The following is a 90261-nucleotide window of genomic DNA, read 5'->3' as shown; positions in this document are numbered from 1 at the left end:
CCCTTCACACGGTCGCACAGAATGCGAGACGGTGTATCTCAATGCGTGACGGAATGATGACCGCGTCCACCCCGGATGTCAACCAATGGGGTGAATGCTTGACACCGCCGAGTCCACTGGGGGACGCTACTGCGACATACGAGATGGCGTCTCATTTTGCGCGCCGCTCGGGTCGGGACTTGTGAGAGGTAAACTCCCCATGGGAAGCAACCCCCGGACCGCCCCAGCACCGATGATCGTCGAGGACTGGGACCAGCTCACCTTCCGGGTCAACCGCGAGGCCTACCGCAGCGCGGAGATCTTCGCCCGGGAACGCGGCTGGGTGTGGATGCACACCTGGCTCTATCTCGGGCACGAGACCGAGATCCCCAATCCCAACGACTTCAAGGTCCGCACTCTGGGCGGTCGACCGCTGATCTTCTGCCGGGACAGTGCCGGCGAGGTGCACGCGTTCCTTAACTCCTGTCCACACCGCGGCACCGTGCTGTGCCGTGAGAAAGAGGGCTCGGCCAGGCTCTTCCAGTGCTTCTACCATGCCTGGACGTTCCGCAACAACGGTGAGGTCGCCGCGATCCCCGACGCCGGGGCGTACGAGTCGAGCGACGAGTTCCGGGCCACGATGGGGCTGCGCAGCGTGCCGCGCCTGGAGATCCACGAGGGGTTCGTCTTCATCTCCTTCGACCCCGACGTGCCGCCGCTGCTCGAACACCTCGGCGACGCCGCCGACTACATGACGATGATCGAGCAGCAGCACGTCGGTGGCATGACCACCCTGCCCGGTACACAGCTCTACGGCGTGCGGGGCAACTGGAAACTCGCCGTCGAGAACGCGATGGACGGGTACCACTTCGCACCGACACACAACACGTTCGTCGGCTATCTGCGGGAGAGCGGCTACGCCGTCACCGACGACAACCAGTACGCCTACAACCTCGGCAACGGCCATGGTCTGCTGGTCCTGACCGGGCACGGCGGACGGATCAGCATGCTCTGGGAACCGCGCTTCGGCGAGGACGAGCGAGTGCGCACCGACGCCCACCGAGCCGAGATGACCCAGCGGCTGGGGGAGAAGCGGGCGCACCATGTGGCCGACGAGAGCCACATCCTGTTCGTGTTCCCGAACCTGCTGCTGTTCGACATCGAGGGTCTGTCGATTCGGCAACTGGAGCCGGTCGCGCCCGACCAGACCGATGTGCGCGCCTGGCAGCTGGTCCCGCGCGTCGAGGACCCGGACACCCGCGCTCTGCGCATGAAGACGGTCGTCAGCTTTGTCGGCCCGGGCGGGCTCGCCACACCGGACGACATCGAGGCGTACGAGGCGGTCCAGCGTGGCATCCAGGCCACGGCGGGCACCGGTACGCCCGAGCTGGACTTCAGTGATATGTCGCGCGGCATGTCGGATGAGGTCAAGGGTGTGCAGGGCCGGTCGATCGACGAAGGCGCGATGCGGGGCTTCTGGCGGCACTGGGTCGATGCCATAGGGCTCGACGACGGCATCGATGTCAGCGGCGAGCGTCCGGCGTCCTTCCTGGCCGGGAGGGATGTGCGATGACCACGACCGGCAACCGCGGCTCCGTTCAGTGTGCGGGACGCACCGTCACCCGGCAGGAGGTGGAGGACTTCCTCTTCGCCGAGGCCGACATCCTCGATCATTGGGACTACGACGGCTGGCTGGCCCTCTTCGAGCCCGGCGCCCGCTACGAGATCCCCACGACCGACTACCGGCCCGGCTGGTCGCTGCACGAGACCGGATCGTTCGTCGACGACGACTGGAACCTGCTCCTCGCCCGGGTCAAGCGCCTCAAGTCCCGCAAGGCGCACGCCGAGAACCCGCACTCGCGCACCCATCGGCTGGTGTCCAACGTGCGGCTGTCGCAGGATACCGAGGACTCCTTCCGGGTGGCGGCCGCCTTTGTGGTGCACCGCGCCCGCGACGGGCGCTTCGACGCCTACGTCGGGTGGTACGAGCATCTGCTGGTGCCGACCGAGGACGGCCTCCGGTTCCGTTTGCGGCGCTCCGTCCTCGGCCACGAGTCGCTGGCGGCAGGCGCCCGGCTCAGCTTCATCCTCTAGCCGGCGACGGATGGTGACCCGATGATCAGACACACCCTGTCCTTCCGTTTCGCCGACGGAGTCGACCAGAGCGCGCGCGAGTCCGTGCTGGGCGAGCTGCGTACCTTCCCGGACCGGTACCCGGCCATGCGCGGCTTCGTCCTCGGCGAGAACATCAGCACCCGCGACCAGACCTTCACCCACGCGATGGCCGTCGACTTCGACAGTCAGGACGATCTGCTCGCCTATCTCGGCAGCGAGTCCCACGAGAGCTTCGTGCGCACGCGCTGGCGACCGGTCATCGCCCAGCAGGCCATCACCTCGTTCGAGTTCGCCGAGCGTGCGTCGCTCACTGCAGGAAGGACAACGCCGGTGAGCACCCGCCCGCACGGCCCGTACGGCATGGAGTACGCCCGGATCGAAGTTCCGGACATGCAGGCCACGATCGAGTTCCTTGAGTACCACGTCGGTCTGCAGCTGGAGCAGCGTACGGACGAGTACGCCTACCTGCGCGCCGACATCGAGCACCACGCGATCGAGCTGATCCACGCGCCCGAGCGCACCGACGGATGGACGACCGCGGTCGGCTACAGCGTGGCGAGCGAGGAGGTCCTGGAGCAGTTGCACAAGCACGTTCTCGACGCTGGCCTTGAGGTCCTCGAACTCCAGGAGCGGCAGCAGGCGCTGTGCGACAACGGCTTCGCGGTGAAGGACCCGAACGGTCTCATCATCGAGCTGTTCACCGAGTTCCAGGAGTACGCCGAGCCGCCGCACATCGAGATCCGGCCGCTCGACCTGGTGCACCCCTTCATCGCCACCGCGAAGTTCGAGGAGACGCTGGACTTCTACCAGAACGTCCTGAAGTTCCTGCCGTCGGACCATGTCGTGGGGTCGACCACGTTCTTCCGCTGCGAGGACCGCTACCACCACAGCCTCGCGGTGCAGAAGAACACGGAGCACTACGTCGCGCACCTGTGCTTCGCGATGAAGAGCCTCGACCATGTCATGCGGATGCGCGCCCGCGCGCTGTACAAGGGCGCCCCGATCGCCTCCGACATCGTCAACCACTCGGCGTCGACGTCGATCGCGTTCTATATGCACGATCCGCGCTTCGGCCCGCGCTACGAGCTGTGCGATGACCACCGGGTGTTCACCCCGGAGGAGCACCAGACGCACCGGCCCCGCCGGATGCCGGCCGACCCGCGCAACATCGATGTGTGGCGTCCGGCTTCCGACGACTGGGGACGGTTTTGAGACAGCAGCTGCTGGATGTCCTGCGGCTGCTCGACACGACCCCCGCCCCACGAGGCGAGGAGCGGACGGCGGCGCACCGGCTGCGCGGCTGGTGCGCGGACCGGTGGCCACATGTCGAGTGGCAGGTGCTGGAGCACGGCCCCGCGGGCGGCAGCCTGGTCGCCGCGCACGGGGCCGGGCCCCTGCTGTACTCCCACCTCGACACATCGCTGGATGACGGCAGCGCGGGCCTCGGGCTCGTCACGGGCAGCGCGGCGCCGACCGGTCCGCTCGGCGTGGCCGGCGACGTGGTGGCCGGCTTCGGTCTTGGGGTCGCCCGCGGCCCGGCGGCCGCCGCCCTGGTCGCCTTCGCCGAAGCGGGTGCCGGACGGTTGCTGCTCGCTGGCTCCGGGACCCACCGCCGCGCCGGTGGGATCACCGGCCTTGAGGCCTACGCCGACACCTACCCGCTGCCGCGGTCGGCGGTCGTGGCCAAGTGCGGCCCGCCCATGCTGGTGTGGCACGAGCCCGGCTCGCTCTATCTGACCGTCCGGGTGACCGGCCGCCCCGGGCTCGCGATGTTGGCCGACGCGGCCACACCTCCCGGGGGAGTTGTCGCCTCGGCCGGTGTCGTCCTGGACGAGCTGGCCCGCTGGCGCACGGACTACCTGGCCGCCGACCCGCGGGTCGGGCAGACCGGTCGGGCCTGCGGCATCGGCGCGATCAGCGGCGGCTGGCCGGACAAGCCGGACCTGCTGCCGGCCCAGCTGCAGATCGTTCTGTACGTCGTCACCGGGGACCTGGTGGAGCCGAAGGCGCTGGCGGACGAACTGGCTGACCGGCTGCGGGCGCGGTGCGCGGATTCGGCGCTGCGCAGCTGCACGGTCGACGTGGAGGCCGAACCGGTGGCGGCAGCCGCGGCCACGGCGGCCGACGCCCCGGTGGTGACGGCCGCCCGGGCGGCCTGGCTCGACGAGTTCGGCACGCAGCCGCCACCGGTCACCGGCTGGACGGGATCGACCGACGGCGTTGTGTTGCGGGCCTTCGGCGTCGACACCGTGCGGCTGGGGCCACAGGCGAAGCCGGCCGTCGACGATCCGCGGTGCGATGAACTGTCGTTGGCGCAGCTGACGGCCTACGCACGCGTCTATCGCCGGCTGTTGACAGAGCTGCCTGCCTAGCTCGCAGATCCCGGTGGGGGCGGCGGTGGCCGATGAACCGTCTGGGCAGCTCGTCGACGGTGTGGCCATCCGCCACCCCGGAAGAGGGGCGGGAGGTGGCCCACGGAGACGCATGCGTACGGCGGGGTGCTTCTCGGCCTTGCGTGGCACGTCCCGCCGGCCCCCTCGTACCGGACCTGTCCGGGTGCGGATGACGCCGGGTGTGACGGTCCGATTCAGGTGCTGCGGGCCGAGACACCCGGCGGAACCTGTGGGCGGAGGGAACCCGCGGAAACGACTACCGGCTCACAACATCGCAACTTCACGACACCGACACGGTCCGTGTGCCGTGGAGCAGACCGAACGATCAACCGTGAACGCGAGTTCACCAGCGAACAACATCAGCGAAGGGCGCAGGGCGCCCTGAACGGAAGTGGGCGGGCGGATGGACAAGGTGATCGCCTCGGCAGCCGAGGCGGTGTCGGACGTCCCTGACGGGGCGTCCCTCGCGGTCGGCGGCTTCGGGCTCAGCGGAATTCCGGGGGCCCTGATCCAGGCCCTGTACGAAGCGCGGGTCACGGGACTCGATGTGGTGTCGAACAACTGCGGAGCGTTGGATTCCGGCCTTGCCGTACTGCTCTCCGCAGGCCGGATATCCCGGGTCACCGGCAGCTACATCGGCGGCAACAAGGAGTTCGCCCGCCAGTACCTGGGCGGTGAGATCGAGTTGGAGTTGATCCCGCAGGGGACGCTGGCCGAGCGGTTGCGCGCCGGCGGCTGCGGAATACCCGCCTTCTACACCCCCGCCGGGGTCGGCACCCAGGTCGCCGACGGCGGACTGCCCTGGCGCTATGACGGCCAGGGCGGTGTCGCCGTCGCCTCACCTGCCAAGGAGGTACGCGAGTTCGACGGCGTCGAGTTCATCCTGGAACGCGGGATCACCACCGACTTCGCCCTGGTGCGCGCGGCGAAGGGCGACCGGCACGGCAACCTGGTGTTCAACAAGTCCGCCCGCAACTTCAACCCGCTGGCGGCCATGGCGGGCCGTGTCACGATCGCCGAGGTGGAGGAGTTGGTCGAACCGGGCGAGATCGACCCCGACCAGGTCCACCTGCCGGGCATCTTCGTCCAGCGCGTGGTGGCGCTCAGCCCCGAGCAGACCGCCGACAAGAAGATCGAGAACGTCACGGTGACGCCGAGGGAGGTGCGGGCCTGATGGTCTGGACACGGGATGAGATGGCCGCCCGCGCGGCCCGCGAACTGCGCGACGGCGAGTACGTCAACCTCGGCATCGGGCTGCCGACGCTGATCCCCAACCATCTGCCCGAGGGCGTCCACGTCGTGCTGGAGTCGGAGAACGGCATCCTCGGCGTCGGCCGTTTCCCCTACGAGGACGAGGTCGACCCGGACCTGATCAACGCGGGCAAGGAGACCGTGACCGTCCTGCCCGGCGCGGCGTTCTTCGACTCCGCCCTGTCGTTCGGCATGATCCGCGGCGGTCATATCGACGCAGCCGTGCTCGGCGCGATGCAGGTCTCCCAGCGGGGCGATCTCGCCAACTGGGCGATCCCGGGCAAGATGGTGACCGGTATCGGCGGAGCCATGGACCTTGTGCACGGTGCCCGCCGGGTGATCGTCACCATGACCCACACCGCCAAGGACGGCACCCCGAAGATCGTGGCGGAGTGCGACCTACCGCTCACCGGGAAGGGCTGCGTGGACCGGATCATCACCGACCTCGGCGTCCTCGACGTCACCGATGACGGCTTGGTCCTCGTCGAGACCGCACCCGGCGTCACCGTCCAGGAGATCACCGAGAGGACGGCCGCGGAGGTACTCGTCCCCGAGGGCCTGACGCTCCGAGAGGCGTAGCGACGCCGCCCCCGCCCCGGTCGGCGGATCGGCGAGTCGGCGGAGCCCAGCACACCTCGCAGGCCGTGTCCTGCTGGGGCAGTCGGCAAATCGTGCCGCCACCAGAACTCCGGCGGCACGGTCGGGCCGATCTCGTTGTGCGACGGTGCCCGCCTCCGGTGTGGCGGCGGGCACTCGCTGGAGCTGATGTCCGGTCTGATCAGACCCTTGTCGGGTGCTTCGCGTGCGGCGGCTCGGCTGCTGGCTCGGGCGTGGGGCCGGCTTCGCTGAGACCGATCCGGTCGTGCAGCTTCCGCAGGAACCGGGGCGCGTACCAGGCCGATCGGCCGAGGAGGCGCATCGCGGCGGGTACGAGGATGCCGCGGATGGCGATGGCGTCGATGAGGATGGCGAGGCCGCTGCCCAGGCCGAGCAACTGCATAAAGCTGAGCTTGGCCGTCCCGAAGGCGAAGAAGCTGACCGCGAGAAGGCAGGCTGCCGCGGTGACGATGCGGCCCGTGCGGCCGAGACCGTTGGCCACGGCGGACTCGTTGTCCTCGCCCAGGTCGTGGAGTTCCTTGATCCGGCTGGTGACGAACACCTCGTAGTCCATCGACAGGCCGAAGGCGATGCAGAACATCAGGATGGTCATGGACACCTCCATCGGCTGCGCGGTGAAGCCGAACAGGGACGAGAGGTTGCCGTCCTGGAACATCCAGGTCATGACGCCGAGGGTTGCTCCCAGGCCGATCAGGTTGAGGAGCAGCGCCCGCAGCGGCTGCACAACGCTGCCGGTGAACAGGAAGAGCAGCAGGAAAGTGGTGACGACGACCAGGGCCATGGCGATCGGGAGCCGGTCGCCGATGGAGTTCTTGGCGTCGACCAGTTCGGCGTCGACTCCGCCGACCAGCGGGCGTGTTCCCTCGGGCGGGGTGAGTGTCCGCACCTTCTCGACCAGGCTCTGGGCGTCGTCCGACTTCGGGGACAGATCGCTCACCACATGGAGCTGCTGGGCATCGGGGCGGCCCAGCGCGGTGTTGCCAGGGCCGGTCGCCGCGGACCGTCCGTCGGCGTAGGTTCCCGCGCTGGTCTCGACCCGGACCACGTCCTTGAGGCCGGACAGTTCGGCCGCGTATGACTCCAGCGGGGCCTTGCCCACGGGTTGGTCGATGACGACGAGGAGGGCCGCGTCGTCATTGCCGTTGAACTTCTCCCGCAGCACGGAGGAGACCTGGCGGCTCTCGGCGTCCTCGGGGAGCACCCGTTCGTCCGGCGTGCCGAAGGTGATGCCCAGCAGCGGGCTCGCCGCCAGCAGCAGTACCGCCAGCACGGGCAGCGCGGTGACCGCGGGCCGTCGCATGACGGTACGCGCCAGCCGCCCCCACAGAGGCGCCCGGCTGGAGGAGTGCGCGTCCTTTGTCCACGGCAGCCGCCCGCTGTTGACCCGGTGCCCCAGGACGACGAAGAGGGCGGGCATGACGAACAGGGTGCTGAGGGCCGCGATGGCGACGACACCGACCCCGGCATAGCCGAACGAGCGGAGGAAGTACTGCGGGAACACCATGAGCGCCCCGAGCGCGGCCGCCACCGTCGCGGCGGAGAACGCGACCGTACGGCCCGCGGTGCTCACCGTCCGCCGGACGGCGTCGTCCACGCTCGCCCCAGTGGCGAGCTGTTCCCGGAACCGGCTGACCATCAGCAGGGCGTAGTCGATACCGAGACCGAGGCCCAGTGCCGTGGTCAGGTTGATCGCGAAGACGGATACATCGGTGACACTGCCGAGGACGAAGAGCCCCCCGAACGTGCCCACGATGGCGATGACCCCGATCACCAGCGGCAGCAGTGCCGCGACCAAGGTGCCGAAGACCAGCAGCAGCAGCACGAGGGTCAGCGGTATGGCGATGGACTCGGCCAGGATGAGATCCTCGCCCGACTGCTTCCCCATCTCGCTGCTCACGGCGGCGGCACCGCCCGCCTGGACGCTGAGTACGTCCTCGTACGGTCCGGTGTAGGCGTCGATGACTCTCTTGGCGTTCTCATCGAGCTCGGTGCCTTCGCCCCTCACATGGATGAGCACCATGGCTTCGCGGCCGTTCTCGGAGCGGAGGGCGGGGCTGTCCGTGTCCCAGTATGAGATGACGTTCTGAAGGGTCTGCTCCTTCTTGAGGTCAGCCACCAGGGCCCGGCCGCTTTGCTCGGCAGCCGGGGTGTCGACGCGGCCCTGGGAGGCGCGGACCAGCAAGACCAGGTTCGTCTCTCCGCCGAACTTCTCGTCAATGACCTCCCCTGCTCGGGACGATTGGGAGGCTGGATCGTCGTAGCCGTCTCCCAGCAACTTGCCGAACGCGCCGGCGCCCAAGGCGCCCATGAGGGCCATAGCCACGACGGCGACGATGAGTATCAGCCGGGACCGGCGAATCGCCAGTTCGGCTATGCGTTCAAACACGCACGAGCTCCTTTGGTGTCCTAAGGGTGAAAACGACATGAAGCGGCCGGAGTTGACCCGAGGGATGCCGACGCGATGCCCCGCGGAGTCTCTTCGCCCCGTCTGAAGCAAGTGCGGTGTCGCACTCTTCGTCGCTGCGAGCGACGTTAGTGAGCCGACAGGAAATTTGGCAGTGTTAGATTTTCCTCACAGCACACATAATCTTTGCCCCCGCCAGGGTGGCCGTCGTACGGTCGCCAACATGCCTGCCGAGGAAAACGCACCGGCCCCGCCCACCCTGCGTCAGCGGCGCCGGGCCGCCGCCATCCAGGAGATCCTGGACGCCGCCGAGCGCCACATCACCGACAACGGGCCCGCGGCCCTGTCCCTGCGAGCGATCGCCCGAAGCCTGGGCATGACCGTGCAGGCGCTCTACTACTACTTTCCGAGCCGGGAAACCCTTCTCACGGTGCTCGTCGCCAAGGGATACGACGACTTGGCCGCCGCGGTGCAGAACGCCGTCGACACCGCGGCCGAGGACTCGGCGCTGCCGCGCCTGGTGGTCGCGGCCGAGGGCTACCGCCGATGGGCCATCGCCAACCCCGAGCGCTTCAAGCTCCTCTACGGAACGCCGCTGCGGGACTACGCCGCACCCGCCGGCGGCCCGACCACCGAGGCGGTGCGCCGGCTGAGCGGGGTCTTCCAGCGCGAGCTGTTCGACGGCTTCACCGCGGCGCAACTCGCCGCGGTCGACACCCTTGTGCTTTCGCCCGGACTCCGGGCCCACCTGGAACAGCTGCCACAGAGCGGTCTGGGAGATCTACCGCCTCCCGCGACCTCCCTCCTTCTGAGCGCATGGGGAAATCTGCACGGCCTCGTCGTCCTGGAGGTGTTCGGGCACACCTCGTTCCTCGGTGACCACCAGGACGAGATCTTCCGCACCGCGATGCTCAACATGCTCGGCGACATCCACCGCCGGATCCCCGTACAGGTGACGAAGCCCCGGGCGGCCGACCGGATGAAACCTCGGCTTCCGCCTCCACCCTGACGACCAGGGCCTGGACCCGGAAGTCCGCGCGTCCATCGACGAGATCGTTCTGCTCGCCGAACCCCTCCCCGCTGGAGGGGCGCCAACCTGGAGGTTCGAACAATGCAGTACCCACGTGCACGGCGTGCCGTCCTCGGCGGATTCGCCGCACTCGCCGCCCTCCCGCTCGCGGGCTGCGGCCAGGACAGCAACCAGACCTCACCGGCTCCGTCTGCCACGACGTCCCAACCGGCCCCGGTCGCGAAGCCGTTCGCCGGCGGATTCAAGGAGCTGGAGCACAAGTACGGTGCACGGCTGGGCGTCTACGCGGTCAACACCGGTACCGGGCGGGAGGTGGCCTACAACGACGACCAGCGGTTCGCCTACGCCTCCACCTTCAAGGCGCTCGCCGCCGCTGCCGTGCTGCGCGAGTACTCCCTGAGCGGCATGGACAAGGTGATCGAGTACTCCAAAGCCGACCTGGTCGACCACTCTCCCGTAACCGAGAAGCACGTCGAGACGGGGATGACTCTGCGCGAGCTGTGTGATGCCGCCGTCCGCTACAGCGACAACACCGCTGCCAACCTGCTGTTCGACGCGCTCGGTGGGCCGAAGGGCCTGGCCGCCGCGCTCCAAGAGGTGGGCGACACCGTCACCCGGGTGGAGCGCCGCGAGCCGGAACTGAACCAATGGGCCCCCGGCGCCACCCGGGACACCTCCACGCCACGCGCCCTGGCCGGCGATCTGCGGGCGTTTGTGCTCGCGGATGCCCTGGGCAAGGCCGAACGCGTACAGCTCACGAAGTGGCTGCGAACCAACACCACCGGAGATGAACTCATCAGGGCCGGCATCCCCCAAGGCTGGGTGGTTGGGGACAAGACCGGAGGCGGCGGTGCCTACGGTGTCCGCAACGACATCGCCGTGGTGTGGCCTCCCGCCGCCGCGCCCATCGTCATGGCGATCATGTCGAACCGCGGTACCGAAGATGCCGGCTATGACAACAAACTGATCGCGGAAGCGGCGTCCGTCGTCGCCAAGACGTTGTCATAGCGGCAGACAACACGATCCGGGGTTGGTCGGCACGACCACGGTCGCCGTCCCCCTCCATGGTCGGCAACGCGGCGGTGCGCACGCGATCTCCTACGGCGTCGCCCTCCGCGGCCTCGGCTGCGGATCGGAGTCGATGCGCAAGCCGATCCTGGGCGCGACATCAGGGGGAAGCGGCCCGCGGGTGTTCACGGAGGACCGCGTTGGAGGAGTTGCTCCATGGCGTCGAGGTCACCGGTGAGGGGGTCGCGCTGACCGCGGGGGCCGCAGCCCCGGACCAGACGGACGTAGTCGGCCGCCGCGCGACTGACGCGATCGCCCAGGGCCGCGCCGCTGTCGCTGGAGCCGAAGTCGTCGGTGGCGGCGTAGACGCCTCGGGGCGACACGATGGCGTGGAGGTAGGAGAACAACGGCCGCAGTGCGTGTTCGAGTACGAGGGAGTGCCGTTCCGTGCCGCCGGTCGCGCCGATGAGTACGGGCATGTCGGAGAGGGTGTCTTCCGGCAGTACGTCGAAGAACGACTTGAACAGTCCGTTGAAGGACGCGTTGAATGCTGGGGTGATGGCGATGACGCCGTCGGCTGAGGCGACCGTGCCGAAGGCATCCTCCAGGGGCGCGGTGGGGAAACCGCTCAGCATCGCGTCGATGATCGCACGTCCCAGTGGGCGCAGTTCGACGAACGAGGAGTCGACGGTCGCGCCGACGGCGGTGAGTTCGGTGCGTACCGACGCTTCGAGCCGGTCGGCCAGCAGCCGTGTCGAGGAGGGCTCGCGCAGCCCGCCGGTGATGATCGCGATCGTGGTCGTCATCTCACCCGGCTCCTCTCGGTGTGCCGTCGCCCGCGGAACCCGCCGGCCCCTCTCCCGCGTCGCGTGCGCGGAGCAACGACTGGTGTGTTGGGGCGTCGGGAGCTTCGGGGGACCGGCCGATGGCGAACTCCTTGCGGAGCACCGGTACGACCTGCTCGCCCAGGAGGTCCAGTTGTTCCAGCACCGTCTTGAGCGGTAGTCCGGCGTGGTCGATGACGAAGAGTTGGCGTTGGTAGTCGCCGGTGTACTCGCGGAAGCCGAGGGTCTTGTCGATGACCTGCTGGGGTGATCCGACTGTCAGGGGTGTGAGCGAGGCGAACTCCTCCAGGGACGGTCCATGGCCGTAGACGGGTGCGTTGTCGAAGTAGGGCCGGAACTCGTTGATCGCGTCCTGGCTGTTGGGGCGGATGAAGACCTGTCCTCCCAGGCCGACGATCGCGGCCTCGGGTGTGCCGTGGCCGTAGTGCGCGAAGCGCTTTCGGTAGAGCTCGACCATGGTGCGGGTGTGGGAGGTGGGCCAGAAGATGTGGTTGGCGAAGAATCCGTCCCCGTAGTAGGCAGCCAACTCCGCTATCTCGGGGGAGCGGATGGAGCCGTGCCACACAAAGGGCGGTATGCCGTCCAGTGGGCGGGGTGCCAGGGTGAAGCTCTGCAGGGGGGTGCGCAGCTTTCCTTCCCAGTCGACCACCTCCTCACGCCACAGGCGGCGCAGCAGCCCGTAGTGCTCGACGGTCAGGGGGATCGCCTGGCGGATGTCCTGGCCGAACCACGGGTACACGGGTCCGGTGTTCCCCCTCCCCAGCATCACATCGGTCCGTCCGTCGGCGAGGTGCTGGAGCACACTGAAGTCCTCGGCGATCTTGACGGGATCGTTGGTGGTGATGAGTGTGGTCGAGGTCGACAGGATGATGCGCTCGGTCATCGCGGCGATGAAGCCGAGCAGTGTCGTGGGCGAGGACGGCACAAAGGGCGGGTTGTGGTGCTCGCCCGTGGCGAAGACGTCGAGACCGACCTCTTCTACTTTCTGGGCGATGGCCACGGTGTCCCGGATGCGTTCCGCCTCGGTCGGCACACGGCCCGTGGTCGGGTCGGGTGTCACATCACCGATGGTGAAGATGCCGAACTGCATACCAGTCATCTCACGGTCACTCTCCTTACCGAGGTGACACACCGCTCTGCCGTGCCGGGTCTCTGCTCCCAGGGGAGCCGACCGCCGCTACACCGCGCATATGATCCACTGCGCTCGGTTTCCTCGGCCGACGGTTTCGGCGACTCCGGCGGGAAGGGGAGCAACACCCGCCACACCAGCCTCATAGCTCACTTATGCATTCCCCCGCCGACCGGAGATGAACCCTCCATCCGAGACCCGATGCCGCCACACCCCCTCACACCTCACAGAAGAGCCTCGCAAGTCCCACCCTCACCCAGGCCGTCGGGAAGGAGTTCCCAACCGGGTATCCCGTGTCGACCCCTCACGCACCGCTCATGGGGACGCTGGGGTCGTCGACCGGATTCCCCTGCCCCGGACCGCGGGCCCACCAGTTGCCGGGCACCGAGGTAAGCGGCCGGGTCACCACCAGTTCCCCCACCTCGTCGGTCACCGGGAGACCGTACGCGTCCCAGGCCTCCCCCGGGACGCCGAGCAGGGGAGCGGACATCTCCCCGGCCCAGACGGGGGTGGGGGCGCCCCCGGTGAATCCGCTGACGATGTCGGTGCCTGCGCAGGTCGAGAAGACCCGCACATGCTCGCCGATGTGTTCGCGGACCCAGTAGGGCTGAGCGGGCAGCGGTTCCCCGGTCGAGCCCGGTAACCGCGATGCGGAGAGGTCAAGCTCACGACCTGGCCCAAGGCCCGCTCTGGCGGAGTCCTGCAGATATCCCGGGCTCACCCCCAGCACCGCCGCCCGGTGTTCCGCTGCCAATTCCCACAACCGCCGCGGCCCCGGGTGGCTGGGGCCGCCGTCGTCGAGCACCGGTGCGGTGCCGACCAGCAGGCCGGAGACGACCAGCTTCCCCATCATCCGGTTCGTGGCGGTGTACCAGAGGAACCGTCGCCGGGGCGGGGATCGAGGTGTAGACCCGGCAGTCGGTGATGGTCCAGCAGCACACCGCCTGGAGTCCGGGTTCTGACCTGGCCGGACAATGCCTTGGCGGGAACCCGCGGCTGGTGTCGGATGGTGCGTCGGGGCCGCGAGCGGTGCTGGCCGTGTGATTAGGAGGTGGGGCGATGGCGGGACGCCGTGAGGTGCCGGTGGACCCGGCGGCGGGGCCGGTGCAGCAGTTCGCCTACGAGTTGCGGAAGTTGCGGGAGTCCGCGGGCCGGATCACCTATCGGGAGATGGCACGGCGGGCCGGCTACTCGGTGAGCACGTTGGCTCACGCCGCGGCCGGCGAGCGCCTGCCGTCGCTTCCCGTGGTGCGGGCGTATGCAGCGGTGTGCGGGGGCGATGCGGGGGAGTGGGAGGCACGGTGGCATGAGGCCACCCGCGCGGCCGAGGACGACGCTGTAGTCAGGGTGGTATCCGACGGCGGCGAGACCGAGAATCCCTACCGGGGGCTGGCCCGTTTCGAGCCTTCGGACCGGGAACGGTTCTTTGGCCGCGACCAACTCGTCGCCGACCTCGCCCGCCTGGTGTCGGCACACCGCATGGTGATGATCACCGGCGCATCAGGCAGCGGAAAGTCGTCCCTGCTGCGCGCCGGTCTGATCCCACGCCTCCAGCAGCCACGGTCCGAGGGCACACCGCTGTCGTGTGCGGGGATACGGATCCTCACCCCAGGCCCCCGACCCGCTGCCACCCACGTCCATGCCCTCACGGCCCGAGAGAGGGACATCGGGGGAACGACCCCGCCCGATGGGACCGGAGCGGGTGACACGATGGCCATCGTCGACCAGTTCGAGGAGGTCTTCACCCTCTGCCAGGACCCCGCCGAACGCGCCCGGTTCCTTGACCTGATCCTGGCCGCACGACAACCGGCGAGTCGCCTACGGATGATCGTCGCCGTGCGGGCCGACTTCTACACCCACTGCACCGAGTACCCGGGCCTCGTCGACGTACTGCGCGAGGCTCATCTGCCCGTCGGACCGATGAGCCCGGTCGAGCTTCGCCAGGCCATCACCGGCCCGGCACGGACAGCCGGACTCGTCGTCGAACGGGAGCTGACCGCCCGCCTGATCGAGGACACCACCGGCGAACCGGGCGCTCTGCCGCTGATGTCCCACGCCCTGCTGGAAACCTGGCGCCGCCGCCGGGGCAACACCCTGACACTGGCCGCCTACCGAGCGATCGGCGGTGTCCAGGGTGCCATCGCCGACACCGCCGAACACACCTACCACCAGCTCACCCCCGCCCAACGCACCGAAGCCCGCCGCGTCCTGCTCCGCCTCGTCACCCCCGGCGACGGTACCCCCGACACCCGCCGCCCCGTCGACCGACAGGAACTCAGTTCCACCCTGGAACAGCCACCTGCACACAGCGGCACGGGCGGCGACCCGGACGACACCACACGGGTAGTGGAGCGACTGACACGAGCCAGACTGCTCGTCCTGGACGGTGGCACCGTCGACCTGGGACATGAGGCACTGATCACCGCCTGGCCCCGACTGACCACCTGGATCCACGAGGACCGCCACCGCCTGCGCCTACACCGCGCCCTCACCCACGCGGCCGACAACTGGCACGACCTCGGGCACGACGCCGGAGCCCTCTACCGCGGCATACGCCTGGCCGAAACCCACGAGGCATTTCGCACCCACGCCAGACCCGGCGAACTCACACCCCTCGAAGACGAGTTCCTCACCACCAGCCACCACCGCCAGCAATCCGCCGCCCGCCGTGCTCGGCATGCCAACATCGTCCTGGCCTGTCTGCTCGCCCTTGCGCTCCTCGCGGCCGGGGTAGCCTTCTGGCAGCGCCAGACCGCCCTCACCTCTCAGAAGACGGCTGTCTCCGCCCAGCAGATGGCCCTGTCCCGGCAACTGGCCGCCCAGTCAACAGCTCTCCTGGAGACGGACCCTGACCTCGCTTCGCTGCTCGCTGTCCAGGCACACCGGACCAGCCCTACCGCCGAAGCCACCGCCGGTCTGCACAAGGCCGCAGCCCTCCCACTCCAGCACCTCTTCACCGGTCACACCGACGCTGTTGCTTCGGTGGTGTTCAGTCCCGATGGTCGTTCGCTTGCCACGGCGGGTGGCGATGGGTCGGTGTTGTTGTGGGATGTGGTGTCGAGGAGGGTTCGGCACACTCTTACCGGTCATGCGGGCGGTGTTGCTTCGGTGGTGTTCAGTCCCGATGGCCGTACGCTGGCCACGGCGGGTGGCGATGGGTCGGTGTTGCTGTGGGATGTGGCGTCCCGAAGAGTTCGGCACACCTTCAGCGGCCATGCGGGCGGTGTTGCTTCGGTGGCGTTCAGCCCCGACGGCCGTACCCTCGCCGTAGGGCCGGAGTACGAGGAGGTGGTGCTGTGGGATGTCGCCACCGGAAAAGCCCGACACACTCTCCCCGGCCATACGACGTACACAACTGGTGCCGCCTCGATGGCGTTCAGTCCTGACGGACGCACCCTCGCCGTCGGGTCAGAGGATGAGAGGGAAGGGAAGGTGTTGCTGTGGGATGTGGCGTCGAGGAAAATTCGGCACACTCTCACCGGCCACACGGGCGGTGTGCACTCGGTGGCGTTCAGCCCGGACAGTCGTACGCTCGCGACCGCCAGTCTCGACACGAGCATACGGCTGTGGGATATGACGACCGGCAGGGCCCCGCGTACTCTCACCGGCCATGCGGGCGGTGTTGCCTCGGTGGTGTTCAGTCCTGATGGTCGTTCGCTTGCCACGGCGGGTAGCGATGGGTCGGTGCTGCTGTGGGATGTGGCGTCCCGAAGAGTTCGGCACACCCTCACCGGTCACACCGACGACGTTGCTTCGGTGGTGTTCAGTCCCGACGGCCGTACGCTGGCCACGGCGAGCAGCGACAGATCCGTGCGCCTGTGGAGCATGACCGACGCTCAAGCCCCGCGTACTCTCACCGGTCATACCGGCGGTGTTGCTTCGGTGGTGTTCAGTCCTGATGGCCGTTCGCTGGCCACGGCGGGCAGTGATGGGTCGGTGTTGCTGTGGGATGTGGCGTCCCGAAGAGTTCGGCACAGCCTCACCGGTTTCACAGGTGGCGCCTTCTCGGTGGCGTTCAGCCCGGACGGTCGTACCCTCGCCGTCGGGACAGCGGATAGACCGGTGATGCTGTGGGACGTCGCCACCGGCAAGGGACGGCATGCTCTCAGCGGCCATCCGGGCGGTGTTGCTTCGGTGGTGTTCAGTCCCGATGGTCGTACGCTGGCCACGGCGGGCAGTGATGGGTCCGTGCTGTTGTGGGATGTGGCGTCCCGAAGAGTTCGGCACACCCTCACCGGCTACACGGGCGGTGTGTTCTCGGTGGCCTTCAGCCCCGACGGTCGTACCCTCGCGACCGCCAGTTTCGACACAACCGTACGGCTGTGGGATGTGGCGTCGAGGAGGGTTCGGCACACTCTCACCGGCCATACGGGCGATGTCGCTTCGGTGGCGTTCAGTCCTGACGGCCAGACCCTCGCGGTGGGGGCACTCGGTGAGGACTGGGCGGTGCGGCTATGGGATGTGGCCACTGGCCAGACCCGCGGCAACGCCTTCCTCGGCCACACCGGCAGCGGCTTCGCGGTGGCTTTCAGCCCTGACGGGCAGACCCTCGCCACCGGTGCGGCCACCGTCAACAACGGTGACGACGGGCCGGTGCGGCTGTGGGATGTGGCCACTGGCCAGACCCGCGGCAACACCTTCGCAGGCTACCCCGGTGGTGTCGCTTCGGTGGCGTTCAGCCCCGACGGTCGTACGCTCGCCACCGCCAGCGACGACAGCGCCGTACGGCTGTGGGATCTATTCCTTCCTGGCCCGGACGAAGCGATACACAAGATCTGCCGGGCCCTCCACCGCGACTTCACCCGGACCGAACGGTCGTTGTACCTACCGGATCGCCAGCGCGGCCCCGTCTGCCCAGGGAGAGCGGACAGCTGACCGCAGCGCTGGGTTGAGAATTCACCGATGATCCAGCCTGGAGATCAGTGGCTTGAACTCTGACGAGAATGCGATACCGCTCTGTTGGGCCGTTCAGACCTCGGCTGTCTCAGAGGTGGTCACCACAACGTCAGCTGCTTGCTCGCCCAGGTCGACCGTCTCGACGGTGTTGCTTGTGGCCGTCTCGCGCGCGGAGCGGAGGATCACGTCGGCGGAACAGGCGTCGCGTCGAGTCATCACATTGAGGGCCTGAGTCGGCTGGAGCAGCGAGACCGACACCGCGGCCTCGCCCGGAAACCGAATCTGCTCGCCGGGGTCAAGGTCAACAGGGTTGCCGTCGATTGTCAGCCGGACCCGACCGAGGGCGGTGAAGAGACGGTCAACGCCGGGGAACGTCGAGAACGGCGCGTCGCGGGCGAGATCAGCGAGACTGATCCGCCAGAGGATCCGGCCCGTGGAATCCGACGCGCTGGCAAGCTCCCGGGTGGTGCCGGCACCGTTGGCCCAAAGGACTGGCGCCACGTGGGTCGGGTCAAGCATCAGTGCGTCCCCCCCTGCTTCTCTGTACGGATGACGGCCGTCGCGAGGTGTGCCCTCAGCAAACCCGTTCCCGTCGGCACTCGAAGGAGGTTACGTCCGGTTCGGCGTCGCCCATGCCAACGCGACGCCTGTCATGGGCGGCGGTGATCGGCGGATGGGCGTCATAGATCGAGTAGCACAGCGTAGGCAAGGAAGAACCCCGCGCAGAGCACCACCACAACGCTGATCACGATGAGTGGTCCCTTGCCCCACCCTCTGCTCAGATCACCACGGGGCCCTGTTTCCGATCCGGTGCTCGATTCCCCTGCGGGCGTTTCACCAGGTGGCACGCCGACACCTTGGTCGAGTCCGGGCAGGCTGGTCGAGCCCAGATGAGTTGTTTTAGGTCTATTTTCGTCCATATTGATAGCGTGCCCGGCTCCGGCCGCTCGAACCAGGCTCGGCCCCGCACTTTCTGATCCGGCTGGTGGACTCGCGCTGCGGCAGTTCGTGTGGAGCGCGCGGAAACCGGCGACGAGACCGACTTCGTTCTCACCGCCGGGAATCACCTGGCCATCGGCCGTCTGATGCCACCGTCACCAGGACCAGAGGGCGATGCGCTGCCCGGCCGCGGAGTATCTCGATGGATGGCTCCGGGGCCGGGCAGGTCTGCGGGATGGCCCGTTACTGCGCCTTTCCTGGACCGGCGGGCGAAGGAGCGACGGTGGCCCGGGTGGGGCCTGCCGGTCCGCTCCCACCGGCCAGCAGTGCCGCGGTGTGCCGGGAGCGCGCGGCGTTCAGCCGCCGCACGGCGACGGTGCGGTCCAGGACGAACTCCATGGTGACGACCAGCATCAGCAGAGCACCGGTCACCAGGCCGGTGACGTAGGTGGGTGCGCCCGCGGCCGTCGCACCGGCGATGATCAGGCAGAGGGTGAGCACGCCCAGGGTCACGTTGACGGCGTTGCCGCGCCCGCCGTACAGGCTGATGCCGCCGATCAGACAGGCGGATACGGCGCTGAGCAGGAGCGTGGTGAACCCGCGTGGGTCGGCGGACGCGCCCTGCATACAGGCGATCGAACCAGCCAGCGCAGCGCAGGCTCCGGATATCCCGAAGGCGGTCGTCAGCGATGCGTTCACCGGGACTCCCGCCGCTCTGGCCTCCCGGCGGGCGCCGCCGACCGCGTAGATCTCCCGTCCCCACCGGGTGAAGCCGAGGAACAGGCCCAGCAGGACGATGACACTGATCCCGATGAGTGTGGCGGGGGTCATCGACAGCCACTCCACCAGCAGGGGATCGGTCGTGGTCAGACGGTCCAGGCCGATGGGTCGGTCGTCGGCGAGCACGAGCGCGAGACCGCTGAATCCGATCCAGGTCCCTACGGTGACGACGAGTGAGCTGATCTGCAGCCGGGCGATCAGCAGGCCTTGGGCCAGCCCGAGGACGAGTCCGGCCGCGGTTCCGATGAGGATGGCGGGGACGAGCCCGAGTTCGCCCGCCCGGATCGAGATCACCCCGGCGAGGGCGGCCATTGACCCGACCGACATGTCCAGTTCCCCGGCGATCATCGTAACCGCGAGTCCGGCGGCTGTGATCCCGATGAGCGCGACACCGTCGAGGGTTCCGAAGACCGCCGCCCCGATGGTGAACTCGGGGACGATCGCGAACAGGATCACGACCAGAGCCAGTAGCACGCCGCCTTGGACGCCGTAGACGCGCGTTGCTCTGCCCACGCTCCGCCCCATGGTCGATTCGTTCATCGCATTGCCTTTCGACGGGCCATGTGCAGGACGGAGATGACGGCGACCAGGAGGATTCCCTCGGTGAGAATCCGGACGCCGGTCGGTAGCCCGTGCAGCAGCAGGACGTTCTGGAGCACGACGATCACCAGCGCGCCGACCGCCGAGCGCACGGCCGATCCCTCGCCGCCGCTGACCGCCGTTCCACCGACGAGCACCGCGGCGACGGCGTCGACCGTCAGCTCGGAGAGGTTGTTGGCGGTGACCTGCCCGAGTTGGCTCGCCGAGAAGACGCCCGCGATGGCAAGGCCGATCGATGTGATGGCGAACGCCCAGGCGGTGGCGGCGCGTACCGAGATTCCACTCATCACCGCGGTCTCGCGGTTCGACCCGACCAGGAGCAGACGCCTGCCGGATGCGGTGCGTTCGACGAACAGCCAGACCGCCCCGGTGAAGGCGGCGAACACCCAGACCGGCAGCGGAATCCCCAGTAGGTCGAAGGCCGCCAGCTCGCCGACGGCCGAGGTGGGTGCCGACACCACGGCTCCGCCGGTGATCCCGGCGACCGCGCCGTAGATCAGCGCTCCGGCGGCGATGGTCGTGACGACCGGGTTCAGCCCGGCCGCCACGGCAAGACTCTGCAGCAAGCCGATCGCGACCAGGACCGCGAGCGCCAGGAGCACGCCGAGCACCAGCGAACCGCCGGTGGAGGCGACCCACATGAACAGGATCGACGCCAGCATCGCGGACTGGCCGGCACCGAGTGAGAACAGGTTGCCGGACAAGGTGATGGTGGTCATGCCGACCGCGGCGATACCGGTCACCGCGGTGTTGATCAGAACGCCTCGCAGGTTGTCGAAGGTCAGGAAGTCCGATGTGGTGGCCGCGGCTACGGCGACCAGGACCGCGAACACGGTGGGTATGGCCCAGCGCGTCAGCCGCTGGGAGACTTCTTGCCGACGTGCGACCAGCGCACTGGCGGTGGTGTCTGTCATGGCGAGCCCACTTCACTCGATGTCTCGGATTGCGCGTTCCCGCTGTGCATCACCTCTCGGACGAGTGTTTCCTCGGTCCAGTGCTCCTTCGGCGCGAGCGAGGTGAGCACGCCGCGGTGAAACGTGCCGATGACATCGCACAGGCCGAAGATCTCATTGGTGTCCGAGGAGCAGACGACGACCGCCATGCCGTCATCCGCGAGGGACCGCAGCTGCTTGTAGATCTCGGCCCGGGCGCCGACGTCCACGCCGCGTGTCGGCTCGTCAACCAGCAGAACGCGGGGGTCGCAGCCCAGCCACTTGCCCACCGCCACCTTCTGCTGGTTCCCGCCGGAGAGAGTGCCGACGGAAGAGCCGAGTCGCCGTGTGTCCAGCGCGAAGCTGCTTGCGGAGCGGGCGGCCGCGGTGCGCTCGTCGCGCCGGGAGAGGATGCCGAACCGGGACACCCGATCCAGCCAGGGGGAGGAGAGGTTCTTCTCGATCGACAGGCCGTCGAAGATGCCGTCGCGCTTGCGGTCCGGGGAGCAGTAGGCGACTCCCGCGGCGATACCGCCGCGTCGGCTGGCGAACTCGACGGGTTCGCCTTCGAGTTCGACCCTGCCCGACAGCGCCGGCAGGAAGCCGGCCAGTGCTTTGAGCAACGCCGAGCCTCCGGAGCCGAGTTGTCCGGTGAGGCCGATGATCTGGCCACGCTGGACGGAAAGGTCGACTGGGGCTTCGACACCTGGGGCCGTGAGCCCGGTGATCGCCAACCGGACCGGCGCCTTGTCGTCCACCGGGCCCGGCTCGGGGAACATATCGCCGAGCTCGCGTCCCAGCATGCGCCGGACGATCTGCGCGGTGTCCAGGGTCGCGGTCTCCTCGGGGGCGGAGCTACGGCCGTTGCGGAAGATGGTGACACGGTCGCTGACCGCGAACACCTCTTCGAGTCGATGGGTGATGTACATGATGCTGGTGCCCTGCTCGGCGAGTGAGCGGACGGTGCTCAGCACGCGTCCGGCCTCGGCTTGGGACAGAGCCGCGGTCGGCTCGTCCAGGATCATCAGAGTGGCTGATCTGGCCAGGACGCGGGCGATCTCCAGCAGTTGCATCTCCGCCACCGAGAGCTCCTCGACGGGAGTCCGGCTGTCGAGGTGCCCGAGACCGACCCGTTCCAGCAGATGGTCGGCGTTGCGGGTCAAGAACCCGCGGTTCCACCACAGCCGCGCTCCGCGCTGCCCGAGCAGCAGGTTCTCGGCGACGCTCAGCGCCCCGACGGTGCTGTACTCCTGCTGCACCACGGCGATGCCCGCTGCCTGGGACGCTCCCGATGTCGACAGGTCGACGGGTCGGCCGTCCATATGGACGGTGCCGGAGTCGGGGCGGACGAGCCCGGAGAGCACTTTGACGACCGTGCTCTTGCCGGCGCCGTTCTCGCCGAGCAGGGCCATGACCTCGCCTGGACGGACCTCCAGACCGACTTCTGAGAGGGCCTGCACAGCGCCGTAGCGCTTGGAGACGCCCTCGACCTGCAAACGCAGGCTGGTGTGTGCTGACATCAGAACTGCAACTCCCGTATGGAGCGGCCCCACACTCGCAGCGTTTCGTAGTTCTGCGAGGTGATCGCCGGATGCGGCATATAGGTGAAGCGGCTCGGCGCGGTGTCCGAGAGCGGGGGCTGGGCCAGTGCCTCAGGCAACTGCACCGTGCCGTCGACGACCTTGCCCGTCGCGCGGAGCCGGGCCACGGTCTGGACCGCCAGGATCCCCTCGATCACCGGCGACTGGAGCACCGCGGCGTAGATCTGCCCCTTGACCAGCGGCTGCTGGTCGCCGGAGAAGTCGCCCACCACGACGGTGACGTCCTTGCCCGGCCGCAGGCCGTACTGCTGGAGAGCCTTGACCACACCGGTGCCGATGTTGTTCGAACCGGCGACGACGATGTCGATGCCTTGTCCCTTGTACTTGGACAGGACCTGGCTGGCGGCCGTGAACCCGCCCTGCGCGTCGGGGGACTTCGCGTTCTCCGTGGACAGCAGGTTGAACGAGTCGCCGACCCGGTCGAAGAAGGCGTTGTGGCGCACGACTCCGGCCTCATAGCCGGAGGGGTAGGTGACTTCCAGGAGGTTGGGCTTGCCCTGTGGGCCGCGGAACTTCTTTCCCTTGGCCCTGGCCTCGTCCACCGCCTTGAGGGCCATGGTCCCCATCGTGGTCCCGATGGCTTCGTTGTCCTGCCCCGGACGGGCGGTGACATACGGCTCGGCCTGCGGCAGCACCCTGCCGCTGAGCTGCACCACGGGCGCCCGCGCGGCCAGGAGCCGGGCGGAGTTGACTCCCGTGTCGTTGTTGGCCGGCCAGTAGACGAAGGCCGCGGCTGGCTTGCCGGACGCGAGGAACTGCCGGACCTGCTGATTCTGCTCGGTCTGATCGAACCTGTTGTCAATGACCTCAAGTCGGTAGTTCAGCCGGGCGGCCTCCGCCCGCATCGCCTTGACCTCAGCCCCTACGTAGTGGTTCGCCGTCGAGACCATGAACGCGACGATGGTCGCGCGCCCGCCGTCGAGGCTTCCCGTACTGGTGATCTTCGCCGGCACGACGGACAGGTTCCCGCAACCCGTCAGAAGCAGCGCCATCGCGCCGGCGGCCGCCGTAACCACGGCTCGGCACAAACGGGTCATCGTCGATCCTTCCCACACCAGGCGGTATCGCGATCCAAGCAAGCAATTGGATACATTCGGCGACGATAACCCTCGCTAACCTCACTTAAAAGACCTCGAACGCATAAATCGGATACATTCAATGACTCAAAGCCTCGACAACAGCGAGGAGTCACTGATGTCCGACGCATCGACCGCCGCCCTGACGGTCAACCACATCGGCGTGACCGTTCCCGATATCCACGCCGCCATCGACTGGTACGGGGAGGTCTTCGGCTTCCGCTGCATCATGGGGCCGCGGGTACTCGCCCCGACCGGGCACGCCGAGGCCGCCACGGTCCTCGGAGACCGGTTCCGCAAGGCGTGGCAGGCACATCTGCTCACCGCGAACGCCGTGGGCATCGAGCTGTTCCAGTTCATCGACCCGCCGACTCGCGGGCGGCGACCGGTCGAAGAACGGGTGCCCTATCTCGACCGGGGCATCTGGCATCTGTGCCTGACATACCCGGACGTCGAGGCCATGGTCACCCGGATCACCGACGCGGGCGGCACACTGATCTCGGCACCGTACGCGTTCGTGCCGGGACGTCCCTGGACGCTGGCCTACACCACCGACCCATGGGGCACCGTCCTGGAGATCATGAGCCACAGCTACGCCGAGGCATTCGCCAACTGGCCGCAGCCCGGACAACTGACCGCGCCCACACTGGTGCCACGCCCCGAAGACGGGCACGCGGATGGGCCGCCGACCGACTGAACCGACTGAACCGCAAGGATGGTCCGGTGGTGTCCAGGGGCGCGGTCAGCCGTTGTGCGCCCGGGCGGCGTGGGAGATCGGCTCCTTGCGGGCGGTTGGCCCGTCTGCGCCGATGCCGCTGATGCGCAGGATCGCGACGGCTCGGCACCCAGTCTCCAACAGCCTTGAGCACACGCTCGCCTGACAGACTGTGTGGAGAGCGCCCGATGCCAGTGAACGGCCCGCTTTGCTAGGCGGTTCACTGGCATCGGCTCTTGTCGGACGGCATGTCCGACAGCAATCGGAGCGTGTTCCTGTCCTGCGTTCCGGGCCTGGCTCCGAACCGCCCGGAAGGCAGCAAGCGGGTACGCGATAGACGGCGGGGGAGGTGTCGGCGGCGGGTGTCGTGGTGTCAGTGTCGCGGCGAGGGCGCAGTCCGCGTGGGCGCCTGCGGGATGTGATCCCGGGGGAGTGGGGGCCGGTCCGCGTCTCCTTCGGCGGAGCGGTCGAAGGCGCCGGGGCGGGCGAGGTCGTCCAGGAGTTCGTCGATGAGTTCGCGGGTGACATGCGGCATGACGTAGACATGGCTGTAGTCGTGGCGGCGGCCACCGAGGTTGAGCGGAACGCAGGCCAGTGAGTACTTCTCGGTGATCTCGGCCCGGGGCTGTTGGAACCAGACGCTGAGTGCGTGGTCGCCGTGGCCCACCTCGATGCCGTCCTCGGCCCAGGGCTCGCCGCGCTCCCGCAGTAGGTCGCTGAGGTTCCGGAGGCGGTCGGCCGTGTACTCGGCGACCTGGAGGACCTCGGCGGCCTGCCGCACCTGCTGTTCCTCGCTGAACTGCGCGAGGTGGTTCCACATGGCCAGGGAGGCGAATCCGCTGCGGGAGCCGGCGAAGGTGCTGTCCGGGGAGGAGACGACCGCCGGATCGGACGGCGGGCGCAGCTTGGACCCGGCACGGGACATATAGATACCGGTGGGGACCGGCGCCCCGGGGTACTTGTGGCCGCTGGTGACGATCGAGGACACCTCGGGGATCCGGAAGTCGAAGACCGGGGACGCGGTCTTGATGAGGCCGGCGTCCCGGGCCTTCTCCAGATAGGGGGCGTAGGCGCCGCCGAGGGCTCCGTCGACATGGATCCAGTAGCCGTTGCGGACGCTGACCCGGTCCGGGTCATCGGGGTCGAAGCGCACGCTGCGGTCGACCAGGCCATGTGCTGCGAAGACGGGGCGGAGCCGCTCGCAGGCGTACTCGACGTCGTCATAGGCGCCCTTGAAGACGCTGCCGATGTTGAAGTTGACGAGGACCGGGTGCCCCTTCGCGGCGAAGAAGTCCACGAGGGCGACCAGGGCGTCAACGTCGACGGTGCCCGGTCCCTCGTCCCCGCCGGTGGTGGGGACGCCTCCCAGGGGCCATCCGTTGTAGGTCTGCGTCCCCGCGCCGGCCGGTTCGAGGGGGCACTGCCCGGGGTAGAGGCTTCCGCCCAGGTCGTAGAAGGTCGGGATGTCCAGCACTCGCATGGCCTTGATGTGGGAGTAGTGGGTCTCCTGCGAGAAGAACGCAACCGGTGCGTAGGCGTTGGGGTTGTCGTCGGGGTGCTTGGCCCGGATGTACGTTGTGCGGCAACTCGCATCGCCGGAGATCTCGTCGCGGACCAGGGCGTTGCCATCGAGGTAGTCGCGGGCGTTCCACAAGGCGTAGAGGTTTCCCTCGGTGCTGCCCATGGACAGCACATAGCCCCATCCGTCCCCGTCCTGAGGGGCAGTGGGGTCCAGGGGGAGCGGAGCGTGCCAGAGCCGTGCGTAGTGCTCCAGGACCGCCCGCTCCAGCCACCGTGAGTGCAGACTGTAGTGGCTGTCGACGAACGGGTCTCCGATGTTGTTGATGTGGTAACTCAGGAAGCGTCCGAGCGAGGCATGGCCGTCGAGCGACAGATTGGTCTGATAGCCCAGCAGGCGTCCCCGGCGCCGGCTGAGGTGTTCCTCCAGTTTGGCGAGGACCGCCGTCCGCTGCTCGTTGGTGTAGGCGTGGGTGCCCAGCCTGTAGTCGTCGTCGGTCGGTTCGGGTAAGTCCGCCGGGGGAGGTTCGGGGCGCTCTGAGATCATTCTTGGTGTCCCTTTCCGGGTGGGTTCGACAGACGGGTCTTTCGGGCCTGGTTGAGGGTCTGACCCGGTCGTGGCCGTGGGAGCCGTTCGGCTCCAGGAGACGGGGATGGGTCGGGAGGCCCGGGGGAGTGGATCGGGCGGACCTTCCCGTGTCCGGTCCGCTGACATTCGTTTGCCCTGTCCGACGTCGTCCGTGGAGCCGGAATGACGGGACCCGCACCGGTTGGCGCGGGACTGCCTGAGACAGCGGCCTTGGTGGGTGGGGGTGTTCAGGTGCCTTCGCCGCGCTGGCTGACGAAGGGGACGAACCAAGGACCCGGGCCTGTGCACAGGGCGCGCGCCCTGGCGAAGCCGATCACTCCGCCGACTGTGGCCAGGCTTGTGGCCTTGCCCTTGGGTAACTCGCTGCTCAGCTGCCGCTCCCGGCACAGGAGCGTGGAGTGCCTGGCCTTGCTGTCGAGGTCATCGAAGAAGGTGACCACGTGGGTGACGCCTGCCGGGGCGATGCGAAGCTGGTCGGCGGCCATAGGGGCGCCCCGCTGCGGGTACTGCTCACGTCGGATCCTTCCCGAACCGCTGCCGGAACCGTCCTGCACGGTGGCGAGGATCCCGCCTTCCTCGTGGGTCTCGCCGCCGAACTCCTTCCTCATGGCCTGACGATCTCCAGCCTCTTCGAGGAGTCCGCTCCGAGGTCGTCCCGGAAGAGGCGTTGTGCGGCGCGCGCCGCATCCTGCTGGAGGCCCAACCGCCTGACAACGACGTTCCCCACACGTTCTGACGTTCCCCACACGTTCTTAGGTCGGGAACCATCCACAACCCCCTTGTCCACACCGAACGGGGCAACCACTCCTTGGATACCAGACACACAACCCAGGCGGTACCAGCCCGGTAACCGAACAGGCGACCCCACCCCTGACCAGGTACTCCTCCGAGCGTTCTGATGCCGAACCCTGCCTGGAGGCGCGCGCCGCGAAGGCAAGGACCCCGCGGACCGCGGCGATGACGCCACGTCGCCCCGCTTCACGGGACAACGTGGCGAACCCGGCGCACCGCACGGGTACTTCGAGGACTTCGCCGCCTGGAGCGGTCCAGGGCGGAGTTGGCGAGACACGATCGCGCCCGGCTGCGGTCCCAAGCCGTCATGGCCCCGCCGCGGTGACGGATTGACGCGAAAGGCAGGAAGGCCCCCTGGGGATGTGCCCCGGGAAGCCTGACAGGGGTCTCTTCCCCTGTCAGGCGACACGTGCGTGGTGAGCACGCGGTGGTGCTGGTGGGCTCAGGCTGCGTCCGCCTTTGCGGGCTGCTCCTCACGGTGAGTCGAATTCGGGGCGGTGCGCAGGGTGAGTAGTGATGCGAGTGCGCCGACGGCGGCCAGTGCCGCCGCGCCGAGGAAGGCTGCGGAGAACCCGTTGGTGAGTGCCTCGGGGTTGCCGAGTTCGCGGGCGCCGTACGCCGCGGACACGGCCGTCATCGCGGCCAGTCCCAGAGCTGAGCCGACCTGGTAGCTGGTGTTGACGATGCCGGATGCCAGGCCGCCTTCCTCGGGTCGCGCGCTGGACAGCGCGGTGCCGAGGGAGGGGATGAACGCCAGGGACATGCCCGCCGCGGCCAGCAGGGAAGCGGGCAGGACATCGACCCAGAAGGTGCCGTCCGCCCGGGCGAAGGACAGCCACAGCATGCCTGCCGCGAGGGACAGCAGACCGGTGACGATGAGTGGCTTGGTCCCGAAGCGGGCGATCAGGCGGGGCGCCAGGACGATCATCATGATCATGATGGCGACCGTCATGGGAAGCAGGGCCGCGCCGGAGGCGAAGGCGCCCAGTCCCAGGACCTGCTGGAGGTAGAGGTTCAGGAAGAACCACATCGGGATCCACGCGGCAGCCATCAGCAACTGCGCGATGTTCGCTCCGGCCAGGTTGGGTGCCCGCCAGATACCGAGCCGCATCAGCGGCTCGCGGCGCTTGGACTGGATGACGATGAACGCGGCGATCAGAGCCACGCCGGCCAGCAGCACGAGCCAGGTCTCCGCTGAGCCCCAGCCGGTTTCGGGGGCGCGGACGATGGCGTAGACGGCGGTGGCCAGTCCCAGTGTGACGGTGGCAGCTCCCGCAAGATCGACCGAGCCGCGGCGGATCGGGGCGGAGGGCATGACCGACGGGGTGACAGCGAGCACGACCAGGGCGATCGGGATGTTGATGTAGAACACCCAGGGCCAACTGGCGTACTCGGTGATGAGGCCGCCGAGGAAGACGCCTGCGGTGCCGCCTGCCGGGGCCGCGGCGCCGTACAGAGCCAGCGCCTTGGTCAGTTCCTTGGGGCGGCCGCCGAAGAGCATCATCAGCAGGGTCAGGGCGGCCGGGGCGATCAGCGCGGCACCGACGCCCTGGAGGGCACGGCCGGTCAGTTCGACCCAGACCTCAGAGGCGAGGCCGGCGACCAGGGAGCCCGCGGCCATCACGGTCCAACCGGCGACGAAGACCCGCTTGGCGCCGAACAGATCGGACAGTCGCCCGCCGAGCAGGAGAAGCCCACCGAAGGCAATGACGTAGGCGTTGAACACCCAGGACAGGCCCTCAGGGGAGAAGCCCAGGTCAACCTGCATCTTGGGGAGAGCCACACCGATGATCGACGTGTCCATGATGACCGTGAACTGGGCCAGGGCTATGAAGACCAGCGCCGTCCAGCGGCGTGGACTGGGTGGAGCGGTTGGGGTTGACATGACGATCTCCAATACCGGAGGGGGGTATATCCCTACGGCTCAGCAATATACCCCCCTCTGGTATTCCGAGCTGCATGGGTACCCGAATTTCCCGTGGCTTCCCGATCTAGGAGCGCCAGGGCGGGGTCAAATGTCGCGACCGTGGGCGACCACCGCCGAGCGACGCCAGGGGCGGCGACCCCGTCGATCCCCGCCGCACCGGTGTGACGATCGGTAGCGCGGTCGGCGCCGTGGGGCTGGGCACGGAGCGCCCAGCCGTCGGCGACAACGGCCGGCTCGCACTCGGGAACCGCGCCTACCCGTTTCGCGCCTACAGCTGCCGGCGTGCCCCGCCCCCGGGCCGTAGACCCTCTCCGGTGTCGGCCGCCGCATCACCTGGTCGGACCGGAGGCGGCCGAGGATCTCGACGGGCAGCCCGCCAGCAGATGGGCGATGCGGGGGGGCGTCGAACACGACCAGGACCTCTGGGGCACCTGGCTGCGGCGGTTTTCTGGCGCGAGCGCGAGATCGACCAGCGTCCGAACCGGCCCGTCCGTGCACAACAGCGCGTCGCATAACTCGAACAGCGCTTCGCCCCGCGTGAGGCTTCTCTGTATGGTGCGCCGAGTAGTCAAGCGAGACGTTCCACGACGTCGCGGGCGCGGTTGACCTCGTAGTCCGCCAAGTCATCGGCTTCGGCCAGCGACTCGGCCGGGGCGACGGCCTCGCGTAGTACGGGGCGAGCCACGGCGTGGTCACCGTCAGAGGCCAGCAGGTCACCAAGGACGACCAGAGTTCGCACTCTCAGTGGCGTGGCCGCCAGCTCGCCCGCCAGGTCACGCAGGGTTGCCTTCGCGGCCTCGCCAGGGCCACGGTCGGCCTGCATCTGCGCTTTACGGAATCTGAAACCCACCGTCCATGTCGACGGCGGCCGAGGCGGCACGGACGCGGACATCAGGGCATCCGCACGGAACGCCGAACGGGCCGACGCGGCCGGGGACGGGCAGGTGTCCTTCTTCCGTGTCCGCGCTCACCCACCCCGGGACGGGCAGGATCGAGAAGAAGATCCCCGTTGTGGACGCGTGGCAGGAACCGCTCGACCGGCAGCAGGCCCGTCCCACCCTCTTCGTCCGCGCCCACACCGAGTACATCTCCGGACCGGGCAAGCGCAGGTCGCATGCCGTCCGCATCGAATCGGGGGAGAAGAGCGCATCGCTGACATCGCCGAAGAGCACCAACGAACTCTCCGGCGGCGCCGCCAGCCGCTGGCACCCCGGCCGCGCCCGGCCCGAACCGGAGCGGCCGGGGCACTTCGGTCCTCCCTGTTCACTACCCGCTAGGGGTGTTCGGGCCCGTGCCGGTGGATGTCCGCACGCAGTCGTGCACGTACGCCCGGTTGGCCAGGATCGCGGTACACCGCGACGATTCCGGAGGTGGCCCACACCTGTTCCAGTGTGCTTATCACCGTGATAACGGTTTCCTCGTCGGCGCAGGTGATGTCCAGGACCACCAGCCCGGGCTCTCGCACATGGTCCTCGTCGATGTTGTCCACGTTTGTCTGGGACGTGGGCACCGAGGTCGATGGTTCGCCGTCCGGTGCCGACTCACCCGCATGGGCGATCGCCTGCCCGCCATGGCGTGAACCGACCCGAGAAGGTGGCGCACCGAGGCCGGGCATACAAGAAGACCACCGACAGGGCCGCGGGCTGGGTGGGGTTCAGAGGTCGGTACGGGTGAGGGCGCTGGCGATACGTTCCGCGATGGCATCCTTCAACCCGGGGTCCAGTCGCTCCGCGGTCAGTGATTCGTAGAGCCATAGGCCATCGGCTGCCAGGCGGGCGATGAACTGGTCGAGTGCGGCAGGGGCACCGCCGGCCGCGACGGGGAGTGGAGCCCAACGTTCCAGGACCGCGTCCCAGGGAGCCGAGTGTTCGGCGGTCGTCGATCCTTCGAGCATGAAGAGCAGTTCGGCTCGGGAGGCGCTCTGGGTCGCGACGCGGGCGTAGGCGACGAGCCGTTCGACGGGGGTGGCCGCCGCGGCGGGCTTTCCCGCCGCTGTGACCATGTCGGCTTCCCACTGATCGGCAAGGTGCTGGTGGATTGCCTGGATGAGGTCCTCACGGGAGGCGAAGTGGTAGAGGAGTCCGCCTTTGGTCAGGCCCGCCTCCACGGCGACGGAGTCGAAGGTGACGCTCTTGACCCCTTCGCGCTGCACGACTCGGGCGGCCGCCTGAAGGATCTGGGTTCGCTTACTGGTTCGCATGGTGCTCCCGAGCCGTGGTCTCGTGGGGTGCGGCGGACGCCAGCGCAGAGCCGGGGCCGTGGTGGCGCAGAAGAAGGCCGGTCACGGTCGCGCTGACGGCGAGAACGGCCGCGACCACGATCAGCACCGCGAGGTAGGCACCGTCGAAGGCCTCCGACGCGGCGGTGATCAGTGGGGTGTTGGGCTGCGAACCCTCCTCGGCGAGTGCGAGTGCGGCATCGAGGCTATCGCGTGCGCTGTCCGGAACCCCCGGGGGGAGGTCGATGGTCGCGGTGTAGACAGCGGTCATCAGACTGCCGAGCAGCGCAACCGCGATGAGGCTGCCGAACTCGTAGGACACTTCCTCGACGGAGGAGGCCATACCGGCCCGGCGGGCCGGGACGTTACCCATGATCGCGCTGGATGCTACGGACATGGCCGCTCCGAGACCGGCGCCGGTCACGATCAGTCCCGTGATGAGCAGCGCCATGCTGGTGTCGAAGTACAGCATGATCAGCAGTACGCCGACGGTGCTCAGGGCGAGACCACCCGCGATGATGGGCAGTAGGCCCACCTTGTGCAGGATCGCTCCACCGACCATGGCTGTGGGCAGCGCTCCCAGGGCGATTGCCGCGACAAGGAGCCCGGCGCGTAGCGGGGTGAAGCCTTCCACCAGCTGGAAACGCTGAGTGGTGAGCAACTCGATGCCGGCGACGGCGAAGAGGGCGAATCCGGCGGCCAGGACCCCGGCGAGGAACGCCCGGTTGCGGAAGATCGTGAAATCCAGCAGGGGGTAGGGCAGATGGCGCTGCCGGCGCACGAACGCCCAACCGCCGAGGGTGGCTGCGGCGGCTGCTGTGATCATGAGCGGTGAGGACCCGCTCTTCGCGAGCTCTTTGATCAGTACGGTGAGGCCGACCAGGGCGACGAGTGCGAGGAACGAGGACAGCAGGTCCCATCGCTTGGACGGGTCCGCGTCGTTGGGGGGCGCGAGGACCACCGTGGCGATGATCGCCGCGATGACCACGGGGACGTTGATGATGAACACCGATCCCCACCAGAAGCTCTGCAGGAGAATTCCACTGATGATCGGGCCCAGCGCACTGCCCACGATGGCCAGACTGCCCCAGATGGCGATCGCGATGTTTCGCTCGTGCTCGTCGTCGAAGGTGATGCGGATCAGCGCGAGTGTGGCGGGCATCATCGAGGCCGCGCCGATCGCGAGAAAAGCCCGTGCGGCGATCAAGGCCTCCGGACTCGGCGAGAACGCGGCGGCCAGGGAGGCGACACCGAAGATCACCAGGCCGATCAGGAACATCCGGCGATGGCCTACCCGGTCGCCCAGCGTTCCGCTACCCAGCAGCAGGCCGGCCATCACGACGGGGTAGGCGTTGATGATCCACAGACTCTCGGAGCTGCTCGCCCCGAGCTCGTCCACCAGCGTCGGCAAGGTCGTGTAGAGGATCGAGTTGTCCAGTGTGATCAACAGCAGCCCCGCGCTCACCGCCGTCAGCAGCAGCCAGCGCTGTCTCGTACGCGTAACCATCCCCGAATGCCCTTCCACCAGCGCCTCACCGTCTCCGTAACCGTACCTACCAAAAAGTACAGTTATGGAGACGGTGAGGCGAGGCGGAGGGCGCTGACGTGGATGTCCCGGCCGCGCGGCAGTCACCCGGGCGCCCGATCGGTGTTCTGCGGACCCTGCCCCGCCGGTCGTGGATACCGGCGGGGCGGCGTGGCTGATCAGGGGCGGACGCCCCGCCGGGGGAGCGTGGCCAGGGAGACCGATACCGCCGCGCCGATCGCCAGCACGGTTGCCAGAACGATCACCGCACTGCCGAGCTCGATGTACCGGGTGGCGATGGTGAACAGGATCGAGGGCACTCCCATGCCGATGTAGCCGATGACGAAGTACACCGAAAGCACCCCGGCACGGGACGCGGGAACGGCAACCGTCGCACCGATCGTGACGCCGCTCTTGAACAGCAGACCCGCGCCCGCTCCCGCCACGGAGACCGCGATCAACAGGAGCCACAGGGCCGGGTGGTACAGCGACAAGGCAGTCAACGTCAGGCCGATGGGAAAGACAACGGCCCCGATCCGCAGCGTACGGGGCAGGCCGAGCCGCGCCGCGGCGAGTTGGGCCACCGCCGCGGACGTGAACATCAGGAACGGTGTGAGGCCGGTGACGAGGTGCGAGTCGATATGCAGCCTGTCGTGAATCATGGTCGCGCCGAGCGAGGAGACGAAGCCGAGCAGCGCAAAGGAGAAGAAGCCCATCGCCGCGGCGGCGGCGAACGCCCTCCGTGCGCCCGGCAGCAGGGCGAACCGGCTCGGGCGCTGCTGCTCCTGCAGTTCGCGGTCGACTGTCTCGGGGCTGGACAGCACCAGCACCAGGCAGACGGCCATGGCCGCGGCGAAGGCGACCTGTGTGGTCACCAAGGGCGCCGGCGCCCACTGCGCCATGATCCCGGCCACCAGCGGGCCAAGGGCCAGCCCGCCGAGGTTCGCCGCGGTGGCCACGGTCGCTGGCAGTGCGGAGAAGCGCTGGTCGGGGTGCGCCTCACGGTGGAGGTCGTGCAGATAGGTAGTCGCGGTGGAGGCCATGAGTCCCACGCCCACACCGTTCAGCACCCGTCCCGTCAGCAGCCCCGGCAGGGTCGGCCAAGCGATCAGTACGACGGCCGCGGCCAGGCCGACGAGCAGGGCCGGCACGATGACGCGTCGGCGGCCGAACCGGTCGGACAGATGCCCCAACGTCAGGAAGCTCACGGCGGCACCGGCGACCAGACCGGTGAACGCGATGGTCATCGTGGTCGTACCGAAGCCGTCCCGCGCCGCGTACAGGGGCCACAGCGGTGTCGGCGCGGTACCGAAGGCCATCAACACCATGAACGCCACGGCCGCGAACCAGAAGCCGAGGTGGTGCGAGGCCCGCGCCGTCCGACCCGTGCCCGTCCCTCCGCCAGGGGCGGCGCTGGCCTTCGTGGGCCTCGCTGTCGACGGTGCGGGCTCGGTTGTCAACAGTGCCGGCGATGGTGACACGGACACACCCATCCACTCCTCAGTCGGTTGCGTACCGCCCCATACTCACGCCGATGATGGATCACGTCTAACGATAGTTTCGTATACATTCGATTCGAATTTCAGATAGATCTCCACCAGGGACGGATTCGCCATGGAACTACGACACCTGGAGTACTTCGCAGCCGTCGCCCAGGAGCTGAGCTTCACCCGTGCGTCGAGGCGGCTGCACGTCGCCCAGTCCGGGGTGTCCACCGCGATTCGCTCCCTGGAACGGGAGCTGGGGGCCGCCCTGTTCGAACGCACCTCGCAGAAGGTGACGCTGACCAGCGCGGGCCTGGCGCTGCTCCCCGAGGCGCGCGCCACCCTGGACGCCGCGCAGGCGGCCCGCGATGCCGTCCGTGACTCCTACGGCAGTCTGAGCGGCACCGTCACCGTCGGCGTCATCATCGGCATCGGCCGGGTGGGCATCGACCTTCCGGGGCTACTGGGACGGCTCAACGCCCACCATCCGCAGGTCACGGTGAGACTACGGCTGGACCCGACGGGCTCCGCCGGTCTGACCCGGTCGCTGCTCGCGGGCGACCTTGACGCCGCCTTCCTGTCCTTCCCCGGCGGCGTACCCGCCGGAGTGGCGGCCCGTGAACTGCTGGCGGACCCCCTGCGTCTGCTCGTGCCGATCGGGCACCCCCTGATCCGGCGCGGCGAGGTGACCCTGGGGGAACTCGCGGACCAGCCGTTTATCGACTTTCCGCCCGGATACGGCAACCGCGAGCTCGCCGACCAGGCGTTCCTCGCGTCGGCGGTCCAGCGGCGCGTCACCCTGGAGGTGCCGGACTTCACCACCGCCGCGGCCTTCGTACGCGAGGGGCTCGGGGTCGCGTTCGTGCCCCGGTTCGCTGTCCCGGACGACCCCGGCCTGCGAACGCTGACCGTCGCGGACGCCCCGCTCCGGTGGACCCTCTCCGTCGCCACCTCGGCGACCCGGCGGCCCACCGCTGCGGTCCGCGCCCTGCTCGATCTGATCGACGCGTATGTGCTGCACACCGCGCCGGCCACCTAACCGGAGCAGATCCTCCACCACCCTGCCCACAGAGGACCGCACATCCCCGAACGTGTCCACCGAGGAGAGGAAGGGCTCCCGCGTCGCTGGGACCGGACACCGGATACAGCAGCCCATCTCGGCTGAGTCCGGAGGGCACGCTGTGCCCCGCGGTACCCGGACATGAGCGCGACGGAGTTCGACGGACTGTCGCACTCAGGTCCGGTCGGGTCGGGCCGTGCGCTAGTAGCCCGACGGGTGGTGGCCACCGGGCTGTGGTGTGCTCAGGCGCCGGCGGGTGTCGCGTCGAGGCTCGTCGGGTCGAAGCCGGAGTCGGTCAGGATGGTGGCGGCCACCCCGCGGCCGACCTGGGCCAAGCCGACGAGTAGGTCATCGCAGTCGATATGGTCGGAGCCGTTCTGCGCGGATCGTGCCTCCGCGATGGCGATCGCCCTGCGGGAGTAGGGAGTCCAGGCGATTCGCTCGGCCGCCTGGGAAGCCCCCATGCTCAGCCGGGTTCCCACGGACCGGTGAACCGCCTCGGGGGAGACCCCGGTGGCCCGCAAGTGTCGAGTGGCGCTGTTGCCTTCCGCGGTGAGACCCCAGAGCAGGTGCTCGGTGCCGATGTAGTTGTTGCGGTGGTGCACGGCTGATTGCTTGGCGTGTGCCATCGCCTCGCGGAGGTCGGACGTCATCGTCTCGGAGTCATAGCGCCTGCGCGGAGCGTGGAAGCGCTGCTGAACCGCCTGCCGGGTCACACCCAAGGAGGCGCCGATGTCCGTCCACGAGGAGCCGTGCGTCCGGCAGTGCTCGACATAGTCCTCGACCAAGTCGTCCGCGAGTAACTGTAGTTGGCCCGCGAGATGGGCGGCGGCCCTCAGCAGGGCGAGCCCATCGTGCTGTTCTTCTCCGCCGGGGCGGTGTGCGGTGTCGCATCTCCGGTCGACTTCCGCGATGAGATCGTCCAGGTCTGGAAGCGTCATGGGGCAAGTGCGCCTTGACAATCCAGCCTTGTCAAGGCGCCCTTGCTTCTTCGGGGAGTCGCAGCGGCGTCACAGGGGAACGTCGCTTCGGCGAATCACGTTCTCGAAGAGGCCAGCAGCGATCAGTGGCCGCCATGGCTCGGCCGCGGCCATTGAAGACGGAGTAGCGGGCTTGCCTCCGGGTACGGGCTGGTCGATGTCCTCCCGGACGCGAGACCACCGCGCCGACTAGCCCGCCTCATCAGGCCGGGAGCGGAGCTGGGCGTACACGGGCGTGGACTCAAAGGGGAACTCGACGCATACGTCTCCCGCAAAGCAGTGGGAGGCGTGCCCGCGCATCCGATGCCCGTAGATCTGGTGGTCGATCAGCTCGGTGTAGTCGCGCGGATCGCCCCGGCCCAGCAGATTCACCGTGTCGGCCAGATAGACGTCGAAGCCCGGGTACATGAGCCCGAGGAACGGCAGGTCGTCGAAGTCGAGGGCGAGTACCGGGTATTCGCCCTCCACATCCGGCTCCGTGACGGCCAGGATCCGCCTGGAGTCCGATCCGCCGGGCAGGAGGAAGCACTCGTCGAAGCGCTCGGCCAACCAAGTGAACTCCCCGGCCCACGGGGCGCCCATCTCCTCGCCCACCAGCTGGTCGAGCGGCCGAGGGGCGAAACCGCCGTCGGGGGTGAACCATCGGTGGCGCTCCAGCAGGCTGGTGTCGAACGCCAGCCAGGCGCGCAGGCTCGGTGACAAGGGGTGCCCGGAAGGGAACACGGCCTTCGCGAGCAGGCCCTCGTCCATCGGGCTGGCGACGCCCTCCTCCACCCAGGGAACGTCCCGGTACGGCAGGACGGACGCCCCTGGATCGCGCCGCACCACCTCAATGACCCGCTCCACCAAAGCCACTCCGTGCACAGGGCCGGCGTCCCCCTCGTCCATCATGGGCCGGACGGTAGCAACCCCCACTGACATCGCCCGAGGCCACGGTCTACCAGCGCACACCGGATGCCACCTGACGCATGGCCGGGAGTACGACCCAAGGCATCGCATCCACATCACCCATGGTCGAGCGCTGCCCCTGACGGACCTGGGTGAGCCCTGGTCAACGCTCGTTACCGCAGCGGATTCAGCGTGCCGGAACGCTGCGCACCGCGTGGGGAGGTGGGCCGCGGGAACGCGGTCCCGATGAGGGCGGACGGGTATCGACGGTCACCGGGCGGCTCAGTCGGTCGGTCGCTGGGTGCCCGGACCCGGCAGCCAGCGAGATCCAGACGGGTGGGCCGCTGAGCCATGCCGCCCACCGCCAGCGGCTTCGAACCGGCCACGGCTGCTGCTCCGGACCGGCCGTAGAGCAGGGCGTTTCGGTCCGTTTCCCGGGCCTTGTCGAATGAGTATCCGTACGGATACCGTCAACGGCCCGCTCATGGCCCACTGATGACCATGTATGAGAACCCGCCGCCCCCGCGCCCCCGGGCCCGCCGTACCCGCGATCAGCGGTGGCGGCTCACCGCCCGGATCGGGCTGGCGAGTCTGGCCCCGGTCCATGTCCTCGCGATCGTCGTGATGCTCACTCAGTGCGGCCTGGCGGATGGCTGTGGCAACCCGCCGCGCGAACTGGAGTACCTCTCCTGGACGGCGTTCTCGGTGAGCGCGACGGCCGGGCTGTTCGCCTCCTTCGCACCGCAGCGGTTCCACTGGAGCCAGCGGGCCCGCCCGCCCCTCACCCTGCTGCAATGTGCGGCGATGACGACAGCGGTCGGTGCGGTGCTGGCGACCGCACCATGAACGCGCACCTCGCACACAGAGGTGCTCTGCCACCGCCGCACGGGCGGGCCGGTGAAAGCCCCCGAAGTGCCACCGGGCTGCCCGCTCATCGGCTCAACCCAGCACAGCCGAGTCCGAGTGGTGCCGCCCGAGCGAACATCGGACCAGTCCACGGACGAACAGGACGTTCTCCCGGATGAGCCGCGGCGAGCGGTGGCGAGCGTCGTGTTCGCCCAACCCGTCACCCGGCCCAACTCCGTCCACGGGAGGCGCGCGTCCCGACCCGGTTCATCCACCAGCGGGCGCGGTTCCGCCGCGATCGCGGCGCTCCGCACACCGCGGACTCCACGCGTGAGCGCCGAATTGCCGCGCTCCGGAGCCAGAGCGGCCCGCTGGGCGCGGGGCCAGGGCGCGAGACCGCCAGTCACCGCCCTTCCGGGTACCAGCGGCCGCCGATGACGCTCCTGGCCGGTATCCGCCCCGAGGGGGCGAGCCGGTGGGGCCCGGTTTGGCATCATGGTCCCTATGACGCAACGGAAACCGCCCGGTGCCTCCTTCGAAGGCTGGGTTGACCACCAGATCCGTGAAGCGGAGAAGCGAGGCGAGTTCGCGAGCCTGCCCGGCTTGGGAAAGCCCTTGCTGAATGACACCGCGCCCTATGACGAAATGTGGTGGATCAAGGGAAAGATGGCACGTGAGGGAGTCTCCTACCTGTCCCCTGTCATCGAGTGCCGCAAGGAGGCCGAGGAACTGCCCGCGTCCCTCCCGACGATCACCAGTGAGGCCGAGGTACGTCAGCGGGTGTCGGATCTCAACAAGAAGATCACCGACCTGCTGCTGATGCCTCCCCCGGGCCCGCTGTTGGGAATCAAGCGCCTCGATGTCGATGAGGTCCTCCGGGAATGGCGTCAGGTCAGGGAGTCCGGTAGGTGAGGCGGGCCTCTCGTTGAGGTCGACGCCCTGGATTCGCGCTGCCTTGAGGGGTGTCACCAGTGGGCCGTGACCGACTGGTCGGTGTTGTCTGCCCTGCCAGAGGCCGGGCACCCCGCGTACGAACAGGGTGGCGGCCCGCACCGCCACCACCGAGCGGTCACCGAGGTCGCACGGGCAGCCACCGAGGGTGAGGGTTCGGCCCTTCCGGTGGACGGGAGTTCCACGGGTGCGACGACTTCGTGGATGGGCGGATCGTCTGGATGGGGCGATGCCCGGGCAACGAGGCCGGCGCCCTCCTACACCTCGGCGTCTGCCGCCCTGAAGAGCTCCGCCACATCGATCTTCTTCATGCCGAGCATCGCCTTCATGGCGCGCTCGGCACGCCCCTGGTCCGGATCGGCGAGCAACTCGCCGAGTGCCGCGGGGGCGACCTGCCAGGACAGACCGTACTTGTCCTTCAACCAACCACACGGGCCCTCCTCGCCGCCCGCGGACAGCTTCGTCCAGTAGTGGTCGACCTCTTCCTGGTCGGCACAGTTGATGAGGAGCGAGATCGCCTCGCTGAAGGTGAACTCCGGGCCGCCGTTGATCGCGGTGTAGGGCTGGCCGTCGAGGACGAAGTCGACCGTCAGCACGGTCCCCGCCGGTCGGGGACCCGCCTCGCCGTAGTACAGAACGTTGGTGATCTTCGAGTTCGGGAAGACCGATACGTAGAACTTCGCGGCATCCTCACCCTGGGTATCGAACCAGAGGTTGGGAGTGATGGTGGGCATGGCATTTCCCCTTGTCGTCGGTGCTGCGGTTCTCCGTCTTCTCTGTTTGGACCGTCGTGCCGTCCGGAACTCATCGCTACCCGGCCGGCCGGATTCCTGGCGGGGCGGCCACTTCTTACGACCATTCGCCGCGGCCATTGGGGTCATGACCACCGGCGGCTTGGGACGCCGAGGGACCGATCGGCTCCCTCGCGGTGTCGAACGAGCGTCATGTGTGAGGGCCGGAGCAGTGCGTGTGAACGGCCGTTACGCCGGCCTGGCTCGGGCGGGTGCGGCCGCCGCCGCGGTGGAGCGGGGCGACCGTGTGGGGTGTGCCGGGTAGGTGTGGTGCCACGGCTGGAGCTCCTCGAACACCGAGCTCGCGGCGATGACGTCCCCGTCGTGGTGGCGCCGGCCGATCAGTTGAAGCCCCACGGGGAGCCCCCCGCCGGTGAGTCCGGCGGGTATGGAGGCCGCTGGATGCCCGGTCAAGTTGATCAGGTAGGTGAGGCACCAGCCGCGGTACCGGTCGACTGCTTCGCCGTTGATGTACTCGGGGCCCATGGTGGTGCCCCGCGTCGTCGCGTTGGGGACGGCCGTGGTCCCGCCGGTCGGTGTGATGAGGAGACGGTGGTCATGGAAGACGTCCTGCACGGTGTCATAGATCTGTGAGCGCAACCGCTGGTCCAGCGCTATGTCAGGTGCCGTGAGACGGAGTCCCTTGACGATGCACTCGCGCAGCGCGGGAGGAAGGTCATCCGGGTGCTCGGCGAGCAGGTCGATGCCGCTCGCCTTCAAGTGCTCGGTCGCCTCCACATACTGCACGGCGATGATCCGGTTGAACAGTTCGCTCAGTTCCCGGTGGTGCAGCCCCAGATCGAGGTCCACCCGCTCGACGGTGGCCCCCGCGCGCTCGAACCGGGCCGCGGCCCGCTCGACGACGGCGGCGACCTCGGGAGTGATCGGGTAGCCACCGAAGTCCGGGCTGAAGGCGATGCGCCAGCCGCGGACATCACGGTGGAGGTCCGGTGTGAAGTCGGTCGGCCCACCGACACTGAAGGGGTCGCGGGCATCAACGCCGGACAGGATTCCGAGCCCGACAGCGGCGTCCCGGACATTCCTGGTGATCACGCCTTCATGGGTGAACGGGTTGGTCGCGCCGAAGGCGTTGGGGCGCTTGACCGCTGGGACCCGCCCTGCGGAGGGCTTGAGGCCGTACACCCCGCACCAGGCCGAGGGTGTGCGGATGGACCCGCCGGCGTCGGTACCTTCAGCGAAGGGGACCATCCCGTCGGCGACCGCTGCCGCGCTACCGCCGGAGGAGCCTCCCGCATTGCGGGAGAGGTCGAACGGATTGGCCGTGGGACCGAACAGAGGGTTGTCCGTGAGGCCGCCGAACCCCAGCACCGGGCTGTTGGTCTTGCCCACGATGATGGCGCCGGCCTGCTCCATCCGTTCCGCCCACACGCAGTAGCCGTCCGACACATTGCCGGCCAGGGCGCGTACCCCGCCCAGGGTGGAGATCCAGCCGGGCTTGAAGTCGTAGAGGTCCTTCATCGCCGTCGGCACTCCGTGCAGGGCTCCGAGCTCCGCACCGTTGAGCACCATCCGTTCCGCGTTCCTGGCTCGTTCCCTGGCTTGGTCGAACCCCTGATAGACGAAGGCGTTGACCAGCGGATTCCGCTCTTCGATACGGTCGATGACGCCTTCCATCAGCTCTACGGGCGACAGTTCCCGGCGTCGGATCAGCCGGGCCAGCTCGGTCGCCGAAGTGAGGTGGATGTCTTGTGGGGCAGCGGTCATGGCGGCTCCGCGGGAGTATGAAGAGGCCCCGGGCAGATGCGCGGCGGTGGCGCATGTCATGGCCGTTGGGCGACTCGACGGCAGATGATGTTCCATCAGGTGTGTTGCGGGGTGCGTGCACCCCGGTTGCGCCCCGGGGTGTGACGCTGTCAGCGGGCATGCTGAATGCGCCTGGGGTGTCCGCCGGGCCGGGTCCGCAGCGGCCCGGCCCGGCGTCCTCAGCTCAGCTCAGTACGGCTCAGCGCAGTACGGCAGCTCAGCTCAGTACGGCCGTGCATTCGATCTCCACCATCAGGTCCGGCAGCGCCAGCCCGGTCACGCCGACGATCGTCTGCGGTGGGTTGGCCGCGCCTTGGGTGGCCTCGCGGATGGTCGAGGTGATGGTCTGGAGGTCGTGCGGGCGCGTGGTGTAGATCGTTCGGCGCACGATGTCATCCCAGCCGACTCCGGCGGCGTCCATCGCCAGCTTCAGATTGGCCATGGTCACCTCGATCTGCTTGCGGAGATCACCCGGCCCGACGACGTTCATGTCGGCGTCGAGCGCGACCTGACCGGCGATGAACACCAGGGTGTGCCCCTGGGCTACGGCCAGATGGCTGTAGCTGGTCGCGGGGTGCATTTCGGGGGGATTGACCAGTCTGCGCGTCACGGTTGAGGACCTCTCCTGATGGCGTTCGGTTCATGAGGACACTGGAAAAAGTATATTCATTAGCAGTCATTGACAATGCCTAGCGCGACTATGAGACTAATCAAGCCTAATCAATAGACCTTTAGGTTGGTTCTCATGGCGAAGATCGAACGACTGGCTCACATCGGTGTCCATGTTCGGGACATGGACCGTTCCCTGGCCTTCTACCGCGACGTCCTCGGGCTTCAGGTCACCGACGACGACTCCGCTCACGGCATGGTGTTCCTCAGCTCCCGACCCGAGGTCGAGCACCATGAGGTACTCCTTTGCGGCGGCCGTACGGTGGGGGAGGAGGAGCTGTGGCTCCAGCAGATCTCCTTCCGCTGTCCCACCCTTGAGGACGTGCTGGAGTACTACGCGCGCTTCCTTGAGCACGGCGTCCGCATCGAGTACACGGTCACGCACGGAAACGCGATCGGGGTGTACTTCTTCGACCCCGACGGGAACCGGTGCGAGGTCTACTGGCCCACGGGGCTCAAGGCCAAGCAGGGATATCTGGAGGCGCTTGACTTCACGCGCCCTGCGGCCGAGCTCGTTGAGCAGGTGCGGCTCTCCGTCGCTGAGCACGGCGAGGACGGCTATGTCGACACCCGGCTGCTCAGTGGCATTGACGTCGGCTCCGAGGGGTCCTGATCCACGACGGAGGGCACCGGCGTCTGCTTCCCTGGCTCCCCTCCGGCGGCCGCGCGATGGCGCGCACACATTCTTCTTCCTCTACTGAGAAGGGCACGATTGATGAGGCTCATCGGCTTCAAGGACGGGCGCGACCGCTGGATCGGTGCTGTCGATTCGACGGGAATGGTGTCCCGCATCGCTCCCGCCGACACCTTCTACAGCGACCCCGCCGGCGCGTTGGAGTCCGCTCGTCGGGCGCCAGCGACGCCGGAGAAGCCGGCGGAGTTCGCACCCCCCGTTCCGGCGACCGCGAAGGTGCTCTGCGTGGGGCTCAACTATCGGGCGCACGCTGAGGAGGCCGATGTCCCGGTCCCCGACTACCCGACGGTGTTCGGCCGTTGGGAGTCCACCCTGGTCTGCGACGGTGACGAGGTTCCCGTACCGGCGTGCGAGCCCGGTCTCGACTGGGAGGCCGAACTGGCGGTCATCATCGGTAGGACGTTGACCGACGCCTCCGAGGAGGAGGCCTTGGGCGGGGTGCTCGGCTTCACCTGTTTCAACGATGTCAGTGCCCGCAAGCGGCAGTTCGACACCACCCAGTGGACCCTGGGCAAGAACCCCGACCGCAGTGGCCCGATCGGCCCCGTCGTGGTGACCGCCGACGAATGGGGCGGACCCGACGGATGGAGTGGCCGCAAGGTGGTCGCCCGGGTCAACGGCGAGGTCATGCAGTCCGGCGACACCTCAGAGATGATCTTCTCGGTCGGCCGGATCCTCTCCTACATCTCCCAGACCACCACCCTGCGCCCGGGCGATGTGGTCGCCACCGGCACCCCGGCCGGAGTCGGCTTTATCCGCAAGCCGCCGGTGCTCCTCACTCCGGGGGACGTCGTCGAGGTCGAGATCGACGGTGTCGGTGTGCTTCGCAACCCCGTTGTGGGACCGGCGGGCCGCCCGTAACCACTGGCGGGCTGGCCGGCCTGGTGAACTGCCCGGGTCGGTGGTGGCCGGGTGAATCGGCGACGGACCGCCGAAGCCTGATGCCGCTGCTGGGACGGAGCGCGCCATGCGGGGCGCTCCGTCCCACGCGCCCCAACCACCCGCCGGCCATCTCCAGGCCTGCTGCCGAACCACTCAGGATGCGGTCGGCGGCCATCCACACAAGGAGCAGCCCAGGAAGGTGTGGCGGGTCGGTGACCGTGCCCCGTCCCGGGGCGTTGCGATCGCCGGCGAGGGGAGACCCGGGGTCTAGCCCTTGGCCGGGCTGCCGATCGGTTGGAGCGCATGGCGCTTGGCCGCGTCGACCGCCGCCCCGGGATCACCGGCGATGATCGCCTGCACCAGGTCGATGTGGATGTCGAGGCGGTGCTTCTTGTACTGGCGATGCTCCTTCAGCGACATGTCCGACACCACGTCAACCGCCTGGTCCTGGATGAACTCCACGAGTCCCAGGTACATGGTGCGCGCGATGTGATTGCGCGATATCCGGGCGATCCGTTCATGCAGACGCCAGTTGACCCGGAGGAAACGCCCCGGCTCGCCGACGACGTCCGACAGGGCGTCGATCAGTACGCGCAGATCGGCGATGTCACGGGCGCCGCGGAAGCGGGCCGCCTCTTCCGCGATGACGGGTTCCAGAGCGTTGCGCACGCTGACCGCGTCGATGACGCTGACTGGTTCGCTGTGGACGGTGAGGAGGGTCTGCCCGAGCCGGACCACGGGGTCGGTCGGGGCGACGAACAGTCCGCCCCCAGGGCCGGGGCGCAGGACGACGCGGCCTCGGGCCTGGAGCAGCCTGACCGCTTCATTGACCGTCGCGCGAGCGACACCGCTCTCGCGGCGCAGTTCGTCCTTGGTCGCTATGTGGTCGCCCGGGGTCAGATGCCGACGGGCGATGAGGTCCTCGATGGAGTGGGCGAGAGTGTCGGCCTTGGGGGCCTTTCCAGGCAACGCCATGACAACGAGTATAACCAAAAAGGAGTCCAAGGGGGATTGACACGAGGTTCTCCTCCTAGGCAACCTCTAAATAGGTGCAATCAATAACCCTGTTTTTGCTTGGATCTTTGAACCTGAACCGGTTCGCCGCAGTGCTGTCGCCAGGTCCCCGGAGCAAGGAGATGCCCGAGATGGCCATCGAAGGTATCGGCACCCGTACGACGAGCCCCATGCGGCCTCCCGCCTCCCCTGTGGCGAAGAGCGGTCCCGTCGGGGCCTGAGCCGGCCCGGCCCAGCCGTATCTCTGCTGGCCCCACCCCCGTCGTCATGGCGGAGGTGCCACCGGCCATCCGGTCGGCGCCGTGTCCCGGACGCCCGCAGCCGGATGAACCGCTCCTCCTCCCCGTAGAAAGCAGGTCATGCCATGTCCAGACCATCAGCCGCTCAGCAGGGCGGCGGAGCCCGGACTCCCGCCGAGACCGTACTGGTCAATGCCAATGTCCTCACCGTCGACGCCGACTTCAGCTCGGCACGGGCGGTGGCCGTGACCGGCGGCCGGATCGTTGCCGTGGGGACGGACGAGGAGGTGCGTGGCCACATCGGTCCTGGCACCCGGGTCGTCGACCTCGACGGCAAGACCGTACTGCCCGGATTCATCGACACCCATGGGCACCTCGGCCTCTTCGGCCAGGAGAAGCACCTGCTCAATCTGGACGGCGCTGGTTCCATCGCCGAGATCTGCGCCCGTATCGGCGAACTGGCCGCCGCAACGCCGGCCGGTCAGGCCATTGTCACCACTCCGGTCGGCGACCACCCCTACTTCTTCCGCGTTCCTGAGTGCCTCTCGGACGGCCGTCTGCCCAACCGGCACGACCTCGACGCCGTCGCACCGGACCACCCCGTCTACATCACCGCGCCCACCAACCGGGTCCCCAACAGCGCGATCTTCAACACCCTCGCCCTGCGCACAGCCGGCCTGTTGGACGGTGGCTCCCTCGCCGACGTTCTGGCCGGTGACGGCGGTGAGGGCGTTTCGGTCACGGCCGATGCCTACTGGCTCGACGGCATCGAGGTGGTGAGGGAGCGGGAAACCGGGATTCCCACCGGCGAGTTGCGCAATATGCAGCCGATCTACAACCCCTCCCGCTTCTATGAGCGGATCACCCCCTTCCTACCGCCGACGACCTTCGAGTCGATCCGCGAGGGCATCCGGATGATGGCACCGGACTTCCTCGCCCGCGGCACCACCACACTGCTGGAGAACCACCTCACCCGGCCCGAGGAACTTCGTGCCTTCGCCGAGCTCGATCTCCCACTACGCATCTTCTACGCCCACGAGGTCGACGGCTCGCTCTCCCTGGACGAAGCCGAGCGGCTGATCAGCACGGTCGCCTTCAGCGGGAAGGAGGGATTCGGCAATGACCACCTCGGTCTCGTCGGCGTCAGCGTGGGCGTCGACGGCCCGCACTGGCACGGGACCGGAGTCTCCCACCAGCCGTACCGGGGCCCCGACGGAACCATGATCAACCCCGATCCGCTGATTCCCGTGGACACCTACAACGCCATCATCCGCCTCGCGGCCAAGCATGGCGTCCGCGTCCACACGGCGGCGACCGGCACCCGCGCCATCCAAATCGTTCTCGACGCCTTCAACGCGGCAGACAAGGAATTCCCGATCGGCGACCGCCGGTATGTGCTGGAGCACTGCGAGTTCCCCTCCCGCTCGCAGATCGCCGAGTTCGCACGACTCGGCGTCGTCCCGACGACCACGACCAACTTCCTGTGGGGCAAGGTCTCCGAAGTCTTCGTCGACCGGCTCGGGGGCGGGGAGTTCTCCGAGAACGGTATTCCGCTGCGCTGGTGGCTCGACGCCGGAGTCCCCGTCTGCCAGGAGACGGACTGGGGCCCGATGAACAACATGTTCACCGTCTGGCAGTCCATCGCCAGACAGTCCGGCCTCACCGGGGAGGTCTTCGGAGCACACCAGAGCGTCACCCGTGAAGAGGCCATCCGCCTCTTCACCACCCATGGCGCCCACGCCCTCTTCAAAGAGGATGAGTTGGGTTCCGTCGAGGTAGGCAAGTTCGCCGACCTGATCGTCCTCTCGGACGACCCCATGACCTGCCCGGAAGACGCCATCAAGGACATCGACGTTCTTGTCACCATGATCGACGGCAAGGCCGTCCTCGGAGACGATGTCCTCGCCCAGCACCTGGAGAACCGATGAGCGACATGCCTGACATCCGCTTTATGCCCGCCACCGAGCTGGCACATCGCATTCGCAGGGGCGAGCTGTCACCCGTGGAGGTCATGGAGAGCGTGATCTCCGGGATCGAGGAGCGCAACCCGGGGATCAACGCGGTCGTCTACAAGGGGTACGACGAGGCGAGGGAGCGGGCGCGTGCCGCCGAGAAGACGCTGCGGAACGCCGACTCAAGCACCCGACTCGGCGTCTTCCACGGCGTTCCGACGCTGATGAAGGACCTCTACGACTTCAAACCCGGCTGGCCCTCCACCATGGGCGGCGTCCGTGCGCTCGCCGACTACATACCCCAGCACTACTGTGTCTGGGCGGAGCGGATGGAGGCCGCCGGAGCGATCATCGTCGGCAAGACCAACGCTCCCGTACTGGGCTTCCGGGGGGTATCCGACAACCCCCTCTTCGGCCCCACCGGTAACCCCTTCGACCTCACCAGGAACGCCGGAGGCTCCTCCGGCGGCAGCGCGGCCGCGGTCGCCGACGGCATGGTGCCGTTCGCCGAAGGCACCGACGCGGGTGGCTCCATCCGTATCCCCTCCTCGTGGTGCGGTGTCTTCGGGTTCAAGCAATCGGCGGGCCTGGTCCCCGCGGTCATCCGGCCCAACGCCTTCGGCGGGGTCAACCCCTTCGTCCACGAGGGCATGATCACCCGTACGGTCAGGGATGCCGCCGTCGGCCTCGGGGCGCTTTCCGGGGCCGACCCCCGCGATCCCTTCAGTTGGGGAGCCCGCAGGGACTTCTCCGAGTTCCTCAGCCGTGACGTGCGGAACTGGCGGATCGCCTACAGCCCCGACCTCGGCTCCTACCCGGTCGACCCTGAGGTCGCCGCCGTCGTGGAAGCGGCCGTCCGGGTCTTCGAACGCGCGGGCGCGATCGTTGAGAAGATCGACATCGACTTCGGCCTCAGCCACCGCGAGTTGACCGAGGTGTTCGACCGGACCATCGCGGTCCAGAACATGGAGTCGGTCTACAACCTCAAGGACCAGGGCGTGGACCTGCTCGGCGAACACGCGGCCGATATGCCCCGTGAACTCCATGAGTCGGTGGCGGCCGGTGCCCGGATGACCGCCCTCGATCTCGCCCGGGACCAGGCTTCGCGCTCCCATGTGTACGACGTCCTACAGAAGGTGTTCGCCGACTACCAACTGCTGCTGACTCCCACCGTCGGGGTCACCGCGGTCACCAACGCGACCGACGGTGAGACGAAGGGCCCCTCCCACATCAACGGCGAGCCGGTCAACCCGCTGCTCGGTTGGTGTCTGACCTACATCATGAACATGACCGGGAATCCGGCCGCCTCGGTCCCCGCCGGGCTCACCGCTCAGGGCATGCCCGTGGGTCTGCAGATCATCGGACGGCGGCAACAGGACGGCGACGTCCTCGCCGCCAGTGCGGTGTTCGAGGACATCCAGCCCTGGCAGCACACCTACCCGGGCCGCGCGGGTGACCCCGGGGCCGACTCCCGCTGACGAGCGGAGCGCCTGGTCCCGGTCGTTGGGGCTGCGAGCGCCCGGAGAGCGGTGGCAGCGCGTGTTGTGGCGCGCTCCACACCCGACAGGGAACGCCCCGGCCACTCGCTCCGGGCCCCGGGCGTCTCGCGTCCCCCAAAGCGGAACAACGCAGCCGCAGCGAGGCGCCGGTGCGGAGTCGTATCCCGCTCACCGGCGCCTCGCTGTCATCCGGGGCCCCGGACGGACTCGGGGCGGCCATCAGGACCGGCCCGGCAGCGCCCTTGACCAGGGTGACCCTGGACGGCACGGAGAGAAGGAAAGAGACCGCTTGCCCCGCACATCGCCGATCTTCGGCAACGACAGGTCCACGCGGGGTGGCCCGTCCCGGAGTCACCCCGCGGCCGCACTCCCGGTGCCGGGACCAGATCGGCATACCCGACCCATGGGTGATCAGTGGGAGGCCTACGGGAGGTCCTTGGCTGGTGGGGGATCTGCCGTATCACCATCCTGCCGCGGTGCGAAGCGGACCGGTGCCTGGAACCGGGCCTTGCGGGCGGCTCTGCGGAAGACCGTCAGTACGGCCGGCCCGGCGAGGGTGATGCAGATGAAGTTGGTGACGGCGCGCCCGGTGTCCCAACCGAGGGAGGTGGCGATGTCGAAGGCGATGTAGCGCTGCCACTGCTCGGTGAAGGGCAGGCCGGGGAGATAGGCGATGGAACTGTTGGGGTCCAGGGAGAACGGCCAGAAGGAGAGGTTGAGGAGAAAGCCGAAGAGGTAGCCGGAGAGCGATCCGTAAACGGCGAGCAGCAGAACCTCACGGCGGCCGGTGGCCTTCGGGAGGAGCCCGGCGAGCATACCGACGAAGGCACAGCCGAACATCTGGTAGGGCATCCAGGGGCCGACGCCACCGGTGATCAGGGCGGAGGCGAACAACGATGTGCAGCCGAGGGTGAAACCGAAGCCGGGACCGTAGACCCGCCCGGCCAGGACGAGGACGAAGAAGACCGTCTCGATGCCGGCGGTGCCCGCGCCGAGGGGGCGTAGGGCGGCATTGACGGCGGACAGCACACCCAGCATGGCCAGTGCCTTGGAGCTGATCCCGCCCTCCGCTATCTCCGAGATCACCACGCACAGCACCAGAACCAGCAGTACGCCGAAGATCAGGGGCGGCGCGTAGTGCGAGGCGAAGGTCCCGGGGGCGACGAGGAAGGGCCAGAAGAAGGCGACCACGCCGAGCAGGGCGGCCATGGCGATGACGACCGAGGCACGCGGGCCGATGCGAATCGCGGTGGTGGAGGGAGGCGTCATCGGCCCTCCTCACCCTCGGCGAGGGCCCGCGTCACTTGATGCACCGTCAGATAGGGCAGTGGCGCGAGGATCTTCGCGACCTGTGGGGCGAAGACGGGGGAGGCGACGATGACTTCCGTGGTCGGTCCGTCCGCGACGATATCGCCCTCGGCCATCACCACGACCCGGTCGGCGGCGCGGGCGACGAACTCCACATCGTGGGTGGAGATCACTACGGCCCGCCCTTCTGCCGCGAGGCCGTCGACCACGCGGATGAGTTCGCCCTTGGCCCGGTAGTCGAGTCCGCGCGTCGGCTCGTCCAGGAGCACGACACGCGGGGCCGCGGTGAGTTGGATCGCCAGAACCAGAGCCAGCTTCTGTCCTTCGGAGAGGTCCCGTGGATGGGTGGCGTCGTCGATTCCGGGAGCGAGTCGGTCGAGGACGGTCCGGGCGGCGGAGCCCGAACCGCCCGCGAAGGACTCCTTGTCGGCCTGGTCGAGTTCCTGCTCGACGCTCTCCAGGTACAGAAGATCGGTCGGCGTCTGCGGTACGAGTCCCACCAGCCGGCGGGCGTCCACCGCGGACAGTTCGCGGGGATCGGCGGGCTTCCCGCCATCGGCCGTACCGACCCGGACCGTTCCGCTCGCGCGGGGACCGGAGCCCTGAAGCGCCCACAGCAGGGAGGACTTTCCAGAACCGTTGCGGCCCATCAGCGCCGTGACGCAGCCGCCGTGGAGTTCGAGGTCCACTTCACGGACGGCCGGAACCCGTTGGTAGCTCACGGTGATCTTGCGCGCCACCAGTATCGGCGCGGCCTCGGTCGTGGTGCCCGGCCGGGCCGGAGGCGGGGGCTCAGGGCCGAGCAGGGTACGCAGGGGAGCGGCCTTGCGCCGGGCGTCCCGGATGGAGAGGGGCAGTGGCGACCAAGCGGCGGCCCTGCCCAGTTCCACGATCGGCGGCGCGATGGACGACGTACGGAAGACCTCGGCGCCGGGCCCGGTCGTGACAAGGCCCCCGCCGGGAAGGTGGATGACCCGGTCGGCGTACTGGACGACCCGTTCGAGGCGGTGCTCCGCGATCAGAACGGTCACTCCGAGGTCATGGACGAGGCGGGTGACAGCCGACAGGACCTCCTCCGCGGCGGACGGGTCGAGGGCGGAGGTGGGTTCGTCGAGGACCAGTACGCGCGGGTGGGCGGTGAGCACGGAACCGATGGCGACGCGCTGCTGTTGGCCGCCGGAGAGTTCGTACAGGGCGCGGTGGCGCAGGTCGGCCAGTCCCAGCAGGTCGAGAGTCTCCTCGACCCGTTTGCGCATCGTCGCGGGAGGGATCGCCAACTGCTCCATGGCGTAGGCGAGTTCCTCCTCGACGGTGTCGGTGACAAACCCATCGAGCGGGTCCTGACCCACTACACCGACGACATCGGCGAGTTCACGGGGTGGATGGCCGGCGGTGTCACGGCCGTCGACGGTGACCCGCCCGTAGAGGGTGCCGCCGGTGAAGTGCGGCACCAGGCCGTTGACGGCACCGAGGAGTGTCGACTTGCCCACGCCGGTGTGCCCGACCACCAGGCACAGCTCGCCCTCCTCCACCGTGAGATCGACATCGCGCAGAACCGGTTCGGCCATGTCCTCGTACTGGACGCTGACCTGGTCGAAGGTGATCACGTGGCTGCCTCGGTGCGCTGTGGTGTGACGGTGGGCGGGGTGGGCGCCTGCGGTGGTGGCGAGAGGAATCCGGCGGCCCCGGCGAGCAGGATCGCGGCAGCCGGTACGGGCGGGAGCGTGGGCCAGCTCAGTGGGTAGAGGGACGGGTTGAGCTCGGCGGCGTTGAAACCGGCGTTGCCGAAGAGGACGACCGCGGAGAGCACACCGCAGCCGGCGACCGCCCACTCGTCGAAGCGCCAGGGGTCCGGCCGGTAGGTGGTACGGGTGACCCTGCGCCCGCCGAGGCGCAGCCCGGCGACGCACAGCACCGCTCCGGCCGCCATCGCGGGCAGGCCGAGTATCCGGGGCGCGGTGGCGTCGAGGAGGCCGTAGGCTCCGGCGCACAGTCCGCACATGCCGGAGAGCATCAGCGCCCCGGTGATCCGCCGGGAGTTGCGGGTGGCCGTCCCGGCCCTGCCGTAGCCGCGTGAGTCCATGGCGGCCGCCAGCCGCAGGGAGCGTTCCAGAGCGTCTTCCAGTACCGGTACGACGATGCCGCGCAGGGCGTCCAGCCCCTTGGTGCGTGCCGCGCGCAGTCGCCGGGCCCGGTGCACCCGCTGCACGCTCTGTACGAGTTGGGGCGCGACGCTGAGTGAGACGGTGACGGCGACGCCCAGTTCGTACAGCGCCCCGGGCAGGACGCGCAGGGCGCGTTTGGGGTTGGCAAGGGTGTTGGCGGCGCCGATGCAGCACAGCATGCAGGCGATGCGCAGTCCGTCGGTGGCGGCGGAGAGCACTGCTTCCAGGGAGACGGGGCCGCCGATCTCGATACCGGCGTACCAGTCGGGGGTCGGGACGCGCGGCAGAGCGAAGAGGAAGTGGTCGTTGGGGGTGATCCCGGTGGCGAACACCGCGCGGAAGACCACCCTGATCGCGACCACGACCAGGGCGAGGTACAGGTAGTACTTGAAGCCGCGGGCCCAGGGGGCTTCGGTGCGGCGCGCGGTGACGACATAGCCGAGGACGGCGATGACGAGGAACAGCAGCAGCGGGTTGTTGGTGCGGCTGACGGCGGTGGCGAGGGCGAGCGCCCAGATCCACCAGGCCATGGGATGCAGGGTACGGGGCAGGCGGCGTCCGCCCGTGTCCGGCTGGGAGGCGGACAGGGGCGGACGGGTGAGGGGAGAGGGCATTGGTGCTACTCGGCCCGGCGGCGTTTGGCCGCGACCGCTGCCGCCGCGCCGATGACGACTACCAGCCCGCCGGCGGCGACCACGGGGACGAACGACCCCGAGTCGTGCTCGGCATCCGCCGCCGGGGCGGCGTCAACGACCTTGGCGGAGCTCGGGGCCGCGACCGCCGCTGGCGATGTGGCCGGGATGGACGGAGAGGGCGGTGGCGCGGGTGAAGCGGGAGGGGAGGGGCTCACGGACGCCGGGGCCGGTGTTGTCGCGGACGGGCTGGGCGGCGCCTTGCGCGTGGGGGCGGGAACGGTTCGCGTGCGGGTCGGGGCAGGGCCGGTGTCGACTCCGGGAGGCGGCGGCTGCACCTGGCGGGTGGGCTTGGAGCCGGCGGGCCTGCCACCGCCGGTCGGTTGGGTGTTGCGTGCCCGCAACTGATCGGGGGTGACGGCCGGGCGGCCCCTGGTGCCTTCGATGTCGGTGCCACCGAAGATCCAGAGGTCCACGCTGCCCGGCTTCGGCTTGTAGAGCATCGCGCCGAGTTGGCTGTACTCCCAGGTGTTCTCCCCGGCGTCCGCGTGCCAGTAGGACCAGTAGGCGGAGGCGGGCGGGGTCAGCACGCAGTCGTCCTGCTCCGGCGGCGGGAACTGCTTGCCGCCCCGATGGCCGCTGTATCCGATCCGGCAGATGAACGCCGGACCGTCGTGGCCGGTACCGGTCGTCCGCCAGCCGCCCTGGTTGAGCAGTTCGTAGCCGGTCGTGGGCGTGGTGCCGCACGATCGGTAGATCGGGCCTCCCCACTTGCTGAAGTCAACGGCGAGGACGGCACCGGAGGAGGTGGTGCACTGCCCCATGGGTTGCGGCGCCGCGGACGCGGTTGTCGCGGACCCGCCCAGCAGGGCGATGGCCATTCCCAGGGGGGCGAGCGCATGTGCCGCCCGTGTGACGGACCCGCTCATGACCGCCTCCCTTCCGGTGCGTCGCGGCGGTCGCGGAGTACGAGGGTCAGGAAGAGGCCGGCCAGCACGAGCGCCATGGCGGCGGCCGCGAGCACGGCGCCCGGGACACCGGTGGAAGCCAGGTTCCCGCCGAGGCCCCCGGTGCCGCCGGCGACGCTACCCGCGGTGCCGGTGTCGCCGGTGCCCGCGCTCGTTCCGCCGTCCTCGCCCGGGGTGACGATGTCCGGCAGCGACGACGAGGGGCTGGGGCTGGGAGTGGGCTGCGGGCTCGTGCCCGTCAGATCGCGCGTCAGCACACCGAAGGAGATACCCGTGGTGCCTCCGACGGCCTGGGTGGAGGCCCGTAGATCGGAGCCGCGCTGGCCCTCCTTGGCGACATTGAAGCCGCCGTCGGCGTTCTGCTGTGCGGCGAGGAACTTCCTTGCCTTGGCGATCTGCTCGGCGTACTTCGGGGCGTCCAGCGACAGGCCCTGCACCGCGAGGGCAGCGGAGTTCACCGAGTTTCCGGCCGCCCCGGGGAACCCTCCGTCGGCCAGCTGCCTTGTCGCGATCCACGCAAGGGCTCTGTCCACGGCCGTGTCGGCCGACGTGCCTCCGACCAGGTCCAGGGCCATCGCGGCGATGGCCGTGGAGTCCACATCGGAGTCGCCGGTCGAGGGCACCAGACTGGGCCAGGCGCCGGATGGGTGCTGAAGACCCGCCAGATAGGCGATGGGCTCGGTCGCCGCGGTCTTCTCGCCGGCCCGCACCTGCGCGATGAGCGCGAGCGATTGGGCGAAGACGGACGGGGCATGGGTGTAGGCGCCCTTCGCCGGGCAGCTTCGGTCGGGAGCGGCACTGGGGGCCTTGCAGACGGCCCTGTTGAGCCCTGCGATCAGATCCTCGCCACCGAAGGCGCGCGGGTCTCGGCCGACGACCTGGGCGAGCAGAGCGGTCTTGCCCATATAGCCGCCGCCGGCGTACTTGGTGCCCAACTTGGTCCAGTCATGGACGGTACGGCCCTCGCCGTCCTTGCCTCCACCGTCCAGGAAGTCGACGATGCCGCGCAGTCTGTCGTTGTCGAGGCCGGTCGCGGCGAGTGCGTAGGCACCGTCGATGGTGAGACCGAAGTCCGCCCGACGGGGTGCGCCGCCGGTGCCGTAGTACTGGCCCTGTCTGAGGTTGGCCGCGCTGGTGAGATAGCTGACGCCCTTCTTCAGATCGGGGCCTTCTCCGTTCCCCATGGGCGGTGGCGTCGTGGGGGGAGTGGTCGAAGGTGTTGGTGAGGGAGAAGTGGGAGGCGCTGTCGGCCCGGGTTTCTTGGTGGTCAGTTCGGCGAGGCTGGTGTCCTTCCCCGCGAGGACGGTGACCGCTGTCGCGTAGACCACGGAGTCGGTCGCACCCTCTTCGAAGCCGAAGCCTCCGTCGGGGAGTTGCTGACCGGACAGCCAGGAGACGGCGGCATCCGCGCGCACGGTCTCGCCCAGTGCCCGCAGGGCCTGCGACGCGTGGGCCGTGGCGATCACACTGCCCGTGGTGGAGCCCGTGTAGCCCGGGAAGCCGCCGTTTGGGAACTGGGCCTTTCGCAGGTAGTCCCGAGCCTTGACCACCGCAGTGTGGTGACCGCCGGCCTTCTGCAGGGCCAGGGCGGCCAAGCCGGTGGTGGCGGGGTCGCCGTCGCAGTATTCGCCGGGGCGGATGAGGACGCTGGAGACGCCACCGCCCCGGCACTGGAGCTGGGTCAGCCGGGTGACCGCCTCGGCCGGGGGCCGTTCACCGCCGCGCAGCAGCGCCAGGACGGCCAGTGCCTGCCCTTCCGTGTACGAGGCGTTGCGGAAGTCGCCCTTCGCGCTGCAGCCGGGGACAGGGGTCCCGGATTCCGGGCCTGACGGACAGACATGGGCGGCCAGATCGGCGAGCAGATCATGTCCGCCGAAGGCGCCCGGGTCGCGCTCGGCGATGGTGGCGACCAGGGCGAGCCGGGCGGCCGCGGTGGCGTCCGGGGCCTCGTCCTTCCCCGACTGGTAGGCGTAGGGGTCGACTTGGGAGCCGAGGTAGGCGCCGACCTTGTCCAGTGCTTGGCTCTTGCCGTCCGCGGCGGCCAGCGCGAAGGCGGCCTCGGTGGTCAGGAAGTAGTTGGGGGTGTCGGAGCCGTCGTCCACCACCCGCTCACCATCCGTCAGCCTGCCGCGTACCCAGGCCGCCGCCTTGGAGATGTCCACCTCGGCCGGCGGCACTTGGGGCACCTCGGGATCGGGGCCTGGCGTACCGCCTCCGGCGCGGACCTCATCGGGGCTGAACGTCGGCCGTCCGGTGCTCCCGCCGATGTCGGTGCCGCCGAAGACCCAGGCGTCCACATCGCCGGGCTCGGGCTTGCGGTCCATGGCCCCGTACTGGCTGTACGACCAGTCGGCGTCGTCCTGCGAGGCGACCCAGTACGACCAGTACGCGGTGGCCTGCGGGGTGAGAACGCAGTCCTCGGTGGCCGGAGTCGGGTACTGGGTACCGGAGTTGAACGATCCGTAGCCGAGCCGGCAGATGAACGCGTCGCCGTCGTGTCCGGTTCCGGTGGTGGTGAAGCCGGCCTCGTGGAGCAGTTCGTAACCAGTGGTGGGGGTGGTGTCGCAACCGCGCTCGACTTTCCCGCCGAAGGGTCCGAAGTCGACAGCGACGACGGCTCCCTTGGTGGCCGTGCACTGCGCGATCGGGTCGGCCGCGACCGGGGCGGCGGTGACAAGGGCGGCACTCGTACCGACGAGGAGGATCACCGCCGATACCAGTGCGGTCAGTGCCGCCCGTCGTCTTGGTCTGACTGTCAACACCACGGCCCCTTGTGTCCTCCGGGCGGCTGAGCGTGGTGGAGGGGCACTCCCCGGACATATGTGAGGAGAGAACCGGTCGACCACGCCGTAGTCCGCGACGGCGCTTCTCGCTGAAACCTGTCACTTCAGGCAATCCGGCTCGCCCGGCGGTGGCCGGGCCTACGGTTGCGGGTCAGCGCCGGACTTCGACCGGCTTCCCCTGAAGTTGAGTGCTTATCAGCCGGATTGGAACACGGAGACGAAGACAGCGTCAAGGTGACCTGAATGCAGCCGTGTCAGGAGAGGCGGTAGTGAAACCCACCTGGTGGCCCGGTTGTCCCTCCGGTAGCCTCCAAGGCTGCCACGTGGGGGAATCCGGTGCGAATCCGGGGCTGACGCGCAGCGGTGTGGGACGGCACGAGGGCCGTTTCCAAGCCCGAATGCCCATGCGGTCAAGCAGTGTTCGAAGCCGTACCACGCGAATGGACGACGGCCAGCACCCGCCGCCGTGAGGGTTTCCCCGCGGTTCGGTGCGTCCTGCCCGGCGTCCCTGTCATCACAGGAGCATTGCCATGTCCCGTCCCTCGAATTCCCGACGCCTCGCGCTGGTCGTTCCCGCCGCGCTCGGGGCCTTCGCCCTGACCGTGCTCCCCGCGGCGGCGACCTCCACCCCCGCCCAGATAGCCACCTCCAAGACCAACGGCGTCACCTACCTCAAGTCCCTCCAGGCCGCGGACGGTTCCTATGCCGGCTCCGGACTCTCCAACGAATGGGCCTTCAGCGCCTTCGCCGCCGCCGGCACCGCGGTGGTGGACGTGGCCCCGGGTGGAGATGTGACCAAGAACGCCCGCACGGTCTACCGCAACCTGGTGGCCACCGCGGGCTGGCCCGCCGCCTCACCGGTCGTCACCGACTACGAGCGGGGGGCGCTGAACGCGTACGCGGCGGGCATCGACCCCGCGCGGGTCTCCGCCTCCCGCAATCTGATCGCCGACATCTACGGCTACTGGCAGAGTGCCGAAGCCGGCTACTTCGGCCCCTCGGCCAACTACAACGGCACCGTCTTCGCCGCGCTCGCCCTGGCTGGGGCCAAGACCCAGACCGGCGCCCAGCGAGTGCCCCAGGCACTCCTCGACACGATGACCACCCGTATCCGCGCCAACCAACACAACGACGGCGGCTGGGACTACCAGAAGGCCGAGGGCAATCCGACCCGCCTCAGCGCCGCCAGCGACGTGGATATGACCGGTGCCTCCATGGCGGCCCTGTGTGTGTCGGGAGTCCCCCACACGGATGCGGACATCGTCCAGGCCAGAACGTTCCTCAAGAACAAACTGGCGCCCGCGACCGGCGCGTTCAACGCCATGTACGGAGTCAACACCAACTCCAACGGATGGGCGGTCGCCGGACTCAACGCCTGCGGCATCAACCCCCAGACCGGCGACTTCCTCACCTCCATGGGGAAGACCCCCGTCGACTTCCTCATCGCCCAGCAGTACAACCCCGGCGGCGGCTTCAAGTACAAGCCCAGTGACACCGCACCCTCCGCCTACGCCTCCATCGACGCGCTGCGCGCCGTCGCGGGCGGCGGCTTCACCACCGCCCCGCCCACCCCGCTCACCGCGGGCGCCCCGCAGTGGGTGGCCGAGAGCGCCTTCAGCCCCGGCACCGCCACCGAAGTCGCCCTGACTGTTGACGACGGCGCCGGGGCGCTCAAGGTCTGCTCGGTCACTTTCACGCCCACCGCCACCACGACCACTCTCGGAGACGTGGTGAACGCCGCGACCTCCGCGGCGACACCGGCCGGCTGTGTGACCTCCGTGACCCCGTCCTCGGGTTCGGGCACCATCACCGCGATCAACGGCAAGGCCAACAGCGGCTCCAACACCTGGAAGGTCAGTGTGGACGGCTCCGCCTTCGCCGCTGCCTCCCGTGCCAAGGTGATCAACGTCGGGGACACGATCGCCCTGCGCTGGGGAGTCTGACGCCTGGGACTGGTAGGGGCCTTTGACCCCCATGGGCTCACGGGCCCCTACCAGTTCGCCGGACCGATCCTTGGCCTGGGCGATCGACGGGGACCTGCTCGCCAGGGCGGCGAGGCCCTTGCCACCCTTGCTGACGGTTCCCACCAGGCCATATCGGCGGTTGACGGGATCGACGCCGCTCCGGGTCGGCTACCCGGGTCGACCTGCGAGATCCCGGGAGCGCCAAACCATCGCGCGGTGTGTTGGGCCGCCGCAGGCAGGGGAACACTGAAGAAAGGGGGAGGAAAGGTCTTATATGCCACAATATTTTGGAGATTCGGACAACCAGCCGAGCCCCCTGCCGACGCACCAGGCGATGATCACCACAGACAGTCGAGGAGTGGTGACTCATTGGAGCGAGTCGGCTCGGCGGATGCTCGGCTACGACGCCGTCGAGGCCGTGGGGAGAACGGCAGTCGATGTGCTCGGCGACCATGCCGCCGGGGAGGCGCGACGGGCACTCGAAGAACGGACCCGGTGGCTCAGGACGGCCCTCGTGCGCCACCGTGACGGCCATCTGCTCAACATCTGGCTGCTGGCCCGACGGCTGGACGGCGACGGAGGTGCCGAGTGGCTCATGGCCGAGAGCCCGGCGCCCGGCCCGCTGGCCGATGAGGACCGGACACTCGCGGAGTGGGGGTTCGCCCAGTCGCCCCACCACATCGGACTCTTCGACACCGAGCTTCGCGCGATGCGGGTCAACACCGCCCTGGAACGCGCGGCTGCCCTCCCGGAGGACCGGATACGCGGGATGGTCCCCTCGGAGATCGTGGTGAGCCCGCAGAGCCCGTTGGTTGACCAGGCCATGCGCGAAGTGATCGAGACCGGTGAACAGCGGCAGGTGGACACCTATGCGCGAGTGCCGGGGGAAAGCCGCGAGCGCGCCTGGTCCGTCGCACTCGCGCCACTGACCAATCCCGAGGGTGTGGTGTGCGGTGTGTCCCTCACCGCCTCCGACCGTACCGAGCACTACTGGGCCCGCAGGCGGCTGATGTTGGTGAACGAGGCCGGCAGCCGTATCGGCAGCACTCTGGACATCACCCGCACCGCTGAGGAGCTCATCGAGGTGGCCACGCCAGAGCTGGCGGACTACGCGGCAGTTGACCTGCTCAGCTTCATCCAGCGAGGCGACGAACCACCTGCCGATTCGCCGACCGGCCCCGTCACCATGCGCCGAGCCGCCATGCGGTCAGTGGACGGCGAATTCCCCGAGGGCACGCTGAATCCAGGTGACCCGACTGAATACCCCATGTCCTCGCCCGTCGCCGAGTGCCTGGCCCTGGGCCGCCCCGCCGTGTACGAGATCACCGCACCCACCCTCACCGCATGGGCGGAACACGATCCCGAGCGGGCGGCCCGCCTCCGCCTCTACGGCGCGCATTCCGTGATGATCGTACCGATGCGTGCTCGTGGGGTGACCCTCGGTGTGGCACTGTTCGCCCGAAAGCAACACCCGGCGCCATTCGAATCCGACGACCTGCTCCTGGCGGAGGAAATCACCGCTCGCGCGGCGGTCTGTATCGACAACGCCCGTCGCTACGCTCGTGAACGCCAGACCGCGGTGACCCTGCAACGGAGCTTGCTACCGCAGACGCAGCCTGCCCAGGCCGCGCTGCAGATCGCCTCCCGGTATCTGCCGGCCGGCGGTCAGGCAGGCGTCGGCGGTGACTGGTTTGACATCATTCCGCTCTCCGGCGCACGGGTCGGGCTGGTCGTCGGCGATGTCGTCGGCCACGGAATCCAGGCCGCCGCCACCATGGGCCGACTGCGCAGCGCCGTACGCACGCTGGCTGACATAGACCTGCCGCCCGACGAACTCCTCACCCACCTCGACGATGTGGTCATCCGGCTGGGCGCCGAGGCCTTCGACGCCGACGCGGAGGTCGTCGGGGACATCGGTGCCACCTGTCTGTACGCCGTCTACGATCCCGTCGTCGGCCGCTGCTCCTTGGCCAGCGCGGGCCATCCCCTGCCGGCCGTCGTCCGCCCCGATGGCGTCGCGCACACTCTCGACGCACCCATCGGCCCGCCGCTCGGCCTCGGCGGCCTGCCCTTCGAGACCGCTGAGTTCGACCTTCCGGAAGGAAGTCTCCTCGCTCTCTACACGGACGGCCTGATCGAGGCCCGCAGCCACGACATGGATGAGGGGCGGCACACGCTCCTGCGGGTCCTCGACTACCCGGGCCGCTCCATAGCGTCGCCTGACGAGCTGTGCGACGACGCGTTCGCGGCCCTCCTCCCCGACCGTCCCGACGACGACAGCGTTCTGCTGATCGCGCGCACCCGGCGGCTCAAGGAAGGGCAGGTGGCCTCGTGGGAAGTGCCCTTCGACCCAGCCGCGGTCGCTCGGGCCCGTACGGACGCGGTCAGCCGTCTCACCGAGTGGGGGCTGGACGACGAACTGGGCTTCACCGCCGAGTTGGTGGTGAGCGAGCTGATCACCAATGCCATCCGCTACGGGCAGCCTCCCATCCACCTACGCCTCATCCATGAGCGAGCCCTGATCTGCGAGGTGTCCGATGCCAGCTACACCTCCCCGCGTCTGCGCCGGGCGCGCGTCTTCGACGAGGGCGGGCGGGGTCTGCTGCTCGTCGCTCAGCTCACCCAACGCTGGGGCACCCGCTATACGCCCGACGGCAAGACGATCTGGGCCGATATCTCGCCCATGTCCGGCTGAGAAGAGGCGCCACCACGCTGGTCGTCCGCAGTGCGCGCGACGCACCCGGGGCGAGGGGATGGACGGCCGCTCACTCCTCCTCGCCATGGACCTTCCGCACTCGTGCCGGTTGACCCCTCTGCCGATCCGCCACTCGACGCAGCGACCGGGCGACACATCGCCAAGTGACGAAGGCGATCCCCTGAGCACCAGTAGCGTCGGGGATCATGAAGATGCCCACGGCTCTCGGTGCGCTCGCCCTCTCGATCGCCACCCTCGCCGCAGCCCCCGGGGCAACCGCCCCGGCCTCCTCGTTCGACGCGGTCCACGCTCTGGACCGGTTCCGGAACCAGCCCGTCGAATGGACCGACTGCAAGGACACCTCGCTCGCCGCGAGCGGAACCAGGTGCGCGCTGATCACCGTTCCGCTCGACTACGGCGAGCCGGAGGGGCGCACCATCGAGATCGCCATCTCGCGCATCGAATCGGCCGATCCGGCGAAGCGGCGCGGCATCCTCCAGACCAACCCGGGCGGCCCCGGTGTCCGGGGGCTCGACCTGCCGCGAGCTCTGCGGAAGGTGATGAGCCCCGCGGTGGCGGCGGCCTACGACATCGTCGGCATGGACACCCGGGGGATCGGCGAGAGCACCCCGACGGATTGCGGACTGACCCGCAGCACCTGGCTGTTGCACGCGCCGGGTGCGGATCGGGCGGGGTTCGACGAAGGCGTGCGGCTCTCCCGCCAGGACGCCCGTAGGTGCTGGAACACGCACCCCGATGTGCTGCCCCACCTCTCGACCCGGAACATCGCCCGGGACGTGGACATCGTCCGCGGCGCCCTCGACGAGCGGAGGACATCGTGGTTCGGGCATTCGTACGGCACGGTCCTCGGTTCCACCTACGCCCAGATGTTTCCCCACCGCGTCGATCGGCTGGTCCTGGACAGCGCGCCCGATCCCGCCGAGTACCCCATGGTGATGGTGCGCCGTCAGGGTCCGGCCAATGAGCGAGCGCTCGACGACTTCGCGCGCTGGGCCGCGCCGAGGCACCGTGAGTACGGACTCGGCACCACGCCCGCGGCGGTGCGCGGCGGCGTCGAAGCGATGATCGCACGGGCGGAACGACAGCCGATCCATGTTGGCGGGCACCGGATCACCGACCATGAACTGCCGCTGCTGCTCTATGTCTCCATCGGCGATGACAGGGCGAACCCGGAGTTCGCCGACCTGCTGCGGGTCCTGTCGGACGCGGCCGAGGGGAGGCCGGTCACCGTACCCCCCTGGTTGCGGGGAACCCTGGACTTGCTCTTCGAGGGTGCGGGTGGCGACCGGGCGGCGGACTACGCGGCCCAGCTGGCCATGGTGTGCGCCGACGCCGCCATGCCCCGCGACCCCGAGCACTACTGGCGGTCGGTGGAGCGAAGCCGGAAGACACAGCCGGTCTTCGGACCGTTGACCCATGCCCCGTTTCCCTGCGCCTTCTGGAAGGAGAGGCCGCGCGAGCCCCTGACCGTGGTCGACAACCAGATCCCGGCGCTCCAGGTGCAGGCCACGGGGGACACCCGTACCACCTATGAGTCGGGACTGCGAATGCATCGGGCCATGCGCGCGTCCAAGCTCGTGACCGTACCCGCGAGAGCCCACACCCTCTATGTGAACTACCCCAACGACTGCGTCAACCGAACCGTCAACACCTATCTGCTCCGCGGCACCCTGCCTGCCCGGGACACCGTCTGTGTCACCTAGCGCGGATGCGGGGCGAACCCCTGCCACCGTGTCTCGGGCCCGATGCTCAGTGCTGGGGAGTGCCAGCGTCCGAGGGCGGGGCTTCGTGGACGGTGGTGAGTTCGGCGATCCCCGAGATGGCCAGGACGCTGGTCAGCAGCGGCGGTGCGATGAGTTCCATGCGGTGCGCGTGCGCGAACAGAACGCTCAGGCCGGCGCTGTCGAGGTAGTCGACGGCGGTCAGGTCGAGGATGAGGCGGTCCCTGGTGCTGTCGAGGGCGGCGGCGAGGGCACTGGTGTTGCTCATGTCGATCTCTCCGGCCACGGTGAGCAGAGAGGTCCCATCGGCCCGGTGGCCGGGTGTGAGCGTGAGCGGTGTGGTCATCAGACAATCCTCAGGTGCATGTCGACGATGGTGCCGGCGGGGCCGGGGGTGACGGTGACCTGCTGCATCATGGCGCGCATCAGAGCCAGACCGCGGCCGCGGTGGGTGTTGACGGCGGCGATCGGGGTTTTCCACTGACCGGTGTCGGCGATGGTGAGATGCAGGTTGTCGACGAAGGCCTCGGCGCGCAGACGCACGGTGTCGCCCGGGGTGTGACGGTGGCCGTGCTCGATGGCGTTCGCGCATGCCTCACCGGCGGCGACCAGGATGTTGTGCGCGGTCTGCGGTGGTAGTTCGCATTGGGCCAGCCAACTGCGCAGGGCACTGCGGACAGGCGCAAGCTGTTGGGACTGGGCGGGGAAGGTCATATCCAACGGGCCCGGGTGTCGATACAGCAGCAGCGCGACATCGTCGTCGTACCCGCCGGCGGGGGCGAGATGGGACATGACCTGGGTGGCCAACTCGTCAAGGGCGCAGTCCCGGCCCTGGTGGACGGCTTCGCTGGCCTGATCGATCCCGGCACTCAGCGGGCGGCGCCTGCGCTCGACGAGCCCATCGGTGTAGAGCAGCAGGGTGGCGCGGGCGGGCATGGTGCAATGCGCCTCGGGGCGCTGGAAGTCGGGTTGGATCGCAAGCGGGGTCGACCGACCCTCTTCCAGAAGGAGGGTGGTGCCGTCGGCGTGGGCGAGAATGCCGGGCGGGTGACCGGCGCTGGAGTAGGTGAGGCGCCCGCTGCCGGGGTCGAGTACGCCGCAGAACACGGTGGTGCACATCGCGCCGGGGACCCCGGCGGCGAATCGGTCCAGGGCCGTCAGCACCCGGGCGGGACTTGCGTCCTGTAGGAGCAGGGCGCGGCAGGCACTACGGAGTTGACCCATGACGGTCGCCGCTTCCAGCCCCCGCCCGACACAGTCGCCGACAACAATGCCGATGCGACCGTCGGGAAGGGCGACGGTGTCGTACCAGTCACCGCCGACCTCCAGCGGGCGAGTAGCGGGTTCGTAGCGGACGGCGAAACCCTGGGGGAGTTGCGCGGGACCGAGGATGGCGCGTTGCAGTGCGAGGGCGGTCTCCCGCTGCTGATCGATCTGGTGGACCCGGACCAGTCCTTGAGCCAGATGCCCGGCCAGCAAGGACAGCAGCAGTTGATCCTCACTGGTGAAGGGCCGCGAGCTGCCCAGGTCGATCCAGAGGGCCAGCGGGCCGTCGGGGTGCTCTATGAGGATGCCGGCGCCCGTAGGGTCGGCTGTCGGCGTGAGCAACGGTCGCTCGCGCAGGTCGGTGAGGGTCTGACGCTGCTCGGGCGGCAGCTCATGCCAGAGCGTCGGGGCGCCGGTTGCGGTCACGAAGGGCGCGTCACCACGACCGAAGACGGCTGCCAGCACGCCTCGGGCCCGCCAGAGCCCTTTCAACTCGCTCAGGGTGCCGGAGAGCGCGTCACTCACATTGGTCGCCTGGGACAGACAGGTGCTCAGGGTCGCGAGGGCGCTGTCACGTTGGATGGCGTGATGCTCGGCGGTGACATCACGGAAGGTACCCACGATCACCCGGCGGCCGGACTCGGGGTCCTGAGCCGGGTTGAAGGTGGCGCTGATCCACAGTCGGTGACCGTCGCGGTGGGTCACGGGGATGGTGTAGCTGCCGTGGCTCTGGTCAAGAAGACCAGCGAAGGCGTCGGCCGTTCGCCGATGGGCGTCGGGGTCGGTTTCGGCGTTGGGCCACCACGGATGGATGGGCGCATAGGGGAGATCCTCGGGGCCGAAGCCGAGGATGTCGGTGAACGCCGTGTTGATCTCGATGACGGCGCCGCGCTCGTCGCAGACGAAGAACGCCTCTTGCAGGGAGTCCACCAGCGCGGTGCGCCAGCGGGCGTGGTGGGTGCGAAGGCGGGCGAGCTCCACGTTCGCCCGCACCCTGGCCAAGAGCTCCGCCGCGGCGAACGGCTTCACCAGATAGTCGTCGGCTCCGGCCTGCAGCCCCTCGATGGATGCCTCCTGACCGGCCCTGGCAGAGAGCAGCAGTACGGGCACGGACGCCGTGCGCGGGTCGGTGCGCAGTGCGGCGACCAGGGACAGCCCATCGAGCCGGGGCATCATCACGTCACTGACCACCAGGTCAGGCGGATGGGCGCGGATGGCGCGCAGCGCGTCCTGCCCATCGTTGACGCTGCTCACCCGGTAGTCGGCGCCCTTGAGGATGCGGGTGAGGTACTCGCGCATGTCGGCGTTGTCGTCGGCGATCAGCACATACGGAGGTGCGGCCGGACCGGGTTCCCCGGCGGAGGCGTTCGCGGAAGCCGAGGAGGCGGTCTCCTCGACTGCCGCGGTGGAATGGCCCGCGGGCAGCCAACGAAGAGCCTCTTGTACGTAGGGGACGGCGGCGGAGGACGCCGTCGGGGACTCCGGCGCGCTGGTGAGTGAGTCGGGAGGCAGGTGTGCCGTACCGAACGGCAGGCGGATGGCGAAGCTGGTACCCACACCTTCGCTGCTTTCGGCCGCGATGGTGCCGCCGTGCAACCCCACCAGTTCCTGTACGAGGGCGAGCCCGATTCCGCTGCCTTCGTTGTAGCGGGACCGAGTGTTCTCGATCCGGTGGAAGCGCTCGAAGAGGCGCGGCATCTCCCCGACGGGGACACCGATGCCCGTATCCATGACGGTCACCAACGCTCCGCCGTCCTCCGCGCGCAGGGTGACGGTGATCGAGCCGCTGAAGGTGAACTTCAGTGCATTGCTCAGAAGGTTGAGAACCACCTTCTCCCACATGTCCCGGTCAAGGTAGACGGGCTCTTCGAGGGGAGGGCAGTCGACGGTGAAGACGAGTCCGGCCTTCTCGATGGCCGAGCGGAAGACGCTGGCCAACTCGGCTGTGAAGAGGGCTAGATCGACGGGTTCGTAGCTGGCCTGCATCCGGCCGGCCTCAATACGCGAGAAGTCAAGCAGGGTGTTGACCAGCTTGCCCAACCGCAGGCCGTTGCGGTGGATCACCTCAAGCTCTTCGCGTACCCGAGCGTCCGATGTCGCCAGTTGGCCGCGCAACTCCTCCAGCGGACCCATGATGAGGGTGAGCGGGGTGCGGAACTCATGGCTGATGTTGGAGAAGAAGGTGGTCTTGGCCCGGTCCAGCTCGGCCAGGTCCTCCGCGCGTCGCTGCTGGGCCTGATAGCTGCGGGCGCTCGCGATTCCCGTGGCGATGTGCCCAGCGGCCAGTTCGATGAATCCCTGGTAGCCGTCATCCAGCGGCCGGTACCGGTTGAGACCGGCCACCAGGAACCCGTACGGCGCTCTGCCCTGTTGCAGCAGCGGCACCACCAGGGCCTCCGTGGGCGGCTCCGTCCAACCCCCGGTCGGCTGGTCGGCGAGTGAGGGTGCGGCCAGCGCCACCACCGTGGACTCTCCCCGGGCGACGGCTGCCGCGGGCCACACCGCGGCCGGGCCGTCGCTGGACAGAGTCAGTGGGGCGATGGGGTGCCCATCCGGTATCCCGGTCGAACCGGCGAGCAGTGCCCGGCCGTCGTCCTGGAACAGATAGGTCAAGGTGAAGGGCAGGTCGCGCGGATTGCGTGCCAGCTGGCCACTGGCGAAGGCCAGGATCTCCTGCTCGGTGCGCACCACACTGAGATCGGAACCCAGATCCCGCAAGGTGCCCATGCGCCGCTCGCCGATGACCCGCTCGGTGTCCTCGCTGACCACGCACAACATGCCGACCAGTTGGCCGGCGTCGTCGCGCAAGGGGCTGTAGGAGAATGTGTGGTAGCTCTCCTCGGGGTAGCCCGAACGCTCCACGAAGAGCAGCAGGGCCTCGTCCCACGTTGACTCTCCCGTGGTCAGCACGGTGTCGATCCGCGGACCGATGTCGTCCCAGATCTCCGCCCACACCTCACTCGCCGACCGGCCCAACGCCCATGGGTACTTTCGGCCCAGTGTGTCCCGTCGGTAGGCGGCGTTGCAGAAGAACGTCAGCTCCGGACCCCACGCCATCCACATGGGAAACCGGGAGGAGAGCAGGATACTGACGGCAGTCTGCAGGCTCTGTTGCCACTCGGCCGGTGGCCCGAGCGGCGTCGCCGCCCAGTCCACCACGGCCAGATCCCGGCCGACCTCGCTGTCGGCGGCGAAGACGTCCGTGGCGAGTATGTCGGCGGCGGACACGTTCGCCCCGGCATCGGTCGCCGGCCGCACCCGCTCGGACTCTTCAGCACCCATGGTTCGACACTCCTCCTCTACCCCGTTCTCCTGACGCGATCACCAGTCATACTGACCTCAGTCATGACGAATACACCCGCCCGCACAGACTCGCTCCGCCACTCAAGAGGGCGGGTAGCACCGGCACCGTGAAGCGTGGCGAATCCGTCCCGGTACCGCCTGCCGGCAATCGCCGTGCTCTTGTCGGAGTGAGGCGACACGATCCGTAGGATAGGGCAGCCGTCCCGAACCCAGGACGCGCTGGGACATGGAGCCGGGGAGGCGGCAGTGACGGTGAGTGGCAGCACCTCAGGCTCCCGGGCGGCGGAGCTGGCACTATGTTCGGGGAAGCCGGATCGGGCCGCGAACCGTCCTCAGCCGTTCTACCGGGAGCCGACGACGTCCTGACCACCGATGGGCAAGCCACTCACCGACCTGGGCACCGGAGTCAGCGATGACACCGCCCTGCTCGTCCTATCCGTCCCAGCCCGCCTACCATCCGCACAGGAGAACCGGTGACTGAACGTCCCCTGGCTGTCGCCCGTCAGACTCACCCCTCCGGAGCCACTGTGCTGACGGTGTCCGGTGAACTCGACCACCACACCGCCCCGGGTCTGACCGACGCACTCGACGCAACGCCCTTCGGTCCAGGTGCTCCTACCGTGATCGACCTGGCCGAACTCACCTACTGCGATTCCACCGGCATCACGGTGCTCATCACCGCGTACCAACGTGCTCAGGCAACGGGTTCTCACCTGTTCTTCGCCCAGGTGAGTCCGGAGCTCATGCATGTCTTCCGCATCGTCGGCCTGGACAGGGTCTTCACCTTCCAACCCAGTGTGGAACACGCCATCAACGGCCTTCGCTCATAGGGTCTGTCGTTTGGATCAGGCTGGATCAGTGAGCTGGGTCTGGCGTGGTGCATCGCACGGCGGAGGAGGGAGTCCATGCGGAGCATCGGCGACTGACGACAACGCAGCGAGGTGCCGTGCCAGGGCACGCGAGCCCGGCAAGATCCAAACGAGAGGCCCTAGGCTCCTTGTCCAAGGGACGCACTCAGCTGGGGTCGCCCTGGACCGCGTACCGACTCCGATGGAGTCACCCGCCCGCGTTCCCCGCGATGGTCCGGCCCTGTGCGCGGTGCAGGTCGCGGAGGAGGGCGATTTCGGCTCCGTGGTGCAGGACCTCCTGGTTGACCCACCACACGATGTCGATGAATGGCTCGTCCACGTCACTGCCATGGGGGTAGGTGCAGTATCCAACCGTGTCGAGCGCGGCCCCGTCGATGCTCAGCAGCGCGTTCCGCCAGGCGGTTGCGCCGGTCTCGAAGGCCGCGACCGCGCCGAGCGCGTCCCCGCTGATGAGGTAGTCGTCCCGGGTGAGCGCGTGGCCACCGGCGGTGTGGTCAGCGCGGATGGACAGCATCTCGCTCAGGTGGCTCAAGCGCCACGCGATGGTGGTGAAGGGCGGCGGCCAGGGGTGCGGGTACGACGCGGCGTCGCGTCCCCAGACCCCGGCGCCGGCCAGGAGTGTCGCCCGCGGCCCCGGACCGTCGACCTGCCGACGCACCGACCAGCAGTCCGGCACCGGCTCCCAGAAGTACTCCTCATCGGTCAGGGGGCCGACCTCGATCCCCAAGCCGTCGCCGCTGTCCATCACCGGCCCGCTCAGACGCTCGGTCAGACGCGCACTCGCGAAGTCGAACTGTTCCAGCAGCGGGGCCAGACGAGATGTCACTGACGCTCCAACGACGAGCAGGCGGGTGTTCGGGGAAAGGGTGGCTCAGGGATACGGGTGGACGGTCAGCCTGGCACGACCGAAAGACCCCCGCCCCTCATTTTCCGGTGAGGCCCTACGCCGGGAAGCGCCGGGTGAGACGGGATCCCCGGGCCCTGGGGCAGGTGCCTTCCCCACGATGTGCCGTCGCTGCCCCCACCAGCGTGACATGACGCGGCTCGGGCAGCCGTTCCGTCCCAGCGTCAGGGCGGGCTGGAAAGTCGCCGTCGTGGGTCATGGCGGCGCCTCGGCTGTCCCAGCAGGACCGGGGCCCGGTCCGGTGGAATCCGGTGGGTTGGCAGCCCGGATCGGACGCCGTTGCCGAGGGTCACCGACCCCTCGACATGGTCGTGGTGCGCGATCCGGGTCCAACCATCCGGGAACGGCCCGAGCACGGCATCCCGCTCAGATGACACCGATTGCATGATCAAAGTGGCACCGGGTTAGCATATGAGCGCCCCCTAGCTCGAAAGATAAGCCTGTGACTGTCAATGAGGACCCGTTCACCAACTGGAAGAATCGCGAGGAGATCGCGGAGTCGATGATCCCCATCATCGGGAAGCTGCACCGCGAGCGGGACGTGACGGTCCTGCTCCACAGCCGCTCCCTGGTGAACAAGTCAGTGGTCAGCATTCTCAAGACCCACCGATTCGTTCGGCAGATCGTCGGTGAGGAACTCTCGGTCACCGACACCCTGCCGTTCCTCCAGGCCCTCACCACGCTCGATCTCGGCCCCTCCCAGATCGACATCGGCATGCTGGCCGCGACCTACAAGAGCGATGACCGCGGCCTCTCGGTGGCTGAGTTCACCGCCGGGGCCGTCGCCGGCGCCACAGGTGCCAACAAGATCGAGCGCTGCGAGTCCCGGGACGTCGTCCTCTATGGCTTCGGCCGCATCGGCCGCCTCCTCGCCCGCCTGCTCGTCGAGAAGGCCGGCTCCGGAAACGGTCTGCGGCTGCGCGCCATCGTCGTCCGCAAGGGTGCCGGCCAGGACATCGTCAAGCGCGCCTCGCTACTGCGCCGTGACTCCATCCACGGCCAGTTCCAGGGCACGATCACCGTCGACGAGGCGAATAGCAAGATCATCGCCAATGGCAACGAGATCAGGGTCATCTACTCCGATGACCCCACGTCGGTGGACTACACGGCGTATGGCATCAAGGACGCCATCCTGATCGACAACACCGGTAAGTGGCGCGATCGTGAGGGCCTGTCCAAGCACCTCCGCCCCGGAATCGCCAAGGTCGTCCTGACCGCGCCGGGCAAGGGCGACGTCCCCAACATCGTCCATGGCGTCAACCACGACATGATCAAGCCGGATGAGCAGATCCTGTCCTGCGCCTCCTGCACCACCAACGCGATCGTGCCGCCGTTGAAGGCGATGGCGGATGAGTACGGTGTTCTGCGCGGCCATGTGGAGACCGTCCACTCGTTCACCAACGACCAGAACCTGCTGGACAACTACCACGAGTCCGATCGTCGCGGCCGCTCGGCGCCGCTGAACATGGTGATCACCGAGACCGGTGCCGCCTCCGCCGTCGCCAAGGCCCTGCCCGATCTCCAAGCGAAGATCACCGGCAGTTCGATCCGCGTTCCGGTGCCGAACGTCTCCATCGCGATCCTCAACCTGCGGCTCGCGCGCGAGACCACTCGCGAGGAAGTCCTCGACTACCTCCGCAGTGTGTCGCTGACCTCTCCGCTCAGGCGCCAGATCGACTTTGTCAGCGCCCCCGACGCGGTCTCCAGCGACTTCATCGGTTCGCGCCACGCCTCGATCGTCGACGCCGGGGCCATCAAGGTCGAGGGCGATGACGCGATCCTCTACCTCTGGTACGACAACGAGTTCGGCTACTCGTGCCAGGTGGTCCGGGTCGTCCAGCATGTGTCCGGGGTCGAGTACCCGACCTACCCCGTACCGGTGGTCTGAGCTCCGCGGACTGCTGGATCCCCGGTGCCGGTGGGCAGAGCGGCGAGCGATCTCGGTCGGCAAGCCGCCGTTCTCCCACCGCCGGACTGCCCCTGGCGGGGAGCCAGGCCATGGCGGATGAGGCCGCTGGATGTGGTGGGCCGTGCCATGGCCTCGCGCGCGGATGGCTACGCCTGCCCCTGCGCTTGGGCATCAGTGTCACGGCCGACAGGCGAGGGCCATAGGTAAGGCCGCGGCGACAACGGTGGTACGGGATTGGTCTCCGGCGCACAGGTGCGTCAGCGGGGACGGCGTCGAGCACCCCTTGGCATCGAATCCCCGAGGTCGGGCATCGGCTCCGACGACGCCCTCGGACCGGGCTGCTCCGTCAGAAGCCGGGGCCTGCCGCGGCTCTGTCGTCGGGCCCGGTCAGTTCGACGGGTTCACCCAGGGTGTGCGGCTCCGCTCCATCCATCGCCACCGCACCGACGGTGAAGCGCTCACCGGGGAAGAGGACAACGACAGCGGCCTGGGACGTCAGCGGCTTGCGCATCTTCGACGCGTTGGGGTCCGCACCGGGTGAGTGGTCCTCGATGTCGAGGCAGTCGACGCGCGCATCCACCAGGAACTCATGGATGCGGACCAGCTCATGGCCGTCCACGGCCTGGACGCGCCCGGTGAACACATTGGTCTCCGACTCACCGAACAGCGTCAGCGCCTGTCCCCGGAGGGCTCGCCCGACGTCGTGCGGGTCGGTTGGCTCGATCATCGTCACGCCTCCCGAGAGATGGTCGGCGGGTGCCCATGAGCCATCGGCTTCTCGGGTCGAGGAATAGATCTCCTCGGCCACCAGACCGTCCTTGCGCCGGTGCAGCAGTAGAACGAAGCCGAGGTCGCCCCGTACGCAGATGTCCGCCGCCATGGCGGCGGTGGTGTCGTCGAGTCGTACCCGAGCGGGCGCGGTCGCGCCCCCCTCCACGTACGGCACGGATCTGGCCGATAGCGCTGCGTTGGCGAGGTCGGCGAGGTTCAGCTGCATGTCGGTCCTCGTGCGGAGTAGCTTCTTCGTCCGGGATTCGCCCGCTGAGGTGCCCCCTCAGCGGGCCCCGGACGGACTCGTATCCCTCCGGTACCGGCAGTCTGCCCGAACGTCTTTCGCGCCTGGCGACCGGCGTACCATCATTCGGTTCCTCCCCTCGTTCCAGCGGACCGAAGGACATCCGAATGATTCTTCCCGAGTGGCTCAAAATCGTTGTTGAGCGTGAGTTTGACGAGGATCAGTGTGCCAGGGTCGCCGAGGTGATCACGGTCGTCAATGAGTCCACCTTCAGCGCGGAGGAGTTGAAGTGCGGGAAAGAGGTGGCGGAGTGGAGCGCACGGCTCGTCGGAGCGATCGTCATCTCCCACCGAGAGGGTTGGGACCTGGACATGATCCTCACGACGACGGCCTTGGACTGGCGAGATCTGTTGATGGGCACCGGGCTTGAACACGGGGACTGGCGCGAGGTGCTGGTGACGAAGTTGGCTGACCCCTCCGATCGCCGACCCCTGATCGGCTGAGCAGTCGTTGTATCCTTCCCCCCGCTGACGTCAGCGCAGCCGATCCCAGGAAGCCGTTCGGTGTCCCCTCCGGGTGTGGCAGAGTCGTGCGGGAGCGGTCAGTTGGGGGAGTTCCGGGGGTACGGTGACCGCGTTCTGGGCCCTGGCCAGGGTGTTGAGGGGGACTGCGTGGCGCAGGTGATCGATGGCCGGTTCGAGCTATTGGCACGGCTCGGCGGCGGGGGCATGGGACTGGTATGGCGAGCCCGTGACCTGGTGTTGCACCGTGAGGTGGCGCTCAAAGAAGTACGCCCGCCGGACCCGGCACTGGCCGAATTCGACCCCGATGCTGCTCGTGCGTTGCGTGCCCGCGTCTTACGGGAGGCGAGGGCACTGGCACGCATAGACCACCCCCATGTAGTGACCATTCACCACATCGTGGACGGCGGCGAGTACACCTATCCCTGGCTCGTCATGGAACTGGTCAGCGGGGGTTCACTCCAGGACCGGCTGGACCGGGATGGCCCCCTCACTCCCGAGGAGGCGGCCGAGGTGGGCCGCGGAGTGTTGGCCGGACTGCGGGCCGCGCACGCCGCGGACATCCAGCACCGGGACATCAAGCCCGCGAACGTCCTGCTACGACCGGACGGCCGTCCGGTGCTCACCGACTTCGGTATTGCGGCGATCCAGGGATCCACCGCCCTGACCATCGCGGGCTCTCTCATCGGCACCCCCGACTACATGGCCCCGGAACGGGTCGGGGGCGACGACGGCGATTCGGCGGCCGACCTGTGGTCATTGGCCCTGATGCTGTACGTGGCGGTGGAGGGACACAATCCGCTGCGCCGTGCGAACACGCTGGCTACCCTCGCGGCAGTCCTCAGCGAAGATGTGCCACCGGCGCGCAGGGCGGGCCCGCTGACCGCGGCGCTGAACGCCGTCCTGGTACGTGACCCAGCGGCCCGACCTGACGCCGAGGCACTGGATGGACTGCTGGAAGCGGTGGGTTCGAAGGTGGGGGCGCGTGTACCCAACACGCCGACCTCCTACCCTCTCGCGCCCCCGGCCCCGCCGCCTCCCTCGCCTGCATCACCCGGGCCGCCTGAATCGTCTGCATCACCCGGGCCGCCTGAATCGCCCCGGCGTCAGCCAGCCTGGCGAAGGCAGAGTTGGGCCTACTACGCGGCGGCCTTCGCCGCCCTGACGCTCGGTGGCGTGCTGTTGTGGACCTTCTATCCGGACGGCGACGACGGCGCGAAGGACAATCAAGCCGCCGGTGGCGGAGACGCTCCCACCGGATCTCCTGCCGCCCCGAAGATCACCATCGGGGTCAAGTCCGATATGCCAGGCTTCAGCGTTAAGGCTCCGGGTGGCGGCTTCACTGGCTTCGATGTGGATGTGGCGACCTATATCGCCGGTGAACTCGGCCATGAATCCAAGGACATCGAGTGGAAGGCGGTCAGCAGCGGCGATCGTGAAACCCTGCTCAAGAATGGCGGCGTGAACTTCCTTGTGGCCGCCTACGCGATCACAGAAGAGAGGAAGGAGACGGTCGACTTTGTCGGCCCCTATCTTGTGGCCCGGCAGGACGTTCTGATGCGTGTGGATGATATGACCATCGCCAGGCCATCGGACCTCAACGGCAAGAGGGTCTGCTCAGTCACCGGTTCCACCCCTTCGCGCACACTGGAGGCGAAGGGCGCACCGGACGCCGTGATGGTGGACCAACCCCGGTACTCCGACTGCCTGATTCAGCTGGCGAGCCGCAATGTCGACGCCATCACCACCGACGACGCCATCCTCGCCGGGTACGCCGCGAACACGGGCAAGTACCGGCTCGGCGGCTTTGGGCTGTCCGAGGAGCAGTACGGGATCGGTCTCCCGAAGGGCAGCGCCCTCAAGCCACAGGTCCAGAAGGCACTGGACAACATGGTGGACAGCGGGGCGTGGAAGAAGGCCATGCAGAAGAACCTCCCACTACTGCAGAGGGAGACACCGCAGTCGTGACCCGGGTCCTGGCCGAGTGCGGTGGAGTGCATGATGGCTATGCCTGGTGTCTGGAGGTGACCACCTCGTCGAAGCCGTACTCGGCGTGCGCGTCGGCGATGCCGAGGGTGGTGCGGCTGAGGGGATATTCGCACACGATTGGCTCGGTGCCGTCGTAGTCGACGAGTTTCCAACGGCTGCCGTCCTGGTCCACGAGCGGGCGGGTCAGGTCGTGGACGTCGCCGGTGGCTGGGTCCCTCCAACTCGTCGGTAGCTGGGCGGCATACCGGGCGGGCGCGTTGGTGCCGATGCGGCGGTGTTCTTCCAGGTCCCACACCCGCACTCGCTCGCCGCCAGCCACGGCGAGTGCGACCGGGCGCCCGTGTAACGTGCCGCAGGCCAGCGAGTTGATGACGCCGATGTCGCGGCTGTCGAACAGCGGCGGTCCGGCCTGGCGGCGACTGCGCAGGTCCCGCACCCGCACCCCGCCGCCCACCAAGACCGCGACCGGCCGTTGTTCAAGCTCCCCGTACGCCACGCCCCACACGGGTTGCGTGGCTGAGGGCGTGACGGGACGGCCCATCTGGCGGTGATCGAGCATGTCCCACACCCGGGCCGAGCGGTCTTCACCGAGGGTGAGCGCCACAGGCCGCCCCTCCACCAGAGCGCACACCACCTCCCTGACCCCGTCCCCACCCAGGGACGGGAGGATCTGCGGACCGAAACGCCTCGGAGAGGGCGGATCGGCCTTCTGGTGATACTCGGGCATCGGCACTCCTCATCAGTCTCGCCGGGGACCAGCAGCCGCGAAGGAACCGCGTGGGCCAAGGAGATCCTTTCCAAAACACCCACGTTCCAGCCACCCTTCCGCGGATGGTCGGGCGCACCTGCGGGCACCGGGCGCACCGGGCACCTGGCCCAGATGGCGACGTCGACAAGTGCCCTGTGGCGGACGGCGAATTCCCGCATACCCGGACCCGGAAGGTGCTGGGGTGGATGAAGCCGGGTTCGCGGAGCTGGATCGCGAGCCTCGGGCCGATGTGCTGGGGCCCGTGACCGTGGTGGTGCACGGTGAGCGGTTCAGCGTGCCGCTCACCGTCGGGGATGTGCGGTCCGCCCTGTCTGCGGAGCTCCGGCCGGTCTTTGACGGGGAGATCGCCGCGGCTGCTCCTGCCACGGTCGCCAGAAGAAGTGGCCCGAGCTGGGGTCAAGCCCCAAGGGAGCAGTCCGCCGGGGGCGGGAAACACCGAGCAGGGGCAGGTGCGGGGATCGCTTTCGTGGAGTTCGGTGAACGTACTCGGCGAAGCCGGTCATCCCTCCGGGGAGCCCGTGGGGTAGGGCGAGGCCCGTTGTGGTGGGCATCTCCTGCCACGGTGTTCGGATCGTCGGCGGCCCGGCGGGCGGGATCGGTTCCGTAGCCCCAGGTCAGGTGCTCCGGCCCGCCGGAGCCGCACGCGTCGGGGTCTTCTACCTGAGCCCGCGGTCGATCGCGTCGATCAGCTCCCCCTCGTCCGTGTCCCCGCGGAGGTTGGAGAGGAAAGCGCCACCGAGGCTGTACTGCTTGGCGTAGGCCATCTTCCCGACGACGGTGTCGGGAGTGTCGTACCCCCACCACAGGGAACCGCAGGTCGAGTAGGCCGAACCACCAAGTACGCGGGGTCCGGGACACCTTGTCTTGATGTTCCGGTAGTCCTCCAGGCCCATTCCGTAGTTGCCCCACGCGGGCCTGCTCGCCCGCCAACTGCTCCCGCTGGAGACGACTCCCTCCCAGCCCAGGGCATGGGAGGGAATCCCGAGGACCAACTTGTTCGGGTGGATGCCCCTGGCTCTCAGCTGTCCGAAGGTGTGGTGCACCGTCCACGGGCTGTCGTGCTCGTACGAGTAGACATGTGCTGGCGGGACCAGGTTCTGGGTGCCGGGGTCGGTAGGCCGGAGGTAGTCGTACGACTCGACGTTGAACCAATCCACGTAAGGGGCGGCTCCCGGATAGTCGTAACTGATGACGCCGTGGTCTGCATTGAAGGTCGTGGTGACGATCTGGTTTCCGAATGCGGTACGGAATGCCTGTGTCATGGTTTTTACAGTGGAGGGGCCACCGTTGTCACAGGTGTTGGTGTATTCGCACTTCCAGGGAAGATCCCAGTCCAGGTCGATTCCATCGAATACCCCGGCCCAGCGGGGGTCGTTCACCAGTTGGGCGCAGGATGTGGCGAAAGCGGCCGGATCCTGCATGGCCTGCCGGAATCCGCCGGAGTTCTCGGGGCCGCCGAAGGACCAGATGATCTTCAAGGAAGGGTATTGCAGCTTGAGTTTCCGCAGTTGGTTGATTTGGCCGCTCAGGGGCTGGTCCCAGGTGTCCGCCCGGCCGTCGACGCTCCGTTCCGCCTGGAAAGTCTTCTCCAGCGCGGTGTAGGTGTCCCCGACGGCGCACTTGCCGCCTGTCACCTTGCCGTAGGCGTAGGTGAGATGGGTGATCTTTGCGGCAGTGCCGCTGGTGACTACGTCCTTGACCTGGTAGTCCCGTATGTAGCCGCTCTTGGCGTGAAAGACTCCCAGCTTCACGGGGTTCGCGGGAGGCGGCGTGGCGGCCCCGTTCGTACGGGCCTTGACGATGACTCGTGGGCTGATCCGCCAGTCGACCCCCACGGCGCTGACGGCGAACTCGTAGTCGGTAGCCTTGTCGAGCAGGTGAGGAGTCGTAAACGTGGTCGAGGCGCTTTGGTAGGTGGTCGTTCCCACGTGCCTCGAAATGACTTCTACGTTGTAGTAGGGGATGTCGCGCGGATAGGTGGATGGCGTCCAGCTCAGGGTGACGGCGGTGTCGGTGACCGCGCTGATCTTCACATCGCCCGGTGCGGTTGGGTAGACGTCGTCGACCGCCCGGCCGAAGGTGCTGCTGTCGGCGTTGGTGACTGCCTGGGCGGGAGTCGTCAGGCCGATGAGCGCCAAGGGAAGAAGCAGCCATAAGGCCGCTGCGAAACATCCCTCTCTGATCCGCGTGGCGAGAATTTCGAATCTCACGTTCGATCTCCTTTAGCTGGGTCGGGGACCGCCCGAGGGGAGTGAAGCTGGTCGCGGTGGCCCGGTGAATGCCCGGCGCGGCCGCCAGAGACGCACAAATGGACCAGACGAGAAGCGCCGCCGCTACGGCCGGTTTGATCCGGTCTCCTGCTGAAGCGAGCGCTGCGTATGCCAACTCCTAAAAGTGCTCCCCTGCGTGGATGTCCGATAGCCGGAAATGAGCGGAGTAGGCGCCTGTGCCTGTGCTTCTGTGTCGGCGCCCCGGCAACAAGGCCGGTTGGGACATTAGGAGAGACGGCGCCCCGGGTCAATCGCTGCGGATTGATTGCCGACAAATGAGAACTCACTCATTCCCGCCCGGCCTTGTACCGACTGCGCCAATGAGATTCTTGGCCGATCACGTCGAGCGTTCACCCACTCGACCTCCGAACTGCGAAGACAGCACCGTCGTCGCTGGCTGACGCAGTTGAGTATTCCGCCGAGACGATCAGAGATAAAAACCCTGGGACCGCTTCCGGCCAGGTCCAGTGTGCAAATCCGTGAAAGGCTGCGGCGGGCTTCCTGGGGGAGGGGCCCGGCGAAGCTCTCGTCCGCCGCGAGCGGGTGGTGATGGTCCGGCCAGCGATGCAGCGCCTGAGCCGCGAAGGTGAGCCCAACTGACGGCGACCGTCGCGCGGACCGCATTCAGCAACTCCACGGCCGCCGTACGCGGACCAAGCTGCTCGCCGTCGGCGCCCCGGTGGGCGGCGAGCAGTCTGCACCACGGTGGCCTGCCCCGAAGGAACACCCGCGTACCGCATCTCCTCGATCAGCGGACCGAGCCGACTCTCCTGCCACTTCCTGGCCCGGCGCGCCCGCAGACAACGCGGACCCACCGCTGCGAAACCGTCCCACCGGTGTGTACTGCTGCCGACCCGGTGAACATGTCCCGACAGGGGCTTTGCCGCACAGAGCACTGTCCCAGTGAACGCGCCCGACGGGGTGGCCGGACTTCGGAGCGGTAGTCGTACGGAGGGCCGAGTTCCCGTGGACGTGCTTCGGTCCGGCAGACGCGGAACACCGCCGCCCAGGAGCCCGATCCACCCTCCTGACCACGGGGTTGGTAGCCCAGAAACCATCTGGCCCTAGCCGTCATCCGCACGCGGCTTCGCTCCTGATGACCTAGCTACCGCACGCGCTCCACCAGCAATCCCGCGAGTGCCGCGCGCCGCTGACCCAGTTCCTCGATGCGCTCGTCGGCGGCGGTCAACTCCGCCCCCAGGATCGCCCGCACGTCCACGCACAGCTCCACCTCGGGCCGCTCACCTCGGACACACGGCAGCACCTCGCGGATCACCCCGGTGGACAGACCCGCCGCCAGCAGCGCGCGGACCTGCCGCACAGCAAGCACCGCGCCCTCGTCGTAGTCGCGGTAGCCGTTGGCGCCGCGCCCTGCGACGAGCAATCCCTGCTCCTCGTAGTACCGCAGCAGCCGAGAGGCGACCCCGGTGCGCTGCGACAGTTCCCCGATCAACATCCGTCCCGCCCCATCCCTGCTTGACCTTCTCACCGATGTGAAGGCATAACGTCAGCCCGTGAGCGCGTGTTCCGCGCGGCGAGTCCCACGGGGCGGCCCCGGCCGCCGTCGCGGGAGGGCCCGCAGGGACAGTCGCCGTGTCCGTTCCCATTCCCTAGCGCCGGAGTTCATGACATGAGTTCCTTCGTCGTTCACCGCGACGGCCGGGCGGTGACCGCCGAAGACCTGGCGCCGCTGGTCTTCGCGGGCCACGCCCACTTCACCGCCCTGCAGGTCCGCGACGGCCGGGTCCGCGGCCTGGACCTGCATCTGGAGCGACTGCGGGCCGCGTCGGTGGAAATGTTCGGCCGTGCCCTGCCCGACGACCGGGTCCTGTCCCATCTGCGGACGGCGGTGGCGGCCGGCCCCGCCGACCTGTCGCTGACGGCGACGGTGTACTCACCCGTCGGCGAGTTCACCGTCGCCCCTCCTGAGATGGAGCCCCGGATGCTGATCCGCACCGGACCGGCCGCGTCCGGCCCCGCCGGTCCGCTCGCACTGGCGACCGTGACCCACGAACGGTTCCTACCCTCCGTGAAGCATGTCGGCGAGGCGGCCAAGACACACCTCCTGCGCCGGGCAGTCGCAGAAGGCTTCGACGACGCGGCCTTCGTGGACCGGCGAGGCAGACTCAGCGAGGCATCCATCTGGAACCTTGCCTTCTGGGACGGCGACGCGGTGGTGTGGCCCGTGGCCGGGATGCTGCACGGGACCATGATGGGCATCGTCCGCCGACAACTGGAACGTGCCGGCGTACCCCAGCACAACCGCGAGGTCACCCCCGCCGACCTACCGGACCTGGCCGGGGCCGTGGTCATGAACTCCTGGACACCGGCAATCGCCGTCCACCGCATCGGCCCGCACCCCCTGCCCCAAGCACCGGCATTCGTGCAACTCCTCCACCGCGCCCACCAGGCCGAACCCCTCACCCTGCCCTGATCCCGACCAACGTGCTGGACCCCGCGCCTGCCGCCAGAGGCACCAGGCGGCAAACTCGCCCCCGAGCAGAGCTCCGAGGCCGACCCAGCGCACACCCCAGTGCCAGCGCGGGGACTGCGCGTTCAGCCAATTCCCGCGGTCACTCCCGCTCTCCAGACGGTGTTCCGGACGAAGGCGGCCTTTTCGGACCCCGTCGACGGCGACCTTCCGCTTCTTCCCCTCCACGTCGCCGAGGCCGACTTCGGGAGTGAGAGCGGCCACCGAGCCGGTGGTGACGTTGTGATCAGACAGGTCGTGTGGTCGCCGGTGGTGATCTGGCCGGCAGAGCCGACTGGACCAGGAAGCGCGTGAAGAACGCAGCCTCGGCGACCATCCCGTACCGCTCAATCCCTTTGTCGGTCGCATCCGGATTGCGAAAGGTCCCCAGCACACTCTCCCAGGCAGCAACCGAGCCGCCCCCGCTCAGTCATTCGAACGGCTTGTCACTCCAGCGGAACCATGCCCGATCGTCCTCTACATGCAGCAAGAACTCCGCCACCGTGCCCGATGGAGCCACCCCCTCACTCCGCAACGCCCCAACCCTGGGCCTTGCAGTCACCCCAAAACCCGCAACCCCTACCACGTTCAGATGCCCGGCCGGGGTTTCCCGGCCGGGCACCTGCGTACGGTCGTGCGCGGCCCGGCTTGCCTCGTGTGCCGACACCGACGGACATGCCCCAGGGTGGGGGAAAAGCCACAGCAGGGCGGTGACCGGAGGGGTCAGATTCGGTCGGGGCGGGTGTTGTGGTGCGCAACCGGGAGGGTCACAGTGCTGCGCGGCGACAGGCCTCGTCGGAGATGGTCACGGGTATGCCCTGGAGGAACAGCAGTTCGTAACAGGTCTCGTAGGCCAGCGGGAGCGCGGTTGCACCGGCCACGCAGCCGAGGCTGGAGTAGATCCCGCCGTAGCCGAGCCCCGAGAGGTAGGAGTAGCAGTCGGACGTTGTGTAGGGAGCGAGTGGTGTCGATCCGGCGGCGGACGGGGCGGCTTGGGCGGTCGGCGCGGCGAGGACCGCGCCCGTCAGAAGAAGTGGCAGTGCTGCGGTGGCGGCGGCGATCCGATGGGACAAGCGCATGATGGTCACCCAGAGTCTCATGGTCACGTGCACGGTTTGCCGCCCACCCGAAGACGGGCGGCGGCCGGCGGGAACGTCGACCTGCCTGTCACAGTAGGACCAGGCCGACAGGCGGCACAGGGCGCAGCAGGGGCGTGAAGCATGCCATTCGGGGAGCACCACAACAGGCACCCAATATCATGGTTGTGCGCCGTAGCCCTCAGCCGCGCACACGACCTGGAGCATGTCCTCAATGCCGGGACACGGAGCTGGTATTCCGCGCCGCCGCTGACCATCGCACAGCGCGAGAACTCCCAGGTGTCGGTGGTGTGAGGCACCGGTCGAACCTCAGTTGGCGGTCACCGTTCGCGATCACCAGGGGCAGATGGAGCGCCGGCAGTGATCGAGAGTCCTGCCGCGCCCTCACCCGCCAGCAAGCCGCCGCACCGACCAGGACTGCATCCGCCACCTCACCGTCGCCCTGCCCCCGCAGTACGCCGCCCGCCTCTTCAACACCCAGCGGGCTGGGACCAGCGCCCAGCAGCTCCAGGAGATCGCAGCCGCAGCCCTCAAAGAGGTCTACTTCCAGGACGGCGGCCGCCGCGTCTCGCCGCGAAGCCGGGGGTCACCGAGATGGAGCGTTTCGAGGAGTTCGTTGCCGAGCAGCGGTTTCGAGCGCGGTCCCTGTCGCACCGTCAGGTTGAGCGTCGTGACAGTGTCCCTGTCAACACGCTCCAACCCACTTTGCTGTCCCGTCCGCGAACGTCTGATGCTTCCAGATCGGCACCTCGTGCTTGAGTGTGTCGATCAGCTCGCGGCATGCCGCGAACGCCTCCGCACGGTGAGCGCAGGAGACGGCGACGACGACCGCCAGGTCACCCACCTTCAGGTCGCCAGTGCGGTGGACCGCCGCGAGCGCTCGTACCAGATATTTGGCGACGACCTTCTCCGCGACCCGGCGCAGTTCCGCCTCGGCGAGCGGATGCGCCGAGTAGCTGAGCGCGCCGACATCCGCGCCCATGTCGTGGTTGCGGACCGTGCCGACGAACAGGGCCGTGCCGCCCGCCGCGTCGTCGCCGACCGACTGGAAGACCTCGTCCAGGGAGAGCGGGGTGTCCCGGATCTCCAGCAACCGGATGGGCGCCCGATGCGCCTGTTCGCCCGGGTGGTCAGACCTGCCGTTGCTCATCTCTTCCTGCGTCTCCTCTACCGATCACCCGCCGCCAGGGTTCTCACCCCTACGCACTGGATTCCGCTGACCTGTCGTGGACCGTCAGCCGCCGATCGCCGACATGGGCCGGTCCGGCTGGACGAAGGCCGGGTCGTCCAGGCCCGCGCCGGCCTTCTTGCCCCACATCGCGAGGCGCCAGATGCGGGCCACCTCTTCGTCGGGGGCGCCGGCGCGCAGGGCGGCGCGCAGATCGGTCTCCTCGCGGGCGAACAGACAGGTGCGGACCTGGCCGTCGGCGGTGAGGCGGGTGCGGTCGCAGGCGGAGCAGAAGGGGCGGGTGACGGAGGCGATCACCCCGACGCGGTGCGGGCCGCCGTCCACCAGCCAGCGCGCGGCGGGCGCCGAGCCGCGGATCTCCTCGCCCTCGGCGGTGAGGGCGAAGCGGGTGCGCAGGGAAGCCAGGATGTTCCCGGCGGTGATCATGCCGTCGCGCTTCCAGCCGTGCTGGGCGTCCAGCGGCATCTGCTCGATGAGGCGGAGCTCGTAGTCGTGCTCGACGGCCCAGGCCAGCAGGTCGGGGGCCTCGTCCTCGTTCAGGCCGGGCATCAGGACCGAGTTGACCTTCACCGGGGTCAGCCCCGCTTCACGGGCTGCCACCAGGCCCTCTATGACGTCCTTGTGGCGGTCGCGGCGGGTGAGGGTCTTGAAGACGTCGGCACGCAGGGTGTCGAGGGAGACGTTGACCCGGTCCAGGCCCGCCGCCTTCAGGGCGGACGCCGTCCGTTTCAGACCTATCCCGTTGGTGGTGAGCGATATCAGGGGACGGGGGCGGAGAGCCGCGGCTCGCTCCACTATGCCTACCAGGCCGGGGCGGAGCAGGGGCTCACCGCCCGTGAAACGGACCTCCTCGATCCCGAGGGCGGTCACCGCGATGTCGATGAGGCGGACGATCTCGTCGTCCGTGAGCAGGTCGGGTTTGGCCAGCCACCGCAGCCCCTCCTCGGGCATGCAGTACGTACAGCGCAGATTGCAACGGTCGGTGAGCGAGACCCGCAGGTCCTTGGCCACCCGGCCGTAGGTGTCGATGAGCATGTGGGCCCTCACTCCCTTCCTCCGCGTCCCTCTCCGTCTCTCGTTCAGCCCTGCGGAGTGCACTGGTTGTTGCCAACCGATTTAGGGGACGGTAGCCAGCAAGCCTCAAATGTCGATTGATATACGCGGACCCAGAGATCTGGACACGCAGGGGTACATGTATGAATTTTCTGCCCGTTCTTCGTCGGTGAGAATGACATCGCGGTGGTCGACCTCACCTTGAGAAACGGGAATCTCACACGTTCCGCAACTTCCTTCTGTGCAGGAGAAGGGAAGATCGAAACCGCGGCAATTGAGGGCCTCGAGAAGAGATTCGTCTGATTGCACCACGAAGATGTCGCCGGTCGAGAGGATCTCCACTTCGAACGGTTCGCTGATGCCGTCCGCAGCCTTGAACTCGGCCCCCGCGAAGCGTTCGAAGTGGAACGAGGTGATCCCACGACTGGTTGCCAGCGCTTGGCAAGCGTCGATGAAAGGCGCTGGGCCGCAGCAGTAGATCGCTGTGGCTGTATCTGCTGCTTCGATGAGAACTGCTGGGTTGGGTACGCCGTCTCGGTCATCGAAGTGGAAATGGACATCAGGCGACTCGCGTAGGATGTCGAGGAAAGGGGAATCGGCTGCGTGACGGTTCGCAAAGAAGACTTGGTGCGGTTTTCCAGCACGCCTCACGGCGGAGACCATTGGCAGAATGGGCGTAATTCCGATTCCGCCGGCGAGGAAGAGATACGACTCTGCCTCAACGAGTTGGAAACGATTGCGGACGCGGTGGATCGTAAGTTGATCGCCGTTTTTTAGATTGGCGTGCATGTATTCGGAGCCGCCGCGACTGTCCCTCTCCCTTCGCACCGCGAACTGATAGACATGCCTGTCCGCGGGGTTCCCGCACAACGAGTATTGACGTAGCCCGACTCCCGGGATATCGATTTCGACGTGCGCGCCCGGCGCCCAGAGTGCCAGGGGGCCAGCGTCACGACCGGCCACCTCCACCACCTTGACCGACGGCGACGCCTGCATGATGCTGACGACCCGCACGGCCACTTGCTGGTCCGCTCGAACACGGTCATCCACGGCCTACTCCGTCCCGATCAGCCACGGCTTCGGATCGGTGCACAACGGAAACCGGGTCACCAAGGCTCACCGCGCCCTCATCTCGAGGGGTGACGTAGATGCCCAAACAGCCGAGTCGGCCGTAGGGTGGTACGTCGAGTGTGTTGTGCCGGTTGATGGCCCGAAGTTGGCCCCGGTCGAGTGGCAAGGGGCCATGTTGCAATGTGGTCATGATGCAGCGGGGCGTCGGCAGATCCACGGACACCGTCACGTCGCCCATCGTGACGTCCGATCCCACCCAATCCTGTTCTGCAAGCTCGGCTCCTTCTATCTCAACGAGAACATTCGAGCGATACCGATGTGGCTCGATGCCGCCCTCATTCCCGCGTAGCTGTGCGAGCCCCCGCAGCGACGCTGTCGAGAGCACGTGCATGGGTGAGAAGTCGACAAAGTTCAGTCGCCTGTGTTTGGCCATGTCGATGTCTTCGGCAGCCTCCGCTTCCCTTTCCAGGAAGGTGCCGTCGTCTGTTCTTGCGTAGGTCGTTCGAATGAACTCGTAACGTGCGTCGTCGGGCATCTGATCTAGGAGCCGAACCTGACGACCCAAGAAGGTGGAGAGTGTCTGGTCAACATCGCGATCACTGCGCACGGTAGATCCATCCGGCAACGTGATCTCAACAGGCGGCATGGTGTCATCGTGCAGGCTCGGTTCCTCCAGATAGCGAGCAGTCATTGTGAGAAGCCGTGCCCATTTTCTAGGGTTTTTCGCCGCGACAATCACCCCGGTCTCGACATCCTGAAGGGCGTAGGCTCGATCTCCGACGATCCCCGTCCTACCGACATTGAATGAGGACGCAGTCTCTCCGATGAGGGACTTGACCGGATATCTTGTCAACTCGATAACATGCATGTGTTTTCTGTCATCCTTGATCGCGCCAGTCTCGATCTGAAAGTCAATCGAGCGGAGTGAATACGGGTGCGCGTGGCAGCCCCAGCGACATCTGCAGGCGGGGCATGCGAACGCCAAGCGTTGCGCTACTCAGTCCCTCTGCCCGCAGATAAAGCGCTGCGAGGTGTCCATGCGGGACTCTCCCAAGACGAACTGAATAGCACTCGCTGCCTTCTCATGCACTCGAGCGCGCGATCGCTGCAATCTCCAACAACTGGTCAGGGTGCGCGAGTCTGGTCACCCCGACCGCCGTGCAAGCAGGCCGGTGCACTCCTGCCCAAGCAGCGAGTACATCTAGATTCGCTGAGAAGCCTGCCAAGTCTGTCGCGAACACATTGAGCACGAGAAGGTCCGAACGACTTGCATGACACTGCTTCAGCGTGAGGTCCAACATCTTGAGGATGAACGAAAACTGCTGACGCAGATCGCCGACCCCCACCACGGACCACTGACCCCTGGAACCCTGCAGTGGTGTTAGCCCAGAAATCTGCAACTGGCCGCCATAGGAAACTGCACTGGCTACGCCACGCGTTACTAGGTAGTCCGGGTCGATGCCACCGGTTGAGACGTCATGACGAACAATCACAGGGATGCCCTCCGAACCGTCGAAATTACGGGGGCCGCCCCTCGCGCAGATCGATAAACGCGGCTGAGAAACGGCTCATCCTCGCTTGTGGTGAGATCACCAGCGAGGGCATCGGCGACAACGTAGAACACAGATGGGTGCCTGTCAAGCAAGGCTCCAGGTGTCCCGCTGACGCCGGATTGTCCAAGGCCAAGCCGGAGGACCAGGGCGTTTCGTTTGGGCCAAGTGGTCGTTGGTCCGGGTGTGCCGTTGACTGGTGCTCAGTGGGCGCGGATCGAGCCGTTGCTGCCGGATCGGACACCTCGGGGAGGTGGCCGGTGCAGATCCCGCGGATTTCGGCCGGTGCCAGGCTGACCGCCCGGCTGCGCGATGCGGCCGGGCGCCGCACAGGGGATGCCGGCTCCGCGGTCATCCAGGCCGCGCGGGATCTGCATCTGTCCTGGCCGACCGTGATGGAAGCCTTCCGCACGCAGGCCCGCGACGTCACCGAGGCTCCTCTGCCCAGGGTCGCAGTCCTGGGCATCGACGAGACCCGGCGCGGACGGCCCCGTTGGGAACAGGATGCGGATACCGGCAAGTGGCGCCTGGCCCGGAACCGGTGTCACACCGGGTTCGTCGACGCAGTCGGCCACGGCGGGCTGATCGGACAGGTCGAGGGCCGCACCGGCGCCGACCGCCACCAAGCCAGCCACGCCCGCTGGAAGTTCCTCACCTGGTGCGCAGATTCCGACATCCCCGAAGTCCGCCAGTTCGCCACCACACTCGACCGCTGGTGGCCCGAGACCGCCGCGTTCATCGACACGACACAGCAACGCCAGGAACGAAGGGACCAACCGCGTGATCAAGCTCGTCGCCCGCAACGCGTTCGGCTTCCGCAACGCCGACAACCAGCATCTACGGACACGCTGAGTCACCACCCGCCGAGCCAACGGAGACCTCCGCACCGCTCAACTTGGAAGACCCACACTTCGACGACAGCTCGACGCCACCCTGCCGACGTCAGTCCGCACACTTCCTCGCCGGTAGTCGCAACCGCCGCTGGGTGCGGCGGATCGGGCGCCGCACCCTTGAACTGGCGGGCCAGCGCCAGCGCCTTCTCCAACTCCGGCCGGACCTTGACACGGGTGCTGATCCGCTCGGAGAAGACCTTGTGGCACTCCGCCCGGCGAAGGGCTTCGAGCTGGCTCGCCAGCTCTCGGCGGGCGGCCGACGTGCGGGCGTACCCGATGCGGACCGGCCGCTCGGCGCGAGGGGCGGGCACGACGGCACGCGCCGGGTGCTGCTTCCATGTCCCGCCGGGGGCGGTCGGCCGGGACGGGGATTTCCAGTTCCTCGCGGAGCGCGGGGACAAGGACGAAGCGCGGGGTGTGGTACTTCGCGGCGGTTTTCCCGCCCCGGGTGCGGCAGGCACTGCCGGCCGGTGCGTCACAGTTCGGGCAGACGTGACGCTCTATCGCCAATGCTGCTTGATCGGGCGTGAAACCCGTGGCGGCAGTCTCTGAGAAGTGCGCCGCACAAAGCGGGAGTTTCGAGAGGACTTCTGCAAGTGGCGCCTGTGGAAACGTGATCGCCCCGGGGGCTCTCGCGGAACTCTCACAGGTGGTCATTCGCGAGAGACGGCGGGGGCTGGTCGACGGGTGGGGTGAGGATGGTGCAGATGTCGTCCTCGGCGCAGGCGGCCGGGTCGGTCGCGGCGGCCCGCCTGGCGAGGCCGCGCAGCGCGTCGCGGGTCTTGGCCAGTTCGGCGAGGCGGCGTTCGATGTCGTCCAGGCGAACGCTGATCAGCGTGGTGACGTGCGCGCACGGGGCCTGGCCGCTGTCGCGGAGCACGAGGACGGAGCGGATCTCCGCGAGGGTGAGGCCGGCGCCCTGGGCGTCACGGATGAAGGCGAGGCGGGCGGGACTGTGGGCGGGGTAGTCGCGGTAGCCGCCGGGGGTGCGGGGCGGCTCGGGAAGCAGACCGCTCTGCTCGTAGAAGCGGATGGTCTTGGCGGTCAGCCCGCTCGTGGCCGCGAGGTCGCCGATGCGCATACCTCAACGCTACGCCTTGACCTTCCAGTGCACTGGAAGGTCTAGCGTCGGGGTGTACGCAAGGGACTGGGAGGACGCGCGATGAGGATCACGGTACTGACGGTTGCGGACTGCCCGAACGCGGCACCGGCCGTCGAGCGGGCCACCGCCGCGCTCGACGGCCGCACGGCCGAGGTGGAACTGGTCGTGGTGCACGACCAGGCCCAGGCCGCCGAGTACGGGATGACCGGCTCGCCGACCATCCTGCTCGACGGCGTCGATCCCTTCGCATCCGAGGGCGCGCTGCCGAGCGTGTCCTGCCGCCTGTACCGGGACGCGGACGGCACGGTGTCGGGGGCGCCGAGCGAAGCCGCTCTGCGCGAGGCGCTCGCGGGCGCGGGCGTGTGCCAGCCCCTCCTACCGGGCGACCGCTGCGAGAGCGACGCGCTCGGCGTGGTCGGCCGCGGAGGCCGGGGGCGCCGGGCCCCCGCCGAGCGGGGACTGCGCGCGGTGCACCAGGCCGTGCTGCGGCACTTCGCCGCCAACGGAACCGCACCGGAGCCGGCCGTGCTGGAGCCCGCCGCCGGGGCGGGCCGCTCCGCCCGGGAGGTGCTGGACGAACTCGCCGCAGAGGACTTCCTGACCCTGGACGAGCAGGGACGCATCCGCGCTGCCTACCCCTTCTCCGCCGTCCCGACCCGGCACCGGGTACGGATCGACGGAGGCGCCGAGGTCTGGTCGATGTGCGCGATCGACGCGCTCGGCATCCCGGCGATGCTCGGCCGGGACGTGGTGATCTCCACCTCGGACCCGGTGACCGGTTCGCCGGTCACCGTCACCACCCGCGGCGGGAAGACGATGTGGGAACCGCGGGAAGCGGTGGTGTTCGTCGGCCAGCGGCCAGGCGGCGGACCTGCCGCCGCGACCTGCTGCGACGCGCTGAACTTCTTCACCGGCGATGCCTCCGCCCGTGCCTGGGCCGAGGAGCATCCGGAGGTTCCCGGCCGCGTCGTCGGCCAGGACCGGGCCGGTGAAATCGCCCGCCAGACCTTCGGTCCCCTGCTGGATCCCTGACCGCTCACGGAGTTCCCGGGGTGACGTGAGGGTCGTTCGGGTCCATGCTGCGCGCGCTCCAGGTGCCCCGATGCTGCCGCAGGTCCGGCATCCGGTCCCAGAAGTGGGTGCGGACCGCGGAGTCGTAGTCCAGCTCCCTGAACCGCGGACACCCGCCCGGTCCGGTATCGGCGGAGATCTCCGCCGGGCGTTCGGCGAGGTCCTTGTGCTGGAGGACCGGGAGTTCGCGAGGCCCGCCCGGCCGCCGGGTTCGTGCCTTCGCGGGCCCGAGCCCGGCGAGGAGGACCTTCACCGGGGTCGGGCCCGTCTCAGGCCGGCGGTCGGCCGGGGCTCCGGGCCGGCCGTGGGGTCACCTGCGCAGCAGGAGGGAGGTGACGCGCAGCCGGCCGCTGTGGATCCAGACGTCGGAGTACTCCACAGGCCGTTCGTCGGCGAGGTAGGTCACCTGCTGGAGGTACTGTACGGGGCCGCCCGCCGTCAGGGTCAGGGCTTCCGCCACTTCGGGGGAGGCGGCCTCGGCGCTGAAGGTGCGCCGGGCCGTGGCGATCTTCAGGCCGTAGGTGCCCTCCAGCACGCCGAAGAGACTGGATTGCGTGAAGTCGGTCTGTTCGATACCGGGCGCGAGGTCGGTGCGGACGAAGTTGAACAGCAGCGCGACCGGTCCCTCCGTGGTGCTGCGTACCCGTACCAGTCGCAGGACCCGCGTCGTGCGGGACACGTCGAGCAGTGCGGCGACGGGCGGCGGCGGAGTGATCAGCGAGCACTCCCGCACCACCGTGGAGGTGACGACACCCTGGCTGGCGAAATCCTCCGACAGGGTGCTGAGCTTCTGGGCAATGGCTGGTTCGATCACCGTGGATGTGACGAAGGTGCCGCGCCCCCGCACCTGCCGCAGCAGACCCTCCTCGATGAGGGTCACCAGGGCGCGCCGCAGGGTGCCGCGGCTGACACCGAACTCCTGGGACAGCTCCGGCTCGGCCTTGAGCCGGTAGTGCGCCGGCCACTCACCGCTCGCGATGCGCAACCGGATGTGCTCCGAGATCTGGGTGTGGATGGCCGTGGGGACGTCGCGCCTGATGTCGGGGAGATCCCCTTCGTCGGCCGTCACGGTGGCACGTCTCCTTCCGGGAGAATGGTGC

General features: G+C 68.3%; 74 protein-coding genes, 3 pseudogenes and 1 riboswitch. Of the genes and pseudogenes, 29 read left to right on the top strand and 48 right to left on the bottom strand.

From position 1 onward, the window contains the following. Positions 1-199: 199 nt before the first annotated feature. From NBG84_RS38735 to NBG84_RS38710, 6 genes are all read left to right on the top strand, one after another. The gene (locus tag NBG84_RS38735) at positions 200-1552 is read left to right on the top strand and encodes an aromatic ring-hydroxylating oxygenase subunit alpha (RefSeq protein ID WP_250924421.1); all 1353 of its coding nucleotides are present in this window, start codon (positions 200-202) and stop codon (positions 1550-1552) included. Then, positions 1549-2073 carry an aromatic-ring-hydroxylating dioxygenase subunit beta gene (locus NBG84_RS38730; RefSeq protein ID WP_250924420.1) on the top strand — a complete coding sequence of 175 codons (525 nt, stop codon included), beginning with the start codon at positions 1549-1551 and terminating at the stop codon, positions 2071-2073. The genes NBG84_RS38735 and NBG84_RS38730 overlap by 4 nt, the downstream gene beginning before the upstream one ends. Positions 2074-2094: 21 nt before the next feature. After that, the gene (locus NBG84_RS38725; RefSeq protein WP_250924419.1) at positions 2095-3306 is read left to right on the top strand and encodes a Dabb family protein; all 1212 of its coding nucleotides are present in this window, start codon (positions 2095-2097) and stop codon (positions 3304-3306) included. Further along, a complete protein-coding gene (locus NBG84_RS38720) occupies positions 3303-4466 on the top strand; it encodes a hypothetical protein (RefSeq protein ID WP_250924418.1) in 1164 nt (387 codons plus the stop codon). The genes NBG84_RS38725 and NBG84_RS38720 overlap by 4 nt, the downstream gene beginning before the upstream one ends. 424 nt (positions 4467-4890) lie before the next feature. Continuing rightward, positions 4891-5661 (top strand): CoA transferase subunit A, encoded by a 771-nt coding sequence (locus NBG84_RS38715; RefSeq protein WP_250924417.1) that lies wholly within the window; start codon positions 4891-4893, stop codon positions 5659-5661. Then, the gene (locus NBG84_RS38710; protein WP_250924416.1) at positions 5661-6317 is read left to right on the top strand and encodes a CoA transferase subunit B; all 657 of its coding nucleotides are present in this window, start codon (positions 5661-5663) and stop codon (positions 6315-6317) included. Before NBG84_RS38715 ends, NBG84_RS38710 begins: the two co-directional genes overlap by 1 nt. 199 nt (positions 6318-6516) lie before the next feature. Here the strand turns inward: NBG84_RS38710 and NBG84_RS38705 are convergent, their stop codons facing one another. Continuing rightward, positions 6517-8742 (bottom strand): MMPL family transporter, encoded by a 2226-nt coding sequence (locus tag NBG84_RS38705; RefSeq protein ID WP_250924415.1) that lies wholly within the window; start codon positions 8740-8742, stop codon positions 6517-6519. Between the two features lie 241 nt (positions 8743-8983). Here NBG84_RS38705 and NBG84_RS38700 point away from each other — a divergent pair, with 241 nt between their 5' ends. Both NBG84_RS38700 and bla read left to right on the top strand, forming a co-directional pair. Next, complete coding sequence (locus NBG84_RS38700; RefSeq protein ID WP_250924414.1) at positions 8984-9769, top strand: TetR/AcrR family transcriptional regulator; 786 nt, start codon at positions 8984-8986, stop codon at positions 9767-9769. Positions 9770-9871: 102 nt separating this feature from the next. Beyond that, positions 9872-10798 (top strand): class A beta-lactamase, encoded by a 927-nt coding sequence (gene bla / locus NBG84_RS38695; protein ID WP_250924413.1) that lies wholly within the window; start codon positions 9872-9874, stop codon positions 10796-10798. A gap of 185 nt (positions 10799-10983) precedes the next feature. Here bla and NBG84_RS38690 read toward each other — a convergent pair whose 3' ends face one another. The 3 genes from NBG84_RS38690 to NBG84_RS38680 form a co-directional block, all read right to left on the bottom strand. Continuing rightward, positions 10984-11604 carry a CE1759 family FMN reductase gene (locus NBG84_RS38690; protein WP_250924412.1) on the bottom strand — a complete coding sequence of 207 codons (621 nt, stop codon included), beginning with the start codon at positions 11602-11604 and terminating at the stop codon, positions 10984-10986. Between the two features lies 1 nt (position 11605). Further along, entirely contained in the window at positions 11606-12733 is a 1128-nt protein-coding gene (locus NBG84_RS38685) for an LLM class flavin-dependent oxidoreductase (RefSeq protein ID WP_250924425.1), read from the bottom strand. 343 nt (positions 12734-13076) lie between these two features. Further along, positions 13077-13622, bottom strand: a complete 546-nt coding sequence (locus tag NBG84_RS38680) for an acyl-CoA synthetase family protein (protein ID WP_250924411.1) — start codon at positions 13620-13622, stop codon at positions 13077-13079. A 209-nt stretch (positions 13623-13831) separates the two neighbouring features. Between NBG84_RS38680 and NBG84_RS38675 the strand changes: the two genes are divergently transcribed. Then, positions 13832-17647, top strand: a complete 3816-nt coding sequence (locus NBG84_RS38675) for an nSTAND1 domain-containing NTPase (protein WP_250924410.1) — start codon at positions 13832-13834, stop codon at positions 17645-17647. A gap of 93 nt (positions 17648-17740) precedes the next feature. Here the strand turns inward: NBG84_RS38675 and NBG84_RS38670 are convergent, their stop codons facing one another. The 6 genes from NBG84_RS38670 to NBG84_RS38645 form a co-directional block, all read right to left on the bottom strand. After that, positions 17741-18187, bottom strand: coding sequence for a HutD/Ves family protein (locus NBG84_RS38670; protein ID WP_250924409.1), 447 nt, complete (start codon positions 18185-18187; stop codon positions 17741-17743). A 161-nt stretch (positions 18188-18348) separates the two neighbouring features. After that, positions 18349-18588, bottom strand: coding sequence for a DUF6480 family protein (locus tag NBG84_RS38665; RefSeq protein WP_250924408.1), 240 nt, complete (start codon positions 18586-18588; stop codon positions 18349-18351). Positions 18589-18850: 262 nt separating this feature from the next. Continuing rightward, the gene (locus NBG84_RS38660) at positions 18851-19927 is read right to left on the bottom strand and encodes an ABC transporter permease (RefSeq protein WP_250924407.1); all 1077 of its coding nucleotides are present in this window, start codon (positions 19925-19927) and stop codon (positions 18851-18853) included. Further along, positions 19924-20901 (bottom strand): ABC transporter permease, encoded by a 978-nt coding sequence (locus NBG84_RS38655; RefSeq protein WP_250924406.1) that lies wholly within the window; start codon positions 20899-20901, stop codon positions 19924-19926. The genes NBG84_RS38660 and NBG84_RS38655 overlap by 4 nt, the downstream gene beginning before the upstream one ends. Further along, on the bottom strand, positions 20898-22439 hold the full coding sequence (locus tag NBG84_RS38650; protein WP_250924405.1) for a sugar ABC transporter ATP-binding protein: 1542 nt from the start codon (positions 22437-22439) through the stop codon (positions 20898-20900). The genes NBG84_RS38655 and NBG84_RS38650 overlap by 4 nt, the downstream gene beginning before the upstream one ends. After that, positions 22439-23557, bottom strand: a complete 1119-nt coding sequence (locus NBG84_RS38645; protein ID WP_250924404.1) for a sugar ABC transporter substrate-binding protein — start codon at positions 23555-23557, stop codon at positions 22439-22441. The genes NBG84_RS38650 and NBG84_RS38645 overlap by 1 nt, the downstream gene beginning before the upstream one ends. A gap of 157 nt (positions 23558-23714) precedes the next feature. Here NBG84_RS38645 and NBG84_RS38640 point away from each other — a divergent pair, with 157 nt between their 5' ends. Continuing rightward, complete coding sequence (locus tag NBG84_RS38640) at positions 23715-24293, top strand: VOC family protein (protein ID WP_250924403.1); 579 nt, start codon at positions 23715-23717, stop codon at positions 24291-24293. A 391-nt stretch (positions 24294-24684) separates the two neighbouring features. Here NBG84_RS38640 and NBG84_RS38635 read toward each other — a convergent pair whose 3' ends face one another. From NBG84_RS38635 to NBG84_RS38620, 4 genes are all read right to left on the bottom strand, one after another. Continuing rightward, complete coding sequence (locus NBG84_RS38635; RefSeq protein WP_250924402.1) at positions 24685-26376, bottom strand: PLP-dependent aminotransferase family protein; 1692 nt, start codon at positions 26374-26376, stop codon at positions 24685-24687. A 269-nt stretch (positions 26377-26645) separates the two neighbouring features. After that, entirely contained in the window at positions 26646-27026 is a 381-nt protein-coding gene (locus tag NBG84_RS38630) for a hypothetical protein (protein ID WP_250924401.1), read from the bottom strand. 626 nt (positions 27027-27652) lie between these two features. Continuing rightward, the gene (locus tag NBG84_RS38625; RefSeq protein ID WP_250924400.1) at positions 27653-29095 is read right to left on the bottom strand and encodes an MFS transporter; all 1443 of its coding nucleotides are present in this window, start codon (positions 29093-29095) and stop codon (positions 27653-27655) included. Between the two features lie 610 nt (positions 29096-29705). Continuing rightward, a complete protein-coding gene (locus tag NBG84_RS38620; protein ID WP_250924399.1) occupies positions 29706-29960 on the bottom strand; it encodes a hypothetical protein in 255 nt (84 codons plus the stop codon). Positions 29961-30112: 152 nt separating this feature from the next. Between NBG84_RS38620 and NBG84_RS38615 the strand changes: the two are divergent. Then, positions 30113-30334, top strand: a pseudogene (locus tag NBG84_RS38615) (hypothetical protein); the annotation flags it as partial. A gap of 76 nt (positions 30335-30410) precedes the next feature. Here NBG84_RS38615 and NBG84_RS38610 read toward each other — a convergent pair. The 4 genes from NBG84_RS38610 to NBG84_RS38595 all read right to left on the bottom strand — a co-directional run bounded on the left by NBG84_RS38610 (position 30411) and on the right by NBG84_RS38595 (position 34367). Continuing rightward, on the bottom strand, positions 30411-30647 hold the full coding sequence (locus NBG84_RS38610) for a DUF6207 family protein (protein ID WP_250924398.1): 237 nt from the start codon (positions 30645-30647) through the stop codon (positions 30411-30413). Between the two features lie 144 nt (positions 30648-30791). Beyond that, positions 30792-31337 (bottom strand): TetR/AcrR family transcriptional regulator, encoded by a 546-nt coding sequence (locus NBG84_RS38605; RefSeq protein WP_250924397.1) that lies wholly within the window; start codon positions 31335-31337, stop codon positions 30792-30794. Next, positions 31324-32862, bottom strand: a complete 1539-nt coding sequence (locus tag NBG84_RS38600; RefSeq protein WP_250924396.1) for an MFS transporter — start codon at positions 32860-32862, stop codon at positions 31324-31326. Before NBG84_RS38600 ends, NBG84_RS38605 begins: the two co-directional genes overlap by 14 nt. Before the next feature lie 197 nt (positions 32863-33059). Continuing rightward, positions 33060-34367 (bottom strand): MFS transporter, encoded by a 1308-nt coding sequence (locus NBG84_RS38595; RefSeq protein ID WP_250924395.1) that lies wholly within the window; start codon positions 34365-34367, stop codon positions 33060-33062. Positions 34368-34494: 127 nt separating this feature from the next. Between NBG84_RS38595 and NBG84_RS38590 the strand changes: the two genes are divergently transcribed. Next, entirely contained in the window at positions 34495-35403 is a 909-nt protein-coding gene (locus NBG84_RS38590) for a LysR family transcriptional regulator (protein ID WP_250924394.1), read from the top strand. Between the two features lie 263 nt (positions 35404-35666). On the opposite strand, the gene NBG84_RS38585 is transcribed toward NBG84_RS38590, so the two are convergent. Both NBG84_RS38585 and NBG84_RS38580 read right to left on the bottom strand, forming a co-directional pair. Then, positions 35667-36365: a Clp protease N-terminal domain-containing protein gene (locus tag NBG84_RS38585; RefSeq protein WP_250924393.1), complete on the bottom strand. Its 699-nt coding sequence runs from the start codon at positions 36363-36365 to the stop codon at positions 35667-35669. 228 nt (positions 36366-36593) lie between these two features. After that, positions 36594-37295 carry a hypothetical protein gene (locus tag NBG84_RS38580; RefSeq protein WP_250924392.1) on the bottom strand — a complete coding sequence of 234 codons (702 nt, stop codon included), beginning with the start codon at positions 37293-37295 and terminating at the stop codon, positions 36594-36596. Between the two features lie 492 nt (positions 37296-37787). On the opposite strand from NBG84_RS38580, the gene NBG84_RS38575 reads away from it, so the two are divergent. Together NBG84_RS38575 and NBG84_RS38570 are read left to right on the top strand one after the other, a co-directional pair. Next, complete coding sequence (locus NBG84_RS38575) at positions 37788-38138, top strand: hypothetical protein (RefSeq protein WP_250924391.1); 351 nt, start codon at positions 37788-37790, stop codon at positions 38136-38138. A gap of 504 nt (positions 38139-38642) precedes the next feature. After that, the gene (locus tag NBG84_RS38570; protein ID WP_250924390.1) at positions 38643-39050 is read left to right on the top strand and encodes a DnaJ family domain-containing protein; all 408 of its coding nucleotides are present in this window, start codon (positions 38643-38645) and stop codon (positions 39048-39050) included. 296 nt (positions 39051-39346) lie between these two features. Here NBG84_RS38570 and NBG84_RS38565 read toward each other — a convergent pair whose 3' ends face one another. The 3 genes from NBG84_RS38565 to NBG84_RS38555 all read right to left on the bottom strand — a co-directional run bounded on the left by NBG84_RS38565 (position 39347) and on the right by NBG84_RS38555 (position 42254). Next, positions 39347-39823 carry a VOC family protein gene (locus tag NBG84_RS38565; RefSeq protein WP_250924389.1) on the bottom strand — a complete coding sequence of 159 codons (477 nt, stop codon included), beginning with the start codon at positions 39821-39823 and terminating at the stop codon, positions 39347-39349. A 246-nt stretch (positions 39824-40069) separates the two neighbouring features. Next, entirely contained in the window at positions 40070-41605 is a 1536-nt protein-coding gene (locus NBG84_RS38560) for an amidase (RefSeq protein WP_250924388.1), read from the bottom strand. 256 nt (positions 41606-41861) lie between these two features. Next, entirely contained in the window at positions 41862-42254 is a 393-nt protein-coding gene (locus tag NBG84_RS38555) for a RidA family protein (protein WP_250924387.1), read from the bottom strand. 135 nt (positions 42255-42389) lie between these two features. Here NBG84_RS38555 and NBG84_RS38550 point away from each other — a divergent pair, with 135 nt between their 5' ends. Further along, positions 42390-42926: a VOC family protein gene (locus tag NBG84_RS38550; protein WP_250924386.1), complete on the top strand. Its 537-nt coding sequence runs from the start codon at positions 42390-42392 to the stop codon at positions 42924-42926. Between the two features lie 102 nt (positions 42927-43028). Further along, the gene (locus tag NBG84_RS38545; protein WP_250924385.1) at positions 43029-43868 is read left to right on the top strand and encodes a fumarylacetoacetate hydrolase family protein; all 840 of its coding nucleotides are present in this window, start codon (positions 43029-43031) and stop codon (positions 43866-43868) included. Positions 43869-44156: 288 nt separating this feature from the next. Here NBG84_RS38545 and NBG84_RS38540 read toward each other — a convergent pair whose 3' ends face one another. After that, positions 44157-44864 carry a FadR/GntR family transcriptional regulator gene (locus NBG84_RS38540; RefSeq protein ID WP_250924384.1) on the bottom strand — a complete coding sequence of 236 codons (708 nt, stop codon included), beginning with the start codon at positions 44862-44864 and terminating at the stop codon, positions 44157-44159. Between the two features lie 403 nt (positions 44865-45267). On the opposite strand from NBG84_RS38540, the gene NBG84_RS38535 reads away from it, so the two are divergent. Together NBG84_RS38535 and NBG84_RS38530 are read left to right on the top strand one after the other, a co-directional pair. Further along, positions 45268-47070 (top strand): amidohydrolase, encoded by a 1803-nt coding sequence (locus tag NBG84_RS38535; RefSeq protein ID WP_250924383.1) that lies wholly within the window; start codon positions 45268-45270, stop codon positions 47068-47070. Beyond that, entirely contained in the window at positions 47067-48572 is a 1506-nt protein-coding gene (locus NBG84_RS38530) for an amidase (RefSeq protein ID WP_250924382.1), read from the top strand. The genes NBG84_RS38535 and NBG84_RS38530 overlap by 4 nt, the downstream gene beginning before the upstream one ends. Before the next feature lie 444 nt (positions 48573-49016). Here NBG84_RS38530 and NBG84_RS38525 read toward each other — a convergent pair whose 3' ends face one another. From NBG84_RS38525 to NBG84_RS38505, 5 genes are read right to left on the bottom strand one after another with little or no spacing between them, the layout of a single operon-like run. Continuing rightward, positions 49017-49862: an ECF transporter S component gene (locus tag NBG84_RS38525; protein WP_250924381.1), complete on the bottom strand. Its 846-nt coding sequence runs from the start codon at positions 49860-49862 to the stop codon at positions 49017-49019. Beyond that, entirely contained in the window at positions 49859-51508 is a 1650-nt protein-coding gene (locus NBG84_RS38520; RefSeq protein ID WP_250924380.1) for an ABC transporter ATP-binding protein, read from the bottom strand. Before NBG84_RS38520 ends, NBG84_RS38525 begins: the two co-directional genes overlap by 4 nt. Beyond that, positions 51505-52680: an energy-coupling factor transporter transmembrane component T gene (locus NBG84_RS38515; RefSeq protein ID WP_250924379.1), complete on the bottom strand. Its 1176-nt coding sequence runs from the start codon at positions 52678-52680 to the stop codon at positions 51505-51507. Before NBG84_RS38515 ends, NBG84_RS38520 begins: the two co-directional genes overlap by 4 nt. Before the next feature lie 5 nt (positions 52681-52685). After that, positions 52686-53627 (bottom strand): hypothetical protein, encoded by a 942-nt coding sequence (locus tag NBG84_RS38510; RefSeq protein WP_425608782.1) that lies wholly within the window; start codon positions 53625-53627, stop codon positions 52686-52688. After that, on the bottom strand, positions 53624-56428 hold the full coding sequence (locus tag NBG84_RS38505) for a prenyltransferase/squalene oxidase repeat-containing protein (protein WP_425608781.1): 2805 nt from the start codon (positions 56426-56428) through the stop codon (positions 53624-53626). The genes NBG84_RS38510 and NBG84_RS38505 overlap by 4 nt, the downstream gene beginning before the upstream one ends. 300 nt (positions 56429-56728) lie before the next feature. Continuing rightward, a riboswitch (cobalamin riboswitch) is annotated at positions 56729-56875 on the top strand. Between the two features lie 104 nt (positions 56876-56979). Between NBG84_RS38505 and NBG84_RS38500 the strand changes: the two genes are divergently transcribed. The 3 genes from NBG84_RS38500 to NBG84_RS38490 all read left to right on the top strand — a co-directional run bounded on the left by NBG84_RS38500 (position 56980) and on the right by NBG84_RS38490 (position 62832). Further along, the gene (locus NBG84_RS38500) at positions 56980-58392 is read left to right on the top strand and encodes a prenyltransferase/squalene oxidase repeat-containing protein (RefSeq protein ID WP_250924378.1); all 1413 of its coding nucleotides are present in this window, start codon (positions 56980-56982) and stop codon (positions 58390-58392) included. Positions 58393-58774: 382 nt separating this feature from the next. Continuing rightward, a complete protein-coding gene (locus NBG84_RS38495; RefSeq protein WP_250924377.1) occupies positions 58775-61108 on the top strand; it encodes a SpoIIE family protein phosphatase in 2334 nt (777 codons plus the stop codon). A gap of 206 nt (positions 61109-61314) precedes the next feature. After that, positions 61315-62832, top strand: a complete 1518-nt coding sequence (locus NBG84_RS38490) for an alpha/beta hydrolase (protein WP_250924376.1) — start codon at positions 61315-61317, stop codon at positions 62830-62832. 46 nt (positions 62833-62878) lie between these two features. Here the strand turns inward: NBG84_RS38490 and NBG84_RS38485 are convergent, their stop codons facing one another. Together NBG84_RS38485 and NBG84_RS38480 are read right to left on the bottom strand one after the other, a co-directional pair. Further along, positions 62879-63196 (bottom strand): STAS domain-containing protein, encoded by a 318-nt coding sequence (locus NBG84_RS38485; protein WP_250924375.1) that lies wholly within the window; start codon positions 63194-63196, stop codon positions 62879-62881. Next, a complete protein-coding gene (locus NBG84_RS38480) occupies positions 63196-67398 on the bottom strand; it encodes a SpoIIE family protein phosphatase (RefSeq protein WP_250924374.1) in 4203 nt (1400 codons plus the stop codon). Before NBG84_RS38480 ends, NBG84_RS38485 begins: the two co-directional genes overlap by 1 nt. Before the next feature lie 494 nt (positions 67399-67892). On the opposite strand from NBG84_RS38480, the gene NBG84_RS38475 reads away from it, so the two are divergent. Continuing rightward, positions 67893-68249: an STAS domain-containing protein gene (locus NBG84_RS38475; RefSeq protein WP_250924373.1), complete on the top strand. Its 357-nt coding sequence runs from the start codon at positions 67893-67895 to the stop codon at positions 68247-68249. A gap of 226 nt (positions 68250-68475) precedes the next feature. On the opposite strand, the gene NBG84_RS38470 is transcribed toward NBG84_RS38475, so the two are convergent. Then, positions 68476-69114 carry a DinB family protein gene (locus NBG84_RS38470; protein WP_250924372.1) on the bottom strand — a complete coding sequence of 213 codons (639 nt, stop codon included), beginning with the start codon at positions 69112-69114 and terminating at the stop codon, positions 68476-68478. A 520-nt stretch (positions 69115-69634) separates the two neighbouring features. Here NBG84_RS38470 and NBG84_RS38465 point away from each other — a divergent pair. Then, the gene (locus NBG84_RS38465; RefSeq protein WP_250924371.1) at positions 69635-71080 is read left to right on the top strand and encodes a glyceraldehyde-3-phosphate dehydrogenase; all 1446 of its coding nucleotides are present in this window, start codon (positions 69635-69637) and stop codon (positions 71078-71080) included. A gap of 367 nt (positions 71081-71447) precedes the next feature. Here the strand turns inward: NBG84_RS38465 and NBG84_RS38460 are convergent, their stop codons facing one another. Continuing rightward, the gene (locus NBG84_RS38460; RefSeq protein ID WP_250924370.1) at positions 71448-72098 is read right to left on the bottom strand and encodes a hypothetical protein; all 651 of its coding nucleotides are present in this window, start codon (positions 72096-72098) and stop codon (positions 71448-71450) included. A gap of 185 nt (positions 72099-72283) precedes the next feature. On the opposite strand from NBG84_RS38460, the gene NBG84_RS38455 reads away from it, so the two are divergent. Together NBG84_RS38455 and NBG84_RS38450 are read left to right on the top strand one after the other, a co-directional pair. After that, positions 72284-72619, top strand: coding sequence for a hypothetical protein (locus tag NBG84_RS38455; RefSeq protein ID WP_250924369.1), 336 nt, complete (start codon positions 72284-72286; stop codon positions 72617-72619). A 225-nt stretch (positions 72620-72844) separates the two neighbouring features. After that, a complete protein-coding gene (locus NBG84_RS38450) occupies positions 72845-74605 on the top strand; it encodes a serine/threonine-protein kinase (protein ID WP_250924422.1) in 1761 nt (586 codons plus the stop codon). Positions 74606-74642: 37 nt separating this feature from the next. Here NBG84_RS38450 and NBG84_RS38445 read toward each other — a convergent pair whose 3' ends face one another. The 3 genes from NBG84_RS38445 to NBG84_RS38435 all read right to left on the bottom strand — a co-directional run bounded on the left by NBG84_RS38445 (position 74643) and on the right by NBG84_RS38435 (position 79121). Beyond that, entirely contained in the window at positions 74643-75353 is a 711-nt protein-coding gene (locus tag NBG84_RS38445) for a WD40 repeat domain-containing protein (RefSeq protein WP_250924368.1), read from the bottom strand. Between the two features lie 698 nt (positions 75354-76051). Further along, positions 76052-77605: a glycosyl hydrolase family 18 protein gene (locus NBG84_RS38440; protein ID WP_250924367.1), complete on the bottom strand. Its 1554-nt coding sequence runs from the start codon at positions 77603-77605 to the stop codon at positions 76052-76054. A gap of 1165 nt (positions 77606-78770) precedes the next feature. Further along, complete coding sequence (locus NBG84_RS38435; protein WP_250924366.1) at positions 78771-79121, bottom strand: MerR family transcriptional regulator; 351 nt, start codon at positions 79119-79121, stop codon at positions 78771-78773. Positions 79122-79295: 174 nt separating this feature from the next. On the opposite strand from NBG84_RS38435, the gene NBG84_RS38430 reads away from it, so the two are divergent. After that, the gene (locus tag NBG84_RS38430; protein WP_250924365.1) at positions 79296-80099 is read left to right on the top strand and encodes an aminotransferase class IV family protein; all 804 of its coding nucleotides are present in this window, start codon (positions 79296-79298) and stop codon (positions 80097-80099) included. Between the two features lie 803 nt (positions 80100-80902). Here NBG84_RS38430 and NBG84_RS38425 read toward each other — a convergent pair. Then, positions 80903-81214, bottom strand: a complete 312-nt coding sequence (locus tag NBG84_RS38425) for a hypothetical protein (protein WP_250924364.1) — start codon at positions 81212-81214, stop codon at positions 80903-80905. A 424-nt stretch (positions 81215-81638) separates the two neighbouring features. Between NBG84_RS38425 and NBG84_RS38420 the strand changes: the two are divergent. Beyond that, positions 81639-81797 (top strand): annotated as a pseudogene (locus NBG84_RS38420) (telomere-protecting terminal protein Tpg); the annotation flags it as partial. Positions 81798-81917: 120 nt separating this feature from the next. Here NBG84_RS38420 and NBG84_RS38415 read toward each other — a convergent pair. From NBG84_RS38415 to NBG84_RS38395, 6 genes are all read right to left on the bottom strand, one after another. Continuing rightward, positions 81918-82382: a molybdenum cofactor biosynthesis protein MoaE gene (locus tag NBG84_RS38415; protein ID WP_250924363.1), complete on the bottom strand. Its 465-nt coding sequence runs from the start codon at positions 82380-82382 to the stop codon at positions 81918-81920. Positions 82383-82466: 84 nt separating this feature from the next. After that, the gene (moaA, locus tag NBG84_RS38410; RefSeq protein WP_250924362.1) at positions 82467-83456 is read right to left on the bottom strand and encodes a GTP 3',8-cyclase MoaA; all 990 of its coding nucleotides are present in this window, start codon (positions 83454-83456) and stop codon (positions 82467-82469) included. Positions 83457-83561: 105 nt separating this feature from the next. Then, positions 83562-84524, bottom strand: coding sequence for a PDR/VanB family oxidoreductase (locus NBG84_RS41295; protein WP_250924361.1), 963 nt, complete (start codon positions 84522-84524; stop codon positions 83562-83564). Continuing rightward, the gene (locus NBG84_RS38400) at positions 84517-85413 is read right to left on the bottom strand and encodes an MOSC domain-containing protein (protein ID WP_250924360.1); all 897 of its coding nucleotides are present in this window, start codon (positions 85411-85413) and stop codon (positions 84517-84519) included. Before NBG84_RS38400 ends, NBG84_RS41295 begins: the two co-directional genes overlap by 8 nt. Positions 85414-85627: 214 nt before the next feature. Then, positions 85628-86038, bottom strand: coding sequence for a RidA family protein (locus NBG84_RS41760; protein WP_425608780.1), 411 nt, complete (start codon positions 86036-86038; stop codon positions 85628-85630). Between the two features lie 260 nt (positions 86039-86298). Next, positions 86299-86730, bottom strand: coding sequence for a hypothetical protein (locus NBG84_RS38395; protein WP_250924359.1), 432 nt, complete (start codon positions 86728-86730; stop codon positions 86299-86301). A gap of 31 nt (positions 86731-86761) precedes the next feature. Here NBG84_RS38395 and NBG84_RS41755 point away from each other — a divergent pair, with 31 nt between their 5' ends. Continuing rightward, entirely contained in the window at positions 86762-86947 is a 186-nt protein-coding gene (locus tag NBG84_RS41755) for a transposase (protein ID WP_425608783.1), read from the top strand. Position 86948: 1 nt separating this feature from the next. On the opposite strand, the gene NBG84_RS38390 is transcribed toward NBG84_RS41755, so the two are convergent. From NBG84_RS38390 to NBG84_RS38385, 3 genes and pseudogenes are all read right to left on the bottom strand, one after another. Then, positions 86949-87299, bottom strand: a complete 351-nt coding sequence (locus NBG84_RS38390) for a recombinase family protein (RefSeq protein WP_250924358.1) — start codon at positions 87297-87299, stop codon at positions 86949-86951. A 73-nt stretch (positions 87300-87372) separates the two neighbouring features. Continuing rightward, positions 87373-87645, bottom strand: a pseudogene (locus tag NBG84_RS41750) (zinc finger domain-containing protein); the annotation flags it as partial. Continuing rightward, positions 87632-88069: a heavy metal-responsive transcriptional regulator gene (locus NBG84_RS38385; RefSeq protein ID WP_250924357.1), complete on the bottom strand. Its 438-nt coding sequence runs from the start codon at positions 88067-88069 to the stop codon at positions 87632-87634. The pseudogene NBG84_RS41750 and the gene NBG84_RS38385, both read right to left, overlap by 14 nt. Positions 88070-88150: 81 nt before the next feature. Here NBG84_RS38385 and merB point away from each other — a divergent pair, with 81 nt between their 5' ends. Then, positions 88151-89122, top strand: coding sequence for an organomercurial lyase (gene merB / locus NBG84_RS38380; protein ID WP_250924356.1), 972 nt, complete (start codon positions 88151-88153; stop codon positions 89120-89122). A gap of 4 nt (positions 89123-89126) precedes the next feature. On the opposite strand, the gene NBG84_RS38375 is transcribed toward merB, so the two are convergent. Beyond that, positions 89127-89414: a hypothetical protein gene (locus NBG84_RS38375; RefSeq protein WP_250924355.1), complete on the bottom strand. Its 288-nt coding sequence runs from the start codon at positions 89412-89414 to the stop codon at positions 89127-89129. 57 nt (positions 89415-89471) lie between these two features. Beyond that, the gene (locus NBG84_RS38370; protein WP_250924354.1) at positions 89472-90230 is read right to left on the bottom strand and encodes a GntR family transcriptional regulator; all 759 of its coding nucleotides are present in this window, start codon (positions 90228-90230) and stop codon (positions 89472-89474) included. Between the last annotated feature and the right edge of the window lie 31 nt (positions 90231-90261).

It is taken from the genome of Streptomyces albipurpureus, assembly GCF_023701525.1.
GTDB classification, from domain to species: domain Bacteria; phylum Actinomycetota; class Actinomycetes; order Streptomycetales; family Streptomycetaceae; genus Streptomyces; species Streptomyces albipurpureus.
Note: the sequence above shows the minus strand (reverse complement) of the source record. Positions and strands in the feature narration are given on the sequence as shown.

Coding starts and splice junctions, on each gene's coding strand:
- NBG84_RS38735 (WP_250924421.1), top strand. CDS start 200: ATGGGAAGCAACCCCCGGACCGCCCCAGCACCGATGATCGTCGAGGAC.
- NBG84_RS38730 (WP_250924420.1), top strand. CDS start 1,549: ATGACCACGACCGGCAACCGCGGCTCCGTTCAGTGTGCGGGACGCACC.
- NBG84_RS38725 (WP_250924419.1), top strand. CDS start 2,095: ATGATCAGACACACCCTGTCCTTCCGTTTCGCCGACGGAGTCGACCAG.
- NBG84_RS38715 (WP_250924417.1), top strand. CDS start 4,891: ATGGACAAGGTGATCGCCTCGGCAGCCGAGGCGGTGTCGGACGTCCCT.
- NBG84_RS38710 (WP_250924416.1), top strand. CDS start 5,661: ATGGTCTGGACACGGGATGAGATGGCCGCCCGCGCGGCCCGCGAACTG.
- NBG84_RS38700 (WP_250924414.1), top strand. CDS start 8,984: ATGCCTGCCGAGGAAAACGCACCGGCCCCGCCCACCCTGCGTCAGCGG.
- bla (WP_250924413.1), top strand. CDS start 9,872: ATGCAGTACCCACGTGCACGGCGTGCCGTCCTCGGCGGATTCGCCGCA.
- NBG84_RS38690 (WP_250924412.1), bottom strand. CDS start 11,604: ATGACGACCACGATCGCGATCATCACCGGCGGGCTGCGCGAGCCCTCC.
- NBG84_RS38685 (WP_250924425.1), bottom strand. CDS start 12,733: ATGCAGTTCGGCATCTTCACCATCGGTGATGTGACACCCGACCCGACC.
- NBG84_RS38680 (WP_250924411.1), bottom strand. CDS start 13,622: ATGGGGAAGCTGGTCGTCTCCGGCCTGCTGGTCGGCACCGCACCGGTG.
- NBG84_RS38675 (WP_250924410.1), top strand. CDS start 13,832: ATGGCGGGACGCCGTGAGGTGCCGGTGGACCCGGCGGCGGGGCCGGTG.
- NBG84_RS38670 (WP_250924409.1), bottom strand. CDS start 18,187: ATGCTTGACCCGACCCACGTGGCGCCAGTCCTTTGGGCCAACGGTGCC.
- NBG84_RS38665 (WP_250924408.1), bottom strand. CDS start 18,588: ATGGACGAAAATAGACCTAAAACAACTCATCTGGGCTCGACCAGCCTG.
- NBG84_RS38660 (WP_250924407.1), bottom strand. CDS start 19,927: ATGAACGAATCGACCATGGGGCGGAGCGTGGGCAGAGCAACGCGCGTC.
- NBG84_RS38655 (WP_250924406.1), bottom strand. CDS start 20,901: ATGACAGACACCACCGCCAGTGCGCTGGTCGCACGTCGGCAAGAAGTC.
- NBG84_RS38650 (WP_250924405.1), bottom strand. CDS start 22,439: ATGTCAGCACACACCAGCCTGCGTTTGCAGGTCGAGGGCGTCTCCAAG.
- NBG84_RS38645 (WP_250924404.1), bottom strand. CDS start 23,557: ATGACCCGTTTGTGCCGAGCCGTGGTTACGGCGGCCGCCGGCGCGATG.
- NBG84_RS38640 (WP_250924403.1), top strand. CDS start 23,715: ATGTCCGACGCATCGACCGCCGCCCTGACGGTCAACCACATCGGCGTG.
- NBG84_RS38635 (WP_250924402.1), bottom strand. CDS start 26,376: ATGATCTCAGAGCGCCCCGAACCTCCCCCGGCGGACTTACCCGAACCG.
- NBG84_RS38630 (WP_250924401.1), bottom strand. CDS start 27,026: ATGAGGAAGGAGTTCGGCGGCGAGACCCACGAGGAAGGCGGGATCCTC.
- NBG84_RS38625 (WP_250924400.1), bottom strand. CDS start 29,095: ATGTCAACCCCAACCGCTCCACCCAGTCCACGCCGCTGGACGGCGCTG.
- NBG84_RS38620 (WP_250924399.1), bottom strand. CDS start 29,960: ATGCAGGCCGACCGTGGCCCTGGCGAGGCCGCGAAGGCAACCCTGCGT.
- NBG84_RS38605 (WP_250924397.1), bottom strand. CDS start 31,337: ATGCGAACCAGTAAGCGAACCCAGATCCTTCAGGCGGCCGCCCGAGTC.
- NBG84_RS38600 (WP_250924396.1), bottom strand. CDS start 32,862: ATGGTTACGCGTACGAGACAGCGCTGGCTGCTGCTGACGGCGGTGAGC.
- NBG84_RS38590 (WP_250924394.1), top strand. CDS start 34,495: ATGGAACTACGACACCTGGAGTACTTCGCAGCCGTCGCCCAGGAGCTG.
- NBG84_RS38585 (WP_250924393.1), bottom strand. CDS start 36,365: ATGACGCTTCCAGACCTGGACGATCTCATCGCGGAAGTCGACCGGAGA.
- NBG84_RS38580 (WP_250924392.1), bottom strand. CDS start 37,295: ATGATGGACGAGGGGGACGCCGGCCCTGTGCACGGAGTGGCTTTGGTG.
- NBG84_RS38575 (WP_250924391.1), top strand. CDS start 37,788: ATGACCATGTATGAGAACCCGCCGCCCCCGCGCCCCCGGGCCCGCCGT.
- NBG84_RS38570 (WP_250924390.1), top strand. CDS start 38,643: ATGACGCAACGGAAACCGCCCGGTGCCTCCTTCGAAGGCTGGGTTGAC.
- NBG84_RS38565 (WP_250924389.1), bottom strand. CDS start 39,823: ATGCCCACCATCACTCCCAACCTCTGGTTCGATACCCAGGGTGAGGAT.
- NBG84_RS38560 (WP_250924388.1), bottom strand. CDS start 41,605: ATGACCGCTGCCCCACAAGACATCCACCTCACTTCGGCGACCGAGCTG.
- NBG84_RS38550 (WP_250924386.1), top strand. CDS start 42,390: ATGGCGAAGATCGAACGACTGGCTCACATCGGTGTCCATGTTCGGGAC.
- NBG84_RS38545 (WP_250924385.1), top strand. CDS start 43,029: ATGAGGCTCATCGGCTTCAAGGACGGGCGCGACCGCTGGATCGGTGCT.
- NBG84_RS38540 (WP_250924384.1), bottom strand. CDS start 44,864: ATGGCGTTGCCTGGAAAGGCCCCCAAGGCCGACACTCTCGCCCACTCC.
- NBG84_RS38535 (WP_250924383.1), top strand. CDS start 45,268: ATGTCCAGACCATCAGCCGCTCAGCAGGGCGGCGGAGCCCGGACTCCC.
- NBG84_RS38530 (WP_250924382.1), top strand. CDS start 47,067: ATGAGCGACATGCCTGACATCCGCTTTATGCCCGCCACCGAGCTGGCA.
- NBG84_RS38525 (WP_250924381.1), bottom strand. CDS start 49,862: ATGACGCCTCCCTCCACCACCGCGATTCGCATCGGCCCGCGTGCCTCG.
- NBG84_RS38515 (WP_250924379.1), bottom strand. CDS start 52,680: ATGCCCTCTCCCCTCACCCGTCCGCCCCTGTCCGCCTCCCAGCCGGAC.
- NBG84_RS38510 (WP_425608782.1), bottom strand. CDS start 53,627: ATGAGCGGGTCCGTCACACGGGCGGCACATGCGCTCGCCCCCCTGGGA.
- NBG84_RS38500 (WP_250924378.1), top strand. CDS start 56,980: ATGTCCCGTCCCTCGAATTCCCGACGCCTCGCGCTGGTCGTTCCCGCC.
- NBG84_RS38490 (WP_250924376.1), top strand. CDS start 61,315: ATGAAGATGCCCACGGCTCTCGGTGCGCTCGCCCTCTCGATCGCCACC.
- NBG84_RS38485 (WP_250924375.1), bottom strand. CDS start 63,196: ATGACCACACCGCTCACGCTCACACCCGGCCACCGGGCCGATGGGACC.
- NBG84_RS38480 (WP_250924374.1), bottom strand. CDS start 67,398: ATGGGTGCTGAAGAGTCCGAGCGGGTGCGGCCGGCGACCGATGCCGGG.
- NBG84_RS38460 (WP_250924370.1), bottom strand. CDS start 72,098: ATGCAGCTGAACCTCGCCGACCTCGCCAACGCAGCGCTATCGGCCAGA.
- NBG84_RS38455 (WP_250924369.1), top strand. CDS start 72,284: ATGATTCTTCCCGAGTGGCTCAAAATCGTTGTTGAGCGTGAGTTTGAC.
- NBG84_RS38450 (WP_250924422.1), top strand. CDS start 72,845: ATGGGACTGGTATGGCGAGCCCGTGACCTGGTGTTGCACCGTGAGGTG.
- NBG84_RS38445 (WP_250924368.1), bottom strand. CDS start 75,353: ATGCCCGAGTATCACCAGAAGGCCGATCCGCCCTCTCCGAGGCGTTTC.
- NBG84_RS38435 (WP_250924366.1), bottom strand. CDS start 79,121: ATGTTGATCGGGGAACTGTCGCAGCGCACCGGGGTCGCCTCTCGGCTG.
- NBG84_RS38430 (WP_250924365.1), top strand. CDS start 79,296: ATGAGTTCCTTCGTCGTTCACCGCGACGGCCGGGCGGTGACCGCCGAA.
- NBG84_RS38425 (WP_250924364.1), bottom strand. CDS start 81,214: ATGCGCTTGTCCCATCGGATCGCCGCCGCCACCGCAGCACTGCCACTT.
- NBG84_RS38415 (WP_250924363.1), bottom strand. CDS start 82,382: ATGAGCAACGGCAGGTCTGACCACCCGGGCGAACAGGCGCATCGGGCG.
- moaA (WP_250924362.1), bottom strand. CDS start 83,456: ATGCTCATCGACACCTACGGCCGGGTGGCCAAGGACCTGCGGGTCTCG.
- NBG84_RS38400 (WP_250924360.1), bottom strand. CDS start 85,413: ATGCATGTTATCGAGTTGACAAGATATCCGGTCAAGTCCCTCATCGGA.
- NBG84_RS38385 (WP_250924357.1), bottom strand. CDS start 88,069: ATGCGCATCGGCGACCTCGCGGCCACGAGCGGGCTGACCGCCAAGACC.
- merB (WP_250924356.1), top strand. CDS start 88,151: ATGAGGATCACGGTACTGACGGTTGCGGACTGCCCGAACGCGGCACCG.